The 113,863-nt window shown below is 65.3% G+C and carries 108 protein-coding genes, 7 tRNA genes, 2 pseudogenes and 1 riboswitch (2 of these 118 running past the window's edge); of the genes and pseudogenes, 51 read left to right on the plus strand and 66 right to left on the minus strand.

Annotation, left to right across the window (positions count from 1 at the left end):
* The 6 genes in view from LU493_RS07125 to LU493_RS07150 are tightly spaced (at most 58 nt apart) and all read right to left on the minus strand, a layout consistent with a single transcriptional unit that may run on beyond the window.
* Positions 1-2,783, minus strand: partial view of a YhdP family protein gene (locus tag LU493_RS07125; RefSeq protein WP_275287098.1) — the 5' portion only. It extends 1,093 nt beyond the left edge of the window; 2,783 of the gene's 3,876 nt are visible here — the first part of the coding sequence; the start codon lies at positions 2,781-2,783; its stop codon lies beyond the left edge, outside the window.
* 3 nt (positions 2,784-2,786) lie between these two features.
* Entirely contained in the window at positions 2,787-4,250 is a 1,464-nt protein-coding gene (gene rng / locus LU493_RS07130; protein WP_275287099.1) for a ribonuclease G, read from the minus strand.
* Between the two features lie 58 nt (positions 4,251-4,308).
* Positions 4,309-4,905: a Maf family protein gene (locus tag LU493_RS07135; protein WP_275287100.1), complete on the minus strand. Its 597-nt coding sequence runs from the start codon at positions 4,903-4,905 to the stop codon at positions 4,309-4,311.
* Positions 4,906-4,917: 12 nt separating this feature from the next.
* Positions 4,918-5,406, minus strand: coding sequence for a rod shape-determining protein MreD (gene mreD, locus LU493_RS07140; RefSeq protein ID WP_275287101.1), 489 nt, complete (start codon positions 5,404-5,406; stop codon positions 4,918-4,920).
* A complete protein-coding gene (gene mreC, locus LU493_RS07145) occupies positions 5,406-6,296 on the minus strand; it encodes a rod shape-determining protein MreC (RefSeq protein ID WP_275287102.1) in 891 nt (296 codons plus the stop codon). Before mreC ends, mreD begins: the two co-directional genes overlap by 1 nt.
* 57 nt (positions 6,297-6,353) lie before the next feature.
* Positions 6,354-7,391 carry a rod shape-determining protein gene (locus tag LU493_RS07150; RefSeq protein WP_013331666.1) on the minus strand — a complete coding sequence of 346 codons (1,038 nt, stop codon included), beginning with the start codon at positions 7,389-7,391 and terminating at the stop codon, positions 6,354-6,356.
* A 172-nt stretch (positions 7,392-7,563) separates the two neighbouring features.
* Between LU493_RS07150 and gatC the strand changes: the two genes are divergently transcribed.
* The 5 genes from gatC to LU493_RS07175 all read left to right on the plus strand — a co-directional run bounded on the left by gatC (position 7,564) and on the right by LU493_RS07175 (position 11,714).
* Positions 7,564-7,851: an Asp-tRNA(Asn)/Glu-tRNA(Gln) amidotransferase subunit GatC gene (gene gatC, locus LU493_RS07155; protein ID WP_275287103.1), complete on the plus strand. Its 288-nt coding sequence runs from the start codon at positions 7,564-7,566 to the stop codon at positions 7,849-7,851.
* A gap of 45 nt (positions 7,852-7,896) precedes the next feature.
* On the plus strand, positions 7,897-9,357 hold the full coding sequence (gene gatA, locus LU493_RS07160; RefSeq protein ID WP_275287104.1) for an Asp-tRNA(Asn)/Glu-tRNA(Gln) amidotransferase subunit GatA: 1,461 nt from the start codon (positions 7,897-7,899) through the stop codon (positions 9,355-9,357).
* Positions 9,357-10,811, plus strand: coding sequence for an Asp-tRNA(Asn)/Glu-tRNA(Gln) amidotransferase subunit GatB (gene gatB, locus LU493_RS07165; protein WP_275287105.1), 1,455 nt, complete (start codon positions 9,357-9,359; stop codon positions 10,809-10,811). The genes gatA and gatB overlap by 1 nt, the downstream gene beginning before the upstream one ends.
* A gap of 22 nt (positions 10,812-10,833) precedes the next feature.
* Complete coding sequence (locus tag LU493_RS07170; protein ID WP_275287106.1) at positions 10,834-11,385, plus strand: cupin domain-containing protein; 552 nt, start codon at positions 10,834-10,836, stop codon at positions 11,383-11,385.
* Positions 11,386-11,504: 119 nt separating this feature from the next.
* Complete coding sequence (locus tag LU493_RS07175; protein ID WP_275287107.1) at positions 11,505-11,714, plus strand: 2-hydroxymuconate tautomerase; 210 nt, start codon at positions 11,505-11,507, stop codon at positions 11,712-11,714.
* Positions 11,715-11,792: 78 nt separating this feature from the next.
* Here LU493_RS07175 and LU493_RS07180 read toward each other — a convergent pair whose 3' ends face one another.
* From LU493_RS07180 to LU493_RS07190, 3 genes are read right to left on the minus strand one after another with little or no spacing between them, the layout of a single operon-like run.
* Positions 11,793-13,325, minus strand: a complete 1,533-nt coding sequence (locus LU493_RS07180) for an aldehyde dehydrogenase (RefSeq protein ID WP_275287206.1) — start codon at positions 13,323-13,325, stop codon at positions 11,793-11,795.
* Between the two features lie 2 nt (positions 13,326-13,327).
* On the minus strand, positions 13,328-14,728 hold the full coding sequence (locus LU493_RS07185) for an aspartate aminotransferase family protein (protein WP_275287108.1): 1,401 nt from the start codon (positions 14,726-14,728) through the stop codon (positions 13,328-13,330).
* A 29-nt stretch (positions 14,729-14,757) separates the two neighbouring features.
* Complete coding sequence (locus LU493_RS07190) at positions 14,758-15,525, minus strand: gamma-glutamyl-gamma-aminobutyrate hydrolase family protein (protein ID WP_275287109.1); 768 nt, start codon at positions 15,523-15,525, stop codon at positions 14,758-14,760.
* 256 nt (positions 15,526-15,781) lie between these two features.
* On the opposite strand from LU493_RS07190, the gene LU493_RS07195 reads away from it, so the two are divergent.
* The gene (locus tag LU493_RS07195; RefSeq protein WP_275287110.1) at positions 15,782-17,158 is read left to right on the plus strand and encodes a glutamine synthetase family protein; all 1,377 of its coding nucleotides are present in this window, start codon (positions 15,782-15,784) and stop codon (positions 17,156-17,158) included.
* An 86-nt stretch (positions 17,159-17,244) separates the two neighbouring features.
* Here the strand turns inward: LU493_RS07195 and LU493_RS07200 are convergent, their stop codons facing one another.
* A complete protein-coding gene (locus tag LU493_RS07200) occupies positions 17,245-17,808 on the minus strand; it encodes a hypothetical protein (protein WP_275287111.1) in 564 nt (187 codons plus the stop codon).
* On the opposite strand from LU493_RS07200, the gene LU493_RS07205 reads away from it, so the two are divergent.
* The gene (locus LU493_RS07205) at positions 17,771-18,826 is read left to right on the plus strand and encodes a Na+/H+ antiporter NhaC family protein (protein WP_275287112.1); all 1,056 of its coding nucleotides are present in this window, start codon (positions 17,771-17,773) and stop codon (positions 18,824-18,826) included. The genes LU493_RS07200 and LU493_RS07205 overlap by 38 nt on opposite strands.
* Positions 18,827-18,864: 38 nt before the next feature.
* On the opposite strand, the gene LU493_RS07210 is transcribed toward LU493_RS07205, so the two are convergent.
* A complete protein-coding gene (locus LU493_RS07210) occupies positions 18,865-19,926 on the minus strand; it encodes a substrate-binding domain-containing protein (RefSeq protein ID WP_275287113.1) in 1,062 nt (353 codons plus the stop codon).
* 127 nt (positions 19,927-20,053) lie between these two features.
* Here LU493_RS07210 and LU493_RS07215 point away from each other — a divergent pair, with 127 nt between their 5' ends.
* Genes LU493_RS07215 through LU493_RS07235 form a run of 5 tightly spaced genes read left to right on the plus strand, consistent with a single transcriptional unit; the run spans position 20,054 to position 26,057 of the window.
* A complete protein-coding gene (locus LU493_RS07215) occupies positions 20,054-20,545 on the plus strand; it encodes a formate dehydrogenase subunit gamma (RefSeq protein WP_275287114.1) in 492 nt (163 codons plus the stop codon).
* Complete coding sequence (locus LU493_RS07220; protein WP_275287115.1) at positions 20,542-22,077, plus strand: formate dehydrogenase beta subunit; 1,536 nt, start codon at positions 20,542-20,544, stop codon at positions 22,075-22,077. Before LU493_RS07215 ends, LU493_RS07220 begins: the two co-directional genes overlap by 4 nt.
* A 20-nt stretch (positions 22,078-22,097) precedes the next feature.
* On the plus strand, positions 22,098-24,983 hold the full coding sequence (gene fdhF, locus LU493_RS07225) for a formate dehydrogenase subunit alpha (protein ID WP_275287116.1): 2,886 nt from the start codon (positions 22,098-22,100) through the stop codon (positions 24,981-24,983).
* Complete coding sequence (gene fdhD / locus LU493_RS07230) at positions 24,980-25,804, plus strand: formate dehydrogenase accessory sulfurtransferase FdhD (RefSeq protein ID WP_275287117.1); 825 nt, start codon at positions 24,980-24,982, stop codon at positions 25,802-25,804. The genes fdhF and fdhD overlap by 4 nt, the downstream gene beginning before the upstream one ends.
* Before the next feature lie 10 nt (positions 25,805-25,814).
* Positions 25,815-26,057 carry a formate dehydrogenase subunit delta gene (locus LU493_RS07235; protein ID WP_275287118.1) on the plus strand — a complete coding sequence of 81 codons (243 nt, stop codon included), beginning with the start codon at positions 25,815-25,817 and terminating at the stop codon, positions 26,055-26,057.
* A 105-nt stretch (positions 26,058-26,162) separates the two neighbouring features.
* On the opposite strand, the gene LU493_RS07240 is transcribed toward LU493_RS07235, so the two are convergent.
* Positions 26,163-26,711, minus strand: a complete 549-nt coding sequence (locus LU493_RS07240) for a glycine zipper 2TM domain-containing protein (RefSeq protein ID WP_275287119.1) — start codon at positions 26,709-26,711, stop codon at positions 26,163-26,165.
* A 336-nt stretch (positions 26,712-27,047) separates the two neighbouring features.
* On the opposite strand from LU493_RS07240, the gene LU493_RS07245 reads away from it, so the two are divergent.
* Positions 27,048-29,615: a GcvT family protein gene (locus tag LU493_RS07245; RefSeq protein ID WP_275287120.1), complete on the plus strand. Its 2,568-nt coding sequence runs from the start codon at positions 27,048-27,050 to the stop codon at positions 29,613-29,615.
* Between the two features lie 66 nt (positions 29,616-29,681).
* Here the strand turns inward: LU493_RS07245 and LU493_RS07250 are convergent, their stop codons facing one another.
* The 13 genes from LU493_RS07250 to hemA form a co-directional block, all read right to left on the minus strand.
* A complete protein-coding gene (locus tag LU493_RS07250; protein WP_275287121.1) occupies positions 29,682-30,974 on the minus strand; it encodes an NAD(P)/FAD-dependent oxidoreductase in 1,293 nt (430 codons plus the stop codon).
* 162 nt (positions 30,975-31,136) lie between these two features.
* On the minus strand, positions 31,137-32,201 hold the full coding sequence (locus tag LU493_RS07255) for a polyamine ABC transporter substrate-binding protein (protein ID WP_275287122.1): 1,065 nt from the start codon (positions 32,199-32,201) through the stop codon (positions 31,137-31,139).
* 215 nt (positions 32,202-32,416) lie between these two features.
* Positions 32,417-33,784 carry a glutamine synthetase family protein gene (locus tag LU493_RS07260; RefSeq protein ID WP_275287123.1) on the minus strand — a complete coding sequence of 456 codons (1,368 nt, stop codon included), beginning with the start codon at positions 33,782-33,784 and terminating at the stop codon, positions 32,417-32,419.
* 152 nt (positions 33,785-33,936) lie between these two features.
* Positions 33,937-35,001, minus strand: coding sequence for an ABC transporter substrate-binding protein (locus LU493_RS07265; RefSeq protein WP_275287124.1), 1,065 nt, complete (start codon positions 34,999-35,001; stop codon positions 33,937-33,939).
* 39 nt (positions 35,002-35,040) lie between these two features.
* The gene (locus LU493_RS07270; RefSeq protein ID WP_275287125.1) at positions 35,041-35,838 is read right to left on the minus strand and encodes an ABC transporter permease; all 798 of its coding nucleotides are present in this window, start codon (positions 35,836-35,838) and stop codon (positions 35,041-35,043) included.
* Entirely contained in the window at positions 35,835-36,755 is a 921-nt protein-coding gene (locus tag LU493_RS07275; RefSeq protein ID WP_275287126.1) for an ABC transporter permease, read from the minus strand. Before LU493_RS07275 ends, LU493_RS07270 begins: the two co-directional genes overlap by 4 nt.
* Before the next feature lie 10 nt (positions 36,756-36,765).
* Positions 36,766-37,908, minus strand: a complete 1,143-nt coding sequence (locus LU493_RS07280) for an ABC transporter ATP-binding protein (protein ID WP_275287127.1) — start codon at positions 37,906-37,908, stop codon at positions 36,766-36,768.
* A gap of 33 nt (positions 37,909-37,941) precedes the next feature.
* The gene (locus LU493_RS07285; protein ID WP_275287129.1) at positions 37,942-39,234 is read right to left on the minus strand and encodes an NAD(P)/FAD-dependent oxidoreductase; all 1,293 of its coding nucleotides are present in this window, start codon (positions 39,232-39,234) and stop codon (positions 37,942-37,944) included.
* Between the two features lie 396 nt (positions 39,235-39,630).
* Entirely contained in the window at positions 39,631-40,377 is a 747-nt protein-coding gene (locus tag LU493_RS07290) for a HesA/MoeB/ThiF family protein (protein WP_275287130.1), read from the minus strand.
* A gap of 5 nt (positions 40,378-40,382) precedes the next feature.
* Entirely contained in the window at positions 40,383-40,883 is a 501-nt protein-coding gene (locus LU493_RS07295; protein WP_275287131.1) for an Lrp/AsnC ligand binding domain-containing protein, read from the minus strand.
* Positions 40,884-41,059: 176 nt separating this feature from the next.
* Positions 41,060-41,908: a peptide chain release factor N(5)-glutamine methyltransferase gene (gene prmC, locus LU493_RS07300; RefSeq protein WP_275287132.1), complete on the minus strand. Its 849-nt coding sequence runs from the start codon at positions 41,906-41,908 to the stop codon at positions 41,060-41,062.
* The gene (gene prfA, locus LU493_RS07305) at positions 41,908-42,999 is read right to left on the minus strand and encodes a peptide chain release factor 1 (protein WP_275287133.1); all 1,092 of its coding nucleotides are present in this window, start codon (positions 42,997-42,999) and stop codon (positions 41,908-41,910) included. Before prfA ends, prmC begins: the two co-directional genes overlap by 1 nt.
* 9 nt (positions 43,000-43,008) lie before the next feature.
* Entirely contained in the window at positions 43,009-44,277 is a 1,269-nt protein-coding gene (gene hemA, locus LU493_RS07310; protein WP_275287134.1) for a glutamyl-tRNA reductase, read from the minus strand.
* Between the two features lie 198 nt (positions 44,278-44,475).
* Here hemA and LU493_RS07315 point away from each other — a divergent pair, with 198 nt between their 5' ends.
* The 9 genes from LU493_RS07315 (at position 44,476) to LU493_RS07355 (ending at position 51,791) form a co-directional block, all read left to right on the plus strand.
* Positions 44,476-46,212: a tetratricopeptide repeat protein gene (locus LU493_RS07315; RefSeq protein WP_275287135.1), complete on the plus strand. Its 1,737-nt coding sequence runs from the start codon at positions 44,476-44,478 to the stop codon at positions 46,210-46,212.
* A gap of 55 nt (positions 46,213-46,267) precedes the next feature.
* Entirely contained in the window at positions 46,268-46,888 is a 621-nt protein-coding gene (lolB, locus tag LU493_RS07320; protein WP_275287136.1) for a lipoprotein insertase outer membrane protein LolB, read from the plus strand.
* A complete protein-coding gene (gene ispE / locus LU493_RS07325; RefSeq protein ID WP_275287137.1) occupies positions 46,881-47,747 on the plus strand; it encodes a 4-(cytidine 5'-diphospho)-2-C-methyl-D-erythritol kinase in 867 nt (288 codons plus the stop codon). The genes lolB and ispE overlap by 8 nt, the downstream gene beginning before the upstream one ends.
* A 37-nt stretch (positions 47,748-47,784) precedes the next feature.
* Positions 47,785-47,859 (plus strand) — tRNA-Gln (locus tag LU493_RS07330).
* A 63-nt stretch (positions 47,860-47,922) separates the two neighbouring features.
* Positions 47,923-48,864, plus strand: a complete 942-nt coding sequence (locus LU493_RS07335) for a ribose-phosphate pyrophosphokinase (protein ID WP_275287138.1) — start codon at positions 47,923-47,925, stop codon at positions 48,862-48,864.
* Positions 48,865-48,998: 134 nt separating this feature from the next.
* Positions 48,999-49,652: a 50S ribosomal protein L25/general stress protein Ctc gene (locus LU493_RS07340; protein ID WP_275287139.1), complete on the plus strand. Its 654-nt coding sequence runs from the start codon at positions 48,999-49,001 to the stop codon at positions 49,650-49,652.
* 108 nt (positions 49,653-49,760) lie between these two features.
* The gene (pth, locus tag LU493_RS07345) at positions 49,761-50,351 is read left to right on the plus strand and encodes an aminoacyl-tRNA hydrolase (RefSeq protein WP_275287140.1); all 591 of its coding nucleotides are present in this window, start codon (positions 49,761-49,763) and stop codon (positions 50,349-50,351) included.
* A gap of 215 nt (positions 50,352-50,566) precedes the next feature.
* A complete protein-coding gene (gene ychF, locus LU493_RS07350; RefSeq protein ID WP_275287141.1) occupies positions 50,567-51,658 on the plus strand; it encodes a redox-regulated ATPase YchF in 1,092 nt (363 codons plus the stop codon).
* 56 nt (positions 51,659-51,714) lie between these two features.
* Positions 51,715-51,791, plus strand: a tRNA-Met gene (locus tag LU493_RS07355).
* Between the two features lie 162 nt (positions 51,792-51,953).
* Here LU493_RS07355 and LU493_RS07360 read toward each other — a convergent pair.
* A complete protein-coding gene (locus tag LU493_RS07360; RefSeq protein ID WP_275287142.1) occupies positions 51,954-53,249 on the minus strand; it encodes a M18 family aminopeptidase in 1,296 nt (431 codons plus the stop codon).
* Positions 53,250-53,388: 139 nt separating this feature from the next.
* On the opposite strand from LU493_RS07360, the gene LU493_RS07365 reads away from it, so the two are divergent.
* From LU493_RS07365 to LU493_RS07375, 4 genes are all read left to right on the plus strand, one after another.
* Entirely contained in the window at positions 53,389-55,548 is a 2,160-nt protein-coding gene (locus tag LU493_RS07365) for a carboxy terminal-processing peptidase (RefSeq protein ID WP_275287143.1), read from the plus strand.
* Between the two features lie 243 nt (positions 55,549-55,791).
* Positions 55,792-56,004 (plus strand): DUF2726 domain-containing protein, encoded by a 213-nt coding sequence (locus LU493_RS20035; RefSeq protein WP_428994543.1) that lies wholly within the window; start codon positions 55,792-55,794, stop codon positions 56,002-56,004.
* 41 nt (positions 56,005-56,045) lie between these two features.
* Positions 56,046-56,186, plus strand: a complete 141-nt coding sequence (locus LU493_RS07370) for a hypothetical protein (RefSeq protein ID WP_275287144.1) — start codon at positions 56,046-56,048, stop codon at positions 56,184-56,186.
* 78 nt (positions 56,187-56,264) lie between these two features.
* Positions 56,265-56,477 carry a thioredoxin fold domain-containing protein gene (locus tag LU493_RS07375; RefSeq protein WP_275287145.1) on the plus strand — a complete coding sequence of 71 codons (213 nt, stop codon included), beginning with the start codon at positions 56,265-56,267 and terminating at the stop codon, positions 56,475-56,477.
* A gap of 214 nt (positions 56,478-56,691) precedes the next feature.
* Here LU493_RS07375 and LU493_RS07380 read toward each other — a convergent pair whose 3' ends face one another.
* The 4 genes from LU493_RS07380 to LU493_RS07395 form a co-directional block, all read right to left on the minus strand.
* Positions 56,692-57,945 (minus strand): IS256 family transposase, encoded by a 1,254-nt coding sequence (locus LU493_RS07380; RefSeq protein ID WP_275287146.1) that lies wholly within the window; start codon positions 57,943-57,945, stop codon positions 56,692-56,694.
* 88 nt (positions 57,946-58,033) lie between these two features.
* Positions 58,034-58,156 (minus strand): VOC family protein, encoded by a 123-nt coding sequence (locus LU493_RS07385; RefSeq protein WP_275287147.1) that lies wholly within the window; start codon positions 58,154-58,156, stop codon positions 58,034-58,036.
* A 110-nt stretch (positions 58,157-58,266) separates the two neighbouring features.
* Positions 58,267-58,863 carry a class I SAM-dependent methyltransferase gene (locus tag LU493_RS07390; RefSeq protein WP_275287148.1) on the minus strand — a complete coding sequence of 199 codons (597 nt, stop codon included), beginning with the start codon at positions 58,861-58,863 and terminating at the stop codon, positions 58,267-58,269.
* Between the two features lie 37 nt (positions 58,864-58,900).
* Positions 58,901-59,233, minus strand: coding sequence for an I78 family peptidase inhibitor (locus LU493_RS07395; RefSeq protein WP_275287149.1), 333 nt, complete (start codon positions 59,231-59,233; stop codon positions 58,901-58,903).
* Positions 59,234-59,418: 185 nt separating this feature from the next.
* On the opposite strand from LU493_RS07395, the pseudogene LU493_RS07400 reads away from it, so the two are divergent.
* A pseudogene (locus tag LU493_RS07400) lies at positions 59,419-59,634 on the plus strand (DUF1525 domain-containing protein); the annotation flags it as partial.
* Positions 59,635-59,682: 48 nt separating this feature from the next.
* Here the strand turns inward: LU493_RS07400 and LU493_RS07405 are convergent.
* Positions 59,683-60,588, minus strand: a pseudogene (locus LU493_RS07405) (IS3 family transposase); the annotation flags it as partial.
* Positions 60,589-60,936: 348 nt separating this feature from the next.
* Between LU493_RS07405 and LU493_RS07410 the strand changes: the two are divergent.
* Together LU493_RS07410 and LU493_RS07415 are read left to right on the plus strand one after the other, a co-directional pair.
* Complete coding sequence (locus LU493_RS07410; RefSeq protein WP_275287150.1) at positions 60,937-61,182, plus strand: hypothetical protein; 246 nt, start codon at positions 60,937-60,939, stop codon at positions 61,180-61,182.
* Between the two features lie 113 nt (positions 61,183-61,295).
* Positions 61,296-61,499, plus strand: coding sequence for a hypothetical protein (locus LU493_RS07415; protein ID WP_275287151.1), 204 nt, complete (start codon positions 61,296-61,298; stop codon positions 61,497-61,499).
* A 129-nt stretch (positions 61,500-61,628) separates the two neighbouring features.
* Here the strand turns inward: LU493_RS07415 and LU493_RS07420 are convergent.
* From LU493_RS07420 to LU493_RS07440, 5 genes are all read right to left on the minus strand, one after another.
* A tRNA-Asn gene (locus LU493_RS07420) sits at positions 61,629-61,704 on the minus strand.
* Positions 61,705-61,747: 43 nt separating this feature from the next.
* Positions 61,748-61,823: transfer RNA gene (locus tag LU493_RS07425), tRNA-Asn, on the minus strand.
* Positions 61,824-61,883: 60 nt separating this feature from the next.
* Positions 61,884-61,959: transfer RNA gene (locus LU493_RS07430), tRNA-Asn, on the minus strand.
* 131 nt (positions 61,960-62,090) lie between these two features.
* Positions 62,091-62,167: transfer RNA gene (locus LU493_RS07435), tRNA-Met, on the minus strand.
* A 72-nt stretch (positions 62,168-62,239) separates the two neighbouring features.
* On the minus strand, positions 62,240-63,184 hold the full coding sequence (locus LU493_RS07440) for a choline ABC transporter substrate-binding protein (protein WP_275287152.1): 945 nt from the start codon (positions 63,182-63,184) through the stop codon (positions 62,240-62,242).
* 204 nt (positions 63,185-63,388) lie between these two features.
* Between LU493_RS07440 and betI the strand changes: the two genes are divergently transcribed.
* The 9 genes from betI to LU493_RS07485 all read left to right on the plus strand — a co-directional run bounded on the left by betI (position 63,389) and on the right by LU493_RS07485 (position 74,670).
* A complete protein-coding gene (gene betI, locus LU493_RS07445) occupies positions 63,389-64,021 on the plus strand; it encodes a transcriptional regulator BetI (RefSeq protein WP_275287153.1) in 633 nt (210 codons plus the stop codon).
* Positions 64,022-64,032: 11 nt separating this feature from the next.
* Complete coding sequence (betB, locus tag LU493_RS07450) at positions 64,033-65,502, plus strand: betaine-aldehyde dehydrogenase (RefSeq protein WP_275287154.1); 1,470 nt, start codon at positions 64,033-64,035, stop codon at positions 65,500-65,502.
* Positions 65,503-65,863: 361 nt separating this feature from the next.
* On the plus strand, positions 65,864-67,555 hold the full coding sequence (betA, locus tag LU493_RS07455) for a choline dehydrogenase (RefSeq protein WP_275287155.1): 1,692 nt from the start codon (positions 65,864-65,866) through the stop codon (positions 67,553-67,555).
* Between the two features lie 333 nt (positions 67,556-67,888).
* Positions 67,889-70,336 (plus strand): acyl-CoA dehydrogenase, encoded by a 2,448-nt coding sequence (locus tag LU493_RS07460; RefSeq protein WP_275287156.1) that lies wholly within the window; start codon positions 67,889-67,891, stop codon positions 70,334-70,336.
* A 195-nt stretch (positions 70,337-70,531) separates the two neighbouring features.
* Complete coding sequence (gene glnH / locus LU493_RS07465) at positions 70,532-71,269, plus strand: glutamine ABC transporter substrate-binding protein GlnH (protein WP_275287157.1); 738 nt, start codon at positions 70,532-70,534, stop codon at positions 71,267-71,269.
* Between the two features lie 61 nt (positions 71,270-71,330).
* Positions 71,331-71,987 (plus strand): glutamine ABC transporter permease GlnP, encoded by a 657-nt coding sequence (gene glnP, locus LU493_RS07470; RefSeq protein ID WP_275287158.1) that lies wholly within the window; start codon positions 71,331-71,333, stop codon positions 71,985-71,987.
* Complete coding sequence (glnQ, locus tag LU493_RS07475) at positions 71,984-72,712, plus strand: glutamine ABC transporter ATP-binding protein GlnQ (RefSeq protein ID WP_275287159.1); 729 nt, start codon at positions 71,984-71,986, stop codon at positions 72,710-72,712. Before glnP ends, glnQ begins: the two co-directional genes overlap by 4 nt.
* Before the next feature lie 12 nt (positions 72,713-72,724).
* Positions 72,725-73,753, plus strand: coding sequence for a C45 family autoproteolytic acyltransferase/hydolase (locus tag LU493_RS07480; RefSeq protein ID WP_275287160.1), 1,029 nt, complete (start codon positions 72,725-72,727; stop codon positions 73,751-73,753).
* Positions 73,754-73,770: 17 nt separating this feature from the next.
* A complete protein-coding gene (locus LU493_RS07485; protein WP_275287161.1) occupies positions 73,771-74,670 on the plus strand; it encodes a MurR/RpiR family transcriptional regulator in 900 nt (299 codons plus the stop codon).
* Between the two features lie 11 nt (positions 74,671-74,681).
* Here LU493_RS07485 and LU493_RS07490 read toward each other — a convergent pair whose 3' ends face one another.
* The 3 genes from LU493_RS07490 to LU493_RS07500 form a co-directional block, all read right to left on the minus strand.
* Positions 74,682-76,481, minus strand: coding sequence for an SLC13 family permease (locus LU493_RS07490; protein WP_275287162.1), 1,800 nt, complete (start codon positions 76,479-76,481; stop codon positions 74,682-74,684).
* Between the two features lie 130 nt (positions 76,482-76,611).
* The gene (locus LU493_RS07495) at positions 76,612-77,181 is read right to left on the minus strand and encodes a carboxymuconolactone decarboxylase family protein (protein WP_275287163.1); all 570 of its coding nucleotides are present in this window, start codon (positions 77,179-77,181) and stop codon (positions 76,612-76,614) included.
* Between the two features lie 12 nt (positions 77,182-77,193).
* Positions 77,194-78,522, minus strand: a complete 1,329-nt coding sequence (locus LU493_RS07500) for an aspartate aminotransferase family protein (RefSeq protein ID WP_275287164.1) — start codon at positions 78,520-78,522, stop codon at positions 77,194-77,196.
* 159 nt (positions 78,523-78,681) lie between these two features.
* Here LU493_RS07500 and LU493_RS07505 point away from each other — a divergent pair, with 159 nt between their 5' ends.
* Entirely contained in the window at positions 78,682-79,587 is a 906-nt protein-coding gene (locus tag LU493_RS07505; protein WP_275287165.1) for a MurR/RpiR family transcriptional regulator, read from the plus strand.
* Between the two features lie 34 nt (positions 79,588-79,621).
* Here the strand turns inward: LU493_RS07505 and LU493_RS07510 are convergent, their stop codons facing one another.
* Entirely contained in the window at positions 79,622-80,599 is a 978-nt protein-coding gene (locus LU493_RS07510; protein WP_275287166.1) for an NADPH:quinone reductase, read from the minus strand.
* A 188-nt stretch (positions 80,600-80,787) separates the two neighbouring features.
* Here LU493_RS07510 and azu point away from each other — a divergent pair, with 188 nt between their 5' ends.
* A complete protein-coding gene (gene azu / locus LU493_RS07515; protein WP_275287167.1) occupies positions 80,788-81,255 on the plus strand; it encodes an azurin in 468 nt (155 codons plus the stop codon).
* A gap of 54 nt (positions 81,256-81,309) precedes the next feature.
* Here the strand turns inward: azu and LU493_RS07520 are convergent, their stop codons facing one another.
* A complete protein-coding gene (locus tag LU493_RS07520) occupies positions 81,310-81,882 on the minus strand; it encodes a hypothetical protein (RefSeq protein ID WP_275287168.1) in 573 nt (190 codons plus the stop codon).
* Positions 81,883-82,197: 315 nt separating this feature from the next.
* On the opposite strand from LU493_RS07520, the gene ugpB reads away from it, so the two are divergent.
* The 5 genes from ugpB to LU493_RS07545 all read left to right on the plus strand — a co-directional run bounded on the left by ugpB (position 82,198) and on the right by LU493_RS07545 (position 87,203).
* Complete coding sequence (ugpB, locus tag LU493_RS07525; RefSeq protein ID WP_275287169.1) at positions 82,198-83,514, plus strand: sn-glycerol-3-phosphate ABC transporter substrate-binding protein UgpB; 1,317 nt, start codon at positions 82,198-82,200, stop codon at positions 83,512-83,514.
* A 68-nt stretch (positions 83,515-83,582) separates the two neighbouring features.
* Positions 83,583-84,458: a sn-glycerol-3-phosphate ABC transporter permease UgpA gene (ugpA, locus tag LU493_RS07530; protein WP_428994544.1), complete on the plus strand. Its 876-nt coding sequence runs from the start codon at positions 83,583-83,585 to the stop codon at positions 84,456-84,458.
* An 18-nt stretch (positions 84,459-84,476) separates the two neighbouring features.
* Positions 84,477-85,322 (plus strand): sn-glycerol-3-phosphate ABC transporter permease UgpE, encoded by an 846-nt coding sequence (ugpE, locus tag LU493_RS07535; protein WP_275287171.1) that lies wholly within the window; start codon positions 84,477-84,479, stop codon positions 85,320-85,322.
* 28 nt (positions 85,323-85,350) lie between these two features.
* On the plus strand, positions 85,351-86,472 hold the full coding sequence (locus LU493_RS07540) for a sn-glycerol-3-phosphate import ATP-binding protein UgpC (protein ID WP_275287172.1): 1,122 nt from the start codon (positions 85,351-85,353) through the stop codon (positions 86,470-86,472).
* Complete coding sequence (locus LU493_RS07545; protein WP_275287173.1) at positions 86,439-87,203, plus strand: glycerophosphodiester phosphodiesterase family protein; 765 nt, start codon at positions 86,439-86,441, stop codon at positions 87,201-87,203. Before LU493_RS07540 ends, LU493_RS07545 begins: the two co-directional genes overlap by 34 nt.
* On the opposite strand, the gene LU493_RS07550 is transcribed toward LU493_RS07545, so the two are convergent.
* Both LU493_RS07550 and LU493_RS07555 read right to left on the minus strand, forming a co-directional pair.
* A complete protein-coding gene (locus LU493_RS07550) occupies positions 87,148-87,951 on the minus strand; it encodes a YiiX/YebB-like N1pC/P60 family cysteine hydrolase (protein WP_275287174.1) in 804 nt (267 codons plus the stop codon). The genes LU493_RS07545 and LU493_RS07550 overlap by 56 nt on opposite strands.
* A 67-nt stretch (positions 87,952-88,018) precedes the next feature.
* On the minus strand, positions 88,019-89,485 hold the full coding sequence (locus tag LU493_RS07555; RefSeq protein ID WP_275287175.1) for a cobyric acid synthase: 1,467 nt from the start codon (positions 89,483-89,485) through the stop codon (positions 88,019-88,021).
* Positions 89,486-89,635: 150 nt separating this feature from the next.
* Here LU493_RS07555 and LU493_RS07560 point away from each other — a divergent pair, with 150 nt between their 5' ends.
* Together LU493_RS07560 and LU493_RS07565 are read left to right on the plus strand one after the other, a co-directional pair.
* Positions 89,636-90,046, plus strand: a complete 411-nt coding sequence (locus LU493_RS07560; protein WP_275287176.1) for a hypothetical protein — start codon at positions 89,636-89,638, stop codon at positions 90,044-90,046.
* Positions 90,039-90,404 (plus strand): VOC family protein, encoded by a 366-nt coding sequence (locus LU493_RS07565; protein WP_275287177.1) that lies wholly within the window; start codon positions 90,039-90,041, stop codon positions 90,402-90,404. Before LU493_RS07560 ends, LU493_RS07565 begins: the two co-directional genes overlap by 8 nt.
* A gap of 22 nt (positions 90,405-90,426) precedes the next feature.
* Here the strand turns inward: LU493_RS07565 and cobO are convergent, their stop codons facing one another.
* The 14 genes from cobO to LU493_RS07635 form a co-directional block, all read right to left on the minus strand.
* Complete coding sequence (gene cobO, locus LU493_RS07570; RefSeq protein WP_275287178.1) at positions 90,427-91,032, minus strand: cob(I)yrinic acid a,c-diamide adenosyltransferase; 606 nt, start codon at positions 91,030-91,032, stop codon at positions 90,427-90,429.
* Positions 91,029-91,820 carry an ABC transporter ATP-binding protein gene (locus LU493_RS07575; RefSeq protein ID WP_275287179.1) on the minus strand — a complete coding sequence of 264 codons (792 nt, stop codon included), beginning with the start codon at positions 91,818-91,820 and terminating at the stop codon, positions 91,029-91,031. The genes cobO and LU493_RS07575 overlap by 4 nt, the downstream gene beginning before the upstream one ends.
* Positions 91,820-92,812 (minus strand): FecCD family ABC transporter permease, encoded by a 993-nt coding sequence (locus LU493_RS07580; RefSeq protein WP_275287180.1) that lies wholly within the window; start codon positions 92,810-92,812, stop codon positions 91,820-91,822. The genes LU493_RS07575 and LU493_RS07580 overlap by 1 nt, the downstream gene beginning before the upstream one ends.
* Positions 92,799-93,674, minus strand: a complete 876-nt coding sequence (locus LU493_RS07585) for a cobalamin-binding protein (protein WP_275287207.1) — start codon at positions 93,672-93,674, stop codon at positions 92,799-92,801. Before LU493_RS07585 ends, LU493_RS07580 begins: the two co-directional genes overlap by 14 nt.
* An 84-nt stretch (positions 93,675-93,758) precedes the next feature.
* Positions 93,759-95,588: a TonB-dependent receptor domain-containing protein gene (locus LU493_RS07590; RefSeq protein WP_275287181.1), complete on the minus strand. Its 1,830-nt coding sequence runs from the start codon at positions 95,586-95,588 to the stop codon at positions 93,759-93,761.
* Positions 95,589-95,729: 141 nt separating this feature from the next.
* Positions 95,730-95,938: riboswitch (cobalamin riboswitch) on the minus strand.
* A 252-nt stretch (positions 95,939-96,190) separates the two neighbouring features.
* Positions 96,191-96,649, minus strand: coding sequence for a bifunctional adenosylcobinamide kinase/adenosylcobinamide-phosphate guanylyltransferase (locus tag LU493_RS07595; RefSeq protein ID WP_275287182.1), 459 nt, complete (start codon positions 96,647-96,649; stop codon positions 96,191-96,193).
* Complete coding sequence (locus LU493_RS07600) at positions 96,565-97,218, minus strand: histidine phosphatase family protein (RefSeq protein ID WP_275287183.1); 654 nt, start codon at positions 97,216-97,218, stop codon at positions 96,565-96,567. Before LU493_RS07600 ends, LU493_RS07595 begins: the two co-directional genes overlap by 85 nt.
* Positions 97,170-97,928: an adenosylcobinamide-GDP ribazoletransferase gene (gene cobS, locus LU493_RS07605; protein WP_275287184.1), complete on the minus strand. Its 759-nt coding sequence runs from the start codon at positions 97,926-97,928 to the stop codon at positions 97,170-97,172. Before cobS ends, LU493_RS07600 begins: the two co-directional genes overlap by 49 nt.
* Positions 97,925-98,461 (minus strand): bifunctional adenosylcobinamide kinase/adenosylcobinamide-phosphate guanylyltransferase, encoded by a 537-nt coding sequence (locus tag LU493_RS07610; protein ID WP_275287185.1) that lies wholly within the window; start codon positions 98,459-98,461, stop codon positions 97,925-97,927. The genes cobS and LU493_RS07610 overlap by 4 nt, the downstream gene beginning before the upstream one ends.
* Complete coding sequence (cobD, locus tag LU493_RS07615; protein ID WP_275287186.1) at positions 98,458-99,567, minus strand: threonine-phosphate decarboxylase CobD; 1,110 nt, start codon at positions 99,565-99,567, stop codon at positions 98,458-98,460. The genes LU493_RS07610 and cobD overlap by 4 nt, the downstream gene beginning before the upstream one ends.
* The gene (gene cbiB, locus LU493_RS07620; RefSeq protein ID WP_275287187.1) at positions 99,564-100,544 is read right to left on the minus strand and encodes an adenosylcobinamide-phosphate synthase CbiB; all 981 of its coding nucleotides are present in this window, start codon (positions 100,542-100,544) and stop codon (positions 99,564-99,566) included. The genes cobD and cbiB overlap by 4 nt, the downstream gene beginning before the upstream one ends.
* On the minus strand, positions 100,541-101,248 hold the full coding sequence (locus tag LU493_RS07625; protein ID WP_275287188.1) for an adenosylcobinamide amidohydrolase: 708 nt from the start codon (positions 101,246-101,248) through the stop codon (positions 100,541-100,543). The genes cbiB and LU493_RS07625 overlap by 4 nt, the downstream gene beginning before the upstream one ends.
* Positions 101,249-101,253: 5 nt before the next feature.
* Positions 101,254-102,306: a nicotinate-nucleotide--dimethylbenzimidazole phosphoribosyltransferase gene (gene cobT, locus LU493_RS07630; RefSeq protein ID WP_428994545.1), complete on the minus strand. Its 1,053-nt coding sequence runs from the start codon at positions 102,304-102,306 to the stop codon at positions 101,254-101,256.
* Positions 102,307-102,436: 130 nt separating this feature from the next.
* The gene (locus LU493_RS07635; RefSeq protein ID WP_275287189.1) at positions 102,437-104,041 is read right to left on the minus strand and encodes a glucan biosynthesis protein; all 1,605 of its coding nucleotides are present in this window, start codon (positions 104,039-104,041) and stop codon (positions 102,437-102,439) included.
* 135 nt (positions 104,042-104,176) lie between these two features.
* Between LU493_RS07635 and LU493_RS07640 the strand changes: the two genes are divergently transcribed.
* Positions 104,177-105,235, plus strand: a complete 1,059-nt coding sequence (locus LU493_RS07640; RefSeq protein ID WP_275287190.1) for a PA0069 family radical SAM protein — start codon at positions 104,177-104,179, stop codon at positions 105,233-105,235.
* A gap of 21 nt (positions 105,236-105,256) precedes the next feature.
* Here LU493_RS07640 and LU493_RS07645 read toward each other — a convergent pair whose 3' ends face one another.
* From LU493_RS07645 to LU493_RS07685, 9 genes are all read right to left on the minus strand, one after another.
* Positions 105,257-106,153 (minus strand): hypothetical protein, encoded by an 897-nt coding sequence (locus LU493_RS07645; RefSeq protein WP_275287191.1) that lies wholly within the window; start codon positions 106,151-106,153, stop codon positions 105,257-105,259.
* Positions 106,154-106,185: 32 nt separating this feature from the next.
* A complete protein-coding gene (locus LU493_RS07650; RefSeq protein ID WP_275287192.1) occupies positions 106,186-106,872 on the minus strand; it encodes a glutathione S-transferase family protein in 687 nt (228 codons plus the stop codon).
* Between the two features lie 53 nt (positions 106,873-106,925).
* Positions 106,926-107,771 (minus strand): DUF2797 domain-containing protein, encoded by an 846-nt coding sequence (locus tag LU493_RS07655; protein WP_428994546.1) that lies wholly within the window; start codon positions 107,769-107,771, stop codon positions 106,926-106,928.
* Positions 107,755-108,039, minus strand: coding sequence for a YeaC family protein (locus tag LU493_RS07660; RefSeq protein WP_275287193.1), 285 nt, complete (start codon positions 108,037-108,039; stop codon positions 107,755-107,757). Before LU493_RS07660 ends, LU493_RS07655 begins: the two co-directional genes overlap by 17 nt.
* Positions 108,040-108,132: 93 nt before the next feature.
* On the minus strand, positions 108,133-108,978 hold the full coding sequence (locus LU493_RS07665) for a rhomboid family intramembrane serine protease (RefSeq protein ID WP_275287194.1): 846 nt from the start codon (positions 108,976-108,978) through the stop codon (positions 108,133-108,135).
* Between the two features lie 177 nt (positions 108,979-109,155).
* Positions 109,156-110,160 (minus strand): metallophosphoesterase, encoded by a 1,005-nt coding sequence (locus LU493_RS07670; RefSeq protein WP_275287195.1) that lies wholly within the window; start codon positions 110,158-110,160, stop codon positions 109,156-109,158.
* Position 110,161: 1 nt separating this feature from the next.
* A complete protein-coding gene (locus tag LU493_RS07675) occupies positions 110,162-111,043 on the minus strand; it encodes an NAD(+) kinase (protein ID WP_275287196.1) in 882 nt (293 codons plus the stop codon).
* Positions 111,044-111,106: 63 nt separating this feature from the next.
* Positions 111,107-111,973, minus strand: a complete 867-nt coding sequence (locus LU493_RS07680; RefSeq protein WP_275287197.1) for a carboxylate/amino acid/amine transporter — start codon at positions 111,971-111,973, stop codon at positions 111,107-111,109.
* 143 nt (positions 111,974-112,116) lie between these two features.
* Positions 112,117-112,692: a YqaE/Pmp3 family membrane protein gene (locus LU493_RS07685; protein ID WP_275287198.1), complete on the minus strand. Its 576-nt coding sequence runs from the start codon at positions 112,690-112,692 to the stop codon at positions 112,117-112,119.
* Between the two features lie 250 nt (positions 112,693-112,942).
* Here LU493_RS07685 and LU493_RS07690 point away from each other — a divergent pair, with 250 nt between their 5' ends.
* From LU493_RS07690 to LU493_RS07700, 3 genes are all read left to right on the plus strand, one after another.
* A complete protein-coding gene (locus tag LU493_RS07690; protein WP_149322339.1) occupies positions 112,943-113,350 on the plus strand; it encodes a CBS domain-containing protein in 408 nt (135 codons plus the stop codon).
* A 287-nt stretch (positions 113,351-113,637) separates the two neighbouring features.
* Positions 113,638-113,711: transfer RNA gene (locus tag LU493_RS07695), tRNA-Gly, on the plus strand.
* Positions 113,712-113,858: 147 nt separating this feature from the next.
* Positions 113,859-113,863: the start of a site-specific integrase gene (locus tag LU493_RS07700; protein ID WP_275287199.1), read on the plus strand. It continues 1,321 nt past the right edge of the window; 5 of the gene's 1,326 nt are visible here — the first part of the coding sequence; the start codon lies at positions 113,859-113,861; its stop codon lies beyond the right edge, outside the window.

A 113,863-nucleotide genomic window follows, 5' to 3' on the forward strand; every position in this document is an offset into this window, starting at 1 on the left:
GTATCCAGGGCCACCCGCGATACCTTGACGGCGCCACCACTCCCGCCATTCGAGCCGCCGCCAATCAGTGGCGACAAGGCACGCCCCCAGTCCGCCGGCGACAAGCGGGGCAGATAGGCCTGCACCGACCAGCCGGGCTCGGCCGGCCAGTCGGACGGCGCATCACGGCCGATCCAGACTTGCCCTCGGCCAGTATCGACCCCCTGCCAGCGCAGGCCGAGGCTCGAACCCAGCCGCCCCGTCAGCCGCGTCCGATCGGCCAGCGATATGTCCAGGTGCAGCGGCCGAGACGTGGCTGGCGCCTTGCCGAGCGGGGCGGGCAAGGCGATACCCAGGCCGCGCAATTCGCTGTCCAGCGTCAGGGTCGGGCTCGGCTCATCGATCCTGAGCCGGCCCCGCCAGGGAGCCTCACCGCTGATCAGCGACGCGACACCCGATGGCGCGCCGAGTCCGAGCAGCGCCTCGGCGGTGGCGGTGCCCGACATGGCGACCCCTTCGCCGGCAGTATCGATATCGGCCTCGAAGGGGCCGCCCAGCAGGCGCCCTTCCAACTGGCCGCTCAGCCCTCCTTCCTCGCCGCGCTGCCGCCAGGCGAGAGGGCCCGAGAGCGCGTCGAAGGTCAGCGAGGTCGGCCCATGGGTCAAGGTCGCACGCGCCACCTGGCCGTCGAGATCGAGCGTCAGGGCATCGGGATCGGACAATGGTACCGACACATCCAGCGTCCCGGTCACTTCGCCCTCGCCACGCCAGTCAGCGACAGCGTCCATGCCCTCGGCGGGGATGGCCGCGAGATAGCGTGACAGCGCCGTCGCCGAGGCGGAAAGCGGCCCACGAATCCGCAGCACCTCGTCGGCCGCCATCTCCACGGTCGCATCCTGCGTCTGGACTCCCAGACTCTCGGCATGCTCGACCTCGGCACTGAGCGATTCGTCGGTCACGCTCAGATGCCCGCGCACGTTCTCCAGCGCCGGCCACTCCGGGTCGAAAGGCAAGACCCCCTGCTCGATATCGAGTTCGAGTTGCAACGATGCATCGCCGTCGTCACTCTCTTCCTCGGCCGTCTCGGTAATCGGCACATGCAGGCTCAGCGCTCCTTGCGGCACTCTCCCCGCCAGGCCACCGGCCAGCCAGTCGGCGAGCCCGGCGTCGACTTCCTCGCGCAGCACCGGCATGGGCAGCCAATCGGTCAACGGTCGGTCCAGGGCATCGACATTGCGGAAATTCAGCTGCAGGTCGAAGTCGCCACGCTGTTCGCCCCCCGAAGCCAGGCCGAAGGCGCCCTCGACGGTGGCACCGTTCCATTCGACTTTCAGGTTGCGGCCACTGACGGAACTATGCGAACCCGCGTAGGACCACGCGACCTCGCCGCTGGCGCTGTCGAGCGCCATGGGAGCGGCAAAGACCTCGGGGAAGGCGAGTTCCGCACCACCGCTGTCGATGAAGCGAACCCGCCCTTCGGTACCCTCGGCCTCCAGCCAGATATCCAGCGGCCCGCCTCCCGGTGCCTCTTCCCAGGGCGATACCGACACGTCCGTGGCGCTGATGCGGGCGCGCCACTGTCCATCGCGACGCCCAACCCCCAGGGCGTCGACCCGGCCTCGGGGCGACAGCGCCCGCACGGTGCGAGCCAGGCCTTCGGGCAAAGGCAATCGATCGCGCCAGGCAGATAACGCCCCGAGCTCGAAGCCGCTCCCCGTGAGCCACCAATCTTCGCCCGAGCCTCGCGCATGCCAGAAACGCGGCAACGGCGGCCCGGCAGCGTCCTCGTAGGGGGCATCGACGCTGCGAGCATCGCCCGCAAACCAGGCTTCCCACCCATCACCCTCGACATCACGCAGCCACTGACCACGCAGGCTCACGTCATCGAGCACGATACCGGCCTGCTCGGCCTCGTCGAGGGCATCCTGGTTCAGCGCCAGGCGCGGTGAGGTCATGTCAAGGCGCACGTCGGCCAGTCGCCCGTCCTGCCAGCGCCCCCACAGGCGCGCCTCGCCGCTCGCGTCATCGAGGCGCAGCATGTCATCGAAGCCGAGCAGCGCCGACAATCCGATCAGGCTCTCGAGCTGCATGTCCGCCTGCAGGGCGGCATCAAACCCAGCGTCGTCACCCCCATCGTGCATCACTTCCATCACCGCCTGGAAAGCCGTGCCCGGTTGCCCCTGCAGTTGCACCTCCCCTTCCAGGTGGGCGTGTCCCTCGCTGCTCGTCATCAGCAGGCGCGGCGCATGCAGTATGGCCACACGCTTGCGGCCATGCAGCACCACGCGCGTGTCGTCGGCCCAGGCACGCTGGCGCAGCAAAACGCCGACCCAGAAGTCCAGGCGCGACAAGTCGAATTCACCGGCGGGAACCAATTCCGGGGGCACATCGGCTGGAGCCGGCCATTGCCAGCTCAGGTCCTCATCCTGATAGAGGTGCAGGGTGACACCATTGATCCGCGACTTTTCGAGTACCGGCATGCCACGACGCAGGCTGGCTGCAGTATCGAGACGCAACGTCGCCCGCTCGACTTCCAGCAGCGGCACATCGCCCAGGCCTTCGCGGGAACGAAAGTCCAGATCCGCCACCTCGAACCAGGGGTCGAGCCCGGCCACGCCGCCCCGCACATCGTCCAGCGAGACCTCGGCGGAAAAGCGCGACGCCAGCATCGACTCCAGCTGCGGCGACAGTCGGTCGACCTGGCCCAGCAGCAGGCGCATGACGATCAACAGTACTGCCGCCAGCGTCAGGGCCAGGGCCAGTAGCGTCAACGACCAGCGGAAGACCAGGCGGCTCGACGACATGGCTTACATCAGTACGATATCGTACTGCTCCTGGGAGTAATGGGATTCCACCTGGAAGCGAATGGTCTTGGCGATGAACTCCTCGAGATCCGCCACCGCCGCCGACTCCTCGTCGAGCAACCGATCCACCACCGACTGGGCGGCCAGCACGGTATAGGTCTCGGCGCTGTAGGCACGTTCCTCGCGCAGGATCTCGCGAAAGATCTCGTAGCACACCGATTCCGGCGTCTTGAGGGTGCCACGCCCATCGCAGGCGGGACAGGGCTCGCACAGCGTCTGCTCCAGGCTTTCCCGGGTCCGCTTGCGGGTCAGTTGCACCAGGCCGAGCTCGGTGACGCCGGTACACTTGGTCTTGGCGTGATCCCGTTCCAGGGCCTTTTCCAGCACCCTCAACACCTGCCGCTGATGCTCGGTGTCTTCCATGTCGATGAAATCGATGATGATGATGCCACCCAGGTTGCGCAGCCGCAGCTGGCGGGCAATAGCGGTCGCCGCCTCGAGATTGGTCTTGAAGATGGTTTCCTCGAGGTTACGGTGGCCGACATAACCGCCGGTGTTGACGTCGATGGTGGTCATCGCCTCGGTAGGATCGATGACCAGGTAGCCCCCCGACTTGAGTTGCACCTTGCGCGCCAGCGCCTTCTGGATCTCGTCCTCGACACTGAACAGGTCGAAGATCGGCCGTTCGCCGGCATAGTGTTCGATGCGCTCGACGGCGTCGGGCATGAACTCCTCGGCGAACTCGAGCAGCTTGACATGATTCTCCCGGGAATCGATGCGCACCTTCTCGATGTCATCACGCATCACATCGCGCAGCGTCCGCATGAACAGCGGCAGGTCGTCGTAGATAACGCTCGGCGCGGGTGCCGTGACGCGTCGCTCGCTAACCTTGCGCCACAACCGCAGCAGGAAATGCATGTCGCCGGCGAGTTCCTCGTCGGTCACTCCCTCGGCGGCAGTACGCACGATAAAGCCCCCGCTGACCTCGAGGGTCTGCTCCGACAGGGCCGCCTCGACCTGAGTACGCAGACGCTCGCGCTCACCATCGTCTTCGATGCGCTGGGAAACGCCGTTGTGCGGGGAATCCGGCATGTAGACCAGATAACGCGACGGCACGGAGAGATGCGTGGTAAGGCGTGCGCCCTTGGTGCCGATCGGGTCCTTGGTCACCTGCACCACCAGCGCCTGTCCTTCATGAAGCAACTGGGAAATCGAGACCTGTTCGTCGGCCGGCGTGCCCGGGGGCATCACCTCATGGGCATGAATGAAGGCGGCACGATCGAGACCGATATCGACGAAGGCGGCCTGCATGCCGGGCAACACCCGCACCACCCGCCCCTTGTAGATGTTGCCGACGATACCACGACGCCGGGCGCGCTCGATGAAGGCCTCCTGCAGCACACCGTTTTCCACGACGGCGACGCGAGTCTCCATCGGCGTCAAGTTGATGAGTACTTCACCGCTCATGCGGAATCCTTGTCCTGGAGGAAAATCCTGGAAAAAGTCCTGGAGAAAACTCGGGCCATTATGACACAGGGTGATTCCAGAGCGGCACGCCCTGCCGGGAAAGCAGTTCGGCGGTCTCGTACAATGGCAGCCCCACCACCGCCGAATAACTGCCCTCGAGATGCGTCACGAACACCGCACCTCGCCCCTGGATGGCATATCCCCCCGCCTTGTCGGCGGGTTCGCCGGTGCGCCAGTAGGCCTCGATCTCCTCCGCCCCGATGTCGCGCAGGGTCACCCGGCTACGCACACAGGCCGACAGCAGGCCCGCCGCCCCATGCACCGCCACGGCCGTCATCACCTCATGGGTGCGCCCTGCCAGGGAGTGCAGCATGGCGGCGGCGTGGCCGGCACTCGACGGCTTGCCGAGGATCTCGCCATCACGAACCACCGCCGTGTCCGCCCCCAAAGTCGGCATTCCTCCCGGCCGATGTCCCGCCGAGGCCTTCTCATGGGCGAGGCGAGAGACATAGGCCTCGGGCGACTCGTCCTCGAACGGCGTCTCGTCGATGGAGACTGGCCGAATCTCGACGCCGATATCGATCCCGGCCAACAGATCGCGACGGCGTGGCGAGGCCGACGCCAGGCGAATGCACGATAGGCGTGAAGTGGTCATGGCGACTCCCGATCATCCCCTGGCGGCGCGACGGCGAAAGGCCCGAAACAGTGTCGTCAGCCAGGGCCACAACACCGCCCCGATCACCGAGGGCAGCAGGAACGATAGATGGATGGAGAACGGCCCCAGCAGGGTACGCAGCCATTGCTCGACCAGTTGTACCGAGCCCAGCAGGACCAGGATCAACACCGCCTGCTGCAACAGCGAATAGGCGCGAAAGCGGGGATAGACCAGGGCGCAGAGAAATGCCAGCAGCGACAGCAGCAAGGCATTCTGGCCAAGCGGCACGCCCTCGATGAGATCCAGCAGGATGCCCAGCACAAACCCGTGGAAGACGCCGACCCGTTCCGGCGCCTTCATGCACCAGTAGATCAGCATCAACCCCAGCCAGTCGGGCCGCCAGATCTGCCAGCCATCGGCCAGGGGCATTACCTGCAGGCAAAGTGCCAGCAACAGCGTCAACCAGATCCAGGGCAGGCCGGCGGATGTCGTGCGCGCCATTACTCCTCCTCCTCGGCGTTCTCATCCTCGCCTGCGACGATGCGGCGCGCCATCTCGACGGCCACCGGGTCGAGCGACGCCACCCAGCCGCCCCGACCATCGGGGGAACGCGGCTCGGGCGGAAACAGCAACAGGAAGTGCCGGGAGCGCTGCAGCTTTGCCACCGGATCCGCCTCGACCCTGGCAAAGGGTTCGCCTGGATCATGTACCACCTTGTCCACCCGAGCCACCGGATAGCCCGGCGGGAAGCGACCCGCCAGGCCCGAGGTCACCAGGAGGTCTCCTTCGCGAATATCGGCGGTATCGGGCACATGAAGCACGTTGAGGCTCTGGTAGCGCCCCGCCCCCTGAAGCACGAAACGCAGCCCGTTGCGATTGACCTGAATCGGCAGGGCATGACTGGCATCCGCCACCAGCAGGACCCGACTCGAATAGGCCGACACCGACGTGACCTGGCCTACCAGCCCCGACGCATCCATGACAGGCTGGCCCACGAAGACGCCATCGCGGCGCCCACGGTCGATGACCATGCGATGCGTGAAGGGGTCCGGGTCCAGGGAGAGCAGCTCGGCGGTGATGAAGGGGATGTCACGTTCCTGGGTCGCCGACAGCAACTCGCGCAACCGCACGTTCTCGGCGGTCAGACTGGCCATCCGTTGAACCCGATGCGACAGGGTCAGGATCTGCTCGCGCAGGCGACGATTCTCTTCCACCAGAGCTCGTTGCTCGGACAGTGCGAGCGCCCCCCAGTTGAGGACGTCACTGGGCAGGCTCACTGCCCATTGCACAGGCGCGACCAGCGTGGACAGCTGGGCCCGCACGGTTTCCATGCGCGTGAAACGCAAGTCGACAAACATCAAGGCGGCGGCGAGGATCGCACACACCAGCATGCGATACCCCGGCACCGACCCGTGCGAGAACAGCGGCTTGATAGGGAACCTCCCCGGTCAGTCGCTGGAGAGCAGCTCGAACGTACGCTGATCGATCATTTCCAGTGCCTTGCCGCCCCCGCGCGCCACACAGGTCAGCGGATCCTCGGCCACCACTACCGGCAAGCCGGTTTCCTCGGCGATCAGCTTGTCCAGGTCGCGCAGCAAGGCGCCACCGCCGGTCAACACCAGGCCGCGCTCGGCGATGTCCGAGGCCAGCTCGGGCGGCGACTGCTCAAGGGCACTCTTCACCGCGGCGACGATGGACCCCAGGGTTTCCTGCAGGGCATCGAGGATCTCGTGGGAGTTGAGCGTGAAGCTGCGGGGAATGCCCTCGGCCAGGTTGCGACCCCGGACGTCGATCTCGCGCAACTCGCCGCCGGGATAGGCACAGCCGATCTCTTCCTTGATGCGCTCGGCGGTGGATTCGCCGATCAGGCTGCCGTAATGTCGCCGCACATAGGCGGTGATCGCCTCATCGAAGCGGTCACCGCCCATGCGAATGGATTCCGAGTAGACCACGCCGTTGAGCGAGATGATGGCGATCTCGCTGGTACCACCGCCGACATCGACGACCATCGACCCCTGCGCCTCCTCGACCGGCAGGCCGGCACCGATGGCCGCGGCCATGGGCTCCTCGATCAGGAAGACCTCGCGGGCACCGGCCCCTTCGGCGGATTCCTTGATCGCACGACGCTCCACCTGGGTCGACATGCAGGGAACACAGACCAGCACCCTGGGGCTCGGCGTCAGGAAGGTGCTCTGGTGCACCTTGCGAATGAAATACTGCAACATCTGCTCGGTGACGGTGAAGTCAGCGATGACGCCGTCCTTCATCGGCCGAATGGCGGTGATGTTGCCGGGCGTGCGCCCCAGCATTCGTTTGGCGTCGGCGCCAACCGCAGCAACGCTGCGCATGCTGCCGGACTGGCGAATCGCCACGACCGAGGGCTCGTCGAGCACGATCCCGCGGCCGCGGACATAAATCAGTGTATTGGCCGTTCCCAGGTCGATCGACAGATCGCTGGAAAACAACCCCCTCAAACGTTTGAACATGAACTCGTTACCTAGTGCAGTCCGGAAGCCCTGTGCGGGAGCAAACGGTATCACTGCACCCCGAGGGCGGCAAGCGTTCCGCGCGTCAACGCCATGCCACGCCCCTGCCAGCAGCGGCGTGGATGTGGTAACTTTGCCCTCTTTATCTCCACCCCCGCGAGGACACCCGATCATGGCGATCGAACACGCAGACGTTCTCAGGGCCGCCCATCTGGCCCGTCTCGGCCTTGACGAGGGCGAAGCCGCCCATTACCTCGACGATCTCGGCCGCATCCTGGAGATGGTCGATCAGTTGCAGGCACTGGATACCGAAGGCGTCACGCCCATGGCCCATCCGCTGGACGCCACCCAGCGCCTGCGCGCCGACGAGGTGACCGAAACCGACCAGCGCGACGACTTCCAACGTTGCGCACCGGCAGTGGAAAACGGCCTCTACCTGGTGCCACGGGTCGTCGAATGACCCTCAACCGCCGTCAACGCCATGTCATCACGGAGCCCAGGGCCCATGCACGATAAGACATTGACCGAACTCGCCGCCGGCTTGCGCGCCGGCGAGTTCTCCAGCCGCGAGCTGACCCAGGATCTGCTCGGGCGCATCGACCGTCTGGACGGTCGTCTCAACAGTTTCATCACCGTGACCGCCGATCAGGCCCTGGCCACCGCCGACCAGGCCGATGCCACCCGCGCCGCCGGCGAGGCCGGCCCGCTGACCGGCCTGCCCCTGGCACTGAAGGACATCTTCTGCACTCGGGACGTCAAGACCAGCTGCGGTTCACGCATGCTCGACAACTTCGCCGCCCCCTACGACGCCGGTATCGTGGAAAGGCTCGCCAACGCCGGCACCGTGAGCCTCGGCAAGACCAACATGGACGAGTTCGCCATGGGCTCGTCCAACGAGAACAGTTTCTATGGCCCGGTGAAGAATCCCTGGGACTTCGACGCCGTGCCCGGTGGATCGTCGGGGGGCAGCGCCGCCGCCGTGGCCGCGGGCCTGGTGCCTGCCGCCATGGGCACCGACACCGGCGGCTCGATCCGCCAGCCCGCGGCCTTCTGCGGCATCACCGGCCTCAAGCCCACCTACGGGCGAGTGTCGCGCTACGGCATGATCGCCTATGCTTCCAGCCTCGATCAGGCCGGCCCCATGGCCCGCAGCGCCGAGGACTGCGCCCATCTGCTCGGCGCCGTCGCCGGCCATGATGTGCGCGATTCCACCTGCGTGGCACGCGGCGTTCCGGACTATGCCGCCGACCTCGACGCCCCGCTGAGCGGCCTCAAGATCGGCCTGCCCACCGAGTACTTCGGCGACGGCCTCGACCCGGCGGTAGCAAGCGCCGTGCGCGAGGCGATCAAGGTCTACGAATCGCTGGGCGCCACGGTGATGGATGTCAGCCTGCCGCACACTCATTACGCCATCCCGGCCTACTACGTCATCGCGCCGGCGGAAGCGTCTTCCAACCTGTCACGCTATGACGGCGTGCGCTTCGGCCACCGCTGCGAGGATCCGACCGACCTTGTCGATCTCTACAAGCGCAGCCGTGCCGAGGGCTTCGGCGAAGAGGTCAAGCGGCGCATCCTGATCGGCACCCACACCCTCTCCGAGGGCTTCTTCGACGCCTATTACAAGAAGGCTCAGCAGGTTCGGCGACTGATTCGCCAGGACTTCCTCGACGCCTTCGACGAGGTCGACGTGTTGATGGGGCCGGCGTCGCCGACTCCCGCCTTCGACCTGGGAGCCAACAAGGACCCCGTGTCGATGTATCTGCAGGACATCTACACCATCGCCGTGAACCTGGCCGGCATCCCCGGCATCAGCGTGCCCGCCGGCTTCTCCGGCAACCGCCCCATCGGCCTGCAGATCCTCGGCACCCACTTCGCCGAGGCACGACTGCTCAACGTTGCCCATCAGTTCCAGCAAGCCACCGACTGGCACCTGCGCCGCCCCGCCTTCGCCGAGGAGTCCGCCTGATGCAATGGGAAACCGTGATCGGCCTGGAGGTCCACGTCCAGCTCGCCACCCGCTCGAAGATCTTCTCCGGTGCCTCTACGGCCTTCGGCGCCGAACCCAACAGCCAGGCCTGCGCCGTGGACCTGGGCCTGCCCGGCGTGCTGCCGGTGCTCAACGAGCAGGCGGTGGCCATGGCCGTGCAGTTCGGCCTCGGCATCCACGCCGAGATTCCCGAGGTCTCGGTCTTCGATCGCAAGAACTACTTCTATCCGGACCTGCCCAAGGGCTATCAGACCAGCCAGATGTATCAGCCCATCGTCGGGCCAGGCGAGGTGGAGATCACCCTGGACGAGGGCGCCACCAAGCGCATCCGGGTACACCATGCCCACCTCGAGGAAGACGCCGGCAAGTCGCTCCATGAAGACTTCCACGGCATGACCGGTATCGACCTCAACCGGGCCGGCACACCGCTGCTGGAGATCGTCTCCGAGCCGGACATGCGCAGCGCCAAGGAAGCGGCCGCCTACCTCAAGGCGATCCATTCGATTGTCACTTATCTGGGAATTTCCGACGGCAACATGGCCGAGGGCTCGATGCGCTGCGACGTCAACGTCTCGGTACGCCCCGCGGGTCAGGAGGCCTTCGGGACGCGCGCCGAGATCAAGAACGTCAACTCCTTCCGTTTCGTCGAGCGCGCCATCGAATTCGAGGTCGAGCGCCAGATCGAGCTGATCGAAGACGGCGGCGAGGTGGTGCAGGAGACCCGCCTCTTCGACCCCGAGGCCGACGAGACCCGCAGCATGCGCACCAAGGAGGAAGCCAACGACTACCGGTACTTCCCCTGCCCCGACCTGCTGCCGGTGGTGCTCGATCAGGCCTACGTCGACCACCTGCGCGACACCCTGCCGGAACTGCCGGCCGACAAGCGCGCCCGCTTCGAGAACGAATTCGGGCTGTCGGCCTACGACGCCGGCGTGCTCTCGGCAAGCCGCGCCATGGCCGAGTATTTCGAACGGGTCAAGGAGGTCTGCGGCGACGCCAAGCAAGCCGCCAACTGGGTGCAGGGCGAACTCTCCGGCGCCCTGAACCGTGAGGGCCTGACCATCGCCGACAGCCCGGTCTCCGCCGACCGGCTCGGCGAACTGATCGTTCGAGTGCTGGACGACACCATCAACGGCAAGGCCGCCAAGCAGGTCTTCCAGGCACTGTGGCACGGCGAAGGTGACTCGGCCGACGCCATCATCGAGGCCAAGGGCCTCAAGCAGGTCACCGACACCGGCGCCATCGAGTCGATGATCGACCAGGTGATCGAGGACAGTCCGGTCCAGGTGGCCCAGTATCGCGACGCCGAACCGGAAAAGCGCGGCAAGATGATCGGCTATTTCGTGGGACAGGTGATGAAGGCCTCCCGGGGCACCGCCAACCCGCAGCAGGTCAATGCCATGCTGAAGGACAAGCTCGATGCCTTGTGCTGAGGCGATGACCGAGGAAGACACCATGGCAGACGACGTCGGCGCGCGACTGCGCGCCCTTCGCAACCTCAGGGATATTTCCCAGCGCGAACTGGCCAAGCGCTGCGGTGTGACCCACTCCAGCCTGTCGCTGATCGAGCAGGGCAAGGTCAGTCCCTCGGTGAGCTCGCTGAAGAAGATTCTCGATGCCATCCCCATGAGCGTCGGCGACTTCTTCACCATGGATCTGGAGAGCCGCGATCAGGTGTTCTACTCGGCGGAAGAACTTGCCGATGTGGGCAGCGGCGATGTCGTCTACAAGCTGGTCGGCGCCAACCGCGCCAGTCGCGCCCTGGGCTTCATGATCGAGACCTACCCCCCGGGCGCCGATACCGGCCGCGAGATGATCGCTCACCAGGGCGAGGAAGCCGGCGTGGTGCTGGAGGGCGAGATCGAGATCACCATCGGTGCCGAGACCCGAGTGCTCGGTACCGGCGAGGCCTATTACTTCGACACCAATGTGCCCCACCGCTTCCGCAACATCGGCAAGGCATCCTGTCGCCTGGTCAGCTGCGCCACCCCCGCGCGCAGCTTCTGAGCCCCTGGCCATTCCACGGGCCGAGCCGCCAGCCCGGCGGTTCGGCCCGCCTTGTTTTGACAGCCTCCTGCAGTGATGGGAATATCTGGAAACATTTTCCAAATGTTTGAGGGTCCAACATGCCGATCGTCAATATCCAGCTGATCGAGGGGCGCACCCCGGAGCAGAAGGAAGCCTTGATCGAGAAGGTTACCGCCGCCTGTGTCGAGTCCATCGACTGCACGCCGGAGAGCGTGCGTATTTTGCTCTCCGACGTCGCCACCCAGGACTTCGGCGTCGCCGGCGAGTCGGTCGCCAAGCGCCGCGCCGCCAAGGCACCGGCCTCCTGACCGAGCCTCCGACACGAAAAGGCCGACCGCGGTTCGCCACGGCCGGCCTTTTTACATCGCGCTCCGGCGTCTCACGCCTCACACTGCCAGCGTCATCCATACGCTCTTCAGATCGGAGTACTCCTCCAGCGAGTGGTGAGACTTGTCGCGGCCGTTGCCCGACTGCTTGACGCCGCCGAAGGGCACCGTCTGGTCCATGTCCGCCCAGTTGTTGACGAACACCTGGCCCGAGCGCAGCCGCCGGGTGACGCGCATGATGCGGTCGATGTCCTGGCTCCACAGGCCCGCCGCCAGGCCATAGTCGCTGTCGTTGGCCAGCCGCACGGCCTCTTCCTCGGTGTCGAAGCCGAACACCGCCAGCACCGGCCCGAAGATCTCCTCGCGGCCGATGGCCATGCCGTCGGTGACGCCGTCGAACACCGTCGGCCCGATAAACAGCCCCTTGCCCTCGACCTGGGTGGCCTCGCCGCCGGCGCGCAGGGTCGCGCCCTCCGCCACGCCGCGGCGGATATAGTCGAGCACCCGCTCGTGCTGGGCCTGGTCGACCATGGCGCCCATAAAGCTGTCCGGGTCCAAGGGGTCGCCGGGCTGCATGCGCTCGGCGGCGGCCAGTACCTTGTCGACGAAGGCCTCGCGAATCGTATTCTCGACCAGCAGCCGCGAGCCGGCGATGCACACCTCGCCCTGATTGTGGAAGATCGCCGCCGCGGCATGCTCGGCCACCCGGTCCAGGTCCTTGCAGTCGGCGAAGATCACATTCGGGCTCTTGCCGCCGCACTCCAGGAACACTTTCTTGAGGTTCGACTGGCCGGCGTACTGCATCAGCTGCTTGCCGACCCCGGTGGAGCCGGTAAAGGCCAGGCAGTCGACGTCCATCGACAGCGCCAGCGCCTTGCCCACGGTGTGGCCGAAGCCTGGCAGCACCTGGAAGACGCCGCGCGACAGGCCGGCCTCGCGGGTCAGTTCCGCCAGACGCAGCGCCGAGAGCGGCGACTTCTCGGAGGGCTTGAGGATGACGCTGTTGCCGGCGGCCAGCGCCGGGCCGATCTTCCAGGCGGTCATCATCAGCGGGAAGTTCCAGGGCACGATGGAGGCCACCACACCGAGCGGCTCGCGCATCACCAGTCCCAGGCTCTCCTCGCCGGTGGGCGCGACTTCGCCGTAGAGCTTGTCGATGGACTCGGCATGGTGACGAATGCAGCCGATGGCACCGGCCATGTCGCCCAGCGAACTATTCACCGGCTTGCCCATGTCCAGGCTGTCGAGCAGCGCCAGCTCGTGCTGGTTGGCCTCCATCAGCTCGGCGAGCTTGAGCAACACGGCCTTGCGACCGGCCGGGGAACGCCGCGACCACTCGCCGCTCTCGAAGGCGCGTCGGGCCGCGGCCACCGCCGCCTCCGCATCGGCGGCGTCGCAGCTGGCCACCTCGGCGAGCGTCTCGCCGGTGGCCGGATTGACGGTCGTGAAGGTTGCGCCGCCGGCGGCGTCGACGAAGGCGTCGTCGATATAGGCGCGGGTCTCGAGACGCTGCTCGGTCGTCAGGCGCTTGGCCAGCACCTGCCAGTCGGCCAGGGTTTCGGGAATCGGAGTTTCGGGTGTCGAGAGTGGCATGGTCATGCGGTTGGCTCCTCTTGCCTATGCGGTGCGTGCATCAGCCGGCGGGCGGTCTCGTCCAGAGCCCGGCGCGCCAGTTCCACCAGCTCGTCGATGTCTTCGCGGCGGATCACCAGCGGCGGCGCAATGATCATGGTATCTCCTACGGAGCGCATCACCAGGCCGTTCTCGAAACACAGGTCGCGACACAGGTTGCCGGCGCCCAGCGATTTGTCGAAGCGTTGTCCGGATGTCTTGTCGACGACCAGTTCCAGAGCGCCCATCAGTCCCAGGGAGCGCGCCTCGCCAACGATCGGGTGATCGGCCAGGCTGGCCCAGCGCTCGGCCAGATAGGGGCCGAGATCCTCGCGCACCCGATCCACCACGCCCTCGGCCTCGAGCAGTTCCAGGTTCCTGAGCGCCACGGCGGCGCAGACCGGGTGGCCGGAGTAGGTGAAACCGTGGAAGAATTCGCCCCCCTCTTCGACCAGCGTCTCGGCGACACGATCCCCGACCAGCACGCCGCCGATCGGCAGGTAACCCGACGACAAGCCCTTGGCAATCGGCATCAGGTCGGGCTCGAGGCCATAGTGCTGGCTGCCGAACCACTCGCCGAGGCGCCCGAAGCCGCAGATCACCTCGTCGGCGACCAGCAGGATGTCGTATTTCGCCAGTACCGCCTTGACCGCCGGCCAGTAGCTCTCCGGCGGCATGATGGCACCCCCGGCACCCTGAACGGGCTCGGCGATGAAGGCCGCCACCTTGTCTTCGCCAAGCTCGAGGATCTTGTCCTCCAGCGCCGCGGCACACGCTCGGCCGAACGCCTCCGGCGACATCGCCTGTCCCTCACCGAACCAGTAGGGCTGACGGATGTGGGCGATCCCGGGAACGCAGGGACCACCCTGGCCATGCATCGGCGCCATGCCGCCCAGGCTCATGCCGGCCACCGTGGATCCGTGGTAGCCATTCTCCCGGCCGATAACCCACTGCTTGTCGGGCCGCCCCTTCAACGCCCAATAGCGTCGTACCATGCGCAGCACGGTATCATTGGCCTCGGAGCCTGAGCCGGTGAAGAACACATGATTGATGTGCGCCGGCGCCAGATGACACAGCCGCTCGGCCAGCCGTACCGCCGGCGGATGCGTGGTCTTGAAGAAGCTGTTGTAGTACGGCAATTGCTCGAGCTGGGCGGTCGCCGCCTCGACCAGCTCGCGGCGACCATAGCCCAGATTCACGCACCAGAGCCCCGCCATGCCGTCGAGAATGCGGTTGCCCTCACTGTCGTGGATGTAGACACCCTCGGCATGGGTCACAACACGGCTGCCTTCCTCGCCCAGCGCCTTGAAGTCAGTGAAAGGGTGCAGGTGATGGGCTCGATCCAGGGCCTGATAGTCTTGGGTCTGCATGTTGCGGTTCTCCATTCGCTGAAGGCTTTCTACCCGCCGAGGGCTCAAGCCGATGCCTCGACCGCCCGTTCCCGATACGCATCACAGGCCTTGGCGAACCCTCGGAAGATGGCGTCATGGAGCGGATGCTCCCGGGGCTGCCACTCGGGATGCCACTGCACCGCCAGGGTGAACCCTTCGGCCTCGGTCACCGACACCGCCTCGACCAGCCCGTCGGGTGCCACCGCCTCGGTCGTGAGACCGTCGGCCAACCGATCGATCCCTTGCTGGTGCAACGAATTGACCCGTGAACAAGACGCCCCGACCAATCGCGACAAGATACCGCCCGGGCGGATCTCCAGATCATGCACCGGCGCATAACGCGTCATCTTGTCACCTTCGGGTTCCCGGTGATCGAGCTTGCCGGGCTGGTTCTGCACCGCCTGGTACAGGCTGCCGCCGAGCGCCACGTTGATCTCCTGGAACCCCCGGCAGATACCCAGCAAGGGCAACCTGCGTTCCAGCGCCACCGACACCAGGGCCAGGGCGAGCGCATCGCGATCACGATCCGCCCGGGTATTTTCCGGGGCCCGCTCGGCCCCATAGCGCTGCGGGGCAACATTGGTATGGCTGCCGGTCAGCATCAGGCCGTCGAGCCGTGATACCAGGGCAGCGATCTCCGCCGGCGCGATGTCCTCCCAGACCGGCAGCATCACCGGTGCGAGCCCGTAGTTGCGCAGGGCGCTCAGGTACTTGTCGGTAACCATGTGCGACGGATGGCCTTCCACCTCGCGGCGACAGGCGATCACGCCCACCAGGGGTCGAGTCGGCATGGCAGCCTCCTTGATCGAATCGAGATCATGCTTGTTATGCTTTAATCAACATACACAGGTTGATTAATCTTGCCAACTCTCGACAGACCGAATGCCGAAAACCTGATTATATCTCCATGATTTTACGAAAAATACCAAGAAAACGGAGGATCAGGGAGACAGGCAGAAGACAAGGTGACGTAAAAAATTTGACAACACGAAGAGTTGATTCAAAGATGACAGCATCATCAATAACCAGACTCCAACAGGTGCCACCATGTCACCCAACCCTGCCGACGAAGCCCGAGACTTCCTCGCGCGCCACCCCGACGTCGCCAGCGTCGACCTCCTGGTCAGCGACCTCAACGGCGTGCTGCGCGGCAAGCGCATTCCTCGGGACAATCTCGAGAAGGTCTACCGCGACGGCGTCAACCTGCCCGCCTCGGTCTTCGCCCTGGATATTCACGGCAACACCGTGGAAGAAACCGGGCTGGGGCTGGACAGCGGCGATGGCGACCGCGTCTGCCATCCGGTGCCGGGCACCCTGATGCCGAGCCCCTGGCTCCGTGACGGGCGGCAGGCCCAGTTGCTGATGACCATGGAGGAGGCCGACGGCAGCCCCTTCTTCGCGGATCCCCGTCAGGTGCTCGATCGAGTGCTGGAGCGCTTCCGGCACGCCGGACTGACACCGGTCGTAGCGGTGGAGCTCGAGTTCTACCTCGTCGATCGCCACCGCGACGAGCTGGGCATGATCCAGCCGCCGCTGTCACCGGTCAGCGGAGAACGCGCGACCCAGAGCCAGCTCTACTCGATCAACGAGCTCGATGAATACGCGGACTTCCTCGAGGCGATCCACACCGCCGCCGAGAGCCAGGGGCTGCCCCTGGACACCGCCCTGAAGGAATGCGCACCGGGGCAGTTCGAGATCAACCTGCTCCATTGCGACGATGCCCTCGCCGCCTGTGACAGTGCCGTGCTGCTCAAGCGCCTGATCAAGGGGGTGGCCCTCAAGCATGACTTCGACGCCACCTTCATGGCCAAGCCTTACGGCACCGAGGCCGGCAACGGTACCCATGTGCATATCAGCCTGCTGGACCAGGCCGGTCGCAACGTCTTCGCCGCCGACGATGGAGCCCCCCTCGGCACCCCCGAACTCAAGCGCGCGGTGGCCGGCCTGCTCGAGACCATGCCCGCCTCGATGGGACTGCTCGCCCCCAACCTCAACGCCTTCAAGCGATTCCAGCCCGGCCTCTACGTGCCCATGGCACCGACCTGGGGCTACGACAACCGCTCGGTGGCGATTCGCATCCCCTCCGGGGACAACCAGGCGCGACGCATCGAGCATCGCGTCGCCGGCGCCGACGCCAACCCCTATCTGTTGATGGCGACCCTGCTCGCCGCCATCGATCACGGCCTTCACCATCACCTGACACCACCGCCGGCGATCACCGGCAATGCCTATGACCAGGTCGCTCCCAGCCTGACCAACAGCTGGCGCCAGGCCCTGGACCTGCTGGAGCGCGACGACACCCTCGCCGAGGCGCTGGGCCCCGACTTCCTGCACGTCTTCGTCGCCAACCGCCGCGCCGAGCGTGATCAGGCCATGCAGTCCATCAGCAAGCTGGAATACGACTGGTACCTGCGCCACGTCTGATTTCCCAACCCAGGCTTCACCCCACGTTATCCCGACCGCCCGAGCGGCCGGGACAGGGGCCCATATGCCCTGACACCCCGCTTTCTTCATTCACCCAAAGGGACAGGCAAGATGACAACGACAACCTGTATCGCCTCGACAATTGCCAAGCGGCCGTCCTTCCGCGCCGAAGGAGGACGAGCATGAGCCAGTCGCCCCACCCCTTCGCACCTTCCCTGCCGCTGCGGCGCGGCACGGGACGTACCCTGCTGCTGGTGGTCGGCATACTGGCCACCGTGATCGGCCTGACGCTGACACACCGTGCCGGCAGCGATCATGGCTGGGTCAGCCTGGTACCCTCGCTGATTGTGCTGATCGTGGCCATCACCACCCATCGCACCCTCGAGGCCCTGGCCATCGGCGTCCTCTCTGGACTGATCCTGCTGCAGCCCGACGACTTCATCGGCGAGCTGGCCGATATCTCGCTGTCGGTGATGATGAACGAGACCATCGCCTGGCTGATCCTGGTCTGCGGCCTGATGGGCGGTTTCATCGCCATGCTGGAGGCATCCGGCTGCACGCTGCAGCTTCAGCCATTGCCTGACGCGACTGGTCAAGACCCGTCGCCTGTCGATGCTCAGTACCGCCGCCCTGGGCGTACTGATCTTCATCGACGACTACCTCAATGCCCTGGCCACCTCGGCGGCCATGAAGCGCTTGACCGACCGTTTCGGTGTCTCCCGAGAGAAACTGGCCTACATCGTCGACTCCACGGCGGCACCGATCTGCATCCTGGTGCCTCTGTCGACCTGGGCGGTGTATTTCGCCGAGCTGCTGGAAACCAATGCCGCCACCGAAGGCCCGGGGATGTGGCTGTACATCCAGTCGATTCCCTTCATGCTCTATGGCTGGGTGGCCATGGGACTGGTGATACTGGTGGCACTGGGCCTGCTGCCCGACCTGGGGCCGATGAAGGCCGCCGAGGTACGCGCCAGGCAGGGACAGCCGATCCCCGACGGCGCGCCTGACACCTCGCTTTCCGACGATGCGCTCCCGCGCGGGCGTCCCTGGGTCGGCGTATTCAACTTCCTGGCGCCCATGGCGGTGCTGATCGGGGCCAGCGCCTATTTCGAGATCGACCTGCTCAAGGGCGTGATCGTCGCCACCCTGTTCACCCTGGTGCTCTACCTCATTCAGCGCCTGGCGACCTTCAATACGCTGATGGATGCCATCATGGACGGCTTTCGCACCATGATGCTGCCACTGGCCATCGTCGCCGTGGGCTTCGTGCTGCGCGAGATCAACGACCAACTGGGCATGACCTCCTTCATGATCGACGCCCTGTCGCCTTATCTGACCAAGGCCCTGCTGCCGGCACTGGTCTTCCTGTCCATGGCGGTCGTGGTCTTCGCCACCGGCTCATCCTGGGGGGTGTTCGTGATCTCGATCCCCATCGTGATCCCCATGGCCCAGCATCTGGATGCCCCGATGCCCCTGGTGGTCGGTGCCCTGCTGTCGGCCTCGAGTTTCGGCAGCCATGCCTGCTTCTTCTCCGACTCCTCGGTGCTGTCCGCCCAGGGCAGCGGCTGCCTGCCCATGCAGCATGGCCTGACGCAGTTCCCCTACGCCCTGCTCGGCGCCCTGGTGACCACCGCCGGTTTCCTGGCACTCGGCTTCGCCCTGACCTGAGCCACCTCCGACCACGCCCCGCCCGGGCGTGGTCGACCTCATCCCGCGATCAGCGCTTCGATCCCCTCGACCTCGCCGCACCGATTCAGCGAATAACCCGGCAACGCCAGGACCGCCTCCTGGAACGCCTGACCGGCCAGCACCTCCCGAAACCCTTCCAGCCTCGGCTCGGCCAGGCTGCGATGATGGCACAGCAACAGGTAGTCTTCGCTGGCCAGCGGCACGAAATCGAGCCCGAAACGCCGCGCCGCCGTCTCCACCCCGAACCCCACATCGGCCATGCCGGCGGCAATATAGGCGGCCACCGCCGAATGGGTATACTCCTCCAGCTCGTAGCCGCGGATGCGACGGGCCGAGAGCCCTTCCGCCCTCAGCAATCCGTCGAGCAAGGCCCGCGTGCCGGAGGCGGATTGACGATTGATGAAACGCGCCTCGCCACGCGCCAGATCTTCCAGCCCCCGGATTCCACAGGGATTTTCAGGGGTGATCATCAGTCCCTGGCGGCGAGTGATGAAGCGCAGCACACGATGGCTGCGCGGCTTCAGCAGGGCGCGATAGTCCCTCGCCAGGCGTGCACCGACCGGCCCCTGGGGCAAATGAAACCCGGCCAGGTCGCAGGCGCCGCGATTCAGGGCGACCAGGGCCTCCCGGGGACTGCAGTACTGCAGGTCGAGACGCAGCTCGTCGAGAAAATCCGGCAGCAACTCCACCGCATAGCCGTGGCTGGCATGCAGCCGCAACACGGGCTTTACGCCCTCCAGGGTCTGCTGGATGGCCAGGTTGAGCTCCGAGCCCAGGCTCTCCAGCTGCGGGCCCAGGCGCGCGATCACCCGCTGTTCGGCCCACAGCAATTTCTCGCCGAGCGGCGACAGGTGAGCGCCTCGCCCGCGCTGCAGTTCCACCAGGCTGATGCCGAAGAACTCCTGCCACTTGCCGAGCAGGTTCCAGGCATGCCGATAGGATACCCCCGCCAGCTTCGCCGCCTCGGTCAGCTTGCCGTGCCGATGCACGCCCTCGAGCAACACGAACAATTGCGGGTCGAGCTGATTGCCCGCCTCGTCGCTGAAGTACCAGGCCGGCGTGATGCGTATACGTTTCATATGAAGCAAGTTTCATATTTTGCAATTGACAGTCCAATGCTAGCTTTAAAGCAACCGTGACGCACGCAGACTCTTCATAATATGAACCAGCGTGCCTATATAGACGACAACAATCAGGTGATGCCCGATGAGCGCTTCCGCCGAGTGGACGCCGCCGCTGATCCAGGACGAAATCGACGCCCTGAAGGACAAGCCCGGTGCACTGCTGCCGATTCTCCACGCGATTCAGGATCGCGTCGGCTTCATACCCGACGCCGCCGTGCCGATCATCGCCGAATCCCTGGGCCTGACCCGCGCCGAGGTCCATGGCGTGATCAGCTTCTACCATCATTTCCGCACCTCCCGCCCCGGGAGCCATGTGGTCCGCATCTGCCGCGCCGAGGCATGCCAGGCAGTGGGCGCGCGTGCCCTGGAAGCCCATGCCCAGGCCAGCCTCGAGGTCGACTACCACCAGACGACCCGCGACCAGGAAATCACCCTCGAGGCCGTCTATTGCCTGGGCAACTGTGCCTGCGGCCCCTCGATATGCGTGGACGACCGGGTGCACGGCCGCGTCACCCCGGAAACCTTCGATCGCCTGGTCGATGACCTGCGCACCGCCCCCCTGGAGGTAAAATGATGGTCCGCGTCTTCGTTCCCCGTGACACCACGGCACTGGCGATGGGCGCCGACGAGGTGGCCGACCGGCTGAGGGTCGAGGCCGACGCCCGTGGTCTCGAGGTCGCGCTGACCCGCAACGGTTCGCGAGGACTGGCCTGGCTGGAGCCCTTGATCGAGGTCGAGACCGATGCCGGCCGGATGGCCTACGGCCCGGTCGCCGTGGAAGATGTCGCCGACCTGCTCGACGCCGGCCTGCTGGAAGGCACCACCGAGCACCCGCTGGCGCTGGGGTTCACCGAAGCGATTCCCTACCTGGCCCGCCAGCAACGACTGACCTTCGCCCGAATCGGCGTCACCGACCCGCTCTCGATCGCCGACTATCTGGCCCATGACGGCTTTCGCGGCCTGGAAACCGCGCTGACCCTCGACACCCAGACCATCGTCGACGAGGTCAAGGCGTCCGGGTTGCGCGGCCGAGGCGGCGCGGCCTTCCCTACCGGCATCAAGTGGCAGACCGTGCACGATACCCCGAGCGACCAGAAGTACATCGTCTGCAACGCCGACGAGGGCGACTCGGGAACCTTCGCCGATCGCCTGGCGATGGAATGCGACCCCTACATGCTGATCGAGGGCATGGCCATCGCCGGCCTCGCCGTCGGCGCCACCCAGGGCTACATCTACCTGCGTTCCGAATACCCCCTGGCCCACCGCATTCTTGATGAGGCCATCGAACGGGCCGAGCAGGCCGGCTACCTGGGGGCCGACATTCGCGGCAGCGGCCGGCGCTTCGACCTCGAGGTGCGCCTGGGCGCCGGCGCCTATATCTGCGGCGAGGAGACCTCCCTGCTGGAGAGTCTCGAGGGCAAGCGCGGCATGGTGCGCTACAAGCCGCCGCTGCCGGCCATCGTCGGGCTGTTCGGGCGCCCCACCGTGGTCAACAACGTGCTCTCCCTGGCGGCGATTCCCTATATCCTCGCCCATGGCGGGCAGGCCTACGCCGACTACGGCATGGGACGCTCGCGCGGCACCCTGGCGCTGCAGCTGGCCGGCAACGTCAAGCGCGGCGGCCTGGTCGAGCTGGCCTTCGGCACCACCCTGCGCGAGCTGATGGAAGACTTCGGTGGCGGCACCTTCACCGAGCGCCCGCTGCGGGCGGTGCAGGTCGGCGGTCCGCTGTGCGCCTACCTGCCCGAGAGCCAATGGGACATGCCGCTGGACTACGAGACCTTCGCCAGCGTCGGCGCGGGCATCGGCCACGGCGGCGTAGTGATGTTCGACGATACCGTCGACATGGCCGAACAGGCCCGCTTCTCGATGGAGTTCTGCGCCGTGGAGTCCTGCGGCAAGTGCACCCCCTGCCGCATCGGCTCGACCCGCGGCGTGGAGGTCATCGATCGCATCCTTGCCAACCAGGATCGCGACGCCAACCTCGAGCTGCTCGACGAGCTCTGCGAAACCATGGAAGACGGCTCGCTGTGCGCCATGGGCGGCATGACCCCCTTCCCGGTAAAGAGCGTGATGACCCATTTCCCCGACGACCTGCAGCGTTGAACGCTGAGGGAGAGAGCGCCATGATCGGCTATTACGACCCCATCAAGGATTCTTTTTCGAAAGATCTGGGCACCCCCGCCAGGCTGTCGGAGAACCATGTCAGCCTGGCGATCGACGGTGTAGAGATCAGCGTGCCCGAGGGCACCTCGGTACTGCGGGCGGCAGCGCTCGCCGACATCAATATTCCCAAACTGTGCGCCAGCGACAATCTCGAGGCCTTCGGCTCCTGCCGGCTGTGTGCGGTGCAGGTCGAAGGCAAGCGTGGCTACCCGGCCGCCTGCACCACGCCGGTGGAAGCCGGCATGCAGGTGACCACCCAGAACACCAAGCTGGCCAGGCTGCGCCGCAACGTCATGGAGCTCTACATTTCCGATCATCCGCTGGACTGCCTGACCTGTCCGGCCAACGGTGATTGCGAGCTTCAGGACGTGGCCGGCGCCGTCGGCCTGCGCGAAGTACGCTACGGCTTCGAGGGCGAGAACCACCTGTCCGCCGAGAAGGACAACTCCAATCCCTACTTCAGCTTCGATCCCAGCAAGTGCATCGTCTGCTCGCGCTGCGTGCGTGCCTGCGAGGAAGTCCAGGGCACCTTCGCGCTGACCATCGACGGCCGGGGGTTCGACTCCAAGGTCTCGCCGGGGCAGATGGAAGACTTCATGGACTCCGAATGCGTGTCCTGCGGCGCCTGCGTCCAGGCCTGCCCGACGGCGACGCTGATGGAGAAGAGCGTGGTCGACCAGGGCGTGCCGGAGCACAGCGTCATCACCACCTGCGCTTACTGCGGCGTAGGGTGTTCGTTCAAGGCCGAGATGAAGGGCGACCAGCTGGTGCGCATGGTGCCCTACAAGGGCGGTGACGCCAATCACGGCCACTCCTGCGTCAAGGGTCGCTTCGCCTTCGGCTACGCGACCCACCAGGATCGCCTGACCACCCCGATGATCCGCGACACCATCGACCAACCCTGGCGCGAAGTCGGCTGGGAGGAAGCCATCGGCTTCGCCGCCGAACGCCTCAAGGCCACCCAGGCGAAATACGGTCGCGAAAGCATCGGCGGCATCACCTCCTCGCGCTGTACCAACGAGGAAACCTATCTGGTACAGAAGCTGATTCGCGCTGCCTTCGGCAACAACAACACCGATACCTGCGCCCGGGTCTGCCACTCGCCGACAGGCTATGGCCTCAAGACCACCCTCGGCGAGTCCGCCGGCACCCAGACCTTCGACTCGGTGATGAAATCCGACGCCATCATCGTCATCGGCGCCAACCCGACCGATGCCCACCCGGTGTTCGCCTCGATGATGCGCAAGCGGCTACGCGAAGGCGCCAGCCTGATCGTCGCCGACCCGCGCCATATCGACCTGCTCGACACCCCGCATCGCAGCGATGCCCAGCATCTGCCGCTGCGCCCGGGAACCAACGTGGCCCTGGTCAATGCCCTGGCACACGTGGTGGTCGCGGAAGGGCTCGAGGATCACGACTTCATCGCCAGGCGTTGCGATGGCACGGCCTATCAGACCTGGCGGGACTTCATCAGCGAGTCGCGTCACTCCCCCGAAGCCGTCGAATCGGTCACCGGCGTGCCGGCCGAAGCCGTGCGACACGCCGCCCGCACCTACGCGAAAGCCCCCAACGGCGCCATCTACTATGGCCTGGGCGTCACCGAGCACAGCCAGGGCTCGACCATGGTCATGGGCATCGCCAACCTCGCCATGGCCACCGGCAACATCGGCCGCGAAGGCGTCGGGGTCAATCCGCTGCGCGGCCAGAACAATGTCCAGGGCTCCTGCGACATGGGCTCCTTCCCTCACGAGCTGCCCGGCTACCAGCACGTGGGCGACGCCTCGGCACGCGGACGCTTCGAGGAACGCTGGGGCGTGACGCTCGACGACGAGCCCGGCCTGCGCATCCCCAACATGTTCGACGCGGCCATCGAGGGCACCTTCAAGGCGCTCTACGTCCAGGGCGAGGACATCGCCCAGTCGGATCCCAACACCCAGCACGTCGAGGCGGCGCTGACATCGCTGGACTGCCTGATCGTGCAGGACATCTTCCTCAACGAGACCGCCAAGTACGCCCATGTGCTGCTGCCCGGCTCCAGCTTCCTGGAGAAGAACGGCACCTTCACCAATGCCGAGCGGCGCATCAACCGGGTGCGCAAGGTCATGCCGCCGCGCGCCGGCAAGGAAGACTGGGAAGTGACCGTCGACCTGGCACGCGCCCTGGGCTATCCGATGGAATATCGCCATCCCGCCGAGATCATGGACGAGATCGCCCAGTTGACGCCGACCTTCACCGGTGTCAGCTATGACAAGCTCGACCGGCTCGGCAGCCTGCAGTGGCCCTGCAACGCCGAACATCCCGAAGGCACCCCGACCATGCACGAGTTCGACTTCCCGATCGGCCTGGGGCGCTTCGCGATCACCGAGTACGTGGCCACCGAGGAACGTGCCAATCGGCGCTTCCCGCTGCTGTTGACCACCGGACGCATCCTCTCCCAATACAATGTCGGCGCCCAGACCCGGCGCACCGACAACCAGGTCTGGCACGACGAGGACATCCTGGAAATGCATCCTTCCGACGCCGAGATGCGCGGCATCGACGACGGCGACTGGCTGGGCATCACCAGCCGCTCAGGTCAGACGGTGCTGCGTGCGCGTCTCAGCGAGCGCATGCAGCCGGGCGTGGTCTACACCACCTTCCACCACCCCGCCAGCGGCGCCAACGTGATCACCACCGACAGCTCCGACTGGGCCACCAACTGCCCCGAGTACAAGGTCACGGCGGTGCAGGTGGAAAAGGTCAGCCGGCCTTCTGCCTGGCAGCAACGGTACGACGATTTCGATCGAGAACAGCGACAGTTCCTCGATGCGGCTCGCGAACCGGTCGCGCATGGAGTCTCACCGTGACGAACGACGTCGACCGCTCGGCCAGGCGCCCGGTGGAGGAACACCGGGCGCCTGGTTGGGAGACCGTGATGCACGATGATGACCTGACCCTGGAGATTCCGGTGGCCCTGGTCTACAACGGCATTTCGCATGCGGTGATGATGGCCAGCCCTGGCGATCTCGAAGACTTCGCGCTCGGCTTCAGCCTGACCGAGGGTATCCTCGAACACCCCCACGAGCTCTACGACATCGAGGTACGTCACGAGGCGGATGGCGTCGCCCTGCATCTGGATATCGCCAGCCAGCGCATGGCCGCATTGCGTCAGCGTCGTCGCAGCCTGTCGGGGAAGACCGGCTGCGGCCTGTGCGGCACCGAGTCGCTGGAACAGGCCATCCGGCCGATCCCGTCGGTCACTGCTCCCGACCCGGGCGACAACGTCATCCAGCACGCCCTGTCGCGACTGCGCGAGCACCAGCCGGTTCAGGCCGCCACCGGGGCCAGCCATGGTGCCGCCTGGTGCAACCTGAACGGCGACATCCTCATCGCCCGCGAGGATGTCGGACGCCACAATGCCCTGGACAAGATGATCGGCGCCCTGTCCCGCCATGGCGCCGATCGCGAGGCCGGCTTTGCGCTGGTCTCCAGTCGGGCCAGCTACGAGATGGTGCACAAGTGTGCCAGCGTCGGCATCGGCGCCCTGGTGGCCGTCTCGGCGGCTACCAGCCTGGCGGTGACACAGGCCGAAGCGGCGGGCCTGTTGCTGGTCGGCTTCGCCCGCCCCGGCCGCCATCTGGTCTATCATCGCCCCGTCGGCATGGCACCGGCGCGGGCCCACGGTTGAGGAGTCGAGAATGTCGCACGATCAAGGCCAGACACTGGTGCACATGGTCAACCAGATCGCCGCCAACCTGAGCGGCGGCCGTGAAACCGCAGAAGCCGTGGAGGGCGTCTGCGCCCATCTGGAGAAATTCTGGGCCAGGTCCATGAAGCAACGCATCGTCGCCTGCCTCGACGAACCCGACAGCGGCCTGGAACCACTGGCCCGCCAGGCCGTGACGCGCCTGGCCGAGCGGCAAGCCGCCAAGGCCGGCTGACGATCGCCAACGAGACGCAGAAGGGCCGACCCGCCGGGGGTCGGCCCTTCCGTTTCATGCCCGCCATACCATGGGGCACCATCCCTGCCCCGGTATCGAGAACGCTTATCCCTGGGTCCGAGGTTCGCCCCACTGCGGCTCACCGTCGACCAAGCGGACCGTCTCGCCCTCGGGGCGCCGATCCAGGCGGCTGGTATGCACCTGGCCGTCGTAGCGCCAACTGACCTCGTAACCGGTGGTTTCCTGATGGGAGTCGGTTACCGTCTGGCAACGCCGCTCGGTGGTGCTGACCGTCTGGCCGGCCTCGACACGCTCCTGCACCTCACGCCCTGCCAGTCCGCCACCGACCGCACCGGCCACGGTGGCGATCTTCTTGCCACTGCCCCCGCCAACCTGATTGCCAAGCAGACCACCGACGATGGCACCAGCAGCCGTACCGACGACGCGATGCGGATCCCGGGTCGGTGCCTGGCGCTGGACCGTCACATTCTCACAGACCTCTCGCGGGGTCTCCACGGTGCGAGTCAGGGGCTCGACCCCGGTGATGTCCGCAAACTGGGGTTGACGATTTTCCTGGACCTGCCAGGCGCCGAAGGCCATGCCGCCGAGCCCCAGTACCGCCAGGACGCTTCCCACCATGATCGACTTGCTCATGTTCCACCTCTTGTCGGGTTGTCGGGCGCCCGGGGCGCCACTCGCTGAAATCCTGGGAATCGCTCCAGACGGCTGCGATGGTCGACCACGCCGCTTCCTGCGACGTCTCCGACATCGCCCAGTATCGCTCCCCCTCACCCGCGGCTCCAGGCCGTCGGGTGGCGTTCCACAGTTGTTGCGCCCCTGTCGCCCGACGACGACGGTTGCGCCTCCTGCCTCCAGACTGTCGCCACGACACATGCCGGCGTCGTGATGGAGCAGCCTGGTCTGCCGGGGTGCATTAGCTTGACAGGGAGATGGCACACTCGGGCCACGCGGCAACGGAGGAGCACGACCATGGCGACTTTCCCCACGCAGGCGGACGCGGTGATCATTGGCCAGGGGGGCATCGTCGGCGCCTCCGTGGCCCATCATCTGATCGAGCTGGGCTGGAGCAACCTGGTGGGAATAGACAAGTCGTCGATCCCCTCGGACATCGGCTCCACGGCCCACGCCTCGGATTTCTGTTTCATGACCGCCCACGACAAGATGTCGTGTTATACCACCACCTACAGTCAGCGCTTCTACGAGGCACTGGGCCATTACGCCCGCATCGGCGGCCTGGAGGTGGCCCGGGTCGACGACGACGCCCGCATGGCGGAACTGGCCCGCAAGGTCGACTCGGGCCAGGCCTTCGGGACCCGAGCCCGACTGATCGACCCGGACGAGGCCGCCGAGCGCTTCCCCTTGCTGGACAAGACGCTGATCCAGGGCGCCCTCTGGGATCCCGATGCCGGGCTGGTGGTACCGCGTTCCCAGCAGGTCGCCGGCGAGCTTGTCGAGATGGCGAAGGCATCCGGAAAGCTCACCACCTTCGCCGACACCCCGGCGATCGATATCGATGTCCGCGACGGCCGCGTCCAGGGCGTCGAGACCCCCAGGGGCTATATCGAAACCTCCGTGGTCATCCTCACCGCTGGCATCTGGGGCCCCGTTCCAGCGGCCCTGGGTGGCGCCACCCTGCCGCTCATGCCCGTCGAACACCCGCTGCTGTTCTTCGGACCCTTCGATACCTTTGCCGGCACCGGCAAGGAGATCGGCTACCCGCTGCTGCGCGACCAGGGCAACTCGGCCTACCTGCGCGACACCGGCGACCCCGCCACCACCGAGGGCGGCCAGATCGAGTGGGGCTATTACGAGACCACCACACCACGGCTGGTGCGCCCCGGCGAGATACTGGAGCGCCATCAGGCGAGGCTCTCGCCTTCCATGCGCGACCTGGAGCTCGATCAGGTCATGACGCCCTTCGAGCGGGCCATCGAACTCACCCCGATCCTCGGCGAGCTGGGCTGGGACGAGAAGCACTCCTTCAACGGCCTGCTCTCGGTGACCAACGACGGCGGCTCGCTGGTCGGCGAATCGCCGGAAACCCGAGGCCTCTGGTTCTGCGAAGCGGTCTGGGTCAAGGACGGCCCGGGGATGGGCAAGGTACTGGCCGATTGGCTGACCACCGGGCGCCCCGAGCTCGACCCCCACGGCATCGACATCGCCCGCTTCTATCCGGTGCAGAAGACCCCGGACTACGTCTACGGTCGCTGCCAGGAAATCGCCCGCAAGATCTATGACCCGGCGGTCCACCCCCGCGAGCCCTTCGAATCGGGCCGCAACCTGCGTCGCGGGCCCTTCTGGCCCCGGGAGGTGGAACTCGGCGGCCACTTCATGGAAGCGGCAGGCTGGGAACGCGCCCATGGCTATGCCGCCAACGATCACCTGCTGGAACGCTACGGCGAACGGATCCCCGAACGCCCGGTGGAATGGGACGCACGGCACTTCTGGCGGGTCTCCAACGCCGAACACCTGGCGCTCTCCGACGACGTGGGCATGATCAACCTCTCCCACTTCGCCATCTACGACCTCATCGGGCCCGATGCCGAGGCCCTGCTGGAATATCTCTCGGTGGCCAGGGTGGGCGGTGCGACGCCCGTCGGCAAGGGAATCTACACGCACTTCCTCGATGAGGTCGGCGGCGTCCATTCGGACCTCACCATCATCCGCCTGGCCGACGATGCCTTCCGGGTGGTCTGCGGTGGCGACACCGGTCCCCGGGACCTGGCGTGGATCAACCGCATGGCCGAGCGCCAGGGACTGACCCGCTGGCGCCTGGAGGACCGCAGCGATGGCCTGGCCACCCTGGGCGTCTGGGGCCCCAATGCCCGGCGGACCCTCGAGCGGGTGGCTGACGATCCCCGGGCATTGGATCAGGAACGCTTCCCCTTCGCCACGGCCCGGGAAATTCGGCTAGGTGGCCTGCCGGTCTGGGCCTTCCGCATCTCCTACGTGGGTGAGCAGGGCTGGGAACTCTATGTGCCCTTCAGCTACGGCCTGACCCTCTGGGACCTGCTCTTCGAGCAAGGGGTCACGCCGGTAGGCATCGAGACCTACGCCAACAGCCGTCGCCTGGAGAAGAGCCTGCGGCTGCAGAACGCCGACCTGCTGACCGACTACAACCTCTACGAGGCCGGCCTCGCACGGCCCAGGGTCAAGGCCGAGGCATTCCACGGCAAGCCCGCCTATCTGGAGCAACGCGAACGCGAGCGCCAGCCGGCCTACCTCTGCACCCTGACCCTGGAGGACAACCTGGATGCCCGGGGGCAGCCCCGCTTCCCCGTGGGCCATGCGCCGCTCCTCGACCCCGAGAGCGGCGAGGTGCTGGTGGACTCGCTGGGGCGACGCTCCTACGTGACCAGCTTCGCCTTCGGGCCCTCGATAGGCAAGAACATCGCCCTGGGCTACCTGCCAGTGGAGTCCGCCCGGGAAGGCGACAGCGTGCTGATGGAATACTTCGGAGAGCGCTACCCCCTGCGCATCGAGGCGGTGGGCTACAAGCCGCTCTACGACCCCGACAACCTGCGCCCCAAGAGCTGAAAGGCATCCCGGAGGTCATTGCTGGGGTAAGGGAGTGAGGAGTGAGCCGGGGCACGCATGAATACTTCAGATCCCCAGACGGTCGCGGGTCTCGTAGTACCAGGCGCCGATGGCCGAGAGCGGCACACGCAGCATGCGGCCACCGGGGAACGGCAGGTGCGGCAGACCGGCGAAGGCATCGAAGCGCTCCTCGCGACCGGTCATGACTTCGGCGATCAGGCGTCCGGCCAAGTGGGTGCACGTCACGCCATGGCCCGAATAGCCCTGAGCATAATAGACGTTGTCGTTGAGCACGCCGAACTGCGGCAACCGGTTGAGGGTCATCAGGAAGGTGCCACTCCAGGCATGATCGACCCCCACCCCCTTCAGGCCGGGAAAGGTCTTCTCCATCTTGGGCCGGATCACCGACTCGATATCGTCCGGATCCTGCCCCCCATAGTTGACACCACCGCCATAGAGCAGCCGGTTATCAGCGGTGAGACGGAAGTAATCCAACAGGTAATTGCAATCCTCCACGGCCATGCCGTTCGGCAACAGGGCTCGGGCACGATCTTCCTCCAGCGGCTCGGTGGCGATGATCTGGGTGCCGCAGGGCATTGACTTGCCTTCCAGTTCGGGCAGCACGCCCTGCAGATAGGCATTGCCGGCCATCACGACGCGTGAGGCACGCACCACGCCAGCGGGCGTGGTCAGTTGTACCGGATCGCCATGCGTCAGGCGGTTTACCGGTGTCTGTTCGTAGATCACACCGCCCCGTGACTCGAAGGCGGCGGCCTCGCCCTGCACCAGGTTGAGCGGATGCAGGTGCCCGCCCGAATGGTCGACCAGAGCCCCCGTGTAGCGATCCGAATGCACCTCGCGCTTGAGCGATGTCCCCTCCAGCAGTTCCAGTTCCCGGTGGCCATACCGCTCCCAGAGTGCCTTGTGCTCACGAAGCCCCTGGAGTTGCTTGGCGTTGCAGGCCGCAAAGAGGTTGCCATCACGTAGATCGCAGGCGATATCATAGCCGGCCACGCGCTCGCGAATGATGCGATTGCCCTCGAAGGCCATGTCGCCCAGGGCACGGGCCGTCTCGGCGCCGTACCGGGACTCGATCATGTCCATGTCGCGGCTGTAGCTGTTGACGATCTGTCCGCCATTGCGCCCGGATGCGCCAAACCCCACTCTGGAGGCTTCCAGCACCACCACGTCAAGCCCCTGCTCGGCCAGGTGCAATGCCGCCGACATACCGGTGAAGCCGGCGCCGACCACGCAGATATCACAGCTGACTTCTCCTTCCAGGGAAGGACGCCGAGGGGCGGGGTTCGCGGATGCCGCATACCAGGATGCGACGTGCTCCGTGGGCGAGGTGGCAGTCATGAAGGCCTCCAGGTGGTTATTTTATTCAACACTATTCCACCGATGATAGGTATACATCCGCACCAAAGCAAACATGTCGGCACATTATAATCACCAAAAACCAGGCATGGGATAGTCCATTGCCTGGCTTGAAGATGGCATGGCCAGGGCCGGCATGGGCAACTAGCGACTACGCACTTCCGTCCACAACTGCTGCAGCAACTGCAGTGTTTCCCCCTCGATGAGCGGCGTGGTGACCAGACGCTCACGGCGGTCGTCATCCAGCCGTGAACTCTCGGCAAGTGCTGGGGGGAGTCGCTCGAGCGCCGCCTCGTTGGGCGTTCGATAGTAGGCATAGTCGGCCGAACGCGCGGCATTCTCGGGACGCATCAAAAAATTGATGAAGGCATGGGCCAGCTCCGGGTTCGGTGCCCGGGCGGGAATCACCAGGGTGTCCACGCCCAGCTGCGAGCCCTCCTCGGGCACGAAGAACTCGAGATGGGCATACGTGTCGGGAGATGCTGCCTTGCGATATTCCACATCACCGCTGTAGGTCACGGCGACCTGCGCAACGCCTCTGGCCACCTGCTCGACGGCCGCCGTGCTATCGACGAAGCCCGTGAAGTTGGGACGGTCCAGCGTTTCGCCGACCAGGCGTGCCGCCTCGACCCAGGGTTGCTGGCCGACACAGTCGAAGCCTGCCCCCTGATAGGCACAGGCCATGCCCAACGCCACCTGAGGATCACCGCCGAGCAGCGCGAAGGGCTGGTCGGGATTCGCGTCCGGATCGAAGAGCAGACGCCAGGAAGTCGGCGGATCGGGGAAGGTTTCGGTATTGTAGACGATGCCGGTCACGCCCCAGAGATAGGGCACGCTATAACGTTCTTCCGGGTCGTAGGAAGGATGCCGGAACGCCTCCATCAGATGTTCGCGTCCCTGGAGCAAGGACGGGCCGAACGGCTGAACCAGTCCCGCCTCGATGAGCCTGGGCACGAAGTAATCGGTGGGTACCACCACGTCGTACTGAGCATCGCCGCCCGCCGAAAGCTTCGAGAACATCTCGGCATTGGAAGTGAAGTAGTTCTGCACCACTTCCACATCGTATGCCTCCTCGAAGTCCGACACGACCTCGGGGTCCATGTATTCGGTCCAGTTGAACACATACAGCTTGTCGCCGTCGGCGGCGATGGCCATGGTGCCGGCGCCGAGCAGACAGGCACCGACCATAGCGGTCAGGAAGGGTCGCATGAGAGTACCTCCGTGTGATGGGCAGACCCTTCCAGCCTATACGCTTTGTCTGAAAACTGGCTACGCTCGCCCATCCAGCGTTAAAAATCGACTCAAAATACTCATTTACACGGCGTAAACTCCGTCTTTTCATCGATTTTTGCCTTGTCTGATCATCGCTCGCCGACTTTTCAGACAAAGCTTAGCTGGTGACATGCCGGTCGTCCCGACGCTCGTCAGACTCTCAGGAGCAGGTGTTCCCGCTCCCACGAACTGATGACCTGGAAGTACTCGCGGTGCTCGGCGCTCTTGACCGCCAGGTAACTGTTGGTGAAGCGTTCCCCCAGGATATCGGCGAGGGGCTTGCACTCCCGCAACAGTTCCAGGGCCGGCCCGATGTCGTCGGGCAGCTTGTTACCCTGGGACCAGGCCGAGCCGACCATGGGGGGGCGCGGCTCGAGCTGGCTGAGCATCCCCAGATAGCCGCAGGCCAGCGAGGCTGCCATCACCAGATAGGGATTGGCATCGGCACCGGCCAGCCGATTCTCGACCCGGGTGGCCTCGGGCGTGGACACCGGCACCCGCAAGCCCACGGTGCGATTGTCCATGCCCCATTCCACGTTGATCGGCGCCGAACCACTGCTTTCGGTTCGCAGCAACCGCCGATAGGAATTGACGTTGGGCGCCAGCAGCGGCATGGCAGCCGGCAGATAGCGTTGCAGGCCACCGATGAAATGGTGGAAGAGGCGGCTGGGCTGATCGTCGTCGCCAGCGAACAGGTTATGCCCCCGTTCGGCATCGATCAGGCTCTGGTGGAGATGCATCGAACTGCCCGGTTCACCCGCCATGGGCTTGGCCATGAAGGTGGCATACATGCCATGGCGCAGTGCCGTCTCGCGCAGGGTCCGCTTGAAGAGCACCACCTGATCGGCCAGTGTCAGCGGGTCGCCATGCTGGAAGTTGACTTCCATCTGGCCGGCCCCCTCCTCGTGGATCAAGGTGTCCAGATCCAGGCCCATGGCCTCGCAGTAGTCGTACATCTCCTCGAACAACGGGTCGAACTCGTTGACCGCGTCGATGGAAAACGACTGACGGCTGCTCTCCTGCCGTCCATTTCGGCCGATCGGCGGCTCGAGCGGATAGTCCGAGTCGGTATTGGTCTTGACCAGGAAGAATTCCACCTCGGGGGCCACTACCGGCTTCCAGCCCCGTGCCTCGTACAATGACAGCACGCGCTTGAGAACATGGCGTGGCGACAACTCCACCGCCTCGCCGGTCAGATAGTGGCAATCATGGATGATCTGGGCGGTGGCGTCCTCCGTCCAGGGCACCAGGTAGACGGCATTCGGATCGGGCACCAGTTCCATGTCACGTTCGACAGGATTCCAGAACTGGGTGTCCTCGTCATCGGGATAGCCACCGGTTACGGTCTGGATGAAGATCGAATCCGGCAGTCGAGGGCGACCACCATTGAGATACTTGCCGGCGGGCATGATCTTGCCCTTGAGGATGCCGGTCAGGTCGGCGACCAGGCACTCGACCTCGGTGATACCGTGCTGTTGAAACCAATCGCTGAGGAGCGGAAGCTCCTGACGGTTACTCATGGGAATATCCTTGCTGCTGAACACGGGCGCCAGATTCCATCGTTCGCCGCTCGCATCAGGCGAGCGGCGAGATGCGAACCCCAAGTCCTGGTCTCGTGGCTCGTGGCTCGTGGCTCGTGGCTCGTGGCTCGCATCTCACAATGTCTGACGCGTTAACGCGACTTCACCTCTGACCACAGCTGCTGGAACGTCTGCAGTTGTTCGCCCTCCAGGGTCGGCGTGAAACGCAGCCGTTCCATGTCCGACTCGCTGGGCTGGACCGGGGGTTGGGTCAACACTTCGTCGAGATAGGGACGGGCCGCGGCGTTGGGGCTGGCGTAGTAGTTGTAGTTGGACAACTGAGCACCGATCTCGGCATCGAGAATGAAATCGATGAACTTGTAGGCCATGTCGGGATTCGGCGCCTCCTTGGGAATCATCATGGCGTCCACCCACATCTCGGCGCCCTCGTCGGGGATCATGAATTCCATCTTGGCGAAGGCGTCCGGGTTCTCTTCCCTGTAGAACAGGAAGTCCCCATTGTAGGAAAGCCCCGCATGGGTCACTCCCCGGGCCAGTTGCTGCAGGGCCGGCGTGCCGTCGGTAAAGCCGCTGAACGTATCGCGATTCTTGGTCTCGATGAGCAGCTGCGCCGCCTCACGCCAGGCCTCCATGGTGGTGCAGTCGTAGCCATGACCGAGATAGGCACAGGCACCCCCCATGCTGACCTGGCCATCCCCCATCACCCCGAAGGGGTGTTGCGAATTGACCTCGGGATCGAAGAGAAGGGACCAGCTCTTGGGGGCCTCGGGAAAGGTCTCGGTGTTGTAGATGATGCCGGTCACGCCCCACTGGTAGGGGGCAGAATAACGCGCCCCGGGATCGTAGGACGGGTCGGCGAACTGTTCCATGACATTGTCGAGATTATCGAGCTTCGACTTGTCGAGCTCCTTGACCAGCCCGGTCTCGATCAAGCGCGGAATGTAGTAGTTCGACGGCACGATGACATCGTACTGGGAGACGCCGCCGGCATTAAGCTTGGCGAACATCTCCGGGTTGGAGTTGAAGTAGTTCTGGACCACCTCGACATCGTACTTCTCCTCGAAGGCCTCGATGATCGCGGGGTCCATGTACTCGGTCCAGTTGAACAGATACAGCTTGTTTTCCTGTGCCTGTACCTGCCCGGCCAGCGCCAGGCTTCCCAGGGACAGGGCCAGTGTCGTCTTGTTGATTTTCATGATGGACTCCTCGTTACCCTCGATGGTGGTAATGCCGGCCTAAGCCTGCCGGCGACGGCTGAAGATAAGACTCAGGATGGCGGCAACGGCCACGGCGGCGATCATCAGAGAGGCGATGGCATTGATCTCCGGCGATACCCCCTTCTTGATCGCGCCCCAGATATAGATCGGCAGGGTCGCGCTTTCCGGTCCCGCCGTGAAGAAGCTGATGACGAAGTCATCGATGGACAGCGTAAAGGACAGGAAGAAGGCCGAGATCAACGCCGGCTTGATGGTCGGCAACATGAAGTGCAGCACCCGTTTGAACGGTGTGGCATACAGATCCTTGGCGGCCTCGAAAAGCGTCGGGTCGAGCCCCACGAAGCGCGAATAGACGATCAACGCCACGAAGGGAATCTGGAAGGTCACATGGGCGATGATCATGGTCCCGAGCCCCGGCTTCAATAGCCCGGTGGCCTCGTGAATCTGGACGAAGAAGGCCATCTCGGAGATGCCGAAGACGATGTCCGGCAGCACGATCGGCAGATAGATCAGCACGATCAGCCAGCCGAGCTTGCGGTGACGGTGGCGATACATGCCATAGCCGATCAGGCAGCCAATGACCAGGGCAATCACCGAGGAGACGATGGCCAGCACCATGCTGTTGGTGAAGGCCGAGAGGATCTGCTCGTTGCCCAGCAGGCGCCGGTACCAGCGCAACGAGACCCCGGTGAAACTGGCCGAGCTGTTGGCGGCGTTGAAGGAGAACAACACCACCACCGCCAAGGGCAGGTAGAGAAAGAACAGGGTCAACCACCAGAAGCCGGTCAGGCCACGTTTCAGCGCGCGCTTGTTCATATCACCACCTCCTCGCCGCCACCCAGGCGCTTGCCGATGCGACGCATGGCAAAGAGCCCGATGAAGGTCGCGATCAACATCAGGATCGCCCCGGCCGCCCCCAGCGGCCAGTTGGAACCGCCCGAGAACTGGGTGGCCACCAGGTTGCCCAGCATCATGCCCTTGCCGCCACCCAGCAGTTCAGGAATCACGTACATGCCGAACGCCGGAATGGCCACCAGCACGATACCCGCCAGCAATCCCGGCAGAGTCTGCGGGAAGACCGCATGCCAGAAGGCCCGCATCGGTGAGGCATAAAGATCCTGCGCGGCCTCGACCTGGGCAGTGTCGAGCTTCTCGAAGGCCGCATAGAGCGGCAGCACCATGAACGGCAGGAAGTTGTAGACCAGCCCCAGGGTGACCGCGAAGTTGGAGGGATAGAGCCCCATGTTGGGCGAGATCAGACCGAGGCCCTCGGCCAGCTCCGACAAGGGCGTGCCCGGCGCCAGCAGGTTCATCCAGCCGAAAGTGCGGATCACCTGGTTGGTCCAGGACGGCACCACCACCGCCAGCAGCATGATCGGGCGCCACCGTTCGCGGCAGGTGGTGATGTAATAGGCGATGGGATAGGCCACCAGCACCACAAGGGTCGTGGAGAGCAGGGTCTGCCACAGCGAGCGCAACAGCGTATAGAGATTCCCCGGACTCCAGCCGAGAAAGCCGAACCCGGCCAGACGCTCGAAGGCATCCAGGGTCAGAGGCATCTGCGGCAGGCCATAAGGACCGTTGGTCATGAAGGCCACGCCCATCAGATAGGCACTGGGCAATACCAGGAAGATGACGATCCAGGCCGCACCGGGCGTGACGCTGAACAGCAGGTGACGCATCTCGCCGACCACGGCCCGGCGGCGCATCGCGTGTTGAGATATTTCGACCATGACTCTCTCCTCAGGCAGCGACCCTGACCAGGTCTTCCGGACAGACGCTGATGGTCACTTCGTCGCCCTCTCGGTGTATCCGCTGGCCCAGGTTGCTGGCCACGGCCATCACCATCTGCCCGTTGACCTCGAGCCGATATTCGATGCGGCTGCCGCGATACAGGCGTTCGCGCACGATGCCCGTCATCCGGTTGTAGCCCTCCGGCACCTCGGGCCCCAGCTCCAGTGTCTCGGGCCGCACCAGCAGCCACCCGTCGGCGCCATCGCGCTGCTCGTCGGGCACCAGCCTCAAGCGGCCGATTTCGGTCTCCACCCAGTCGTCTTCGCTGCGATGAATGGCGAACAGATTGTCATGCCCCATGAAGCGAGCCACGAAGGCATTGGCCGGACGCTCGTAGACCTCGTCGGGCGCCCCGACCTGCTGGATATTGCCGCCATCGAGCACGGCGATGCGATCCGACATGACCATCGCCTCATCCTGGTCGTGGGTCACGAACACGAAGGTCATGCCCAGTTTCTTCTGCAGGCGCTGCAGCTCGACCTGGAGCTGGGCACGCAGGCCGGCATCGAGTGCCGACAGGGGCTCGTCGAGCAGCAGGACATCGGGCTCGCAGACCAGCGCCCGTGCCAGGGCGATGCGCTGCCGCTGACCGCCGGAGAGCTGGTCGACGCGTCGATCGACCAGGTCGCCCAGCTTGATGAAGGCCGCGATCTCGTCGACCTTGGCATCACGCTCAGCGGCCGGCAGGCCGCGCATCTTGAGACCGAAGGCCAGATTCTCGCGCACCGAGAGATGCGGGAAGAGCGCATAGGACTGGAAGACGGTATTGACGCTGCGACGGTGCGGTGGCACCTCGGTAAGCTCCTTACCACCCACGATCAGGGTCCCCTGGTCGGGGGCCTCGAGGCCGGCGAGAATGCGCAACAGGGTCGTCTTGCCGCAACCGGAAGGCCCCAGCAGGGTAAAGAACTCGCCGGCCTGGATATGCAGGTCGACCCCATCCAGCGCCACGGTGTCTCGCCCGAAACGCTTGTGCAGGCCGCGCAGCTCGATGGCGGAGGCCTTGCGACTCGACGCCTCCTGCCGTTGCCTCTCCGCCGCCGGCGTCACACCCGTCTGGTCGGCGGTATCCGCCGCAATGGTATCGCTCATGGAGGTGCCCTCTTCGTTGGTCCGTGGCCTCGCTCAGAGGCGATCGCGAAGTTTATAGAACTGGGTGGCCAGCACCAGCAACGGCTTGCGCAACAGCCGCCCCCCGGGGAAATGTCGATGCGGCATGGCGGCAAAGGTATCGAAGCCCTCGCTCTGGCCGGCAATGGCATCGCTCATCAGCTTGCCGGCGAGCCCCGCCATGGCCATGCCGTGCCCCGAATAGCCCTGGGCGTAGAAGAGGTTGTCGTCCAGGCGCCCGAAGTCCGGCGCCCGATTGAGGGTAATGGCCACGTCACCGCCCCAACGGTACTCGATGGGCACGCCCTCGAGCACTGGAAAGAGCCGCGCGATCTTGGCGTCCATGCGCGCCTGAAGATTCGGGGGCTCACGTCCATCGTAGCTGACCTCGCCGCCATAGATGAGGCGGCGGTCCGACGACAGACGATAATAATCGAGCACGAAGTTGGCGTCGGACAGCGCATCACCACGCGGCAATACACGGGCCGCCTGTTCCTCGGTCAATGGCGCGGTGGCGATCATGTAGTTGGCGGCACGCATGATGCGCCCCGACAGTTCCGGCACCAGGCCGGCCAGATAGGCGTTGGTCCCCATCACCACGACATCGGCCGTGACACGTCCCCGATCGGTGATCGCGACGGCCGGCTCGCCACGGCGAATCTCCCTGACGGCACTGTGCGAGTACAGTCGGACACCGGCACGCTGGGCGGCACGCGCCAGGCCCAGCGTGTAGTTGAGGGGGTGCAGATGGCCGCCCTCCCGATCATGCAGGGCGGCGGGGTAAGCATCGGTCACCACATGGTCGCGCAGCGCCTCTCCTTCCAGCCACTCCAGTGCCTCGTATCCGTACTTGCCGCTCAGCTCCTCGCGAAACGCCTCCAGCTCCCGGACATGTCGCGGCTTGACCGCTGCATGGAGATAGCCCCAGGCCAGTTCACAGGGAATGGCGTGACGCTCGACCAGTTCGGCGGTAAGGCGTACCGCCTCACGACTCATCTCCCAGATGCGCCGGGCGCTCTCCAGTCCCAGCGCCCGCTCGATCGTGGCGATGTCGGTGCCGAGCCCGGGCAGGATCTGGCCGCCGCTTCGCCCGGAGGCGCCGTGACCGATGTCCTCGGCTTCCAGCAACACCACCGAGTACCCTCGCTCGGCCAGGTGCAACGCTGCCGAGCAGCCGGTGACGCCACCGCCGATCACGCAGACATCGGCATGCAGGTCATCTTCGAGAGGACCGTGGGAATCGAGTTCGACGGCGATGGAATCGCGGTACCAGGAGGCGGGGCGCTCGTGTAGCGCGGAAGTCTTCATACAGTCAGCCTGTTCGGTGCGCGGTGCGCTCGTTGTTGTTCATCGACCCCGACGGTTTCGACCGATCGGGACAGTTTCAGTTTGACACCAGCAGTGCGTTTAATGTCAAGTATTCAATAACGAAACAACAACGTCTTCCGAAACAGCATCGAGCCGAGGTTACGCCAAACGCCTTATTTTACAGGCTTAATCGCCTACAGAAGGGCATTCGACTCTCGACTCGAGATGGCCTTCTATCGTCACCAATCAACGATAGGCGTCAAGTAAACACCATCACGACCATGAAGGGAGTCACCGGGAGGATCGGCCAGCCCGGTCCAGATGATCGAAGGAACGGGCGACAAGGAGGGACCGGCATCGCGGACCGACACAGGGGGGGGGGCACCGCCGCGCCATTCAGCCACTGCATACCGGACAGGCAGGATCTCGAGGCACCTTGAAGTGGCGCCATTGCCCCGTCAGACCATCGAAGGTGGAAAGTCCACGATGCACGCTGCCCGCACCGCTGACCAGCTTGATCGCTTCCAGCGCCTGGAAGCAGCCGATCAATCCGACCAGGGGGGCCACGACGCCGTTCTCGGCACAACGCAGCTCGTCGTCGCCCCCCTCGCCCGGCGGGTAGAGGCAGCCGTAGCATGGCGATTGCGGGTCGCGAGGATCGAACACCGCCAACTGCCCGGAAAAGCGGATCGCTGCGCCGGATACCAAGGGCACCCCGGCACGTCGGCAGGCCTCGTTGACGGCATAGCGGCTGGCGAAGCGGTCGGTGCAATCCAGTACCACGTCGGCCTGGTTCACCGCTGCGCGCAGGGCCTCACCGTCCAGTCGACTGGCAAGCGCGACGATCTCGCAATCGGGATTGAGCGCCAGGCCGGCATCGCGGGCCGACTCGGCCTTGGGGCGACCGATATCGGCCATGCCGTGGGCGATCTGTCGTTGCAGGTTGGAGAGCTCCACCGCGTCATCATCGGCCAGCGTCAAGTGCCCCAGGCCGGCCGCCGCCAGGTACAGCGCCACCGGCGAGCCGAGCCCGCCGGCACCGACCACCAGGGCATGCCCGGCCAGCAACCGTTCCTGTCCCTCGATATCGATCGCATCGAGCATGATCTGTCGGCTGTAGCGCAACAGCGCTTCGTCGTTCATGGGGCTCACTTGCCGTCGAACTCCTCGATATCGGGCACATGAAGGGAGACGTCTTCCTTGACCTCCTCCATCACCACATAGCTCTTGGACTCCTTGACGCCGGGCAGGGTCAGGACCACATCGCCGAGCAGTTGGCGATAGGCCGACATTTCGGGAATGCGGCACTTGAGAATGTAGTCGAACTGCCCCGACACCAGATGGCATTCCTGAATCTGCGGCAGCTTGGCCACCGCCCGACGAAACTCGTCGAACACTGCCGGCGACTGGGTTTCCAGACTGATCTCGACGAACACCAGCAGATTGGCCTTGAGGGCTCGGGGATCGAGCAGTGCCTTGTAGCCACGAATCACGCCCGAACGCTCCAGGCGCTTGACGCGTTCCAGGCAGGGCGTGGTGGATAGCCCTACCTGCGAGGCAAGGTCCACATACGAGATACGGGCGTTTTCCTGCAGGCAGCGCAGAATATTGAGGTCGATACGATCTAGCGAGCGAGTCTTGGTTTTCATTGTCTTCCTGACACGCGCTGGGCGTTGGTCTTTGCCGTCTTGGCAGAAGCTTTACCTGAAAATCACCCTTTAACAGGCGATTGTTGGTCTTCACTCATGCGAAGTCGGCCACTGATGGCATTTTTTACTGCCTTCAGGTTTAACACAGCCGCCCCCACGGGCTCCACCCCGGGCTCTCAACGACGTCCCCCCGTCCATCGCCCCAGGCTGACCCGCTCATGCCCCGCCAGGTCCCGCTCGCTGATCACGTCCCGATACCCCTTGGCACGCAAGGCCTCGCGCATCGCCGCTCCCTGATCGGCACCATGCTCCAGCAACAACCAGCCATCCGGCACGAGCCGATTCCGCGAGGCATCGACCAGATGATAGAGATCGGCCAGCCCGCGGTCGCCCGCCACCAGGGCGCCGCGCGGTTCGAAACGGACATCGCCCAGCGCCAGGTGGGGATCATCGTCGGCCAGATAGGGGGGATTGGCGACGATCATGTCGAAGCCGGTCTCGTCGATTGCCGCGAACCAGTCACCGACCAGAAAGCCGACATTGACGATGCCCAGCCGCTCGGCATTGCGCATCGCCAGCGTTACCGCCTCGGGGTTGAGATCGATGCCGACGGCATGCCAATCGGGACGTTCGCTTGCCAGGGCGAGGGCCACGGCACCGGTTCCGGTGCCCAGATCCAGCACTCGACCGCGGCGAGCGGACATGCGCGCCAGCGCCGTGGTCACCAGCGTCTCGGTGTCGGGTCGAGGAATCAGGGTGCTCGGCCCGGTGAACAGGGGCAGTCCCCAGAATTCACGCTCGCCGGTGAGATAGGCCACCGGCTGCCCCGCCGCGCGAGCAGCGACAAGCGCCTCGAAGCGTGCCTGCTCGACGATGCCTGGCTCCCGATCGCCCCAGGTATAGAGCCAGGTACGATCGACGCCGAGCACATGGCACAGCAACACTTCGGCATCGAGACGCGCACTCGGGGAGCCGGCATCAACGAGCCGCGAGGCGGCCCGCGCCAGCAGGATGTCCAGGCGCATCACCCCTCCTGCTGCAGGGCGGCCAGCTGCTCGGCCTGGTACTCGTTGATCAAGGGCTCGATGACCTCGTCGAGCCCCTCGCCGCCGACCACCTCGGAAAGCTTGTAGAGCGTCAGGTTGATTCGGTGATCGGTGACCCGCCCCTGCGGGAAGTTGTAGGTGCGAATTCGCTCACTGCGATCGCCCGACCCCACCAGCGAACGCCGCTCGTCGGCCTGTTGTTGGCGCTGGCTGTCCTGGGCCGCCTGCTTGAGGCGCGCGGCGAGCAGCGACATGGCCTTGGCACGGTTCTTGTGCTGACTGCGCTCCTCCTGACATTCCACCACCACACCGCTGGGCAGGTGAGTAATGCGGATCGCCGAGTCGGTGGTATTGACGTGCTGCCCGCCTGCCCCGCTGGCGCGGAAGGTATCCACGCGCAGTTCATTGGGATCGATATCGACCTCGCCGACTTCGGCGGCCTCGGGCATCACCGCCACCGTGCAGGCCGAGGTGTGAATGCGTCCCTGGGACTCGGTGGCCGGCACACGCTGCACGCGATGAGCCCCCGACTCGAACTTCAGCCGAGCATAGACGCCCTCGCCCTTGACCCGGGAAATCAGCTCCTTGAAACCGCCCTGATCGCCATGACTGGCGCTGACGATTTCCACCTTCCAGCCGTGCTGCTCGGCATAGCGGGAATACATGCGGAACAGATCGCCGGCGAACAGCGCCGCCTCGTCACCCCCGGTACCGGCACGAATCTCCAGGAAGACATTGCCCGCATCATCCGGGTCACGAGGCACCAACAGTTGCTTGAGCCGCGTCCCCAGTGCTTCCAGCTTCTCCCGCCCCGAATCGCGCTCCAATGCAGCCAGTTCGCGCATTTCGGCATCGGCATCGTCGGCGAGCGCCTCGGCAGCCTCGAGGTCCCCTTCCACGGCGCGATAATCCCGCCAAGCGGCCACCAGGGCATCGAGTTCGGCATATTCCCGCGAATAGTCGCGAAAACGAGGCTGATCGGCGATCACCTCGGGGTCCGCCAACAGGGCGGCGAGCTCCTCGAAGCGCTCGGCAAAGGTGTCGAGACGCTGACGCAGGGAAGCTTTCATCAACAAGTCCTATCGGGGTGGGTCAGAAGTGTCGTCCAGCAACAAGGTCGCGGCGGCATCCATGAGATCATGGCGATCATCCGAGGCGGCTTCGCGCAGGGCCAGGGTGGGGCGGTGCAACAAGCGGTTGGTCAACTGATGCGCCAGGCGTCGCACCACCTCCTCGGGATCCTCTCCCTTGGCCAGACGCGCCAGGGCCTGATCCCGAGCCTCGTCTCGCAGCGACTCGCCCCTGGCACGAACGTCGCGGATCAGTTCCCCGCCACCGCGCAATCGGCGCTCATGCTGCCAGTGCCCCACGCCGCTCTCGATCAACGACTCGGCCTGATCGGCCGCCACCTGTCGATGGCGGCGATTCTCCTCGATGACCTCCTGGAGATCATCGACGGTATACAGGAAGACATCACTCAGTTCCCCCACCTCCGGCTCGATGTCGCGAGGCACGGCGATATCGACCATGAACACCGGGCGGTGCCGACGCTTCTTGAGTGCCCGTTCGACCATTCCCTTGCCGAGGATCGGCAGTGCCGAGGCGGTGGAGGCAATCACGATGTCGGCATCGATCAGCGCATCGGGAATGGCATCCAGGGTGATCGCCTCGCCGCCGAGGGGGGCGGCCAGCTGGTCGGCCCGCTCGCGGGTCCGGTTGGCCACCGTCAATCGGCGCGCCCCGGCTTCGTGCAGGTGGCGGGCCACCAGTTCGATGGTCTCGCCGGCACCGATCAGCAATGCCCGGGAACCGGCCAGGTCATCGAAGATGCGACTCGCCAGGCTGACCGCAGCATAGGCCACCGAGACCGGATTCCGACCGATGCCGGTTTCGGTACGTACCTGCTTGGCCACGGCGAAAGTATGCTGGAAGAGTCGTTCGAGCTCTCCTCCCATGCCCTTGGCACGCCGCGCGGCCTGATAGGCATCCTTGAGCTGGCCGAGGATCTGAGGCTCCCCCAGCACCATGGAGTCCAGGCCCACCGCCACCTGCATCAGATGGCGCGCCGCATCGCCATCGAGAAAATGGTAGGCGCAGTGCGTCAGTGCCTCGACCTCCATGCCATGGAAGCGCCCCAGCCACTCATATATCGCGCGTTCGCCCGCCTCGTCGGTCACGCAATAGAGCTCGGTACGGTTGCAGGTCGACAATACCGCGGCCTCCCGCACTTCGGGCAAGCCTCGCAGTTCGGCCAGCGCCTGCTCGAGCTGCGCCGGCGTAAAAGCGACCCGCTCGCGAACCTCGAGCGTCGCCGTACGGTGATTGATTCCCAGGGCAAGAAGCGTCATGCGTCGATGTCTTAGCGAAAGTGAGCCGGCGTCGTCATCGTGATGGAATGGCTTGGCACCCTATCCCATTGCGTCGCCACGGCGCCACATTCTACCACAGCGCATCCGCCGACGGTGCCCACTCACCGGTCGTGATGTCCTTTGCCCAACGAAGACAAGCCGTTATGCTGACGGCTCGGCCTTCATATCGAGACTCGCATGTCCCGAGGACTATTCAAGATGCGCGCCCATCGCCACCCTGTCGCCTTCCTTGGCCTGGCGATGATGCTCGGCAGTTGCCAGACATTGCCATCCGACGCCCCGCACGAGGACCCTCTGGCCGAGGCGCCCCCGATTACGCAGGGGCTCGACGCCAGTGGGCTCTCCACTCTGCTGATGGCAGAACTGGCCGGGCAGCGTGGCGATTATCGTCGCGCCAGCCGCGGCTACCTCGAAAGCGCCGAACGCTATGGCGCCGCCGAACTGGCCGAGCGTGCCGCCCTGGCGGCACGGTTCGGCGAGAACGCCGACCTGCTCGAACAAGCGGCTCAACGCTGGCAGCACCTGGCACCGGCCGACACGGCTCCGGTTCGCTTGCTGGCCGGCCTCTCCGTGCAGAAGGGCGACTGGGACGCCGCGCTGGCCCGGCATCTCGACATCGTCGACCGTAACGGCACCGAGGAGCTCGTGCCCTTTCTCGAGTCGGCACTGGAAGCCGGTGCGCCACCCGCCCCCCTGCTGGCTCGACTCCGGGACGCGTCACCCGGCCCCGGCCAACATCATGACATCGAGCTCGCCATCGCCCTGCTGGAAGCCGCCAACGGCCTCACTGCCTCGGCCCGACAGCGCCTTTCCGACCTCGCCGACGAGACGCCGGAACTGCCGAGCCTGTGGCGCATTCGTGCCGCCGTTGCCCTCGATGCCGATGCCCCCGCACGAGCCGAGACCATGGCGCGGCGCGGCCTGGAGTACACGCCCGGCGACCCACGGCTGATCCTGTTGCTGGCCCAGGCCGAAGTGCGCCAGGGCAACGTCAAGGCGGCCGAAGCCAATACCGACGCACTGCTCGAGGATCACGGCGACAGTCCCGACCTGCGCCTGGCACTGGCACAGCTCTATCTCGAGGAAGGCCATACCGGCCCGGCCCGTCGCCTTCTGCTCCCCTTGACCGACAATGACTCCGCTCCTCCGACGGTATTCCTGCTGCTCGGCGCCATCGCCGAGGAGGAAGGCGAGATCGATAACGCCCTCCTTTATTACCGCCAGGTCCCCGAGGGAGAGAACTTCCTGACCGCCAGGGCCAGCGCTGCCCGCATGCTGTTCGAGCACGGCCGGCCCGACGATGCCCGCACCTTCCTGCGTATCGAACGCCTGCGGCATCCGGACGAAGCCCCCGGGCTCTTCTCGCTGGAAGTGGACCTGCTGGACGAAGCCGGCACCAGGGCCCAGGCCGATGCCTTGCTGGACCAGGCCGTCGACACGCATCCCGAGAACGCCCAGTTGCGCTACCAGCGGGCCATGCGCGCCTTCCGTCACGGTGACCTCGACGCCATGGAACGCGACCTGCGGACCCTGATCGATCAGGATCCGGAAAACGCCAACGCCCTCAACGCACTGGGCTATACCCTGGCCGACAACAATATCGAGGGTCGGCTCGACGAAGCCCGTGAACTGGTCGAACGCGCTCACGCCCTGGCCCCCGATAACCCCGCGATTCTCGACAGCATGGGCTGGGTACGCTATCGCCAGGGTAACCCTGAAGCCGCCCTGTCCTGGCTGGAACGCGCCTGGGCCGACATGCCCGATCAGGAAGTGGCCGCCCATCTGATCGAGGTACTCTGGCGCCTGGACCAGCGCGAACGGGCACGGACGCTGCTGCAGCAGTCGCGACAACGCTTCGAGACGCACCCCCGGATCGACGAACTGCTCGAACGCCTGCCCGAACTGGATCAATGACCCCATCGCCCATGTGCCCCACCCGCACTGGGCCCGAACGCGAAAGGAAGCGACCATGCGACGCCATCATTCGATCCGGCTGACCTGCCTGGCCCTGGGACTGGTCCTGCTGGCCGGTTGTGCCAGCCGCTCCCCCGCACCGGACATGCAGCGTGCCTCCGGTCAATGGGAAGCACAGCAGGAACGCCTGGCCGAACTGCAGGACTGGGAGCTGCAGGGCAAGGCCGGCCTGCGCACTCCCGAGGACAGTACCAGCGCCAATCTCGACTGGCGGCAGACCCCCTACTATTTCCGCATCCTGCTCAGCGGTCCCTTCGGTAGCGGCCGGAGCGTGCTGGAGGGTCGCGAGGGCCGCGTCTCGCTGACCACCGGCGAAGGCCGGGCCGAGGCCGATAGCCCGACGGCCCTGATGGAGCAGGAACTGGGCTGGTCGCTGCCGGTCTCCGCCCTGACCGACTGGATTCGCGGCCTGCCCGCCGACCGCCCCCACCACCTGGAGAAGGACGAGCTGGGCTTCCCGACTCGCCTGGAGCAGGACGGCTGGCGAATCGAGTACCGCGACTGGACCCGCGTCGACGAACTATGGCTACCACGCCGGATGAAGCTGACGTATGACGACCTGACTGTCACCCTGGTGGTGACACGCTGGCAGCCGGAGCTCGACGAGGATGACTGACTCCGGTGTGCTGACGTTGCCGGCCCCCGCCAAGCTCAACCGGATGCTGCACATCATCGGACGGCGCGACGATGGCTATCACGCGCTGCAGACCCTGTTCCAGTTCCTCGGCCATGGCGACACCCTGACGCTCGCCCCTCGAGCCGACGGCGAGATTCGGCTCGATGCCGACCTGACGGGCGTATCCACCGATGACAACCTGATCCTGCGGGCCGCCCGGCGACTCAAGGAAGCCTCCGGGACACGAAGCGGCGCGCATATCACGCTGGACAAGCGCCTGCCGCTGGGCGGCGGACTCGGCGGCGGCAGCAGCGATGCCGCCACCACCCTGCTCGGGCTGAACCGCCTCTGGAGCCTCGGCTTGTCACTGGAACGCCTGGCCGCCCTTGGCCTCGAGCTCGGCGCCGACGTGCCGGTCTTCGTCAGAGGGCACGCCGCCTGGGGAGAAGGTATCGGCGAGCACCTGACACCCGTCGAGCTCGATACCCCCTGGTTCGTGGTCGTCCACCCCGGGGTCGGCATCTCGACGCCGAGTATCTTCGGGGCCTCGGAATTGACACGGGATACCCCCCCGATTACCATGGCGCGCGCACTTCAGGGGGGAGCGTCGAGCTGGCGCAACGACTGCGAACCAACGGTCAGGGCGCTGTATCCCGAGGTCGCACGCGCACTCGACTGGCTGGGCGAACGAGCACCGTCAATGCTGACGGGCACGGGGGCCTGCATTTTCGCCCGACTGGAACGGGAAGAGGATGCCGAGGCGCTGCTGGCCGAGATACCGGAGCGCTGGCATGCCTTCAAGGCACCAGGTCGGAATCGTTCTCCCCTCCATGATGCCTTGGATCGACGAGCGTCCTGAACGACGACTCGCGGCGCGATCCGGTGCGGCAGGTCGCTGGGGTATAGCCAAGTGGTAAGGCAGCGGTTTTTGGTATCGCCATGCGCAGGTTCGAATCCTGCTACCCCAGCCAATGCCCGCCTGGAGCGACACCGATCCGAACATTGAAGACCCAACACTGCAAAGGTGGCTGCGCGTGTCAAAATTGATGGTTTTCGCCGGGAACGCCAATCCCGAACTCGCCCAGAAGGTCGCCGAGAGCCTGGATAACCGATTGGGCCACGCCACGGTCGGGCAGTTCAGCGACGGCGAAGTCGCGGTCGAGATCAATGAGAACGTGCGCGGCAAGGATGTCTTCATCCTGCAGCCCACCTGCGCGCCGACCAATGACAACCTGATGGAATTGATCCTGATGGTGGATGCCCTGCGTCGAGCATCCGCCTCCCGGGTCACCGCCGTGGTCCCCTATTTCGGCTACGCCCGTCAGGATCGTCGCGTCCGCTCCGCCCGGGTACCGATCTCCGCCAAGCTCGTCGCCGACATGATGGTCAAGTCGGGGGTCGACCGCGTCATGACCATGGACCTGCATGCCGATCAGATCCAGGGCTTCTTCGACGTCCCGGTGGACAACGTCTACGGCTCACCGATTCTGCTCGATGACATCGAGCGCCAGAATTACGACGACCTGGTGGTGGTCTCGCCCGATGTCGGCGGCGTGGTGCGTGCCCGCGCCATCGCCAAGCAGCTCAACGCCGACCTGGCGATCATCGACAAGCGCCGTCCCCAGGCTAACCAGGCCCAGGTGATGCACATCATCGGCGAGATCCAGGACCGAACCTGCGTGGTGGTCGACGACATGATCGACACCGCCGGCACCCTGTGCAAGGCCGGCGAGGCCCTCAAGGATCATGGCGCGCGCCGCGTAGTGGCCTATGCCACCCACCCGATCCTTTCTGGCCCCGCCGTCGACAACATCACCGGCTCGGTACTCGACGAGGTCGTCGTCGCCGACACCATTCCGTTGTCCGATCACGCGCGTCGCAGCGGCCGAATTCGCCAGCTCAGCGTGGCCGGCCTGATCGCCGAGGCGATCCGCCGGGTCAGCAACGAAGAATCCGTCAGCGCGATGTTCCACTGAGGCCACGACAGTGTCGTCGGCCGTCGTGAGAACATCGCGCGGATAACGTGCTCCGGCCCGCCGGAGCGAATGGAACCATCGTCGTCTGGTCGCGGGCGACGATGGCTTCCTTACTTCAAGCAAGAGGCAATACCATGTCCGATTACATTCTCACAGCCAGTGTTCGTGACGACCTGGGGAAAGGTGCGAGCCGCCGCCTGCGTCGTGCGAACGAGCAAGTGCCGGCCATCATCTATGGTGGCGAGCAGGCCCCCCAGCCGATCGCCGTCGACAAGACCGCCTTCTACAAGGCGCTCGAGGAAGAAGCCTTCTTCTCCTCCGTGATCAGCCTGCAAGTGGACGGCAAGGCTCAGCAGGTCGTGGTGCGTGATCTCCAGCGTCACCCCTACAAGCCCCTGGTGACCCACGCCGACTTCATGCGCATCGACGCCACCCATGAGATCACCATGCGCGTGCCGCTGCACGTAGTGAACGCCGAGACCGCCACGAGCATCAAGGACGAGGGCGGCGAGCTCCACGTCCTGTCCAACGAGGTCGAAGTCAGCTGCCTGCCGAAGGACCTGCCTGATTACCTGGAAATCGACATCGCCGATGTCGCCCTGGGTTCCACCCTGCACCTGTCCGACCTGAGCCTGCCGGCCGGCGTGACCCTGGTCGCGCTGACCCATGGCGAAGATCATGACAATGCCGTACTGAGCATTACCCAGGCCAAGGTTCGCGGCGGCGACGACGATGCCGAAGCCGGCGACGCTGCCGAGGGCGAAGAAGACGAGGGCAGCGCCGAGTAATTCGGAGCCGCTGCCAGGGCCGCGCGTTGACGCGGCCCTTTCGTCACGATCAAGCGCTCCGGCGCTTGATTTTTTTTGCAGCCCACCGATTTTTTGGAGGCAGCGAAGATGAGTCGGGTCAAAGCCATCATCGGACTGGCCAATCCTGGGGCCGAATACGAAGCCACCCGCCACAACGCCGGCGCCTGGCTGATCGACGCCCTGGTTCGCGACGCCGGCGACACCCTGCGCCCGGAGAAGAAATTCCTCGGACGTTATGCACGTATCCGCCTGGACGGCCAGGACCTGCACCTGCTCGAGCCCACCACCTTCATGAACCGCAGCGGTGGCGCAGTGGCAGCCCTGAGCCAGTTCTTCAAGCTGACGCCCGACGAACTGCTGGTCGCCCACGACGAGCTGGACCTGCCCCCCGGCACTGCCCGCTACAAGACCGGCGGCGGTCACGGCGGTCACAACGGACTGCGAGACATCGTCCGGGCACTGGGCAACGACAAGGGCTTCCATCGGCTACGCATGGGCATCGGCCACCCCGGCGACGCACGCCAGGTGACCCACTACGTCCTGGGACGCCCCGGCAAGGCAGAGCGCACCGCCATCGACGCCGCCATCGACGAATGCCTGGCCACCCTGCCCCAGGCCATCGCCGGCGACTGGACGAGCGCCATGCAACGGCTGCACAGCTTTTCAGCCTCCGGCTGAAAAGCCAGCTCGAAGCTCGGAGCTCGGAGCTCGGAGCTCGGAGCTCGAAGCTCGAAGCTCGAAGCTCGAAGCTCGAAGCTCGAAGCTCGAAGCTCGAAAGCAGACTCTGGTGTTCACGGGGCTTCTTCAAGCTTCAGGCTTATGGCTCGCGCCGAAGGCGTCCCGTAGAATACCGGCCAATCATCCTTTTCGAACTTTCTTTCCAGGACGCTCCCATGGGTTTCAACTGCGGTATCGTCGGCCTGCCCAACGTCGGCAAATCGACTCTATTCAATGCCTTGACCAAGTCGGGCATCGACGCCGAGAACTTTCCCTTCTGCACCATCGAACCCAACGTCGGCATCGTGCCGATGCCGGACCCGCGGCTCGACAAGCTGGCGAGCATGGTGAAGCCCGAGAAGGTGATCCCGACCACCATGGAGTTCGTCGATATCGCGGGCCTGGTGGCGGGCGCCTCCAAGGGCGAGGGCCTCGGCAACCAGTTCCTGGCCAATATCCGCGAGACCCAGGCCATCGCCCATGTCGTGCGTTGCTTCGACAACGACAACGTCATTCACGTGGCCAACCAGGTCGACCCGCGAGCCGATATCGAGACCATCAACCTCGAACTCGCCCTGGCCGACCTGGACACCGTCGAGCGCGCCATCCAGCGTCTGGCTCGTGTGGTGAAGGGCGGCGACAAGGAGGCCATCGCCACCAAGGCGCTTCTCGACCGCATCCAGCCGCACCTGGCCGAGGGCCAGCCACTGCGCAGCTTCGGCCTGGACGACGACGAGAAGCGCCAGCTCAAGAGCTTCGGCCTGCTGACACTCAAGCCCACCATGTACATCGCCAACGTCAACGAGGACGGCTTCGAGGCCAACCCCTACCTCGACATCGTCAATGAGATCGCTGCCGAGGAAGGGGCCGTGGTCGTGCCGGTGTGCAACCAGATCGAGGCTGAGATCGCCGAACTCGACGATGAGGAGCGCGCCATGTTCCTCGACGAGATGGGCATGGAAGAACCGGGACTGGATCGCGTGATTCGTGCCGGCTACGCACTGCTCGGCCTGCAGACCTATTTCACCGCTGGCGTGAAGGAAGTCCGGGCATGGACCGTCAAGGTCGGGGCCACCGCCCCCGAAGCCGCCGGTGTGATCCACACCGACTTCCAGAAAGGCTTCATTCGCGCCGAGGTCGTCGCCTACGACGACTTCGTGGCCCTGGGCGGCGAACAAGGCGCCAAGGATGCCGGCAAGTGGCGCCTCGAAGGCAAGGATTATATCGTCGCCGACGGCGACGTCGTGCACTTCAGGTTCAACGTTTAAGGATGTAACGGCTTGACGTGGCGGGGGGGTTATCCGTATCATTCGCCCCCGTTGTCGGCTACGTAGCTCAGCTGGTTAGAGCACATCACTCATAATGATGGGGTCCCCTGTTCGAATCAGGGCGTAGCCACCAGATACCGAAAAGCCCGCCTGATTCGCCAGGCGGGCTTTTTTGGCTTCGGATCTGCCACGAGCCGGATTGCCGCTTTTCTCTCGACAGCCCCCTCTTCCAGCTTCCAGCCCGAACGACGTTCGGGCGCTCTTTCTTCTTCCAGCGGCGCAGCCGCGCTCTTGTCTAAAGCCCTTCACGCTCGACAAAGGCGGTGAGCACCCGGGTCAGATACTCCACATCCCGCGCCCCGGATGTCTCGCGGATCGAGTGCATGGCCCACTGAGGCACCCCCACGTCCAGGGTCGGCACGCCCAGCTCGGTGGCAGTGATCGGCCCGATGGTACTACCGCACCCCATGTCGGCTCGGGTGACGAAGGTCTGCACCGGCACGTCGACCTGACGACACAGCTCGCGGAACAGCGCCGAAGTGGCACTGTTGGTGGCATAGCGCTGGTTGGCGTTGACCTTGATCACCGGCCCCCCGTTGAGCGCCGGTCCATGGGCCGCGTCATGCTTGTCGCGGAAGTTGGGGTGCAGGGCATGCGCATTGTCGCAGGAGATCATCCGCGAGGACTGCACCAGGCGAATAACGCCCTCCTCCGTGCCGTCGCCCAGCTGGGCGTTGACCCGCCGCAGCACATCGCCGAGGAAAGGCCCCTGAGCACCGCAGGCACTGGCGCTGCCGACCTCCTCGTGATCGTTGGCCACCAGCACCGCGCCCTGACGACCATCGCTTTCCAGCATGGCTTCGAGTCCGATGAAGCAGGACAACAGGTTGTCGAGACGGGCGCTGGCGATCAATTCCCCTTCGACGCCCACCCGGGACGGTGGCTGAACGTCATACAGGGCCAGCTCGAAGTCGATGACCTCGACGCCCTCGAGATCATGCTGCTCGGCCAGCCAGCCGCGCAGCAGCCGGTCGAGATCGGCATTCTCGCCCCCCTGCAGAAACACTGGCGGCATCTCGGTCTGGGCATTCATCGCCCTGCCGTTGTTGGCTTCACGATCGAGATGAATCGCCAGGCTGGGGACGATCGCCAGGGGACGGTCGACATTGAGCAGCACTCCCTCGAGGCGGCCATCGGCATGGCGCACATGCACGCGCCCGGCCAGGCCCAGATCCCGATCGAACCAGGGGGCGAGCAAGGCGCCACCATAGACCTCGACACCCAGTTGCAGCCAGCCGGCCGATGTCTGTGGCGCATGCGGCTTGAGGCGCAATCCCGGACTATCGGTATGAGCGCCGATCATGCGCAGGGCATCGAGCGGCTCGGACGGCAGTTGAAGCGCGATGATCGAGGAATCGTTGCGGGTCACGTAGACACGCTCGCCGGGCGACAGTCGCCAGGCCTCGGTCTCCTCGAGGCGACGAAAACCTTCGGCCTCCAGCCGCTCGGCCATGTTGGCGGTAGCGTGCCATGGGGTCGGAGAACGACGCAGAAAGTCGAGCAAACGCTCGAGACGGGCATCCTGGAGCATGAGGTCCTCTAGTGATGAAACATGAAGGGGTCTTGGCATGTCGCCGGAACTGCTACAATGCTCGCTCGGTATGGAAACTCGAACGCCGAATCGCAGTCTGGACGAATAGAGTGTACATGAATCAGGGAGTGCTTCATTGATGAGCCTGCTTGCTACTCTGGGGCGTACGGCGACCCTGGCCCTGCTGCTGGTTGCCGGCCCGGCACTGGCCGATATCATCCCCAGTGACGCCCAGCGTCAAACGGCCGAGGAAATCGCCGACTCCCTGCTCAATGGCCACTACTCGGAGATCAACCTCGACGACGACTGGTCCAAGCGTGCCTTCCAGCACTACCTGGATGTGCTCGACGGTCAACGCGCCTACCTGCTGCGCAGCGACATCGACGATTTCGACGACATGCGCACCCGGCTCGACGAGGCCGTCCTGGATGGCGAACTGGCACGCCCCTTCGCCCTTTACCAGCGCTACCAGCAACGCGTCGAGGACCGCCTCGAATGGCTGCTGGCCCGGCTCGACGAAGGCCTCGATTTCACCTTCGACGGCAACCAGCGCATGACACTGGACCGTGCCGACACCCCCTGGCCCACCGACGAGGCACAGCTCGACACATTGTGGACCAAGCGCCTCAAGAACGCTGCCCTGCAGTTGTCGATCAGCCGACAGGAAGCCGAGAGCCAGGACGCCGACACCTCGGAGGACGACACGTCTTCCACCGAGGAGGAAGCATCCCCCCGGGATGAGGATGTCGTCGAGGAGAAGGAGAAAACGGTCGAGGAAACCCTGCGCCAACGCTACGAAGGGCAGCTCAACCGCTTGCGCCAGACCAATGCCGAGGATGTCTTCGATCTCTTCATGACCGCGGTGACGGATACCATCGATCCGCACACCGACTACATGTCCCCCCGCGAGAGCGAGGACTTCGACATCCAGATGAAGCTCTCCCTGGAAGGCATCGGCGCCCTGCTCCAGGCGGATGGCGAATACGTCAAGGTGTCCAGCCTGGTTGCCGGCGGCCCCGCCGAGAAGGCCGGCGCACTCAAGCCAGCCGACCGCATCATCGGCGTCGGCCAGGAAGACGAGGAGATCGTCAACGTGGTCGGCATGCGCCTCGACGAGGTGGTCGACATGATCCGCGGCCCCAAGGGCTCGGTGGTTCGCCTCGAGATCGTGCCTGGCCAGGCCATGGACATGACCCGTTCCAAGGTCATCGAGATCACTCGCGACACCGTCAAGCTGGAAGACCAGGCCGCCCGGAGCGAGGTGATCGAGATTCAGCGCGACGATGGCACACATCGCGTCGGCATGATCGAAGTACCGGCCTTCTACGTCGATTTCGATGCCTGGCAGGCCGGCGAAGAGGACTATCGCAGTACCACTCGCGACGTCGCCAAGGAAATCAAGAAATTACGCAAGAAAAACATCGAAGGCATCGTTCTCGACCTGCGCAACAATGGCGGCGGCGCCTTGCAGGAGGCCAATTCGATGCTCGGGCTGTTCATCGACCGCGGCCCCACCGTCCAGGTCCGCGACGCCCGCGGTCGCATCAATCTCTACGGCGATACCGACAGTGGCACCCTCTATGACGGTCCCCTGATCGTACTGGTCAACCGCCTCTCGGCCTCGGCCTCGGAGATCTTCGCCGGTGCCATTCAGGATTACGGGCGCGGCCTGGTGGTCGGCAGCAACACCTTCGGCAAGGGGACCGTACAGACCCTCAACGAGCTGGATCTCGGTCAGGTCAAGCTGACCCGGGCCAAGTTCTATCGTATTTCCGGCGACAGCACCCAGAATCGCGGTGTCGCACCGGATATCTCGTTCCCCAGTCTGGTGGACCCGGAAACCATCGGCGAGAGCAGCCTCGACAATGCCCTCGGCTGGGACAGCGTGCGCAAGGTGCAATACCGTCAGTATGGTGATCCTCGTCGCTACCTGGAGACCCTGCGCGAACGTCATCGCCAACGCGCCGACGACCACCCCAACTTCCATTACCTGGAACGCCGCGCGGCCCTCTCCGAGCGTCTTCGCGAGCAAAACACCAGCGTCAGCCTCAACCGCGAGCAGCGACGCCGCGAAACCCAGGCGCGTGAGGACGAACAACTGGCCCTCGAGAACGAGCGGCGCGACGCCCTCGGCCTGGAACCCCTGGAAAGCTGGATAGACAGCCGAGATCAGGACGAGGAAGACGAACCACAGCCTCTGGATCGAGCGCCACTGACAGAAGCGGCAGAGATCCTGCTCGATTTCTCCCGACTCGAAAGCGGCATACAGTTCGCCGAGCACGTCGACCGGAACGAGTAGACCGACACCTCAAGGCACCACGACACGACGCCGGGTCATCGACCCGGCGTCTTGCCTTCTGGCGCTCCACCACGCCCCAGCCTCTTTCGCATCATTGCGCGACGGCTCACGACAGGCGAGTTCGCGGCGTGGCAGAAAGCGCCGTGCAAGACGATGTCGGCCGTCGAGGGGTGACGATGGTTCGCCAAATGGAAAGCGGGACAACGACATGGCTCCCCGAGCAGGACTCGAACCTGCGACCCAGTGATTAACAGTCATCAGCAGCGCGATCGACGCCGGCGGGATGCTTTCGTGGACCGCGCCTTTGCCGCCGCCGGGCTCCCTCTGCTGCGTATAGCTACCCAGCGACGCTATGACGTGGCGCAGCTGCAACAGCAGTTGGCCGGACATCTGCCACTGCCCCCGTCGTCCGGTACTGCCGCGTCTCCGTCTCCAGCTCAGGAGTTATCCTCCTGAACAAGCCGCTCTCTCTGGCCCTGTTGGGGGTGTCACTGGCCATGCCGTTGGCCACGCTCCATGCGGCCGAGATCCCCGAGGCCGTCCAGTTCCTGAAACTCGAAGGCCAGCCAGCGAACCCCACCACCATCGAGTCCACTCCCATGGAGCACTGGTATGAGGTGCGCTGGCGCACCGGGTAACTCCTCTATACGGACGCCGAGGCCAGGTACCTGCTGGTCGGCGAGCTGCCCGATAACGGCAAGGACCAGGTCATCAACTTGTCCGAACAACAACGTCGTGAGCAGCGTCTAGCAAAACTGGCGGAACTCGGCGACAACGCTTACGTGACCTACCCGGCCGACGGGGACGTGAAAGGCCAGATGACGGTCTTTACCGATATCAGCTGTCCGTACTGCCAGCGGCTGCATCAGGACATTCCCCAACTCAATGCCGCCAGTATCACGGTCCATTACCTGCCGTACCCCCGGTAGAGCCTGGCCTCCAGTGGCACAGCACATGGCATCCATCTGGTGCCGTAAATCTCCCCGTCAGGCGCCGAATCAGGCCTTCAATGGGCAAGTTGCGCCGGTTGGCGATGAAGCCCAGGTGTGTCGGCCACGTCTGGAGCAAAGCTATTCACTGGCCCAGCCATTTGGGGTTAGAGGCACGCCGGCCAGAGTTATCGTCAAATCTGGTGGATGGCGGTCAGGCCGCACTCCTGTCTGACTGATCGGCTACCTGCTCCCCGTCCTGGAACTTGACGTTGCTGACCACCCGCTCCAACTTCTGGAAGTGCTTGATTCGCCTCCAGCGTTTCTGGGCGGACTGGAGCAGTTTGAAGACCATCGCCAGGGTCGTGTCCCGGGAGCTGCAGTTCCGGCTGCGCTTGGTCCTCAGACGGACCGTGGCGAAGGTCGACTCGATCGGGTCGGTGGTGCGGATGTGCACCCAGTGCTCTGCCGGGAAGTCGTAGAACGCCAGCAGTTCGTCCCGATCCTTGGCCAGGCATTCCATCGCCTGGGGGTATTTGACGCCGAAGCGCTTCAGCGTGCGGTCGAAGGCCTGATGAGCTGTTTTACGCGTCTCAGCCATCCAGATCTCGTGAAGATCGGCCTTGACCTTAGGCTGCACCGACTTGGGCAGCTTGTTCAGCACATTAGCCGTCTTGTGGACCCAGCAACGTTGGTGCGCCGTGGTCGGATAGACCTTGCTCAGCGCCTTCCAGAAACCCAGCGCGCCATCGCCGATCGCCAGCCAGGGGACCTCGGTCAGGCCACGCTCTCGCAGGCCCGTGAGCAGCTCTTTCCAACTGGCTTCCGATTCGCGATGGCCATCCTCGACGGCGACCAGTTCCTTGCGGCCATGCTCCGTGACGCCGACGATCACCAGCAGACATAAGCGGTCATCCAGGCGCACATTGCTGTAGACGCCATCCGCCCACCAGTACACATAGCGGCGGTCCGCCAGGTCCCGCTGACACCAGGCCTTGTGCTCGTCGAGCCACTGAGCCTTCAGTCGCGAGACCGTGTTGGGCGACAGGCCCTTGGCCTGGTCACCCAGCAGGGCCGACAGGGCCTCCTGATAGTCGCCAGTGGAGATGCCCTTGAGATAGAGCCAAGGAATCAACTCCTCGACGCTGCGGGCCCGCTTCAAATAGGGCGGCAACAGGGTGCTGTTGAAGCAAGCCTGGCCGCCACTCCGGTCCCGCACCTTGGGTACCTTGACGGTGACATCACCGATGCCGGTCTGCACAGTGCGCTCCGGTAAGTGGCCGTTACGCACCACCGCCTGCCGACCGTCCTCCAGGGGCGTGTCGGCATACTGGGCCAGGAAGGTGGCCAATTCGGCCTCCACGGCCTTGGCGATCAGGTCTCGCGCCCCTTGGCGCAACAATTCGTGCAACGGGTCCGAGGCCTCGGATTCTGGCTGTGACAAGGCTCGGAGGGTAGAATCGGTCATGGCGTATCTGCTCTTGTTGATTGAGATCTTGGTCGTGATCAATCAACAGGATACGCCACCCTTCCTACCTCCTCCCGTACACCAGAAATCACCATAGTCCGTTCCAAACGATCGTGTTGGAGATCGAGGCCTTGAAAACGTCGGCGTAATACGCGCAGGCCGCTTCAAGATCTTCGACCAGCACATCGACGTGGCTGAATCTCAAATCCATCCTGGCGCCCTCATGAGTATCAGAAAGTCTCGGGTATCTGGGAAATTGGTTAACGGCGGCATAAGGTTCTTCTCAAGAGCCCTGCCCTGGCCACAACGTCAATATCCTTTTCACTTCGGCAATTGAAAAGCGTACTGCAGCACCTCTGCTGGCTTGCCAAATAACGAGTTGACACCGACCCGCTTGCGCTCGACAAGTGTAAAGTCCTGAAATAAGGCGGAGATCTCGGTGTCTTTGAAGTGCATCATGGGGATGCCGTTTGTCGCCCGGAAGCTGCCCCCAGCGAGGTAGCCAGCATCCCCTTCTCGCAGGAAGTCAACACCGAAGACCTCTCCTCCAGGGCGAAGTACCCGGGCAATCTCTGCCACGATCATGGTCTGGTGGCGAGGAGAAGGCACGCTAGTGAGTAGGGCAGCAATGACGACGGCATCGAAGGTGTCGCTGGAGTCGGGTAAGTGAGTGGCATCGGCCACACGAAGCTCCAACCCTGGTGCTTCGGCATGCCCTCGAGCCACAAGCTGGGGAGAGGCATCATAGCCAGTCAAGCGATAGAAGCCCCGATCACGCAGGCTCATCCGTCCGTAGCCACAGCCTAGGTCTAGCACGCGGGCCTGTTTAGGGATTCTCTCGGTAATGTCGTCGATATCCAACGGGACAGAAAACATCACCTCGTCGACTACATCATTCCAGGAGGTCGTTGTCGTCACTTAGGCATTCCTGATGGTTCAGTCGAGTATAAAGTCCCTAGCCACACTGTATCGTTTGGATGACGTCTTCCTCATTGACGCTAACGTCCAGACGATCAGCGCGGTATTCCAGGGTGTAGGCCATGCCGGGACGCTTCACCCTGAGGGCGCCTGCTCCGCTTTCCTGCTCCAGGGTGTCGCTGAGCGCCTCCGTGTAGGACCGTCCTACATAGCGCTGGACCTGTTCAGCCCCGCAGAGATCATCCGACTGACTCATGGTAGGCGGCTCGGGAGCCTTGCCCCGATCGGGAGAGGCCGCGGTGGACGATTGACCGGCACAGCCTGTCAGGATCAGACCTGCCGACACGAGGATCAGGATTCGATACAGCATGCAGAGGCTCCTTCCGTGTGTCCCCGGTCCATCTGACCCGGGGCTATCCAAGAAATGTCTCGCGATCAATTTAACATTCTTCGATGCCCTCACCACCCGGGAAACTCACCATGGCCATATGCCCACCGTTCCAGGAGGCCACTGTGGCACGACATCCAACGCGCTGGTTGATTCCGCTGCTTTCGATGCTGGCTCTGCCGGCCTGGGCCGGTGTGGAGGTGTTCACGACGGCCGGGCAACCCGTCATCAACGTGCCCTCTGAGGCTGCTGTCGTCGAGCTCGATGCCCCGGCACGGTTGGATACCCAATTCTCGGCTGACTTGTCGGGGGACCGTCAGCAAGCGCAGCAGGAGGCCATGCGCCGGCTGCAGGCGCCCGACTGGCAAGCCAAGCGCGAGGCCCTGGAGCGGGCGGCCATGGGCACAGCCCGCGCCTGGATGATCGGGATCGAGAAAGTGCCGGGTCAGCAGCGACTGGTACAACGTCAAGCAATATTGGCTGCCACGGTCACTATGCACGACCACTCCCTTGGGCATCTTACGACGCCACAGGGCCATCTTCAGGGCATCGCCGACCAAGTCGGCGGTATCCACTCACTCATCGCCCAGCCGACCACCTTGCGTGAGTACACCTCGCCAGTTGCTAGGTACGTAATGTCGCCGACCCACGTCTGGTTCGGAGCTGTCGCGGTGAAGTCCTGCTCCAGCAGGTTCGGTGCTACTGGCAGCTTGTGCTGAGAGTTCGTCGTAGCCTTGAACGTGCGGGCTGCCTTGGCACGTAGGCCTTGCCGCTGGAGGCTGGCGGCAACGGTCTTGCGGTCTACTGCAGGCCATCGTCACGTAAGTCCAGAGCCAATCTAGGAGCGCCTGAGCGCCCCTTCCGATGGTGATAAACCTTAGCCACACGCAGGTCGAGAACCGCCTGCTGGCGGCGCCTGGATAACGGCACACCACCGCGCTGTCGCCAGGCGTAGTAGCCGCTGCGGGCGACGCCGAGAAACGCGCACATCCGATGAATGCTGAAGGCCTGACGATGCTGCTCAATGAGGGCGTACTTCACTTCAGTCTCTTCGCGAAGTACACCGCGGCTTTTTTTGCGATCTCAAGCTCTTCCGACTTCTCAGCTAGCTGTCGCTTGAGCCTGGCGTTCTCTTCAGCCAAGGCTTGCTCGCGAGCCGAGGCACTCTGCTGCAGCTGAGCCTTGGCTCGCCATTGGTAGAGCTGGCTGGGCTCAAGCCCCAGCTCACGAGCGGCGGCACTGGCACCATCATGATCAGCGAGTGCTAGGGCCTCATCCTTGTAGGCCTGGGAGTAACGGGTACGGGTCTTCTTCATCGACATTGCTTGCCTTGCCATGGGTCACCTCGTTCAGTGTACTGCCTTGACGGGGTGTCCACTTCTGCTGGGCAAGATCAGACGAATCCTCCTCCTGAGTAGAAGAGGGATGGTCACCCACCCTTTTCTGCCGCCCACCGGGCGGGCTCATCGGGCAGGCATGATGATCACCGCCGCAAGGATCGCAAGGCCGTGTTTGACGATGCCGCCTGGTGTTACTCTGGGTGCATAGGCCCGAACGAGCCTTGCGACACAATTCAGGCGGCTATGGCGACAACGCCAGGCAGCCCTTGCCCGAGGATCAAACGAAAGAAGAAGCCATGTGGGCGATGAGTTTCAAGATCATGCACAGGCCGGAGAAGCGGCGATATGGCAGACGCAGACATCATGATGGCGGATGAGCCGGTGGACAAGGCTAAGCATCTGCAAGTGGGCGAAGAAGAGTTTTTTGTACTTGACCGTCAGGGCCGGCACATCAACTGCCGAGTCAAGGAACGGCTCCCGCACGGGGAATACACAGTAGAGTTCCTCAGTGAGAGCGTCGAAGGCGGCGAGAAGAGCCTTGACTATATCGGGAAGGAGCAAAACATCAGATGGGACCAGATCAGGTTCTGACACATGCAGTCCAGCTCATGATGCAGTGATCAGATCACGACACAGCCCGCCGCAGCGCGGGCTTTTCTATGACCGCCCGCCGAGGCGGCTTTCTTGTTTCTGGAGAGTACGCAATGGAAGATGACGTGATTCTAAACGTTGGCGAAGCGGTCAAACTGCTTGACGTTGATCGCACGACGCTATGGCGCATGCATGCCAAGTATCAAATGATAGTACCGCCGGCGCGGTTCAGTGTCGGCAAGACCGGGTATCTGAGGAGTTACCTGGAGCAGTGGAAGAAGGATCGTATGGACGAGGTGACCAAGGATGTTGGATAGACAGCACCCTTATCGGCGCCCTACCCTTCGACCAGTCCCGCCTATCCCATTGGAGGCTTCACTTTGACGCTACGGACACCACAACGGACACCAAGCTGGACCCGGGAAAACACAAGATGCTGATTGTATTGGCTCCCCGAGCAGGACTCGAACCTGCGACCCAGTGATTAACAGTCACTTGCTCTACCAACTGAGCTATCGGGGAATGACGATGTGCATGCCCGAGGGCGGGCAATAGGTAGGAAAGGTGGCTCCCCGAGCAGGACTCGAACCTGCGACCCAATGATTAACAGTCATTTGCTCTACCAACTGAGCTATCGGGGAATGACCTTCAACGCGTCCCGTTGGTTGACGCGGCGTTCGAGCCTTGATGAAACAAGGTGTTGGCTCCCCGAGCAGGACTCGAACCTGCGACCCAATGATTAACAGTCATTTGCTCTACCAACTGAGCTATCGGGGAACGACCTCGAACACGGGGCGTAGTATACGGATAGGCTCGACAACGTCAAGTATCATCTAATGGTTCCGTCGATGCCCCCAACGCAAGACGCCCGTCCGGCATGACCGAACGGGCGTCTTATCGATGTCCCTTGGTGGCTACGCCCTGATTCGAACAGGGGACCCCATCATTATGAGTGATGTGCTCTAACCAGCTGAGCTACGTAGCCTTTCCGTTGCCCATCGAGCAACGGGGAGGGATTATGCATGCGGGCCGCCTGCATGGCAAGCCCGCACGAGCATCACTCCTCGATGGACAGGGCCTGCTTGACCGCCGGCAGGGCCGGCTCGCCATCCTTGGTGGTCACGCCGTCGAGCCAGCCATCGAGCACCTGGGGGTTCGCCTGGATGTAGGCCTTCGCCGCCTCGCGAGGATCGGCGCCTTCATCCATGATGGTGCCCATCAGCTGATTTTCCATCTCCAGCGTGAAGCTCAGGTTGTTCAGCAGGTTGCCGACATTGGGACATGCCTCGGTATAGTCGGTCCGGGTGTTGGTATACACCGTGGCACCGCCCAGGTTCGGACCGAAGTAGTCGTCGGCACCTTCGAGGTAGGCCATGTCGAAGTTGGTGTTCATCGGGTGCGGCTCCCAGCCCAGGAACACCATCCACTTCTCGTCCGGGACCCGAGCCTTCAACTCGGCCAGCATCCCGGCCTCGCTGGAGTCGATCAACTGCCAGTCACCCAGGCCGAAGGCATCGTCGTCGATCATCTGCTGGATCAGCTCGTTGCCGTCATTGCCGGCCTCGATGCCATGCAACTGCTGCGAGAAACGCTCGGCATGCTCGTCCAGGTCGGCCACCGAGGTGACGCCGGCGTCGTAGACGTACTGGGGCACCGCCAGGGTGTACTTGGCGCCTTCCAGGTTGGCGCCCAGGCGCTCAACTTCGCCACGCTCCACGTAGGGATCGCTGATCGAGGCCATGGACGGCATCCAGTTGCCGAGGAAGACATCGAAATCACCATTCTTCATGCCCGAATATGCGATGGGCACCGAGACGGTATCGATACGGGTTTCATACCCCATGGCTTCCAGGACCTCGGTGGTCAGCGCGGTGGTAGCGGTGATATCCGTCCAGCCGACCTCGGCGAAACGTACCGGCTGACAGCTGTCTTCGGCGGCCATCAGCGGCGAGGAGGACAGGGCGATCGCGGCGGTTGCCAGCCCCATGGTCATCTTGTTCATTGACTTTTCTCCCTTGCATTGGAAAGTGAATAGTCGGCGCAGGCGTTCTCTATGACAAGCGCCCGTCGCTCCCGGGCGGGATGAGAAACCGCCCGCCGCCATTTTTATTGATTGAACATTCAATAAAAAAATGGCAAACTGGCCCTATCTTAACCATGCTAGACCGCATGGTTGCAAGGTGAACCCGTGAGAGGAGTCAGCAAGGTGCCCAAGGTCGGAATGGAACCCATCCGTCGCCAACAGCTGATCAAGGCTACCATGGCCGCCATCGACGACGTCGGCCTGGCCGATGCCACGGTGATGCGTATCGCTCGCCATGCCGGCGTTTCCGCCGGGATCATCAGCCATTACTTCGGCGGCAAGGACGGCCTGATGGAGGCGACGATGCGCCAGATCCTCAACGATCTGGGCGAAGCCGTATCGGCTCGACGCAAGGCATTGTCGACGACCTCGCCCAGGGCACACCTGGAAGCGATCATCGACGGCAACTTCGATCGCAGTCAGGTCACCGGCCCGGTGGCCAAGACCTGGCTGGCGTTCTGGGCCAGCAGCATGCATCAACCACAGTTGCAGCGCCTGCAGAACGTCAACGACCGTCGCCTGTACGCCAACCTCTGCCACCAGTTTCGCCTCTTGATGCCACGCGAACAGGCTCGTGACGCCGCCCGTGCCCTGGCCGCGATGATCGACGGCCTCTGGCTGCGCGGCGCCCTGACGCCCGAAGGCCTGGATTCCGACCGCGCGCGTCGCCTGGCCCGAGACTACCTCGACCAGTTGCTGCGCACCCAAGACGCACGGACCCCGCGTCCTACACACGAACCCCAACCCGAGTCCTGATGGGAGCCACCATGACACAGCTCGATACTCAGTCCCTCTACATCGACGGCCGCCGTGTGGACGCCACTTCCGGCGAAACCTTCCCGGTCGTGAACCCCTTCGACGGCAGCCGCCTGGCCGACATCCAGCAGGCCAGCGAGGCCGACGTCGACACCGCCGTCGACGCCGCCCGGCGAGGTCAGCGCATCTGGGCCGCCATGAGCGGCGTGGAACGTGGCCGTATCCTGAATCGCGCCGTGGCGCTGTTGAGGGAGCGGAACAACGAGATCGCCGAACTGGAAACCCGCAACACCGGCAAGCCGATCAGCGAGACCGCCGAGGTCGACATCGTCACCGGCACCGAGGTACTCGAGTACTATGCCGGCCTGGCCGGTGCCATCGAAGGCAGTCAGATCCCGCTGCGCGATTCTTCCTTCGTCTACACCCGTCGCGAGCCGCTGGGGGTGATCGGCGCCATCGGTGCCTGGAACTATCCCATCCAGATTGCCTGCTGGAAATCCGCCCCGGCCCTGGCCGCCGGCAACGCCGTGGTCTTCAAGCCCAGCGAGGTCACCCCGCTGACGGCCATGGTGCTCGCCGAGATCTTCACCGAGGCCGGCATGCCCGACGGCGTCTTCAACGTGATCCATGGTGACGGTCGAGTCGGTCAACTGATGACCGGCCACGCCGGTATCGACAAGGTGTCCTTCACCGGCGAGGTCGGCACCGGCAAGAAGGTGATGTCCGCTTCCGCCGCTTCCACGCTCAAGGACGTGACCATGGAGCTGGGTGGCAAGTCGCCACTGATCGTCTTCGACGATGCCGGCCTGGACCGTGCCGCCGACGCTGCCATGATGGCCAACTTCTATTCCAGCGGGCAGATCTGCACCAACGGCACCCGAGTCTTCGTCGACCGCCGGGTCAAGGACGCCTTCGAGGCGAAGATCGCCGAGCGGGTGGCCCGCATCAAGGCCGGCGACCCGCTGGATCCGGCGGTCAACTTCGGTCCGCTGGTCAGTTTCGAGCATCAGGAGAAGGTGCTCTCCTACATCGCGCTGGGCAAGCAGGAAGGCGCCCGCGTGCTGGCCGGCGGCGATGCCTGGGATCAGGACGCATACAGCGCCGGTGCCTGGGCCGCCCCCACGGTATTCACCGACTGTGACGACAGCATGCGCATCGTCCGCGAGGAGATCTTCGGTCCGGTGATGTCGATCCTGGCCTTCGACGACGAAGAGGAAGTGATTCGCCGCGCCAACGACACCTTTTACGGCCTGGCCGCCGGTGTCTTCACCGAGGGCCTCAACCGTGCCCATCGGGTGATTCATCGCCTGGAGGCGGGTATCTGCTGGATCAATACCTGGGGCGACTCCCCCGCCGAGATGCCGGTGGGCGGCTACAAGCAGTCCGGCGTGGGCCGCGAGAACGGCCTGGAAACCTTGGCCCACTACACCCAGACCAAGTCGGTGCAGGTCGAGATGGGGCCCTTCGAGTCCGTGTTCTGATACCTCGTTCGAGCCCGGCGAAACGATGAGCTTTTCCGGCGACAAGCTTGCGCGAGGGCGCTGTGAACCCATCCCTGGGCGCTACATCCGCCCTGCGGCGCTCCCGCTTCCTGCTTCGCTTGCAGGACCTGGGCTGGCCTACCATGGCCAGCCCGTTCGGCGGCATGCGCCTCACCCATGGCGGATGACCCTCGCTCCACCTTGTCCCCGGCGCTCATCTCCGCCCAGCACCGGGGAGGGCATTCATATTGCCCTTCCACCATTACCAAGGAGTACGGAGATCGCGCTCCATGCCCCCTGAGGCAGGCGGCGTTCTCGCCACTTGCCTTCAAGGCACCTTCGATTCTTCCAGGGAGGCTCCATGTCCCAGATTCGTGAATTCGATTACGTCATCATCGGCGCCGGCTCCGCCGGCAATGTCCTGGCCACTCGCCTGACCGAGGACCCGGACGTCAAGGTCCTGCTGCTCGAGGCCGGCGGTCCCGACTACCGCTTCGACTTCCGCACTCAGATGCCGGCGGCGCTGGCCTTCCCGCTGCAGGGCAAGCGGTACAACTGGGCCTTCGAGACCGACCCAGAACCGTACATGGACGGCCGCCGCATGGAGTGCGGGCGTGGCAAGGGCCTCGGCGGCTCCTCGTTGATCAACGGCATGTGCTACATCCGCGGCAACGCCCTGGACTACGACAACTGGGCCAAGCGCGATGGCCTCGAGGACTGGACCTACGCCGACTGCCTGCCCTACTTCCGCAAGGCCGAGACCCGCGATATCGGTCCCGACGACTACCACGGCGGCGACGGCCCGGTCAGCGTGACCACGCCGAAGGAAGGCAACAACCCGCTCTATCACACCTTCATCGAGGCGGGACAGCAGGCCGGCTATCCGGCCACGGACGACGTCAACGGCTACCAGCAGGAAGGCTTCGGCCCCATGGACCGTTTCGTCACGCCGAACGGCCGTCGCGCCTCCACGGCACGCGGCTATCTCGACCAGGCCAGGTCGCGTCCGAACCTGATCATCGAGACCCACGCCACCACCGACGTCATCACCTTCGAGGGCAAGCGTGCCACCGGAGTGCGTTACGCCCGCAAGGGACAACCGCAAGAGGTTCGTGCCCGTCGCGAAGTCCTGCTGTGCGCCGGCGCCATTGCTTCACCGCAGATTCTGCAACGCTCCGGCGTGGGGCCGCAGGACGTGCTCGAGGAATTCGGCATCGAGCCGGTTCAGGTCAACGAGAACGTCGGTGCCCACCTCCAGGACCACCTGGAAATGTACATCCAGTACGAATGCACCCAGCCGATCTCGCTGTACCCGGCACTGAAATGGTGGAACCAGCCGAAGATCGGCGCCGAATGGCTCTTCATGGGCAGCGGCGTGGGAGCCAGCAACCAGTTCGAGGCGGCCGGCTTCATCCGTAGCCGCGACGAGGAGGAGTGGCCCAACCTGCAGTACCACTTCCTGCCCATTGCCATCAGCTACAACGGCAAGAGCGCGGTCCAGGCCCATGGTTTCCAGGCCCACGTCGGCTCCATGCGCTCCGAGAGCGAAGGACGGGTGCGCCTGACATCCCGCGACCCCGCGGCAGCGCCCAGCATCCTGTTCAACTACATGTCCACCGACAAGGACTGGCAGGAATTCCGCGACGCCATTCGCCTGACCCGCGAGATCATCGCGCAGCCGGCCTTCGATGCCTATCGTGGTCGCGAGATCTCCCCGGGGCCGGACGTGACGTCCGATGCCGAGCTCGACGCCTTCGTCCGCGAGCACGCCGAGACCGCCTACCATCCCTGCGGCAGTTGCCGCATGGGCGAAGGCGATGACGCCGTGGTCGACGGCGCCGGCCGTGTCCACGGCCTGGAGGGCCTGCGGGTAGTCGATGCGTCGCTGTTCCCGGTGATCCCCACCGGCAACCTCAACGCCCCGACGATCATGCTGGCCGAGAAGATGGCCGACAAGATCCGGGGCCGCGATCCGCTGCCGAAGAGTGATGCCCCCTACTATGTCGCCAACGGTGCCCCCGCCCAGCAGGAGCCCATGCGCCGGCTCGACTGAGTTCCGCACGCCCCTGCCGCACGACGACGCCCCGCCTGCCGACGCAGCGCGGGGCGTTTCATTGTAGCGTCGATGCACGCCGGCGTGGCGTACCGAAAAGCCACGGGCAACATGCCGGGCATTTCGACCGATCAGCCCCAGGCGATAACACCGTAGGGCTATCGCAGTTGGGTCTGGCGAGGGGCGCCGGAGACAGGCCGAGCGACAACTCTCAACTGCGATAGCCCTGGATAACACCGGGAGTAGCTGGCCGCTTGCAGGGAACTGGGCTATTCTGCAAGAATTCAAACAGATGTTCGAATTCTTGCCAATGACAACGACCCGGAGACCCCCATGCTGACCCTGATCCTGCTCGTGCTGGCCGTGATCGGCCTGCTCATCGTGATGCGCCGCGAGGCCGGCGCCCTGCCCTCGCTGGCGGTCACCGGCATCACCGGCCTGGTCGGCGTGTTCGCCGGCGCAGCGGTGATCGGTGTCCTGCTGCTGATCGTCACCGCCGGCATCGCCGCCTGCGGCTTGCCGGGCGTACGTGGCACCTGGCTGACGCCCCGGCTGTTCACGATGTTCAAGAAGGTCGCCCCTAGGGTATCGGCCACCGAGCGCACCGCACTTGAGGCCGGCAGCGTGGCCTGGGACGGCGAGCTGTTCTCCGGCCGTCCGGACTGGCAACGCCTTCTGGCCTTCCGCGACGACGGCCTGTCCGACGAGGAGCGCGCCTTCGTCGATCACCAGTGCGGCGTCGCCGCCGGCATGTGCAATGCCTGGGATATCGCCCGCGAGCGGGCCGACCTGCCCCAGGAACTCTGGGACTACCTCAAGCGCGAGCGCTTCTTCGGCATGATCATCCCCAAGGAGTACGGGGGCCTGGGCTTTTCCGCCAAGGCACAGTCGACGATCCTGCAAAAGCTGTCGATCAGCGAGACCCTGATGGTCACCGTAGGGGTACCCAACTCCCTCGGCCCGGGCGAGCTGCTGCTCAAGTACGGCACCCAGGAACAGAAGGATCATTACCTGCCGCGCCTGGCCGATGGCCGCGAGATTCCCTGCTTCGGCCTGACCGGCCCGCGCGCCGGCAGCGACGCCACCTCGCTCCCCGACGTCGGCGTGGTGGTCAAGCGTGAGATCGACGGCGAGGAGGTGCTGGGACTCGAGCTGACCTTCGAGAAGCGCTGGATCACCCTGGCTCCCATCGCCAGCGTGGTCGGCCTGGCCTTCCGCCTGTTCGATCCCGATCACCTGCTCGGCGACGACGAGGATCGCGGCATCACCCTGGCGCTGGTTCCCCGCGACACCGAAGGCCTGCAGATCGGCCGCCGCCACCACCCCATCGGCAGCCCCTTCCTCAATGGCCCGATCAAGGGTGACAAGGTCTTCGTGCCGCTCTCGACCATCATCGGCGGCGAGGAAATGATCGGCCAGGGCTGGCGCATGCTGGTCGAGTGCCTGTCCGTCGGTCGCTGCATCACCCTGCCCTCCGGCGCCACCGGCACGGCCCGCTACGCCATCGGCTGGAGCGGCGGCTTCGCCCGCATTCGCCGCCAGTTCAACGTGCCGGTCGCCGAGATGGAAGGCGTCCAGGAACCCCTGGCCCGCATGACGGCCCTGGCCTACATCGCCCAGGCCGCCGTCTATCAGACCGCCAATACCATCGACCATGGCGAGAAGCCGGCGGTGCCATCGGCGATCCTCAAGAGCCAGTTGACCGAGTTCCAGCGCGACATCCTCGCCGACGCCATGGATATCCATGGCGGCAAGGCAGTGACGCTGGGGCCGCGCAACTATCTCGGCATCGGCTACAGCGCCAACCCGGTGGCCATCACCGTCGAGGGCGCCAACATCATGACCCGCAACCTGATGATCTTCGGTCAGGGCGCGATCCGTTGCCATCCCTACGTCCTCGAGGAACTGGCCGCCAAGGACGCCGACGATCCCAGGGCCTTCGACCGCGCCTTCTTCGGCCATGCCGGCCTGATCTTCGGCAACGCCGCCCGCGCCCTGACCCAGGGGCTCGGCATCGGCAAGCCCGGGGTTCCCTTCGACGACGTCGCCGCCCCCTACGCCAAGGACATCGCACGCCTGTCCTCCGGCTTCGGCCTGGCCGCCGACGCCGCCATGGCCAGCCTCGGCTCGAAGCTCAAGCAACGCGAAATGCTCTCCGCCCGGCTCGGCGACGTGCTCTCCAACCTCTACCTGACCAGCATGCTGCTCAAGCAATGGCATGAGGGCGACCGTGTCGAGGGCGAGGATGCCCTGCTGCACTACGCCGCGAGCCTGCTGCTGGGCCGCGCCGAGCAAGCCTTCGTCGAACTGTTCGAGAATCTGCCCAATCGCGCCCTCGGCCGCACGCTGCGCCTGATCATCATGCCGCTCGGTCGACGCTGGTCACGCCCCCGGGATGACCTGTCGCGGGCCATTGCCCAGTCCGTCTCCCGGGACAGTGCCCTGCGTCACAAGCTCACCGCCAATACCTGGGACGCCGACGATGGCCCCCAGGACAATCCCCTGGCCCGTTACAACGCCCTGCTGGCCACCCAGGAGCGCGCCGAGGCCCTGTATCGCACGGTCGGCAAGGCACATGCCAAGGGCGAGATCCCGGCCGAGGCGCTGCATCCCGAGCAGCAGGTGGAGGCCGCTCTCGCCGCCGGGCTGATCGGCGAGGAAGACGCCACCTTCATGCGCCAGCGCGAAGCCGAGGTACTGGACATGTTGACCGTCGACGACTTCGAGTACGACGCCTTCGTCACCGACAAGTCCAAGGTACTGCGACACCACCCCGCCTGATCCCCGCTCTTCTCACCGTCACTCGATGCCCCGGCCACGCGCCGGGGCATCGTCGTTAGCGCACGCGGGAAGCGTCTCGACGCCACGAATGAAAATTTAATTGCAAAACTGGAAACATAACCCTATTTTAAAGAAAAAATAATTTCAAAACCACGCACCTCACTCCACAGCCAACAACACCGATGGAGACGCAACATGAACATTCTGACCCGTTATCTCGCCCCTGCCCTGGCGGTCTTCACCCTGAGCGGAACGCTCCAGGCCCAGGAGGAGCCACTGCTGGTCGCCGTCGATACCGCCTTCGTCCCCTTCGAGTTCGAGCAGGAAGGTGAATACGTCGGTTTCGACATCGACATGTGGAAGGCCATCGCCGAGCGGATCGACATGGAATACGAGCTCCAGCCCATGGATTTCGGCGGCATCATCCCGGCCCTGCAGACCGGCAACGTCGACCTGGCGCTCGCCGCCATCTCGATCACCGCCGAGCGCGAGCAGGTAATCGACTACTCCCATCCCTACTACGACAGCGGCGTCACCCTGATGGTCAAGCAGGACGACGATTCGGTCGACGGCGTCGCCGACCTGGAAGGCAAGCGCATCGGCGTGAAGCAGGGCACCGCCGCGGCCGACTACATCGATGATCTGTCGACGGGAGAGGTCATCAAGTTCCCCAACATCGGCGATGCCTATCTGGCGCTGCGCACCGGCCGCGTCGATGTGGCCGCCCACGATACGCCGAATGTCCTCTACTACATCCAGACCGCCGGCGATGGCGACGTCAAGGCAGTCGGCGATCGCATGGACGCCCAGTCCTACGGCATCGGCTTTCCCCAGGGCAGCGAGCTGCGCGATTCGGTCAACGTCGCCCTGCTCGAGCTGATCGAGGACGGCACCTACGACGAGATCTACGCCAAGTGGTTCGGCGAGGACTGAGCCCGATCCGACGCCATGCCGGGGCGAGGCCCCGGCTCATCGCACAACGGAGGCTATCTCCATGGAGTTCGACGTTTCCGCCATGTTCAACGCGCTGCCGGAGCTGGCCAAGGGCGCCCGGCTGACGCTGTTGATCACTTTCTCCGGCCTGCTCGGCGGCCTGGTGATCGGCGCCGTCGCCGGCACGGCCCGCGCCTACGGCAACCGCCTGGTCAATGCCATTGCCATGCTCTACATCGAGGTGATTCGCGGCACCCCGATCGTCGTCCAGGTCATGTTCATCTACTTCGCCATGCCGGTGCTGTTGGACATGCGCATCGACGCCCTGTCCTCGGCAATCGTCGCCATCATGATCAACGCCGGGGCCTATATCGCCGAAATCGTTCGCGGGGCGCTGCTCTCGATCGGTCGTGGCCACATCGAAGCCGGCAAGGCACTGGGCATCACCCGGGTTCAGCTGTTCAAGGACATCATCGGGCCGCTGGCCTTTCGCCGCCTGGTCCCCCCGCTGGGCAACCAGGTGATCATCAGCCTCAAGGACACCTCGCTGTTCATCGTCATCGGCGTGGCCGAGCTCACCCGTCAGGGCCAGGAGGTCATGGCCAGCAGCTTCCGTGCCGTGGAAATATGGACCACCGTGGCCCTGATCTATCTGGCCATGACCCTCTCCCTGACGCTGCTTCTCAGATTGCTGGAAAGAAGGATGAAGATCCTATGAGCATGGTGGAATTCGACCAGGTCACCAAGGCCTTCGGCGCCAATGTCGTGCTGGAAGACCTGAACGTCAGCATCGACAAGGGCGAGATCGTCGTCATCGTCGGTCCTTCCGGCTCCGGAAAATCGACCATGTTGCGATGCATAAACGCCCTGGAACGCATCACCACCGGCGCGCTCTGGGTCGATGGCAAGAACGTCGCCGACCCGACGACCCGGATCCGCGAGGTCCGTCAGGAAGCCGGCATGGTGTTCCAGCAGTTCAACCTCTTTCCCCACATGACCGCCCTGGAAAATATCGCCTACGGTGTGCGTCGGGTGCGCCGCAAATCGAAGGCCGACGCCGAGGAAGTGGCGCGCGGGCTACTGGAGAAGGTCGGCCTCGCCGATCGTGGGCACCACTACCCGGACGAACTCTCCGGTGGCCAGGCGCAACGCGTGGCCATCGCCCGGGCACTGGCCATCAATCCCGACCTGATGCTGTTCGACGAGCCGACCTCGGCGCTGGACCCCGAACTGCGCCATGAGGTGCTCAAGGTCATGCGCGATGTCGCCGAGGCCGGCATGACCATGATCGTGGTCACCCATGAGATGTCCTTCGCCCGTGATGTGGGCACCCGGCTGCTGTTCATGGACAACGGACGGATCGCGCTGGACGGCGATCCTCGAGAGCTGATGCGTGAACCACCCATCCCTCGCTTTGCCGAGTTCCTCGCCCACATCCAATAGCAGGATTCACGCATGAAGCATCTCGACATTGCGGGCAGTCACTACACCATCGGCCGCGCCATGGGCGAGCTGGGCCGCGAGGCCTTCGCCACGCAGATCCTGCCCAGCCATGACTTCCAGCGCCTCACGCCGGCACTGCACGACGGCTGGCTTGCGGACATCGCCGAACGGCTGCGCCGCGAGTTTCCGGCATACGTCGAGGAGTTGCATGGCCTCGCCGATGGCCTGAACCAGCCCTTCGCACGCGTACTGCTGTGGAACTGTCGGGGCGACCTGTCCCCCACCGGCCCCGAGGGTTGCACCTCGGTGGCCGTGGCCGGCGACGACGAGGCCTGGCTGGCCCACAACGAGGACGGCAAACCGGCACTGCGCCGCGATTGCTTCCTGCTCGAAGCACGGCCGGACGATGCCCCCGCCTTCACGGCCTTCTGCTATCCGGGCTCCCTGGCCGGTCACACCCTCGGGGTCAACGACGCCGGTTTCGCCTATACCGTCAACAACCTGAGACTGACCGAGCCCCGACGCGGCATTCCGCGCATGGTCACCGCCCGCGACCTGCTCGCCTGTCCGGACACCGAAAGCGCCCTGCGGTTGCTGGGTCAGACCCGACGTTGCGGCGGTTTCCATTTCATGATGGTCGACACTCGGCAATGCCGACCGCTGAGCGTCGAAGCCCCCTGGCAGGGCGTCTCGGCCATTTCGGCGATGCCCTGCGAGGTGCACGCCAACCACCTGGTGCATGAACGCTTCCGCAATCTGCCGCAGCGCATCACCGACTCCTCCGCGGCTCGCCAGCGGCGCCTGGAAGAATGGAACGAGGCACGTCGTGGGCCCACCACGGCCGATGAACTGTTGTCACTGCTCGCCGACCGTCGGCATCCGACATTGCCCATTCACCGACTCGCGCCCGACGATCCCGATGACGAGAACACCCTGGCCAGCGTCCTGTTCCGGGTCACCTCCCGCGGCATCTGGTGTCAGTTGAGGTCGGGGCCGGATCAACCGGTATACTGGGAACGCTGGTTGCCCACGACTCCCTGACATCGACGAGCCGCCCCATGCCCCAGACATCCGACCTCGCCTTGCCTCCCGACTCCCTGGAAGCACTCCGCACCCTCGTCGATGCCGCCCGACGCCAGGCCGCCCCCATGCGGCTTGGCGCCCGACGGCTGGCTCTGCTCGAGGGACTTCTGGCCGCCCCCGAGGATGTCACCCTGCACAGCATCGGCAGCCTGGCCGACGAGCATGGCGTCAGTGCCTCGACGTTGACCCGTCTCGCCCATCAGCTCGGCTTCGAGGGGTTTCGCGACTTCCAGCGCCTGTTTCAGGAAGAGATGTTGCGTAGCCGGCATTTCTACAGCGAGCAGGTGCGTCGACTGGCGGGCAGCGACGACGATGACACCACGAGTTCACGCCTGATGACCCAGGAGCTCGACAACCTCTCGCGCACCGCGGAACACCTGGATATCGAGGCGCTGCATGGCGCCGGCCGGGAACTGCTCGAGGCCAGTCGCATCTACGTGCTCGGCCTGCGTGGCTGCTTCGGCCTGGCACATTACCTCGGCTACTACCTGGGGTTTCTCGACAAGCCCGTCACCACGCTGGGCGGTGCGGGCTTCACCATCGCCGAGGATCTCGGCCGCATCGGCCCGGACGACGTGCTGATCGCCATCGCCGTGAAACCCGAGACCCGCATGACGGTACTCGCAAGCGAGCTGGCGGCGAATCGGGGCGCCCGCGTCATCGCCCTCGCCAACCGCGGCGACTCGCCCCTGCTGCCTTTCGCCTCGCGACACTTTCACGCCTGTTGCGAAGGCGACAACTTCTTCAATCCCCTGGCGGCGCTGTTCGCCGTCGCCGAGGCACTCCTGGCGGAAGTGACCGCCGAACTCGGCGAGGCGCTGCTGCCCTCGCTGCGTGCCAACGAAGCAGCCTTCCAGGCACTCGACATCGAGTAGCCGTCACGGCTTCAGAGAGGCCAGACCAACAACACCATCGGCACGGTCACGATCATCACCACCAGCGACAGCGGCAGCCCCAGCCACCAGTAATCGCCGAAACGATAGCCGCCGGGTCCCATCACCAGGGTATTGGATTGGTGCCCGATAGGCGTCAGGAAGGCACAGGAGGCGCTGACCGCCACCACCATCAGGAAGGGATCCAGGGAGGCATCGAAGCCCTTGGCCAGGCTCGCCGCGATGGGCGCCATCAACAAGGCGGCAGCGGCGTTGTTGACCACGTTGGACAGCAGGGTACTCAGCAGGAAGAGCCCCGCCAGGGTCACCACCACCGGCCAGTCACTGCCCAGCGCCAGCATCGCCTCGGCGATCAAGGCGGCTCCACCACTAGTCTCCAGCGCCTGCCCCACCGGAATCATCGCGCCCAGCAAGACGATCACCGGCCCGTCGATGGCCTGATACCCCTCGCGCAGCGGCAGCACTCCCGCCAGCAACGAGATCAGCGCTGCCCCGGCCAGCGCCACGGATGAAGGCAACAGATCCAGCACCATGGCCAGGATGGCGACGGCGAAGATCATCACCGACACCAGTAGCAGGCGTGGCTGGCCGATTGTCAGGTCACGCTTGGCTAACGGCAGGCAGCCCAGGGTCGCCAGGCTCTCGGCGAGCTCGCTTTCGCCGCCCTGCAGCAACAGCACGTCACCGGATCGAAAGCGAATATCCCGCAGCCGTTGATTGAGCCGGCCGCCATCCCGGGCCACCGCCACCAGGTGCAAGCCATACTGATTGTGCAGGCGCAACTGGGCCACGGTGCGATTGATCATCATGGCATCGTTGCGCACCACCGCCTCCACCAGCTGCAACCCCTCGGTGTCGACCGCCCCGACCTCCTCGCTTTCTTCGCCTGACGCGGGCTCGTCACTGGGTTCGGGACCGACCTCCAGGCCGGCCTTGTCCTCGAGCAGTTTCATCTCCTCGGGACCGGCCTCCACCAGCAGAATGTCCCCCTCTCGCAGCACGCCATGAAAGGCATGCCCGGCATGACGCTGCTCGCCACGGACGACCGCCAGCACCGGAATGGTTTCGTCGACGGCCTGGCGCAGTTCGTGCAGGGTCCAGCCGTCCGCCCTGGCCTTTTCCGGGACGCGTAGTTCCACCAGGTAATGGGCGGTGTCGAACATCGCCTCGGTGGAAGCGCTGCCGGCACGCTTGGGCACCAGGCGCCAGCCCAGCAGCACGATAAAGGCAAGCCCCGCCAGGGCAACGACCGCGCCCACGGGAAAGAACGAGAACATGCCGAAGCTCTCGGCGCCCAGGGAGCCGCGATAACTGGAAATGATGATGTTGGGTGGCGTGCCGATCAGGGTGGTCAAGCCGCCCAGCAGTGAGCCGAAGGCCAACGGCATCAACAGCAGCGATGGCGGGGTGCCATGCTCGCGGGCCATGCGGATCGCCACCGGCAACATCAACGCCAGGGCACCGACATTGTTCATCACCCCGGAAAGCACCAGCACCGTGCCGACCAGCACCAGCAGTTGCAGCAACAGGCGATCGCCGACCTTGAGCGCCTGTTCGGCGATCAGATCGACCAGGCCGGAGCGCTCGAATCCACGACTGAGAACCAGCACCGCCGCCACCGTGATCACCGCCGGGTGACCGAAGCCGAGAAACGCCTCCTCCGCGGGTATCAGTCCCATCAATACCGCCGTCAACAACGCGGCCAGGGCGACCAGGTCATAACGAAACCGCCCCCAGACGAAGGCGGTCAGGGTCAGGCCCAGAAGCGTGAATACCAGGGTGCTGTCGGCCATGCGGTTCGGTCATCCATGACAATGGCGATGCCACCAGCATAGCCGCATCGGAACCGCCGGGAACACTCTGCCTGTCCGAATCCGCTGTCCGGCGCCGTCTCGGGGCTTCACGCGGCCTTCCCCGGAGCCTTCACGAGACCGGCGGCTCGGGAAACGGCAGCGGACCGCTACCGCGACGCACCTCGAAGACGTTGAGCGTCATGGCCACCAGGGCGTAGTAGCCGAACACGCCCACCAGTTCGACCACCGCCGGCTCGCCGAAGGCCGCCACGGCCTCGTCGTAGAGCGTGTCATCGACGCGCCGGGTGCGATAGAGCGATTGGCCAAGACGCACCACCAGCGCCTCGTCGTCATGTTCGAAGACCGGCTCGTGCCCTTCGCGCAGGGCATCGATCACCGCCTCCTGAACGCCGGCCTCGCGGGCGATAGGTTCGTGGATCTGCCACTCCGCCTGGGACTGCCACCAGGCAGCGGTGAACAGGATCGCCAGCTCGGTCAGTCTCAGTTCCAGGCGGGTGTCATAGCGGCAGAAGGCACCCAGGCGCTGGGCGTGATCGGCCAGTGCCGGGCTGTGAACCCAGGCCAGGAAGGGGCCATCCAGGTTGCCGCGCGGGCCGCTGAGGATGGCATCCAGCACGCGGCGCTGTTCCGCGTCCATCCGCTCCTCGTCCAGCGTAGAGAGTCGGGACTCGATGGTCATGGTCGGTCTCCTTCAGTGCTTCCCAAGGACGGTCTTCAGTGTCGCATCAAGCTTGTCGACGATCTCGTCCAGGTGGGCTTCCTCGAGAATGAACGGCGGCGCCAGCAGGATATGATCGCCCGACTGGCCATCGATGGTGCCGCCCATCGGATAGCACATCAGTCCCTCGTCCATGGCGGTGCGCTTGATGGCGGCATGCAACTTGCGCGACGGGTCGAACGGCGTCTTGTCGTCGCGATCGGCCACCAGCTCGAGGCCGCGGAACAGCCCTCGCCCACGAATATCGCCGACATGGGGGTGGTCACCGAAACGTTTCTCGAGACGCTGCTGCAGCCCCTCGCCCAGCCGCCGCACGCGGGGCAGCAGGTCACGGGATTCGATGGCGCGCTGCACCGCCAGCGCGGCGGCACAGGCGGTGGCGTGGCCGATATAGGTATGGCCGTGCTGGAAGAAGCCCGAGCCTTCGGCGATGGTCGCGCGGATCCGCTCGCTGACCAGGGTCGCGCCGATCGGCTGGTAGCCGGCCCCCAGGCCCTTGGCGACGGTGACCAGGTCCGGCGTCACGCCCTCCTGTTCGGCGGCGAACAGACTGCCGGTACGCCCCATGCCGCACATTACCTCATCGAAAATCAGCAGGATGCCGTGTCTATCGCAGATCTCGCGCACCCGCTTGAAGTAGCCCGGCACCGGCGGCACCGCACCGAGCGTTGCCCCGACCACCGGCTCGGCCACGAAGGCCATGACCGTCTCGGGCCCCAGGCGCTGAATCTCGGCCTCCAGCTCAGCGGCCAGGCGCTCGCCATAGGCTTCCGGCGTCTCGTCCGGGGCCTGGCCGCGATAGGCGTAGCAGGGGCTGACGTGACTCACCTCCACCAGCATCGGCTCGAACTGGCGCCGCCGCCAGGCATTGCCACCGGTGGCCAGCGCACCCAGGGTATTGCCGTGATAACTCTGGCGACGTGCGATCAGGTGCTTGCGCTGAGGTTCGCCCCGCTCGAGAAAATACTGGCGCGCCATTTTCAGCGCCGCCTCAATCGCCTCGGATCCGCCCGACACGAAATAGACCGATGAAAGCCCGGATGGAGCCCGCTCGATCAGGAAATCGGCCAGTGCCTCCATCGGCTCGGTGGTGAAGAAGGAGGTGTGCGCATAGGCAAGCCGACCAACCTGCTCGCGAATGGCCTCGATCACCTCGCCGTCGCTGTGGCCCAGGCACGACACGGCGGCGCCGCCACAGGCGTCCAGGTAACGACGCCCCTCGGCGTCGATCAGATAGGGGCCCTCACCGCCCACGGCGGTGGGGTAATGCTGTTCGAGATGACGATGAAAGACGTGACTCATGCTGCCCTCCCGGGCCATTTAAGCAACGATATTTACTATTCTGTTAAAAAGGAAATATTTTTGCAAATTAAAGCCACGCTTCACTGACGCCACCTTCCCCGGACGCTACAATGCCCGTCCGAACGCCAATCGCTTCAGCAACATTCCCGGAATCCCCCCATGACGTCACCCGCTTCTCGCCGCCCCGAAACGCTCGGAGACCTCGAGCACCTGCTCGCCGATATCGAGGGTGGCGAGGGCTCAGTTCGCTTGGGCAAGCGCTCGCGCCATGTCCTGACCGCACTGGTCAGCGCCCCCCAGCAGGCGGCGGTATCCTCGATCAGCGACCTGGCCGAACGCCTGGGCGTCAGCCCCTCCACGCTATCCCGCCTGGCGCAGCGCCTGGGGTTCGATGGGTTCGCCGGCCTGCAGGATGTCTTCCGCCGCAATGTCACCGAAGGCAAGAGCTTCTACAGCGACCAGGTCTCCCGCCTGCTGGACGGTGAGGGCGACGACGATGGTCATGCCCGACTGTCTCGTCTGGGTCGCCAGGAAAGCGCCAATATCGGCGACATGGTGGCGGGAGTCGATGGAGAGGCTTTCGTGCGGGCCGCCGAGTTGCTGGTCGAGGCGCGTCGCGTGAGAGTACACGGCATGCGTCAATTCGCCTCGCTGGCGTCATTCATGGCCTACGGTCTGGGCATGCTGCGCCCGGACGTGTCACCGCTCGATGCCGCACGGCACGGCGTCGCGGACGCCCTGGCCCAGCTCGAGGAGGGCGACGTCCTGGTGGTGGCGAGCTGCTTTCCCTATACCCCCAGCGTGCTGGCCACCGCTGAGGTAGCGGCTCGCCAGGGCATTCACGTCATCGCCCTGACGGACTCCAGGGGATCCCCTCTCGCCAGGGTGGCCCGCTACAGCTTTCCGGTACCCAACCACAGCCTGTTCTTCAGCAACAGCATGTGCGCCTTCATGCTGCTGGTGGAAGGACTCTTGAGCGAGGCGGCGAGCCGGCTCGGCGATACCGGGCTCGCCGCGTTGAAGCGGCGCGAACGCTTGATCGGCGAACTCGACGCCTCGCTGTGACACCGCCCGTTACAGGGCGGCTCGAAGCAGGGCATCAAGGCAACAGGATAGTGGAGCCGGTGGTCAGGCGCCCGGCCAGCGCCTCCTGGGCCTTGCCCGCCTCGGCGAGCGGGAAGCGCTGGGCGATATCGATCTTCACCTCGCCGCTCTCCAGCATGGCAAACAGGTCGATGCACATGCTTTCAAGGCGCTCGCGCGTGTCGGCATAGCCATTGAGGCTCGGCCGCGTCACGTAGAGTGCCCCCTTCTGATTGAGAATGCCGATATTGACGCCCTCGACCGGCCCCGAGGCGTTACCGAAGCTGACCATCAGGCCACGCTTCTTCAGGCAGTCCAGCGACGTCTCCCAGGTATCCTTGCCGACCGAGTCGTAGACCACGTCGCACATCGCCCCGCCGGTCAGCTCGCGCACCCGCTCGACGACATCCTCGCGGGTATAGTCGATGGTCGCCCAGGCACCATTGCCCTTGGCCAGTGCCGCCTTCTCGGGAGAGCTGACCGTGCCGATCAGCTTCACGCCGAGCGACCGGGCCCACTGACAGGCGATGGAGCCCACGCCGCCGGCGGCGGCATGAAAGAGGATCGTCTCGCCGCCCTGGAGCGGGTAGGTCTGGCGCAGCAGGTACTGCACGGTCAGCCCCTTGAGCATCGATGCCGCCGCCGTCTCGCAGTCGACCCCGTCGGGCAACGCCACGACCTTGTCGGCCGGCACGACATGCTGCTCGGCGTAGGCGCCGAGGGGGCCCTGGGCGTAGGCCACCCGATCCCCCTCCGCGAGATGCTCGACGCCGTCTCCCACGGCCTCGACGATGCCGGCCCCTTCGGTACCCAGGCCGGAAGGCAACGAAGGCGCGGGATAGAGACCGGTTCTAAAATAGATATCGATGAAGTTCAGGCCGACGGCCTGATGACGGATCCGCACTTCACCGGCTTGCGGTTCGACAGGAGAGGCATCGACGAACTCGAGCACCTCCGGGCCGCCGGTACGGGAAAACTCGATACGCTTGGCCATGGGACGTATTCCTTATGCCGCTAACGAACTGGAGACCCAGTCAAGCGCCCTGCTGGCACCGGGTCAAGTCGGCCTTCGTCGGTCCGACATTCGAAGTCGCTTGACAGATTCAACTGGCTACAAAACAATGGATATTGTGTATACAGAAATACAACTTTATTGACGACACACCAAACAGGAGCGTCATCATGAAAATCACCTGGATGTTGACCGCCGTCAGCCTCGCGGCCGCCCTGACCAGTGCACCGACCCTGGCCGCCGACGACGAGGCCTGCAACCTGACGGTCGAGAGCAACGATCAGATGCAGTTCGACACCGATTCAATGAGCGTACCCGCCAGCTGCGAGACGGTCACGCTGACCCTTGAGCACACCGGCTCGATGGAGGCCAACGTGATGGGACACAACTGGGTGCTCTCCTCCACCGAGGATGCCCAGGCCCTGTCCCAGGCTGGCATGAAGGCCGGACTGGAGAACGATTACCTGCCGGCCGATGACGACCGCGTCCTTGCCAGCACCGACATCATCGGCGGTGGTGAAAGCACCAGCATCGAGTTCTCCACCGAGGGCCTGGCGGGCCGCGACCTGACCTTCTTCTGCTCCTTCCCCGGTCACTTTGCCTCCATGCAAGGAACCTTCACGGTGACCGAAGAGTAATGACTCGCCTCGACGCCCGGGAAAGCCGGGCGTCGAGGCCGGACTTTCCGCCCTTCACAGGGAAAGAGGAAACGACTCCAGCCCACGGATAAAGCGACGCTTGTAGTCCTCGAAGGCATCACGGTCACGCTTGAAGGATTGCGCCACCGCATTTTCATCCACGGTCAGTGTACGCGGCAGGTCATCGAGACCCGAGGCGGGATGCTTGGGGCCGAGCCCGATACGTACGCCACTCTTGCCATCGAACCAGCGCTTGATACCGGCAGCCTCGAAACGCTGCTGTTGCGCCTCGTTCACGGCATCCACGCGCAAGGGCGCCCGCAAGGCCAGCTCGGCAACCAGACGCCCGGCCGGGTCAGTCGCGTCACCCTCGGCCAGCGAGGCCAGTTGCATGACATTCATGCCTTCCCCCGCTTCGTCCAACGCCAGGAGCGCCAGCGCTACCGGTTGCGACGTATCATCGACCAGCGCCAGCACACGAGCCGCCTCCTGCTTGACCAGCACCCCCAACACGCCGGCGAAGGTCGCCAGCGGCGCGATACCGGCCTGGTGACCATAGACCTCGGCACACAGCCGTGCCAGGCACGCCTCGCGCTGGGCCTCGTTCTTGACATGCACCACTCTCATCGATTCTTCCTCGTCCGTCACACGCCTCGATATGAGCCGCGCAGCCTATCATATTCACCCACCACGCTCCCCCGCCTCTCGCCTCTCGCCTCTCGCCTCTCGCCTCTCGCCTCTCGCCTCTCGCCTCTCGCCTCTCGCCTCTCGCATCTCGCATCTCGCATCTCGCATCTCGCATCTCGCATCTCGCATCTCGCATCTCGCATCTCGCATCTCGCATCCGCAGCATGGCGACCCTCGATGTCGTGATCTAGCTTTCATGGAGCTGTCATCGTCGTGACCTAATGTGCCAAGACCCGACAAGACAAGGAGACACCGATGTCGCGTATTCACGCTGGAGCACTGACCCTGGGGATGGCCGCCGCCGGCCTGTCGCTTTCCGCCCAGGGCGCCACCGAGATCGCCTGGTGGCACGCCATGGGCGGCGAACTGGGCAACAAGGTCGACGAGATCGCCGCCAACTTCAACGACACTCAGGACGACTACGTCGTCAAGCCATCGTTCCGCGGCAACTACTCCGAGACCATGACCGGCGCCATCGCCGCCTTCCGTGCCGATGAGGCTCCGGCCATCGTGCAGATCTACGAGGTCGGCACCGCCACCATGATGAATGCCGAAGGCGCCATCGTGCCGGCGCACGAGCTGATGGCCGAGTCAGGCCTCGACTTCGACCCGGACGCCTTCCTGTCCGCCGTGACCGGCTACTACACCACCGCCGACGGCCAGATGCTGTCCATGCCCTTCAACTCCTCGACGCCGGTGGTCTACGTCAATCGCGATATCCTCGCCGAAGCCGGCGTGGATGAGGTACCGGCCACCTGGGAAGGCCTCGGCGACGTCCTCGGCCAGGTCGTCGACTCCGGCGCCGCCGAATGCGGCATGACCACGACCTGGCCCTCCTGGATCCAGCTCGAGAACTTTTCCGCTCGGCATGACCTGCCCTTCGCCACCGAGGAAAACGGCTTCGGCGGCCTGGACGCACGACTGACGCTTAACGAGACCGACGTCGTCGACCACATTCAGCGTCTGACCGACTGGCAGCAGGATGGCCGTTTCGACTATGGCGGCCGCTTCGACGAAGCCGCACCGGCCTTCTATACCGGCCGTTGCGCCATGCTGATGGCCTCTTCCGCGTCCCTCGCCGGGGTTCGCGCCAACGCCGAAGGCTTCGAGTTCTCCGTGGCACCGCTGCCCTACTCGAGCGACGTCATCGACACGCCGCAGAACAGCATCATCGGCGGCGCCTCGCTGTGGGTCCTGGCAGGGCAGAGCGATGAGGTCTACCAGGGTGTGGCCGAATTCTTCGACTATCTCTCCTCCGCCGAGGTGCAGGCCGACTGGCACCAGTTCTCCGGCTACCTGCCGATCACCGAGGCCGCCTACGAGCTCGGTCAGCAGCAGGGCTTCTACGAAGAGAATCCCGGCAGCGCCGTGTCCATCGAGCAGATGACCGGCGTCACGCCCACGGCCAATTCCAAGGGATTGCGCCTGGGCAACATGCCGCAGATCCGTGATGTGATCGAGGAGCAGCTGGAGAAGATCTTCAACGGCGACATCGGCGTCCAGGAAGGCATGGACGAAGCCGTGCGTCGCAGCAACGAGCTGCTGGAACGCTTCCAGCAAGCCAACGGCTGAACCGGCACGCCTCCGCCGGAACGTCTCCGGACGTTCCGGCCCTTCCCTGATAGCCAAGACGGATGACCATGGCGACTTTTCAACGTCACCGCCTCACCCCCTGGCTGCTGCTGGCTCCGCAACTGGCCATCGTTGCGGTCTTTTTCTTCTGGCCGGCCGCCCAGGCAGTACTCCAGGCCTTCCATGTCGAGGACCCCTTCGGCCTCGGCCGAACCTTCGTCGCCTTCGAGAACTTCGCCCGCGTGCTCGCCTCGGCGGAGTATTACCGGGCGCTGGGTATCACCGTGACGTTCAGCGTCGGCGTGGCACTGGGCGCCATGGCGCTGGCATTGCTGCTGGCGGTGCTCGCCGACCGAGTGATCAAGGGTGCCCACGCCTACAAGACGCTGCTGATCTGGCCCTATGCCGTGGCACCGGCGGTGGCCGGTGTGCTGTGGATGTTCATGCTCGATCCCGAACTCGGCCTGGTCAGCGCCTGGCTCGGTGCGCTCGGCGTCGACTGGAATCACCAGCTCAACGGCGGCCAGGCCATGGCGCTGGTGGTGATGGCCTCTATCTGGAAGCAGATGAGCTACAACTTCGTGTTCTTCCTGGCCGGACTGCAGGCCATTCCAAGGAGCCTGCTGGAAGCGGCGGCCATCGATGGCGCCGGACCCTGGCGACGCTTCTGGACCATCACCTTTCCCTTGCTGTCGCCGACCAGCTTCTTCCTGCTGGTGATGAACAGCGTCTACGCCTTCTTCGAGACCTTCGGCACCATCGATGCGACCACCGCCGGCGGCCCCGGCGGCGCTACCCGAACCCTGGTCTACAAGGTCTTCGAGGACGGCTTCATCGGCTACGACCTGGGCTCCAGCGCGGCCCAGTCGGTGTTGCTGATGGGGCTGGTGGGACTGCTGACCCTGCTGCAGTTCCGCTATCTCGAACGCAAGGTCCAGTACTGACCCCGGAGAACCATCACGATGCGCTATCGCCGTCCCGGCCTCGACATCGCCAGCCATGCGCTGCTGATCCTGGCCCTGCTCGCCTTCTGCCTGCCGGTGTGGCTGGCCTTCACCGCCGCCACCCACGACCAGGCCTCGCTGTACACCGGCACCGCGCCGTTGTGGTTCGGTGATCAAGGGCTCGACAACTTCCGCGCCGTGCTCAGCGAACCGGTGTCCCGGCTGGGTACCGACGTGACCCGATTGCTGCTCAATTCCACGGTCATGGCGCTGGGCATCGCCTGCGGCAAGATCTTCATCGCCATTCTCGCCGCCTACGCCATCGTCTTCTTCCGCTTTCCGTTGCGCCGGCTCTGCTTCTGGTTGATTTTCATCACCCTGATGCTGCCGGTGGAGGTGCGCATCATGCCCACCTACAAGATCGCGGCCGATCTCAACCTGCTGAATTCCTATGCCGGGCTGATCCTGCCGTTGATCGCCAGCGCCACGGCGACCTTCCTGTTCCGCCAGTTCTACCTCACCGTGCCGCCGGAGCTGCTCGAGGCGGCCCGGGTCGACGGCGCCGGCCCCTGGCGCTTTCTCAAGGACATCCTGCTGCCGCTGTCGACGACCAACATCGCCGCCCTGTTTGTGATCATGTTTCTCTACGGCTGGAACCAGTACCTCTGGCCGCTGCTGATCACCACCGAATCGGATTACATGACGATCATGGTCAGCCTCAAGCGTCTGCTGTCCTCGGCCGACAACCTGGTGCCCTGGCAAGCCGTCATGGCCACCGCCCTGCTGGCGATGCTCCCGCCGGTCGCGGTGATCGTGCTGATGCAGCGTTACTTTGTGAAAGGGCTGGTCGACGCCGAGAAATGACCGCTTCACTGAATGGACTGAATATCCCATGGCAACCCTGACTCTGGACGCCCTGCGCAAGACCTATCCCAATGGTTTCACCGCCCTGCACGGCATCGATCTGGCGATCGACGACGGCGAGCTGATCGTGGTGGTCGGCCCCTCGGGCTGCGGCAAGTCCACCCTGCTGCGCATGCTGGCCGGCCTGGAATCGATCAGCGACGGCGAGCTCGCCATCGACGGCCAGCGCGTCAACGATCTGGAACCCGCCGAGCGCGATATCGCCATGGTGTTCCAGAACTACGCCCTCTATCCCCACATGAGCGTGGCCGACAACATGGGCTATGCCTTGAAGAACCGGGGAGTTCCCAAGGACGAACGCCGTCGCAAGGTCGAGGAGACCGCCCGGTTGATCGGCCTCGAGGAGCTGCTCGACCGTCGTCCCCGTCAGCTCTCCGGCGGCCAGCGCCAGCGCGTGGCCATGGGTCGCGCCATCGTTCGCGAGCCCAAGGTGTTCCTGTTCGACGAGCCGCTTTCCAACCTCGACGCCAAGCTTCGCGTGCAGATGCGCATCGAGATCCGTCGCCTCCAGAAGCGTCTCGGCGTCACCGCCGTCTACGTCACCCACGATCAGGTCGAAGCCATGACCCTGGCTGATCGCCTGGTGGTGATGAACGGCGGCCATATCGAACAGGTGGGCACCCCGATGCACCTCTACGAGCGCCCCGCCAGCCGCTTCGTGGCGGGCTTCATCGGCTCGCCGGCGATGAACTTCCTCGATGCCCGCTGCACGGGGGACACCCTGACGCTGCCCTGCGGCACTCGAATCGCGGCGCCATCGTCCCATGATGCCAACGATCATGCCGTGTGCCTGGGCATCCGCCCCGAACATTTATCACGGGTCGCCGAAGCCGACGACACGACCCTGACCACTCGGGTCGAACTGGTCGAACCCCTGGGTGCCGATACCCTCGCCCACGTCAGGCTCGACGGTCAGGACGATCCGCTGGTGGCACGCCTCGACGGTGTCCAGCCAGTGGCCGAAGGCGATAGGCTGTATCTGCGCCCCGACGCCAGCCGCCTGCACCTCTTCGACCTCGAAAACGGTCGACGACTCGATGACAAGGATGCCCATTCATGCCCCAGCAGCCCCTCGTCCCGCCTCGCCTGATCGCCCATCGCGGCCTCTCCGCCCGAGCGCCGGAAAACACCCTGGCCGCCGTGCGAGCGGCCCATGAGGCCGGCTGTCGCTGGGTCGAACTGGACGTGCAACTGCTCGGCGATGGCACCCCGGTGATCTGGCACGACCGGGATGTCGGCCGCTGCAGCAACGGGCGCGGCCGACTGGCCGACCTGGACCTCGCCCTGGCCGGACGACTCGATGCCGGCAGCTGGTTCGACGCCACCTTCGCCGGCGAACCCATGGCGACCCTGGAACGCATGCTGACGTTGATCGACGAACGGGAGCTGGGTCTCAACCTTGAACTCAAGGTCAACCGCGGCCGCGATCCCCTGGCTCTGGTCGAACGCGCCCTGCCGCTACTGCTCGAGGCCCTGCCAGCCGAGCGATTGATCGTCTCGTCCTTCGATGTCACTGCCCTGGCCCACGCTCGACGCCAGGCGCCCTCCGAGCGCCTTCCCCTGGGCGCCCTGTTCGAGCGGGTCCCTCGCGACTGGGCCGCCCGCTGCGACGCCATCGACGCCTACAGCGTGCACGTCGACTGGCGCCGCCTGCGCGCCTCCCGCGCCCGTGACATCGTCCAGGCCGGCCATGCGCTGCTGTGCTACACGGCCAATGACCCGACCGCCTTCGCCCCACGCTGGGACTGGGGGGTTCACGGCGTGATCAGCGACGATCCGACTCGTTTCGCGGCGCCTCGGGCCGATCATCATCCGGCGTGACCCCGGTGTCTCCCCAGTTCAGGCGGCGGTAATCAAAGTGTCCCTCCAGGGTCGGCTTGATGACGTGGAAGTAGGGAGAAACATCGAAATCGCGCGGCACGAAGTGAGTGAAATGCCTGGGATAGAGCACCTCAATCTCGCAGCCCCAGCAACCGGGATCCAGCGACTGTGCCTGAGAAATGCGTGGCAGGATCGGATAGCGAATCGACTGGAAGGCCTCGGCGATCAAGGTGGAACAGATCGCCCGGGTCGGATCGCCGCTGCCGAAGGCCAGCATACGACGCCGCCAGCGCATCGGCACCGGCGGCTCCGGCAGCAGATAGCGTGCCAGGTCGACGATGTTGCGCATGTCGTAACGATACCCCAGGCGGCGCCCCACGTGATCGATCACCGCGCGTCGTTCCTCGTCGTTCAGCCCCACCGGACGACAGATGCGACAGTGAAACCCGGTGAAGTCGCCCAGGCCGACACGGCGAACGCCCTCGCGGATATCGACCTCGATCACCCCCTGCTCGCCACCCCCTGCCTCGGCATAGGCCTCGCCCACATAGAGGGCGGCGTGGGACCAGGTCGACTGGGTCAAGTACTTGATCGCCGTGCTGATTCGGGTGTTGCCCTCGACCAGCAGGACATCGCCCGGCGCGATACTGGCCGCCAGTTGCTCGAGATTCGCGGGCGTCAGCGATCGCGCACCGGGCAGGGGCTGGCTCAGGTAATGACTCAACCATCCACCGAGGCGTCCGAGCATCCCCTTCCTCCCACTGACCATGGCGTCCTTCTCACCATAGACGAGCCGGGAAGGGCTGGCTGCTCCGTCATACCGCCAGCAGCCTGCCGACGTCGGCCATATCCAGATGCGCCTCGAAGACATCCGCCAGCCGGTCGAGCTGGCGCTCGCGATGGGCGGCCAGGTCCACGGCAGCGCCGTCTCCTTCCGCTCCATTCGCCTCCAGCCCCAGCATGGCCAGCAACGCCGAGGCCGCCGGCGCCTCGTCGAACAGCCCGTGCAGGTAGGTACCGAGCACCTGACCATCCTCGCTGATCGCGCCATCCGGCCGACCGTCGAGGTCGAGCAGCGGCCGGGCCAGCGCCGGGCCCTCGCTGACACCGTTGTGGATCTCGTAGCCGCTCACCGCAATATCATCGCCGACGAGAGTGCCGCGTACGTTGCGCAGCTGCTTGCCGGCCACCATGCGGGTGCGCATCGGCAGCAGCCCCAGCCCCACCACGCTGCCGGCCTCGCCCTCGAGACCGTCCGGGTCGTCGATCGCCTCGCCGAGCATCTGGAAGCCGCCGCAGATGCCCATCAACCGGCCGCCGTAGCGCAGGTGGCGATGGATCGCCGGCGTCCAGCCCTCGCGGCGCAGCCAGGCCAGGTCGCTGGCAGTGCTCTTGCTGCCGGGCAGCAGGATGACGTCGGCGGGCGGCATGGCCTGGCCCGGCCCGACAAGCGTGAGCTCGACCCGCGGATGCAGGCGCAGCGCGTCGAGGTCGGTGTGGTTGCTGATCCGCGGCAACGCCGGCACCGCCACTCGGAACCCCGACGCCTCGGCGGCGCTCTCGGTGAGCCCCAGGCCATCCTCGGCGTCCAGCAGCAGCCCGTCCAGATGCGGCAGCACGCCCAGCACCGGCTTGCCGGTACGCTCGGTGAGCCAGTCGAGGCCCGGCTCGAGCAGCGAGATGTCGCCGCGAAAGCGATTGATGATGACCCCTCGGGTACGCGCCTGCTCGGACTCGCTCAGCAGCTCGAGGGTACCCACCAACTGGGCGAAGACGCCGCCGCGGTCGATATCGGCGACCAGCCATACCGGGCAGTCCACCGCCTCGGCGAAGCCCATGTTGGCGATATCGTTGGCACGTAGATTGATCTCGGCGGGGCTCCCCGCCCCCTCGGCGATGATGAGATCGTAGCGTGACGTCAGCCGTTCCCAGGCCGCCAGGACGGTCTCCCGGGCCCGGCGCTTGAAGGCGTGGTAATCCAGCGCGTCCATATGGCCGTGGACCCGGCCATCGAGGATCACCTGGGCGCCGCGGTCGGTCTCGGGCTTGAGCAGCACCGGATTCATGTCGGCGTGGGGCGGGATACCACAGGCAATCGCCTGCAGCGCCGTAGAGCGGCCGATCTCGCCGCCCTCCGGGGTCACGGCGCTGTTGAGCGCCATGTTCTGGGGCTTGAAGGGCGCCACCGACACGCCACGACGCGCCAGCAGCCGGCAAAGCCCTGCCACCACCGTGCTCTTGCCTGCATCCGAGGTGGTGCCCTGGATCATCAGTGTCGCCATGCCATACGCCTCGCCCTATCCAGTTCGCCCCCGAGATGGCGAGACTCTACCTAGGCGCCTCATGCGCCGCAATCGGTCGCCGCCGAGTCTCCCTATCGAGAGTCGGTCAAGGCATGCCATTATTCGTCAGTCGCCACCTCGGGAAATGTCATGGACCCCGTCATTCAGGAAGAAACTTCGGGCTGCGGAATTGCCGCGAGTGCCGCCCTCGCGGGCGTGTCCTACCGAGAAGCCAAGCGAGTCGCCAACGGCCTGGGGATTCATGCCGAGGACAAGACGCTGTGGTCGGATACCCGGCATGTCCGCACCCTGCTCTCGGCCTTTCACATCACCACTTCACCGATTGAGACGCCCTTCGAATCCTGGGAAGCGCTACCGGACAAGGCCCTGCTTTCCATCAAGTGGCACCGGGAAGGCGGCCGTCCCTTCTGGCACTGGGTCGTGTTCGTCAGGCAAGGCGATCACGCCTATGTGCTGGATTCCAGGAAGCCGCTGCGTTCGCACGTTCGACAGGACTTCGGGCGCATGAAACCCAAATGGTTTATCGAAGTACATGATTGAGACGCCACCGGAAAGGGACGCGCCTGCCCTGCAGATCACCCTTCTCGTGCTGCGCTGCCAAGCGCTGGAGGTCAGCAAGCGGTTCTATGAGCGGTTAGGGTTTCGCTTCGTGAAGGAACAGCATGGCGACGGCCCGATCCATTACGCCTCACAGGAGGCGGGCATGGTCTTCGAGCTATACCCGCTACGCGAAGGTGAGTCGGTGGACAATACGCGACTCGGCTTCAGCGTACCGAATCTCGGAGAGATCCTGGCGAACCTCGAGACGGTGAACCGGCGTACCATCGCCGACGAAATGGTCTATATCGCCCAGGATCCCGACGGTAGAAAGGTCGAGCTCAGAGAGCGGGCGACATGACGTTGCTTCTGCGTCGAGCCGACTACAGTTCCACGCCCTTCTGCGCCTTGATGCCCTGATCCTTGAAGGCATGCTTCACCACCTTCATCTCGGTCACGGTGTCGGCCAGCTCGATCAGCGCCTCGGGGGCATGACGGCCGGTGACCACCGCATGCTGCATCGCCGGGCGACCCTGGAGATCGTCGAGCACCCGGTCGAGTTCCAGGTAGCCGTGGCGCAGGGCGATGTTGAGTTCGTCGAGCAGCACCAGTGCATAGTCCGGGTCGTCGAGCATGCGTCGGGCCTCTGCCCAGGCGGCCTCGGCGGCGCGGATATCGCGCTCGCGGTCCTGGGTGTCCCAGGTGTAGCCCTCGCCCATGACGTGATAGTCCACCCTCGGCAGGTCGCGGAAGAACGACTCTTCGCCCGTGCTGAAGGCGCCCTTGATGAACTGCACCACGCCGACCTTCATGCCATGGCCCAGGGCCCGGGCGAGCATGCCGAAGCCAGAGCTGCTCTTGCCCTTGCCGGGGCCGGTGAGCACCAGCAGCACGCCCTGCTCCTTGTCGGCGGCGGCGATCCGCTCGTTCATGATGCGTTGCTTGTGTGCCATGCGGCGGGCATGGCGTTCGGGGTCGATGGTCGTCATGAAGCATCTCCGGCAACGGGACGGGACCGCGGCACGAAGACGGGGTGTCCGTCCACTTCCACGGTAATCAAGGGTTGATCGTAGAGACGCGCCAGGGCATCCGGCACCAGCATCTCGGACGCCGGCCCCCAGCAGGCCTCTCCATCGGGATACAGCAACAACAGGTGACTGCACCAGCGCGCCGCCAGATTGAGATCATGCAGGCACATGACCACGCCACAACCGGCGTTGGCCTGTACCTCGAGCAGACGCATGATCGCGACCTGATGGTGAAGGTCGAGATGGTTGGTCGGTTCATCGGCGAGCCACCAGTTCGGCGCCTGGGTCAGCACCGTGGCCAGGCTGACGCGCTGGCGCTCGCCACCGGAAAGCGTCGATACCAGGCGTGGCGCCAGATGGTCGAGATCGAGGCGTCGGAGCGCGTCACGGGCTCGTGCGATGTCCGTTTCCCTTTCCCGCTGCCAGGGCGACAGGTAGGGATGTCGACCGATCAGCGCGGTTTCCATGACGGTAGCGGGAAACTCATCATGGCGCTCCTGAAAGACCACCCCCATCCACCGGGCCATCTCGCGACGTCGCCAGCGCGACAGCTCGCAGTCATTGAGCCGTACCTCGCCGGCCCGAGGCGCTCTCAGCCCCGCCAGCGTATGCAGCAAGGTCGTCTTGCCCGCACCATTGGGCCCCAGTACGCCCCACCGCTCTCCCGGTTTCATGTGCAGATCGAGGGGACGCCCCGAGGCGCGTCCCGGCACATCCACGATCAAGCCGCGCGTCTCGAGGCTCGCCATCAGCGACTCCGATAGAGCAGATAGAGAAAACTCGGCACACCCAGCAAGGCGGTGATGACCCCCACGGGGAGTTGCTGAGGCGCCACCATGGTGCGCGCCAGGGTGTCCGCCAGTGTCAGCAGGGTTCCTCCCGCCAGCAGGCTGGCCGGCAGAATGATCCGCTGATCGTTACCCAGCTTCAACCTCAGCATGTGCGGGACCATCAAACCGACGAAACCGACGCTGCCGGCCGTCGTCACGGCCACGGCCGTCAACAGGCTGGCGACCAGATAGAGCATCCACTCCATGCGACGAACAGCGACCCCGAGAGCCGCCGCCTGCATGCCACCACGCGCCAGCACATTGAGAGTTCGGCCCAGCGGCATCACCACCGCCAGGCTGAGCACGGCCACCACCAACACCGGCCAGGGCGTTCCCGCATAGGCCAGATCGCCCATCAACCAATAGAGCATGCCGGGAAGCTGTTCGACCGGACTCACCGCCAGCAGGAAGCTGATCAACGCGCCCCAGCCCGCCGCCATCACCACCCCGGTGAGCAGCATCCGGGTCGGTGTCCAGCTCCCCGTGCCATGGGCCAGGCCGAAGACGATCAGGGTGGACGCCAGCGCGCCGGCGAAGGCCGAGCCGGCGACCAGGGTGGTACCGAGACCCGCGAGCATCGCCAGCAAGGCAGCCACCGAGGCACCGCCGGAGAGCCCGAGCACGTAGGGATCCGCCAGCGGGTTGCGCAACAATACCTGCATCAGGGCCCCGGCCAGGGCCAGCAGAGCGCCGGTGCCGAAAGCGGCCAGGGAGCGTGGCAGGCGAAGCTCGAGTACCAGCGTCTGATGCAGTGGCTCACCGCCACCGCTCAGTACCGACCACAAGGCGTCTGCGGGCACGGCCACACTGCCCAGAGACACCGCCAGCACCTGGGAGAGCAGCGCTGCCAGCACCAGCCATGCCAGGGGGCTGGCGCGCCTCGCTCGGCCCCCGGATTCAGCGCCGCTCACGCACCACCTCCAGATGGCGACAGATGTCTCGGGTTCCCTGCACCAGTCGGGGCGTGGCGCGCTGCACCAGGTCAGGATTGACGAAGAAGAGATTGCCGCGCTGTACCGCGGTCATGTCCGGGAAGTCATGCCAGGCCTCCAGCCAGGTGGAATCGGCCTTGCCCATCCCGCCGGTGATGATCGCTTCCGGATCCCGGGTCAGCACTGCCTCGCGGCCGATGCGCGGCACCAGCGACGATTGCTCGGCGAAGAGGTTGACGCCGCCGCACAATGCCAGCGCCTGGCTGATCCAGTGCTCGCCGTTGACGGTCATCAAGGGCGACTCCCAGACCTGATAGAAGACCCTCACCGGGTCGGCCTCGGCGTAGCGGTCGCGCAGCTCGGCCACCTCGTCGCGCAGCCGTGTGGCTGCCGCCTGCCCCTCGGCCTCGCTGCCGGCCAGTTCACCGAAGCGCGCCAGGTTCGCGGCGATAGCGGCGAAGTCATCGGCATCGGAGAAGAAGACCGGCACGCCGAGCGTCGGCAGGCGCTCGAGCTGCTGCTCGGGATTGCCGCCGGACCAGGCCACCACCAGGTCGGGATCGAGGGCCAGCAGCGCCTCGAGATCCAGACGATCGTAGCTGCCCACCCGGGGCAGATCATTGGCCTCGGGGGGATAGTCACTGAAGCTGACCGCGCCCACCAGCCGTTCGCCGGCGCCGGCGGCATAGAGCAACTCGGTCACCCCCGGCGAGAGCGCCACGATGCGCTGCGCCGGCGCCTCCAGGCAGACCTCCCGCCCCGCGTCGTCCATGACGCAGGGCTCGGCTCGCAAGGGGCCGGCCAGTGCCAGCAGCCCCACCCCATACAGCAGGTATCTCAAGCGCACCTCGCCTCCCCGAGCATGAGGATCATGATATCGCGCTGCCGACACGTCCGGCCGGGAGCAGGATGCCGCGAAAAAGCGCTACTGGGCACCGAAGCGTACACTGAGGAAAGCCGCCCGCCCGGCGTCGATGTAATCGCGGCCCAGATAGTCACGGGCAGTGGCGTATTCGCGATCGAACACATTCTCCAGCGTCAGGCGCGCCGACCACTGCGGCGCGAAGCGCCAGCCGGCCCGCAGGTTGACGATGCCATAGCCTGACAGCCGTTCCTCGTTGCCGGCATCGTTGTAGCGATGATTCTGGGCGATGACCGTCCCGCCGAGCGTCCAGTCGCCCAGCTCGCGATCGGCATCGAAGCGCAGGCTCTGGGTGGCCCGACGCCTCAGCCGGTTGCCGGTCTTGCGGTCCTCGGGGTCGGTATAGGTCAGGGCGGCGCGCAGGCTCCAGTCCAGCACTTCCGCGCCGGTGGAGAGTTCCACGCCACGAATGCGGGCCTCGTCGACATTGTAGGGGGCACTGACACCGTCGAAGACGGCACTGCCGATCATGTCGTCGATATCGGTCTGGTAGAGGGCCAGGTCCCAGAAACCGCGCTCGAACTGACCGCGCACCCCGAGTTCCACGCTCTCGGAACGCTCCGGGTCGAGATCGGGATTGCCATAGCCGGGGTAGTAGAGTTCATTGAAGGTCGGTGCCCGGAAGGCCGTGCCGTAACTGGCGCGCAGGGTGTGATGGTCATCCAGGGCAACCCCCAGCGCCAGGCTCCCCGTGACGTCCTCGCCGAAGGCCTCGTTGTCGTCGTAGCGCAGTCCCGCCTGGACGGAGAACGGCGAGAAATCGAGCAATGCCTGGCCGAAGACAGCCGCATTGTCGCGACTATCCTCGACATAGTCAGTGGTGCCGGTAACCTCGTCACGGCTGACCTCGGTACCGGCGATCCACTCGTGCGGCCCGACGGTCAGGGTGTTCTCCCAGCGAGCGGTACGCGTGCGTGTATCGAAGACGGAATCGCCGAAGCTCTCGTGGCTCTCGCTTTCGTCACGCGCCTCGCTCAGCGTCAGGCGGCTGCGCCAGTCATCGGTGACGGGCAGCTCGCCATAGACACCGGCCACCTGCTGCACATAGTCGGAATCGCCGCCGACATACTCGGTATTGCCCCGGGCCCGCAGGGCCAGCAGACCGACCTCCGCACCACTGTCGAACCTGTGCGACAACCGCGCGAAACCGCTGGTGTTGTCATAGCCCTTGTCGCCCTCGCCCTCGATGACCTCGGCGCCCTCGGTGCCGAAATGGCTGGCCGAGAAGGCATAACGCGTGCCGTCGGCACCGCCGGTCAGGCTCGCGGAAACCCGGCGACTGTCATGCGAGCCGCCGCCCAGGGTGATGCTGGGTTCGGGGTCACCGAGTTCGCCCTCGGGAGTGAAAAGCTGCACGACGCCGCCCACCGCGTCGGCGCCATAGAGACTGCCCCGTGGCCCCCGCACGATCTCGACACGCTCGAACAAGCGTGGATCGAGAAACTGCCAGGCCGGGCTGCCCAGGGTGGCCGAACGCAGCCGAATACCATCGATCATCATCAGGGTGGATTCGCTGCCGGTACCGCGCAGATAGACGCTGCTGGCCTTGCCATAACGGCCGTTGGACGAGATGTCCACGCCGGGCTGAGCCTTCAGGACATCGGTGATATCGACGGCGTCCTGGCGGCGCAACGCCTCCTCGTCGATGACCGAAACCGAGGACAGCGACCGGCTGGCTGTGCGTGGCGCGAGCGTGGCGGACACCACCATCGGATCGAGCTGCTGCTCGGTATCGGTCTCGGTGTCGGCCGCATTCGGGGCGGCATGGAGAAGCGGTGACGCCCCCAGGCAAAGGGAAGCCAGGCCCCAACGGAAAGAAAGCGAAGTTGTCATGATAATCGTCCCGGAACCGCACGCACCCGTGCGGCAATGAACCCTTGAAAGGCCGGACGCGAGACATGGGAGGGGAAGATCGACATGACATCGGCGAGTCGCCCTGCCCGAGGTTCGCCCACCGCGTCCTGGCATGCGCTCACAGGCCGGTCTCCGGGCTGACGAGCGAGGCAGGCTGGGCCTCCGGACTACCGCCTTCCCATGCCGTCTCGGCACAGTGGCCTACCCTTGAGGTAGTGGCAGCCCTTTTCTCGATCACCGTTGCGGGGGCAGCGTCGGACTGACTCGCTGGGCGGGCGTCACCGACTTCCCGTTTCAACCCGGCCTGTCGCAACAGGCCTGGAGCCTGTCTGCAAGGCTCCCGGGTCACCTGAGAGTGCGCGTAAGCTAGCAACCGCGCGACGGGGCGTCAACGCACGTCGGCTTGCTACCAGAATATCGCAGTTGAGCGCTGTTGCTCGGGCTGATCCGTCGACAGGCCTGCGAGGGGGCGCTATGAATCCTTCCCTGGAGGCTACCGATGCCATCCATGGCATCGGACCCCCTCTTCGGCCTGTCCCCGGCGCCCCTCGCCAGATCCAACTGCGATAGCACTGGGCTTGCTACAGCCGGCGCGCCAGGCCGTGGCGCACGTACCAGACCGCCTCGGCGCGGGCGGCGGCGTCCTGGGCCAGCCAGCCGGCCAGGTCGCGCAGGCGGCGGTCCGCCGCGTCCATGGGCACGATGCCGCGGCCCATCTCGGGCAGGATCAGCACCACCTCCCCCCTGGCGTCGCGCTCTGCGTCCCTCAGGGTGTCGAGCGCCGCGACCAGCCGCGCGCGCAGCCGGTCGTCGTCGGGCTCATCGGCCAGGGCCGCCTCCAGCCAGCCCGTCCAGCCGATCAGTACCTGTACCGCGCCCGAGCGCATGTCATTCTCCCGGCCCTCTAGCCCGGCCTCGTCGACTCGAGACCAGGCGGCATTCGGGAAACGGGCGGCTACGAGGTCGCGCTTGCCAGCGCAGGCACCGCCGATGAAGAGCTGCATGACCAGCCGTCCTCCTCGAATGTGAGCGTGAAACATCGTCCCTGGGCCTGGCCGACCACGCCGTCCCAGAAGTCCGCGTTCTCCAGGCGACGGCGCAGCTCGCGGATGGCGCCGCCATGACTGACCGCCAGCACCCGGCGATGGCCGGATGCCCGCGCCTCAGCCTGCACCTCCTCCAGCCACGCCGAGAGCCGCGCCCAGAGGTCGTCGGCGGACTCGCCACCGGGGATGGTCCGCCTGCCCCGGCTGTCGACCCAGGCCCGATAGCCGGGGTCGTCCTTCAACTCGGCCCAGGTCTGGCCCTCGTAGTCGCCGAAATCCAATTCGCGCAGGCGGGCATCGAGCCGTGCTTCCGGAGTCGACAGGCCATCGCGCACGCGCGCTTCCAGCATATGGGCCAGAGTCTGGCGACAGCGCGTCAGGTCGCTGCAGTGGACGGCATCGAACGCGACCTCGGCCAGCGCCTCGCGCAGCCGATCGAGGTCCGGCTCGGCGTCCGGCAGCAGCAGCGGGATATCGCGATGGCCCTGGTAGCGGCGCTCCAGGTTCCAGCTCGTCAGGCCATGACGAACGACCACCAGCTCCAGGCGATCAGCAGCAGCCATAGTTCTCCTCCCTCGATGACGGCGCCGACGATGTCGCCGTTGATGCCGCCGAAGGCCCGGCGCACCGCCCGGCCGTAGATGATGACGAAGCCCGCCAGGCCGACCAGCCACCAGGTCAGCCCGGGCACGAAAACGAGACACGCCAGCGCCGGCAGCGAGGCCAGGGCCAGGTCGCGGGCACCGAGGCTCTGCTGCCAGGCGTGGGCCAGGCCCTCGGCACGAGCGGCGGGCACCGTCACCAACAGGCCGACCGCGGCCAGCCGGCCCAGTGCCACCACCGGCACCAGCCACCAGGGGCTCGCCCCGGCCGCCAGCAACGCCCACAGCAGCGCCGCCTTCCACGCCAGTTGGAAGACCAGCGCCAGCACGGCGAAGCTGCCTACCTGCGGGTCCTTCATGATCGCCCAGCGCTTCTCCAGTGGCGCGTTGCTGCCGAGCGCATCAGCCAGATCCATCAGGCCATCGAGGTGTAGCCCGCCGGTCAGCGCCACCCACAGGCTGAGCAGCGCCAGGGCCAGCAGCGGCAGCGGCACGAGCCCCTCGAGCAGCGAGCCGACGACGGCCAGGATCGCCCCGATCAGTGCGCCGACCAGCGGATAGGCCCGCGCCGCCCAGCGCCGGGTGGCCGGCGTCCAGGGGCAGGCCAACGGCACCGGCAGCCGGGTCAGGAACTGGATGGCCAGCAGCGCGCCGAAGCCCGCGTCCTTCATGGCGATTCTCCTTTCCAGTCGATGGCGCGGCCGGCCACCACCTCGATCACCCGGTCCGCCTCCGCAGCCAGGTCGCGATGCAGTCCCTGCAGGAAGGCCTGATAGCGCCACACCAGCGCGTCGCGGGGCGGTAGCTCCTCGTTGAGATCGTTGGAGACCACTGCCAAGGCCAGCTCGCGGCGACGCGCCTCATGAAGGCCGGCCGACAGCATCGCCCGGCCATCGGCGTCCTCGAGGCCGGCCTCGAACATCACCCGGCTGGCCCAGACGGTCAGGCAGTCGAGCAGCACCGTACTTCCACGGGGAAACGTCGCAAGCGTCTCGGCGAAGGCCAGCGGCGGCTCGAGGGTCACCCAGCCGTCGCCCCGCTGGCGACGGTGACGGGCGATCCTCGCGACCATCTCGTCATCGCCGGGCCGCGCCGTGGCCAGATAGTAGCGCTCGCCGCCACGCACCGCTTGCCACTCGGCGATGACCGCCTCGGCTACGACGCTCTTGCCCGAGCGGGCCCCGCCGGAGACGAAGGCGATCATGCCCGCCGCCACGCCGCCAGGGCCTCGAGCAGCCGGGCGTTGTCGTCCGCCCCGCGCAGTGCCAGACGCAACCAGGCGCCATCGAGGCCCGGGAAACCGTGGGTATGGCGGGCCAGCAGACCGCGCTCGAGCAGGAAGGCGAACAGCGCCCCGGCCGCGTCGGCATCCCCCCCGCCGCGCAGCAGCAGGAAGTTGGCATGGGTCTCCGGCACCGTATAGCCGAGGCCACGCACTCGCCCGGGCAGGCCACGCTCGACCGCCAGCCATTCCCGAGTGCGAGCCAGATAGTCCTCGTCGGCAAGCAGCGGCGCCACCAGCCCCCGGGCCAGGGCATTGACGCTCCACGGCATCTGCGCCTCGGCCAGCCGCTCGATCGCCTCGGGGGCACCGAGCAGATAGCCGAGCCGTAGCCCTGGCACATCGAAGAGCTTGGTCAGCGAGCGCAGCAGCAGCAGGTTCGGTACCTGGTCGAGCAGCGGCGTGAGCCGTTCGTCGTCCTCGGAGAAGTCGACGAAGGCCTCGTCCACCACCAGAGTGGTGCCGGTCTCGCCCGCCCGTTCCAGCAGCCGCTCGACGTCGGCGCGCGGAATGAGCGTGCCGGTGGGGTTGTTGGGCCGGCACAGGAAGGCCACATCGACACCGGCCAGGGCCGCCTCGGCGGCCGCGAGGTCGAGCCGGAACGCCGGAGCCTCCAGCGACAGCCGATCGACGATGAGACCGTGCCGACGACAGGCCAGGGCGTACTCGCTGAAGGTGGGCTCGACCACCAGGGCACGGTCGCCGGCGTGGAGAGCGGCGGCCAGGTGGATCGCCTCGATGCCGCCGTTGGTGACCAGCACTCGCTCGGGGGCCACGTCGTCGTGGGCGGCGATGGCACGTCGCGCCCGGTCGTCGTCCGGGTCCGGATAGCGCGCCAGCGACTCGCCGGCGGCGGCCAGCCACTCCCCTAGCCAGGGCGGCGGCCCCAGCGGGTTGAGGTTGGCGCTGACGTCGATCACCGGGTGATCGGCGGGCAGGCCGAAGCGCGCCAACAGCGGCGCGATGCGCCCACCATGGACCGGCCAGTCCGGCACGCCCTGAGCCTCGACACTCATGTCGGCCGTCATATCAGCCACTCCCGCAGCAGTACCAGGGGCGCCAGCAGCGCCAGCACGCCCAGCCAGCCGCCGTGCATATGGCGAATGGCGCGCTCGATATGCCCGACCGCCAGCGGCTGACGCGCCCGGCCGAGGGTGGCACGATGCGAGGGGCGCCCGTTGTAGTGGTTGAGCCCGCCCAGCTCGACACCCAGCAGGTGCGCCACCATCGCTTCCGGCCAGCCGGCGTTGGGGCTCGGATGACGCGGCGCCTCGCGGCGGGTGGCGGCCAGGGCCCCTTTCGTGCGGCCGCCGACGACAAGGCGCGCCGCGAGCCACATGGCCAGGGCGGTGAACCGCGCCGGCAGCCAGTTGACGGCGTCGTCCAGGCGCGCCGAGGCGCGGCCGAAGTCCTCATAGCGCGGGCTGCGATAACCGACCATCGAGTCCAGGGTATTGACCGCCTTGTAGGCCAGCGCCAGGGGGGCGCCGCCGAGCAGCGCCCAGCACAGCGGCGCAGTGATGCCGTCCACGGTGTTCTCGGCCACGGTCTCCACCGTGCCGCGGGCCAGCCTTGACTCGTCCAGCGCCTCGGTGTCGCGGCCGACGATCCTGCCCAGGGCCCGCCGCGCCGCCGGCAGGTCGCCGCGGTGCAGCGGCTCGGCCACCGCCCGGGCCGCCTCGGCGAGCCCGCGGGTGGCGAAGGTGGTGGCCAGCAGCACGAGCTCGACGGCGATCGACAAGCCAGAGGATACCCCGGCCAGTACCGTCAGCAGGCCCCAGGCCAGACCCCAGGTGCCACCGACCACCACTACCGCCAGCCAGACGCCGCGCCGACGACGGGCCTCGGCGGGGCCATGGTTCCAGGCCCGCTCGAGTCGGGCGATCCCCCGGCCGATGCCGACGACGGGATGGGGCAGCCAGGACGGGTCGCCCAGCCACAGGTCGATGGCCAGCGCCGCGGCGATCAGCGCCAGCAGTTCCCAGGACAACGGGTCCAGCGTCATGAAGGGCCCTCCTTCGCCAGGGACTCGCGAACGGCGCGGTACACCGCGGCACCGATGGCCCGGCCGAGACGCGTGCCCGAACCGGCATAGGGCGTCGACGTGCCGCACTGGGTGGCGGCGATGGCCAGGCAGTCGGTGGAAGTGCCGGTGGCCGGGGTGTCGTGCTCGGGATCGCGCACCCCGCAGGCCGCCAGGGCCTGTACCTTGGCCTCGGTGGCGGATAGCGCGGCATTGACCATGGCGCCGTCGGTGAGATGACCGTCGACGAATACCTGGGCGTTGATGGTACCCGCCACCAGGCGAGGATCGCCGGTCGCCGGCGCGGTGATGTCCACGGCATTGCCGACCCCGGCGGTGACCGCCGCCAGCACCCGAGGCTTGCCGGCATCGCCGACATCGGCCGACACCAGGGCCAGCCGCGTCAGCGACACCGCGGTCATCATCGCCAGAGCCTCGCCCTGGGCGATCCCGCGCGCAGCGAGCCAGGCGCGCAGGTCCTCCGCCGGGGCTTGACCATCGTAGTCCTTGTCGACGTGGAAGTTGCAGAAGTCCCGGGCCCAGCCCAGCCCCTCGCCGACCAGGGCGTTGCCGAGGGTGCGCAGCGGCGTCGGATGGTGGAGATGCACGCAGCCGTCGTCGACGGCCAGGGTCAGGCCCTCGCCGAACGCCGGCGGCCGATGGTCTTGGCGTACCGGAACATCCATCGGGATCAGGGCGCCTCGCGGTCGTCGACGCCGGCGGCGTCGAAGGTGGCCATCTCGGCAAGCATCGCGGCGGCCGACTCCAGCAGCGGGAAGGCGAGGGCCGCCCCGCTGCCCTCCCCCAGACGTAGATCCAGGTCCAGCAGCGGCTCGGCGTCCAGCGTCGCCAGGGCGTGGGCGTGGCCGGGCTCATGGGAGCGATGGCCGAAGATCAGGTAGGGGCGCAGCCCCGGAGCGAGCCGGCAGGCCGTGAGCGCGGCCACCGTGGCGATGAAGCCGTCGACCAGCACCGGCATGCGCCTGAGCGCCGCCTCCAGGTAGGCCCCGACCATGGCAGCGAGCTCCAGCCCACCGAGCCTGGCCAGCACCTCCAGAGGATCGGCGGGATCGGGCGCACGCTCGGCCAGCGCCGCCTCGATCACCGCGCGCTTGTGGGCCAGTGCCTCGCCGGCCACGCCGGTGCCGGGGCCGACCAGCTCGGCGACGGGGATGTCGCTCAGCGCCGCCAGCATGGCGCTGCTGGCGGTGGTGTTGGCGATGCCCATCTCCCCGGCAATCAGGCAGCGACAGCCCGCTGCCACGGCCCGCTCGGCAGCGCGACGGCCGGCGGCGATGGCGGCCAGGGCCTGGTCACGGGACATGGCGTCCTCGCGGGCCAGATTGCCGGTGCCGGGGCGAATGCGATCGTGGATGACGCCATCATGGGGCAGCTCACCCGCCACGCCCACGTCGACCACCTCGAGTCGCGCGCCGATACGCCGCGCGAAGGCATTGATGGCTGCCCCGCCGGCCACGAAGTTGGCCACCATCTGGGCAGTCACCGACTGGGGGAAAGCCGAGACACCCTCCGCCGCCGCCACGCCGTGGTCCGCGGCGAACACCACCACGGCGGGCGGGCCGACCCGCGGGAAGTCCTCGCCGGTGATCGCTGCCAGACTCACCGCCAGCGCCTCCAGCCGGCCCAGGCTGCCCGGCGGCTTGGTCAGGGTGTCGAGATAGCGGGCGACCCGACCGGCGCAGGCGGCATCGGGCGGGGCGATCGTCGGCAGCGTATCGTTCACGGCGGGCTCCGGGCGTCCTTGTCGAGGCGACCATCCTACCAGAGGCCTCACGATCGCGAAGGCCCAACCGCGTCCTCACGGCCGGGCCGAGCCGCCGCCATCGGTTGCCTCCCCACGCGGCAACGACGATCTACAGATGGCCGGGGTTGCGCAGCTTGCGTTCTTCCGCGGGCGGCGGTGTCCATTCGTAGAGCCAGGTTTCGGTCAACGGACGATCGCCCTGCTTCAGGTAGAGACGCAGGGTGATCGGATCCGTGCCCTCATCGGGCGGCACCACATCGAACATGGCCCGATAGCCTTCGATGGCATCCAGGGGGCGCGCCGAGGTGATCTCGACCCGCCCGGCAGAGGCATCGATGACGGGTTCGACCTCGGCGTTCTCGCCCAGCGGCATGGGGCCGCCCGAGAAGTCGACCACGAAACGTCGGCTGTAATACTCGCGACGCTGACCGACCACGCCGCCGAGCCCGGTACGGGTCGCCACGCAGCGTGCCAGAGGGGGTTGCTCGGGCGGGGTGTCGCACCAGCTGAGCCGGTAGCCGAACAGCAGTTCCTCGCCGGGTTCAGCGGGCCTGGCCGGGTTCCAGAAGGCGACGATGTTGTCGAAGGTCTCGTCGAGGGTGGGCAATTCGACCAGCTGTACCGCCCCCTCGCCCCAGTCGCCCTTCGGCTCGACCCAGACGCCAGGACGCCGATCATAGTAGACACCGTCGTCCTGGTAATGATCGAAATCGCGGTCTCGCTGCAACAGCCCGAAACCGTGCGGGGCTCGTTCGCCGAAGGCATTGAAGCGCAACTGGTCCGGGTTGGTCAGGGGACGCCACAGCCATTCACCACTGTCGGCGTGGATCGACAGGCCATCGGAGTCGTGGATCTCCGGCCGCCAGTCCCAGTCTGCGTCCCGGTCGTTCTCGCCAACCATGTACATGCTGGTCAATGGCGCCACCCCTAGCCGCTCGATGGCCCGTCGAGGGTAGAGGGCCATATCGACATCCATGACGACTCCCTCGGCATCGCTGATGACGAAACGATAGGCACCGGTGACGCTGGACGACTCGAGCAAGGCATAGACGATGACGTTCGCCTCGTCATCCACGGGTCGCTCCAGCCAGAACCGTGTGAACACCGGAAACTCCTCCTCCTTCGACGACGAAGCGGTATCGATGGCCAGCCCGCGGGCCGATATGCCGTACTGCAGGGAGTCGCTCACCGCACGGAAATAGCTGGCGCCCAGGAAGGCGACAACGTCACGGTCCCAGTCGTCGCGATGGTGGAGCCGGAAGCCGGCGTAGCCCAGGTCCTCGGGCAGGCGCTCGCCATCGACACCCGATTCGCCGAAATCGAATCGTGACGGGTCATAGGCAAGCTCGTGGGCATGGCCATCGACGACCTCATGGATCCGCACCGGCGTCTTGTAATGGAGCCCCGGATGGAACAACTGGGCACGAAACGCCGCCTCGGGATCATCGGCCCACACGGCTCGAGCGGGCCGATACCGGATCGCCTGGTAGGCATCCCAGTCGAGGTCACGGATCGGTTCGGGCAGTGCGATGGCCGTCTCGCGCGGCGGTTGGGTGGATAGCTGGCGGGCCCGCCCCTTGAGCCAGGCATAGTCGAAGGACTCGCCGGCGCCGACGCGCTCGGCCTTTTCCGTCGCCGCCAACAGGGAAGATATCGGCAGCAGTCCACTACCGCCGATCGCGCCCGTCATCTTCAGGAAATCGCGTCGCTTCATGTCGGGTTCCTTTCGCATGGCATCCCTGTGGAACGCCAGGCGGCCACTCGAGTTCCCTGGTTGTCATCGTGTCACGACACCCTATACTGTATATAAATACACACAAAAGGTTCCGACATGGCTTCTCGAGCGCCCATGAGCCACGGAGCGCGCCGGGGGCGCGGCGCGACCTTCGACCCTCGCAATCGCTTCGCGCCGACCCACAGCGAGGCCGTCGATGACGGCTGGTGGCAGGAGGCCGTGCCGGCGCGCCTGGCCACCCGGGTCAGCACCGAAACCTCGCGCAGCGCCCTGTCCTGGAACCGCTCGCCGGACCTGCCCTTCGACCGCTCCCTCAATCCCTATCGGGGCTGCGAACACGGCTGCATCTACTGCTATGCACGCCCCAGCCACGCCTACTGGGACCTCTCCCCCGGCCTCGATTTCGAGACCCGCTTGATCGCACGCAGCGGTCTGGTGGAGCGCCTGGAGGAGGAACTGGCCAAGCCAGGCTATGTCTGTCGCCCGATCAACCTGTCCGGCAATACCGACTGTTACCAGCCCCTGGAGGCCGAGCAGGGAACGACACGGCGCGTGCTGGAGACGCTGCTGAAGCATCGTCATCCGGTGACGCTGGTGACCAAGGGTGCCTTGATCCTGCGGGATCTCGACCTGCTGGAAGGGCTGGCCGAGCATCGCCTGGTACGGGTCATGATCAGCCTGACCAGCCTGGACCGCGAACTGAAGCGCACCCTCGAGCCCCGCACGGCCTCTCCCGAGGCGCGGCTCAAGGTCATCCGCACCCTCGCCGAGGCCGGCGTACCGGTCGGCACCCTGATCTCACCAGTGATTCCCGGTCTCACCGACCATGAAATCGAACGCCTGCTGGAGGCGTCCCGCGAGGCCGGCGCCATCAGCGCCTCCTGGATGTTGCTGCGCCTGCCCCGTGAAGTCGCTCCCCTGTTCGAGGACTGGTTGAGGGCTCATTACCCGGAGCGTGCCGACAAGGTGATGAGCCTGATTCGCCAATGCCGAGGCGGCGCCGATTACGATGCCCGTTTCGGCCACCGGATGCGCGGTGAGGGGGTATTCGCCGAACTGCTCGCCCAGCGCTTCGCCAGGTGCCATCGCCGCCTGGGCTTTCCGGGCGATGTCGCCCTGGACACCTCGGCCTTTCGACCGCCCGGCGCCCAGGGGGACCTGTTCGCGCCTTGACGCGGCTCCAGGAGAAACGACTCAGTATGCCTCCACCATGAAGGCAACGGCGGTGGCATCATCCTGCAGCTTGAGTCGGGGATGGGCATGCGCTTCGGGGTCATCCGCTTCGGCGGCGCGCAGGCGAGCGAGTATATCGTCCAACCCGTTCTCGAAGGCGGCCTCGAAGAGCTGCTCGTGAGTGAAGAGGTGATAGGTGTCGACGGCCCGATAGAAGCCGTCACTCATGGCGAGCAGTCGACGTCCCGGGCGCGCGGGCATCAGCACCCGTTCCAGATCGATGGAAAGATCGCCGATGGGCTCGACGACGTCGTAGCCGAAACGCCGATTGCGCTGTGCCTGGTTGTCGAGGATATGAGGAACGATCGACTGAAGTGCCTCGCCATGGCTCGCCCCGGAACGCGCCTTGGCCTCGCGCAGGGCCGCCACCGCCTTCTGTTCGAGCGCCGCGACCGCGCTGTGACCGAAGCTGGCCAGCGTTCCCTCGTCGGTCTCGTAGAGCAGCACGCAATCGCCGGCCCCCGTGACCTCCAGGGTGTCATCGATCAGGCGAGCGGCCCCGAAACAGGCGAAGGGAAGATCCTCCCGCTCGACATCAGCGGCCGAGCCCAGGGCGTCATACTCCACCGCCAGACGGTTCTGGATCTCGATGACCAGCTCTCGGGTCCGCCATGCGGGGCCGACGCTGGCCAGGAAGTGTCCCACGAAGCGTCGCACCAACCAGGCCGCGTCACTGGGATAGTCGCTGCGTGTCCGTCCGGCATTGAGCGGCGCGGCACCATCCATCCAGAGCACGCAATCCTCGGCGACACCGAGCCAGTCGGCGTTCGCGCTTCCTTCGGGGTCCGTCAGCCGGTCGACGACCCGGAAACCGACCCTGTCCGTTTCCCGATCCTCGCCGCGGTTCAGCACCGTCATTCGACTTCCTCCCTGTCCGTCTCGTATCGTCATCAGCCGTTCCCGCGGCGATCCTCCAGCAGCGTGCCGCGCGCCAGCAGGTCATCCTCGTGCCCGGGCTCCCGCCAGGGCTCGGCCACGGCGTCGGCATCCCATTGCCGCATCGCCGGCAAGTCGAGGAGTGTATCGACATAGACCCTCGAGGCCTCCCCGAGTTCGAGGCCGAAGCCGCGCACGCGAAACGCCACGGGAGCGAAGAAGGCATCCACCGCGCTGAATTCAGAGCCGGCGAGGAAGGGGCCACCGAAGCGGGACACCCCCTGCTGCCACAGTTCGTCGAGCCGCTCCAGCTCATGACCCAGAGCGGTCGAGGGCGAAGATAGCCGCACCCGTGCGGCGCAATTCATCGGGCATTCGTCACGCAGAGCCCCGAAGCCGGCATGCATCTCGGCACTGGCCGAACGCGCCCAGGCCCGCGCCGTTTCGTCCTGCGGCCAGATACCGTCGTGTCGTTCGGCCAGGTACTCGATGATCGCCAGCGATTCCCAGATGGCCCGCTCGCCATCTTCCAGGCAAGGCACCTTGCCGGTAGGGGAAAAGGCGCGGAAGCTGCGCCAGCTCGAACCGGTATCGAAGGGGGTGAGCCTTTCCTCGAAGGGGATCCCCAGATGACGCATGAGTACCCAGGGACGCAGCGACCAGGACGAATAATTCTTGTTGGCGATATGCAGGCGGTACATCCGTTTTCTCTCCTTGATGTCACGGCATGAGACATCAACGCTGACACAGTCCCTCACGCGGCGCCATGGCTCACCACGACCTCATAGCCGGTGAACTTGCGCAAATTGATCACCCCGCTGTCCAGCATCAGGTACTGCCCCTTGATGCCCATCAGCCGACCGGCCACCTCGGGGGTCTTGTCGAAGTTGTGCGAGGCGACCCTGGTGGGGTACTCGAGCACCGGGTACTCGAAGGTGCAGGGCGTGGCGTCGAGTTCACGGATGGCATCGACGCCGAAGCGCTCGCGCAGCTCGGCGAGCCCCGGGGCGAGGCGCTCGAGCAGTCGATCACGCTCGCCGGGCAGGTCGAGCTCCCGGGTCTCGCCCTTGAGCATGGCACGCCAGTTGGTGCGATCCGAGACCTCGTCCTTGAACAGCACCTCGACGAAACCGGACTGCTGGCGAGAGCTCACCTCGAGGATCGGCAACGCCTGGACGGCCCCCTGATCGAGCCAGCGGGTCGGCACCTGGGTGGCGCGGGTGATGCCGACCTTGAGGCCGGAGGCATTGGCCAGATAGACGATGTGGGGCTGGAAACAGTGTCGTTCGCCCCATTCGGGCTCTCGGCAGGTCCCCTGAAAATAGTGACACAGCTCCGGCTTCATGATGCAGGTGTCGCAACGCGCGAGTCGCTTGAAGCACGGATAGCAATGCCCCTGTCCGAAGCTCTTGCGGGTCGCGCGGCCGCAGTGGGTGCAGGCGATGGCGCCGGTCCAGGCGAGCCGTACCGGCTCGCCCAGCAAAGTATCGAGAGGCAGCCGGTCATCGCCGGCGCGCAGGGTATAGCGGGCGGGGGCGCCGGGCTCGACGGCCATCTTGGCCAGACAGCCGCGCACCAGGAGCTCAGTCACGACCGACATCCTGCCCCAGGCCGGCCTGTTCCGGGGAGACATTCCCGCCACCGCTGTCGGCGCCGCAGGTACGACGCTCGAGGTAACCGACGCGTTGATCTTCGGGCACGCCGTTCTCCACCTCGTAGCGCATCACTGCCTCGAGGCAGAGCTCGGTCTGCTCGGGAGTGAGAAAGCGGCCGTCCGGCCATTTGCGCAGCGACACCGCCTGCTTGAGGCTGTCGTAGATGTCGGGAGTCATCTGCTGGATCATGCGCTCGAAGGTCATATCGCTCATGGCGGCATCTCTCAGAAGAAGTGGATCGGTGCGGGGAAAGTCGTCGGCTCGCGGAGCACCCGACCAGACAACGTCGGCGGGCGCCGCCACGTTTCAGGATCCCTTGGTTCGTGCCGAATGATACCAGCCCAGTGCCAACCCCACGACCAGACCGCCGAGGTGCGCCTCATTGGCGACATTGCCGAAACCGAACAAGGCAGCGACATCGGTCATGGTGAAGACCATCCAGGCCAGCATGAACACCACCAGCATCTGAGGGACGAAGAAGCCGCTGCCGGGACGTCGCCGCGACATCAGCCAGACATAGCCCAGCAGCGCGAAATCGACCCCGGACATGCCGCCGAACAGCACCGTACCGGTGGCATATTGTGCGAGGTTGCCACCGATGCCCGACAACAGCAGCAGCGTCAACATACGTCGGCCACCATCGATCGCCTCGACCTGGCGCCCGAAGAACCACAGCCAGAGCATGTTGAAGATCAGATGCATCCAGCCGAAGTGCAGGAAGATCGGCGACAGCAATCGCCAGACCTGGCCGCTGGCCAGCCCCTGACCGAGACTGCCCGGCGCCGGTTGTCCATCGACGATGCCCACCGGCGCGATGGTCAAGGCGGCCACCACCAGGTCCCCGAACAGCCAGGTGGCGGCGAACACCAGCAGGCACAGGCCCAGCGCCAGGGACGTGACCGGCACGCGGCGAAACGGCGCCAACCACTGGGTGCCGCCACGGCTCGCCCTGCCGCCCTCGGGCATCAACGGCTCGCCTCGCTGCCATTGCGCGAGCAGCCCGCGTAGCGCTTCCTGTTGGGACGGATCGACCAGCCACAGGACCTGGCCGCCATCCTCTTCGGTGATGCGATGCCCGATACGATGTGCCCAGAGCGCCTGGCGCAACTCACGCAGATCGGCATCGCGCGGTAACAGGATTACCCGATACATGGACCCTCCGGGGCACGACACCCGAGATCATGGGGACGGGAAAGGCGCGCAAAAAGAAAAGTCCGGCGGAGGGGGCCACCGGACAAGAGCAAGGGATCATTCAAGGGAACACCTACTCTGATTGGCGAGGTGGGGGTGAGTTCAGTCATGGACCATCTTTTTGTGTAACAAAATGTATCAATCGACATCGATCTCCCGCGGCATCGACCGGATACGCTCCTCCTGGGCCACGCTGACCCACACGAAATGATCGGCATCGAGGCACGTCTCGCCGCTCCAGCGATAGGCGACCAGACGACCGAACTTGACGGCGCTGTAATCCAGGCAAGCGATATTGGGCGCGGGCAGCGCGGGAACGCCCTCGCACCAGTAATGGCCAATGAACAAGGGCGGTTGATCCGGGCCGTAATAGCTCAGCCGCGAACGCTCTTCGTCGCTCAATGCGCGAGACTCCAGGTCATCCGGCAGGTTGTCCGGCTGAAAGACCACATCCCCCCAGGTACGCGGATCCCTGGCCCAGAAGTGAGCACGAAAACTGCGACGGGTGAAGCCATCCCCGGAGTGGATATGCATGCCTTCGGGCAAGGATAGATGGTTGCCTCGGGTCAGGCGATCGAGCATCAAGGATGCCCGCGTACCGGAACGCATCGCCTCGGCGAGGAAGTCCAGGTCGATGCGGGCATCGGGGCACCGTCGGCGCAGCTCGTCGATCAATGCCTGATCCCAGCAGGCATGCACGACCCGAAGCCCGTCGAACTCCAGGCACAACGGGATATCCAGAAACCACCCCAGCGTCTGCTCCCACTCTTCGGGGTGGTCGCGATATTGCGCCAGGGTTTCCTTGACGATGCGATTGTGCCGAGGGGTATGCGCGCGAAGCCACTCACGCTCGGATCCCTCGGGCGCCCGGTGGCAATAGGCGAGCGCGTTGATTTCATGGTTACCGAGCACGATGGAGGCCTCGCCCGCCTCGACCATGCGACGCGCGATGGAAACCGCCAGGCGTATGCGCGGCCCCCGATCGATGAGGTCTCCGAGAAAGATCGCCTTGCGGCGCGGATGGCGATAGACACCGCCCCGCTGGTGGTAGCCGAGGCGCTCGAGCAGCGTGGCCAGGGTGGCGCCGCAACCATGCACGTCACCGATCAGGTCATAGCCCTCGGGGGCGCCTCGTTCGCTCACCTCAGTCTCCCAGGCGGTTGCTCCAGCCCAGCTTGCTGCGCAGGACCTCATAGAAATTATGGCCCAGTGGATGTACCAGCTGGACCCGCTGCGGCTTGCGACGTATCACCAGCACATCGTCGGGCTTGGCCACGGCGCGTGTCTGGCCATCGCAACTGATGTGCGGATAGGTCTGGTTGGTCTCGCCGATATGGATGCGAATCTCGCTGGCCGCATCGATGACGATCGGTCGGCTCGACAGGGTATGGGGAAACATCGGCACCAGGGTGATCACATCCAGCTTGGGGTGCATGATCGGCCCCCCGCCGGACAAGGCGTAGGCCGTCGACCCCGTGGGCGTGGCGATGATCAGGCCATCGCTGCGCTGGCTGTATACGAACTGCCCGTCGACGAACAGCTCGAACTCGATCATGCGTACCGCCTTGCCGGGATGCAGGACCACCTCGTTGAGGGAGTCGCCATTGCCCATCAGGGTGTCGTCGCGGTAGAGCTCGGCATCGAGCAGGAAACGCTCCTCGACCTCGTAGCGGCCCTCAAGCACCTCTCCGACCCGTTCCTCGAGCTCATCCGGCGAGATATCGGTAAGAAATCCCAGGCGACCTCGATTCACGCCGAGCACCAGGGTACCGCTATGGCACAGGGTACGGGCGGCGCCCAGCAGACTGCCGTCACCACCGACCACGATCACCAGGTCGCACAACTCGCCGAGCAGGCGACGGCTGGCCTCCGGGTGGCCATGGTCAAGCAGAACCGTGGCGGTACGATCCTCGATGATGACGTGGTAGCCGGCGTCGTCGAGGAAGCGGCTCAGGCGCTTCAGGGTCTCGACCACCTTGGCGCTGCCCAGCCGGCCGATCAGGCCAATGTTCTTGAAGGCTTGCATGCGCGGGTCCCTCGCTTCGCGACGGACCATTATGGCGACACTGTCGGAGGGGGGCAAACCGCCTCAGGCGGTTCGCACCGCACGACGCTGCCACCAGTCATTGAGCGCCAGCGAGGCAATGATGATCACGCCACCCAGCGTCAGCCGCACCAGGTCGGCCTCACGGTTCCAGATCAGCAGGTTGACCAGCAGGCCAGCGGGTACCAGGGCATTGTTCATGATCGCCAGCGCACCGGCGTCGACCCGCACGGCCCCGAGGTTCCAGAGGAAATAACCAACCCCCGAAGCCACCAGACCCAGCCAGGCCAGTACGCCCCACTGCAAGCCCGTGGTGGGCAGTGCAGCCGTATCCCCCAGCACCAGGAAGGCCGGCACCGCCACTGCCACCGCGCCCAGGTAGAACCAGCCGAAGACCGACAGCCTCGGCAGCGTATCGGGCAGCCCCGCTGACAACCGGCGATAACCGACCTGGCCCAGGGCGAAGCACAGGTTGGCGCCCTGCACGACCAGGAACCCCAGCCAGTAATCGTCGGTCAGTCCCTTGTAGCGGATCACCGCGGCGCCGAGCACTGCCAGCGCCGCGGTGAGCAGGTGAAAAGGCGTGAAGCGCCGAAACAGCGCATCGTCGAGCAGCGCGATATAGAACGGCGTGAGGACGGTGAACAGCAGCACCTCCGGGACCGACAGCAGCAGGAAGGACTGGTAGAAGAAGATATACATCACGCCGAGCTGCACGGCCCCCAGGGCCATCAGCGCCAGTCGCTGCCGCCCCCGCAACAGACGCGGCCGCAGCACCGGCAAGAAGACCAGCGCCGCCAGGACGATGCGAATCATCACCGCGAAGTAACTGTCCACCTGCCCGGCCAGGTAGACACCGATCAGCGAGAACGAAAAGGCCCACAGAACGGTGACACCGACGAGATAGCCCAATGGTCAACTCCTGTCTATATCAAGGGTTGACGATGATTATACGCACGTCCGCTCCGCTGCCAAGCTCACCCCGCCTCACCCGCCCGGCAAGTCTCCGGGCGGTGCCGAGGCCGAGCGCATCGGTCGAGGTTCGGCAGGAGTTCTTAATGCCTCAGGAGCCAGAACACCGCATAGACCGCCCCCGGCACCCAGCCAAGCAGCATCAGGACCAGCGACAGGATGACCCGACGCCCCCCGGCACCAGCCAGGGCCATCGCCAGGGGCGGCATCAGCACGGCGAGGATCATCATGGCGGCGAAAGGCTCGGGACGCGTGGATTCCGACGCCGAACGCCGAGATTCGGGCGTTGCCCGGGACTCGACCTCATGAGCGGTGGCTGACGCTGTCTCGGCCGGTGCGGAGGCCGGCGGCGTGAAATGCTCCACACCACTACCCGAGCGCGTAGCCTCGTCGGCCTCCCCCTCTTCCGACGGTTGTTCATGATCCAAGGCTCGTTGATGCGCCTCATGATCGATCTTCTGCTCCAGGGCATCGGCGCCTTCGGCCAGCGTCTCGTGATAGCGCTCCCAGTCTTCCCAATCATGGGGCGTCCCCGCCTTGGGGCGATGATCACCGGACTCGCGGGCACGGTACCAGGCTTTCTCTTCCAGGGTGTTGGGGCGCTCCTTGTCACGTTCTCCGTCCAGGCCCTTGCGGGCCAGATATTCGCGGGCATCCATGATGGGCATCTCCAACGGTGATCGGGGGTCACGAACGACTCATGGGACCATTGTGCCATATTGGAGTCGGTCGGCCCGACACGGGTTCCTGTCACGAGCGGCCGTAACTCGCGCGAGTCGACTATGCTGAAGCCGAGGCAGCCCCAAGGGCACCCGGACCACCCGACGTCCCGGCGAACGTCAGCCGTCCCGGCACCGTCGGGTGCCTGCCCGGGCGAGGCTCACCACTGTCGGCACAAGGAGAACTGCCATGCCCAAGAAGGCCCCCACCATCGTTCGCGAGATCATGTCCCGCGACTGCTACCGGGTCTCCGGCAAGACCTCGGTGTCCACCCTGGCCGAAGGACTGTCGCTGCACAGGCTGCCAGGGGCCCCCGTGGTCGACGAGCACGATCACCTGATCGGATTCATCTCCGAGCAGGATGTCCTCGGCAAGGTGCTGGAAAGCGCCTATCTCAACGATGAACCGCCTCTGGTCAGAGAACTGATGCGCCATGAAGTGCTGTCCGTCACGCCCAACAAGAGCATCATCGACCTGGCCCAGGAAATGCTGGGTGCCAAACCCAAGATCTACCCGGTCACCGAGCAGACCCGTCTGGTCGGTATCGTGACCCGCCGCGACGTGCTCAACGCCATCCTGCGCATGCGCCACAGCTGAGCCTCTAGGCCGACCGCCAGGGGCGCGTCGGCATCGACCCCGATGGAAGGATCAAAAAAAAGCCGCCCCAATGGATGGGGCGGCAAGGATCGATTATGCAAGCCAGAACAACATTGCTAGCGACTGCCATCGCGATGATGATGTTGTCTGTGCTTGATGAGACAGCGCTGAGGAAAAAAGTTCGCCGCGTTCACGATTTTTTTCCCGGGCCTGCCGCCGATCCCCGTGAGTGCGGCTCAACCCACGGGGTTGTAATCATTAACCCTCTGGATATACTGGGAAACCTCGCGGGTGTAGCTCAATGGTAGAGCAGAAGCTTCCCAAGCTTAAGACGAGGGTTCGATTCCCTTCACCCGCTCCATATCTATCCTAACCTCCTGTTTTCAAAGAAAACTCCCACCTTTCATGGGGTTAGGTGCTACGGTAATGGCTACACAAGTGGCTACACCTCGTCCCCGCTCCACTGATACCCTCGCCCCATCGAGCATCATGCGATTGGGGGATCATCATGGC

Origin of the sequence: Halomonas elongata, from assembly GCF_029081005.1 — a bacterium.
Lineage (GTDB): Bacteria > Pseudomonadota > Gammaproteobacteria > Pseudomonadales > Halomonadaceae > Halomonas > Halomonas elongata_B.

Bases quoted from the DNA above. Each gene is read 5' to 3' on its own strand.
- rng (WP_275287099.1), bottom strand. From the start codon at position 4,250: ATGAGCGGTGAAGTACTCATCAACTTGACGCCGATGGAGACTCGCGTC.
- LU493_RS07135 (WP_275287100.1), bottom strand. From the start codon at position 4,905: ATGACCACTTCACGCCTATCGTGCATTCGCCTGGCGTCGGCCTCGCCA.
- mreD (WP_275287101.1), bottom strand. From the start codon at position 5,406: ATGGCGCGCACGACATCCGCCGGCCTGCCCTGGATCTGGTTGACGCTG.
- mreC (WP_275287102.1), bottom strand. From the start codon at position 6,296: ATGCTGGTGTGTGCGATCCTCGCCGCCGCCTTGATGTTTGTCGACTTG.
- LU493_RS07150 (WP_013331666.1), bottom strand. From the start codon at position 7,391: ATGTTCAAACGTTTGAGGGGGTTGTTTTCCAGCGATCTGTCGATCGAC.
- gatC (WP_275287103.1), top strand. From the start codon at position 7,564: ATGGCGATCGAACACGCAGACGTTCTCAGGGCCGCCCATCTGGCCCGT.
- gatA (WP_275287104.1), top strand. From the start codon at position 7,897: ATGCACGATAAGACATTGACCGAACTCGCCGCCGGCTTGCGCGCCGGC.
- gatB (WP_275287105.1), top strand. From the start codon at position 9,357: ATGCAATGGGAAACCGTGATCGGCCTGGAGGTCCACGTCCAGCTCGCC.
- LU493_RS07170 (WP_275287106.1), top strand. From the start codon at position 10,834: ATGGCAGACGACGTCGGCGCGCGACTGCGCGCCCTTCGCAACCTCAGG.
- LU493_RS07175 (WP_275287107.1), top strand. From the start codon at position 11,505: ATGCCGATCGTCAATATCCAGCTGATCGAGGGGCGCACCCCGGAGCAG.
- LU493_RS07180 (WP_275287206.1), bottom strand. From the start codon at position 13,325: ATGCCACTCTCGACACCCGAAACTCCGATTCCCGAAACCCTGGCCGAC.
- LU493_RS07185 (WP_275287108.1), bottom strand. From the start codon at position 14,728: ATGGAGAACCGCAACATGCAGACCCAAGACTATCAGGCCCTGGATCGA.
- LU493_RS07190 (WP_275287109.1), bottom strand. From the start codon at position 15,525: ATGCCGACTCGACCCCTGGTGGGCGTGATCGCCTGTCGCCGCGAGGTG.
- LU493_RS07195 (WP_275287110.1), top strand. From the start codon at position 15,782: ATGTCACCCAACCCTGCCGACGAAGCCCGAGACTTCCTCGCGCGCCAC.
- LU493_RS07205 (WP_275287112.1), top strand. From the start codon at position 17,771: ATGCTCAGTACCGCCGCCCTGGGCGTACTGATCTTCATCGACGACTAC.
- LU493_RS07200 (WP_275287111.1), bottom strand. From the start codon at position 17,808: ATGAAGATCAGTACGCCCAGGGCGGCGGTACTGAGCATCGACAGGCGA.
- LU493_RS07210 (WP_275287113.1), bottom strand. From the start codon at position 19,926: ATGAAACGTATACGCATCACGCCGGCCTGGTACTTCAGCGACGAGGCG.
- LU493_RS07215 (WP_275287114.1), top strand. From the start codon at position 20,054: ATGAGCGCTTCCGCCGAGTGGACGCCGCCGCTGATCCAGGACGAAATC.
- LU493_RS07220 (WP_275287115.1), top strand. From the start codon at position 20,542: ATGATGGTCCGCGTCTTCGTTCCCCGTGACACCACGGCACTGGCGATG.
- fdhF (WP_275287116.1), top strand. From the start codon at position 22,098: ATGATCGGCTATTACGACCCCATCAAGGATTCTTTTTCGAAAGATCTG.
- LU493_RS07235 (WP_275287118.1), top strand. From the start codon at position 25,815: ATGTCGCACGATCAAGGCCAGACACTGGTGCACATGGTCAACCAGATC.
- LU493_RS07240 (WP_275287119.1), bottom strand. From the start codon at position 26,711: ATGAGCAAGTCGATCATGGTGGGAAGCGTCCTGGCGGTACTGGGGCTC.
- LU493_RS07245 (WP_275287120.1), top strand. From the start codon at position 27,048: ATGGCGACTTTCCCCACGCAGGCGGACGCGGTGATCATTGGCCAGGGG.
- LU493_RS07250 (WP_275287121.1), bottom strand. From the start codon at position 30,974: ATGACTGCCACCTCGCCCACGGAGCACGTCGCATCCTGGTATGCGGCA.
- LU493_RS07255 (WP_275287122.1), bottom strand. From the start codon at position 32,201: ATGCGACCCTTCCTGACCGCTATGGTCGGTGCCTGTCTGCTCGGCGCC.
- LU493_RS07260 (WP_275287123.1), bottom strand. From the start codon at position 33,784: ATGAGTAACCGTCAGGAGCTTCCGCTCCTCAGCGATTGGTTTCAACAG.
- LU493_RS07265 (WP_275287124.1), bottom strand. From the start codon at position 35,001: ATGAAAATCAACAAGACGACACTGGCCCTGTCCCTGGGAAGCCTGGCG.
- LU493_RS07270 (WP_275287125.1), bottom strand. From the start codon at position 35,838: ATGAACAAGCGCGCGCTGAAACGTGGCCTGACCGGCTTCTGGTGGTTG.
- LU493_RS07275 (WP_275287126.1), bottom strand. From the start codon at position 36,755: ATGGTCGAAATATCTCAACACGCGATGCGCCGCCGGGCCGTGGTCGGC.
- LU493_RS07280 (WP_275287127.1), bottom strand. From the start codon at position 37,908: ATGAGCGATACCATTGCGGCGGATACCGCCGACCAGACGGGTGTGACG.
- LU493_RS07285 (WP_275287129.1), bottom strand. From the start codon at position 39,234: ATGAAGACTTCCGCGCTACACGAGCGCCCCGCCTCCTGGTACCGCGAT.
- LU493_RS07290 (WP_275287130.1), bottom strand. From the start codon at position 40,377: ATGAACGACGAAGCGCTGTTGCGCTACAGCCGACAGATCATGCTCGAT.
- LU493_RS07295 (WP_275287131.1), bottom strand. From the start codon at position 40,883: ATGAAAACCAAGACTCGCTCGCTAGATCGTATCGACCTCAATATTCTG.
- prmC (WP_275287132.1), bottom strand. From the start codon at position 41,908: ATGCGCCTGGACATCCTGCTGGCGCGGGCCGCCTCGCGGCTCGTTGAT.
- prfA (WP_275287133.1), bottom strand. From the start codon at position 42,999: ATGAAAGCTTCCCTGCGTCAGCGTCTCGACACCTTTGCCGAGCGCTTC.
- hemA (WP_275287134.1), bottom strand. From the start codon at position 44,277: ATGACGCTTCTTGCCCTGGGAATCAATCACCGTACGGCGACGCTCGAG.
- LU493_RS07315 (WP_275287135.1), top strand. From the start codon at position 44,476: ATGTCCCGAGGACTATTCAAGATGCGCGCCCATCGCCACCCTGTCGCC.
- lolB (WP_275287136.1), top strand. From the start codon at position 46,268: ATGCGACGCCATCATTCGATCCGGCTGACCTGCCTGGCCCTGGGACTG.
- ispE (WP_275287137.1), top strand. From the start codon at position 46,881: ATGACTGACTCCGGTGTGCTGACGTTGCCGGCCCCCGCCAAGCTCAAC.
- LU493_RS07340 (WP_275287139.1), top strand. From the start codon at position 48,999: ATGTCCGATTACATTCTCACAGCCAGTGTTCGTGACGACCTGGGGAAA.
- pth (WP_275287140.1), top strand. From the start codon at position 49,761: ATGAGTCGGGTCAAAGCCATCATCGGACTGGCCAATCCTGGGGCCGAA.
- ychF (WP_275287141.1), top strand. From the start codon at position 50,567: ATGGGTTTCAACTGCGGTATCGTCGGCCTGCCCAACGTCGGCAAATCG.
- LU493_RS07360 (WP_275287142.1), bottom strand. From the start codon at position 53,249: ATGCTCCAGGATGCCCGTCTCGAGCGTTTGCTCGACTTTCTGCGTCGT.
- LU493_RS07365 (WP_275287143.1), top strand. From the start codon at position 53,389: ATGAGCCTGCTTGCTACTCTGGGGCGTACGGCGACCCTGGCCCTGCTG.
- LU493_RS07370 (WP_275287144.1), top strand. From the start codon at position 56,046: ATGCCGTTGGCCACGCTCCATGCGGCCGAGATCCCCGAGGCCGTCCAG.
- LU493_RS07380 (WP_275287146.1), bottom strand. From the start codon at position 57,945: ATGACCGATTCTACCCTCCGAGCCTTGTCACAGCCAGAATCCGAGGCC.
- LU493_RS07385 (WP_275287147.1), bottom strand. From the start codon at position 58,156: ATGGATTTGAGATTCAGCCACGTCGATGTGCTGGTCGAAGATCTTGAA.
- LU493_RS07395 (WP_275287149.1), bottom strand. From the start codon at position 59,233: ATGCTGTATCGAATCCTGATCCTCGTGTCGGCAGGTCTGATCCTGACA.
- LU493_RS07410 (WP_275287150.1), top strand. From the start codon at position 60,937: ATGGCAGACGCAGACATCATGATGGCGGATGAGCCGGTGGACAAGGCT.
- LU493_RS07415 (WP_275287151.1), top strand. From the start codon at position 61,296: ATGGAAGATGACGTGATTCTAAACGTTGGCGAAGCGGTCAAACTGCTT.
- LU493_RS07440 (WP_275287152.1), bottom strand. From the start codon at position 63,184: ATGAACAAGATGACCATGGGGCTGGCAACCGCCGCGATCGCCCTGTCC.
- betB (WP_275287154.1), top strand. From the start codon at position 64,033: ATGACACAGCTCGATACTCAGTCCCTCTACATCGACGGCCGCCGTGTG.
- betA (WP_275287155.1), top strand. From the start codon at position 65,864: ATGTCCCAGATTCGTGAATTCGATTACGTCATCATCGGCGCCGGCTCC.
- LU493_RS07460 (WP_275287156.1), top strand. From the start codon at position 67,889: ATGCTGACCCTGATCCTGCTCGTGCTGGCCGTGATCGGCCTGCTCATC.
- glnH (WP_275287157.1), top strand. From the start codon at position 70,532: ATGAACATTCTGACCCGTTATCTCGCCCCTGCCCTGGCGGTCTTCACC.
- glnP (WP_275287158.1), top strand. From the start codon at position 71,331: ATGGAGTTCGACGTTTCCGCCATGTTCAACGCGCTGCCGGAGCTGGCC.
- glnQ (WP_275287159.1), top strand. From the start codon at position 71,984: ATGAGCATGGTGGAATTCGACCAGGTCACCAAGGCCTTCGGCGCCAAT.
- LU493_RS07480 (WP_275287160.1), top strand. From the start codon at position 72,725: ATGAAGCATCTCGACATTGCGGGCAGTCACTACACCATCGGCCGCGCC.
- LU493_RS07485 (WP_275287161.1), top strand. From the start codon at position 73,771: ATGCCCCAGACATCCGACCTCGCCTTGCCTCCCGACTCCCTGGAAGCA.
- LU493_RS07490 (WP_275287162.1), bottom strand. From the start codon at position 76,481: ATGGCCGACAGCACCCTGGTATTCACGCTTCTGGGCCTGACCCTGACC.
- LU493_RS07495 (WP_275287163.1), bottom strand. From the start codon at position 77,181: ATGACCATCGAGTCCCGACTCTCTACGCTGGACGAGGAGCGGATGGAC.
- LU493_RS07500 (WP_275287164.1), bottom strand. From the start codon at position 78,522: ATGAGTCACGTCTTTCATCGTCATCTCGAACAGCATTACCCCACCGCC.
- LU493_RS07505 (WP_275287165.1), top strand. From the start codon at position 78,682: ATGACGTCACCCGCTTCTCGCCGCCCCGAAACGCTCGGAGACCTCGAG.
- LU493_RS07510 (WP_275287166.1), bottom strand. From the start codon at position 80,599: ATGGCCAAGCGTATCGAGTTTTCCCGTACCGGCGGCCCGGAGGTGCTC.
- azu (WP_275287167.1), top strand. From the start codon at position 80,788: ATGAAAATCACCTGGATGTTGACCGCCGTCAGCCTCGCGGCCGCCCTG.
- LU493_RS07520 (WP_275287168.1), bottom strand. From the start codon at position 81,882: ATGAGAGTGGTGCATGTCAAGAACGAGGCCCAGCGCGAGGCGTGCCTG.
- ugpB (WP_275287169.1), top strand. From the start codon at position 82,198: ATGTCGCGTATTCACGCTGGAGCACTGACCCTGGGGATGGCCGCCGCC.
- ugpA (WP_428994544.1), top strand. From the start codon at position 83,583: ATGGCGACTTTTCAACGTCACCGCCTCACCCCCTGGCTGCTGCTGGCT.
- ugpE (WP_275287171.1), top strand. From the start codon at position 84,477: ATGCGCTATCGCCGTCCCGGCCTCGACATCGCCAGCCATGCGCTGCTG.
- LU493_RS07540 (WP_275287172.1), top strand. From the start codon at position 85,351: ATGGCAACCCTGACTCTGGACGCCCTGCGCAAGACCTATCCCAATGGT.
- LU493_RS07545 (WP_275287173.1), top strand. From the start codon at position 86,439: ATGCCCCAGCAGCCCCTCGTCCCGCCTCGCCTGATCGCCCATCGCGGC.
- LU493_RS07550 (WP_275287174.1), bottom strand. From the start codon at position 87,951: ATGCTCGGACGCCTCGGTGGATGGTTGAGTCATTACCTGAGCCAGCCC.
- LU493_RS07555 (WP_275287175.1), bottom strand. From the start codon at position 89,485: ATGGCGACACTGATGATCCAGGGCACCACCTCGGATGCAGGCAAGAGC.
- LU493_RS07560 (WP_275287176.1), top strand. From the start codon at position 89,636: ATGGACCCCGTCATTCAGGAAGAAACTTCGGGCTGCGGAATTGCCGCG.
- LU493_RS07565 (WP_275287177.1), top strand. From the start codon at position 90,039: ATGATTGAGACGCCACCGGAAAGGGACGCGCCTGCCCTGCAGATCACC.
- cobO (WP_275287178.1), bottom strand. From the start codon at position 91,032: ATGACGACCATCGACCCCGAACGCCATGCCCGCCGCATGGCACACAAG.
- LU493_RS07575 (WP_275287179.1), bottom strand. From the start codon at position 91,820: ATGGCGAGCCTCGAGACGCGCGGCTTGATCGTGGATGTGCCGGGACGC.
- LU493_RS07590 (WP_275287181.1), bottom strand. From the start codon at position 95,588: ATGACAACTTCGCTTTCTTTCCGTTGGGGCCTGGCTTCCCTTTGCCTG.
- LU493_RS07595 (WP_275287182.1), bottom strand. From the start codon at position 96,649: ATGTTTCACGCTCACATTCGAGGAGGACGGCTGGTCATGCAGCTCTTC.
- LU493_RS07600 (WP_275287183.1), bottom strand. From the start codon at position 97,218: ATGGCTGCTGCTGATCGCCTGGAGCTGGTGGTCGTTCGTCATGGCCTG.
- cobS (WP_275287184.1), bottom strand. From the start codon at position 97,928: ATGAAGGACGCGGGCTTCGGCGCGCTGCTGGCCATCCAGTTCCTGACC.
- LU493_RS07610 (WP_275287185.1), bottom strand. From the start codon at position 98,461: ATGATCGCCTTCGTCTCCGGCGGGGCCCGCTCGGGCAAGAGCGTCGTA.
- cobD (WP_275287186.1), bottom strand. From the start codon at position 99,567: ATGACGGCCGACATGAGTGTCGAGGCTCAGGGCGTGCCGGACTGGCCG.
- cbiB (WP_275287187.1), bottom strand. From the start codon at position 100,544: ATGACGCTGGACCCGTTGTCCTGGGAACTGCTGGCGCTGATCGCCGCG.
- LU493_RS07625 (WP_275287188.1), bottom strand. From the start codon at position 101,248: ATGGATGTTCCGGTACGCCAAGACCATCGGCCGCCGGCGTTCGGCGAG.
- LU493_RS07635 (WP_275287189.1), bottom strand. From the start codon at position 104,041: ATGAAGCGACGCGATTTCCTGAAGATGACGGGCGCGATCGGCGGTAGT.
- LU493_RS07640 (WP_275287190.1), top strand. From the start codon at position 104,177: ATGAGCCACGGAGCGCGCCGGGGGCGCGGCGCGACCTTCGACCCTCGC.
- LU493_RS07645 (WP_275287191.1), bottom strand. From the start codon at position 106,153: ATGACGGTGCTGAACCGCGGCGAGGATCGGGAAACGGACAGGGTCGGT.
- LU493_RS07650 (WP_275287192.1), bottom strand. From the start codon at position 106,872: ATGTACCGCCTGCATATCGCCAACAAGAATTATTCGTCCTGGTCGCTG.
- LU493_RS07655 (WP_428994546.1), bottom strand. From the start codon at position 107,771: ATGTCGGTCGTGACTGAGCTCCTGGTGCGCGGCTGTCTGGCCAAGATG.
- LU493_RS07660 (WP_275287193.1), bottom strand. From the start codon at position 108,039: ATGAGCGATATGACCTTCGAGCGCATGATCCAGCAGATGACTCCCGAC.
- LU493_RS07665 (WP_275287194.1), bottom strand. From the start codon at position 108,978: ATGTATCGGGTAATCCTGTTACCGCGCGATGCCGATCTGCGTGAGTTG.
- LU493_RS07675 (WP_275287196.1), bottom strand. From the start codon at position 111,043: ATGCAAGCCTTCAAGAACATTGGCCTGATCGGCCGGCTGGGCAGCGCC.
- LU493_RS07685 (WP_275287198.1), bottom strand. From the start codon at position 112,692: ATGGATGCCCGCGAATATCTGGCCCGCAAGGGCCTGGACGGAGAACGT.
- LU493_RS07690 (WP_149322339.1), top strand. From the start codon at position 112,943: ATGCCCAAGAAGGCCCCCACCATCGTTCGCGAGATCATGTCCCGCGAC.